Raw genomic sequence first — 115,343 nt, 5'->3', positions numbered from 1 at the left:
AATATGGAGCCATTCCAATGTTAAATAAAGACATGGCAAGTTTCATTGATAAATTGCAGCAAGAGGAATAGATTATGGAAAGAAATATAGGTATAAGCGATAGAAAAGAAGATAACAGAGAAGTAAAAGTTGAGATAAAGCGTGCCACTAATTTCGATCTTTCAGCAATAATTAATCATTTTGATTTGAATGCAAAAAACGTAAGATCTCTTTCAAATTCTATTGAAGATGAAAATAGCGAGGACGCTAAGATTATTTATCGCTCTCAAATTGTCTTTTTTGGTAGTTTGTTGGATTTTTATATGCATGAGATATACAAGTATTTATTTTATCAAAAACTAAGCGGAGAAATTCCTGATAAAGGAATTGATAAAATAAAAATATCTATGAAGTACGTCGTTGCTGCGATTAACTCTACAGAATATAAGAATGTGTTATTGACTGGTTTTACTGAGGAAATATATCGGGATACCTATATGTCGCAACCGGCAATAAAAGAAATAATTACTTTTGGCGGACTGAGTTACAACAGCGTTACGGAGACTGCATTTAAAGATATAAAAAATTCGTCCGGAAGAACAGAGGTAATAAAAGCGTTATACAAACGAAGGAATAAAATTGCCCACCAGTTTGATCGTAGTCACTTTGACGCACAACAAATGGATATTACAAGAGGGGACGCAGAAGAATACATAGAGCGAGTGACAAGTCTAGTCTATGCAATTCAGGACGGCTTAAGAGAATTACAGGGCAACTAATCTTGAAAATCAATAAAGAGCGTAAAATGGCATTTTTAATATTGCCCTTTGCACTCTTTTTATGTACAACTTTTTAAAGTCCGCCCCACCCAACTGTGAAATGATAACCCTCGCTAGCGCAGGATTAGGGTTGCTTATCTTTACAGGATATTGCAGTTTTTTCTCATATTGCCACATCAGTCAGCGCTCCTTTCCCAGGGAAACGGCGCTTTTACCCATTCCCACTTCTTGTCTGAACTGTTCTGATCTATGGTTATCGGGCCGTATTTTTCAGCGTATTCTGCCAGCAAACGTTCCTTTTCAGCTTTGTGCTCAGCGAAATATCTCAGACCGTCACGGCAGGTCGGGTGGCTGTCAAGGTAAAGATTTGCTTCAACAACTGCAAAGCTGCACGCCTGTATACGGCGCATAAGCTTCTCACGCTCACTTAGTATCGGCATTTTTTACAGCCTCCTCTCCAATAAATGGTTTGTCAAGAGACGGGAACACAGTGCCCCTCGCAAGCCCAACGCTCACTTCGTATGGCTTTTCCCAGCTTTGATAGGGAATGTATGCCATTGCTATCGGCGTGTCCTCGGGAAACCGTCCCACGGGAAGATGACAGCGCTCTGTGCTGTCGTTCTCGTCAGCGGAAAGTATCTTTCCAAGGCTTATATTTCCTAACATATCCAAATAAGTTCACTCCTCATTGATCTGTCTTATTTTCAAAAGCCGCCTGTTTGCGGCTCATAAACAGTATATGAAAAGTGAGTGGTTATTGCTACTGTACGATTTGTTGGACTGTAAAATTGTGCTGTTACATAGGTAATAATGATAGATATTATCCTATATGTAGTTGACAAATTTACGGAAAGTGGTATAATATGAGCAATATAGTTTATTTGAGGTGGTAAATTTCGCGTCGACCACACGCCGCTGGTACTGACAAAGGAAAACCTTGAGAGATGCAGGAGGATGGCCCGCCTGCCAAATAACTGATGCTTTGAGAGCCGTCTTGAGAGATCAAGGCGGCTTTCTTCTATCTTATAAAATAAACACCGCCGCAGAGACCCTCTCCACGGCGGTAAAATCATCAATTATATAGTCCCAAATGCCAATTACGCAAGCTTGTCAGCAATAACTCTTGCAACATACACACCCGAAGCCGAAGCCTGTGAAAGTGAGTGCGTAACGCCCGAGCCGTCGCCGAGAACGTAAAGTCCCTTTACGCAGGTCTCAAGATGTTCGTCAACGTCAACTCTTGAGTTGTAGAACTTGACCTCAACGCCGTAAAGCAGCGTGTCGTCGTTGGCCATACCCGGGGCGATCTTGTCAAGTGCGTAGATCATTTCAATGATGTCGTCAAGCTGTCTCTTTGGTATTACAAGGCTCAGATCGCCTGGGGTAGCCTTGAGGGTCGGCGTAAGGAACGTCTGACCGAAACGGTGCTCGTTAGTTCTTCTGCCTGCAACAAGGTCGCCGAAACGCTGAACAAGTACGCCGCCGCCAAGCATATTTGACAGCCTTGCGATAGACTCGCCATATGCGTTGGAGTCCTTGAACGGCTCTGAGAATGTGTTGGATACCAGCAGAGCAAAGTTCGTGTTCTCTGTTCTGAGGGCTGGGTCAGCATAGCTGTGGCCGTTTACTGTAATAATGCCGTTGGTGTTTTCCGTTACGACTTCGCCGTATGGGTTCATACAGAATGTTCTTACAAGATCGCCGTATTTCTTTGTGCGGTAAACGATCTTGCTTTCGTATACCTTGCTTGTGATGTGCTCGAATACAGCAGCAGGTATCTCAACACGCACGCCGATGTCAACTCTGTTTGAACGTCTCTTTATGCCGAAATTGTCGCATATGCCCGATATCCACTTTGAACCGCTTCGGCCTGCCGCAACAACGGCGCTTGTGCAATGATATTCGTCCTTGTTGGTCACAACTGTGAAATCATTGTCGCTGCCTGTGATAGTTTCAACGCTTTCGTGGAACTTGATGTCGATCTTGTCCTTGACGAAATCGTAAATGTTTTGAAGTATCTGCATATTTCTGTCTGTGCCAAGATGTCTTACCTGTGCGTCTAGAAGGTGCAGATCGTACTTGAGAGCTTCCGCCTTGATGTCAGATGAAGCGGTGGAGTAAAGCTTTGCGTCCTGTCCGCCCATTTCAAGGTTGATCTTGTCAACATACTGCATAAGCTCGATAGCCTTTTCTCTGCCTGTGAAGGTGTAAAGGTCGCCGCCGAAATTGTTTGTGATATTATACTTGCCGTCGGACATTCCGCCTGCACCGCCGAAACCGTGCATAATTGAGCAGGTCTTGCAATGTACGCAGGATTTGATCTTAACGCTGTCGATAGGACACTTTCTTTCGCTTACAGGGCCGCCTTGGTCGATAACGCAGACCTTTATATCCTTGTCAAGTTTAACAAATTCGTAAGCCATAAATACGCCGGCAGCACCTGCGCCGACAACAACAATGTCATAATTCTGAGCCATATTTGATTTTCCTTTCATCTTTGATTTAATTAAAGCAGTTGTATCATAATGTATATGTTTCCATAAAAACAGGCGACTTTTATGAGAAACAGCAAACGCTGAAAACCAATCAAGCCGCCACAATGTCTTTCTTGTTTATATGTCAAAAACAATTGTTGCAAGGGTAAAGAATATTAATGTTGAGCAAGTGTCAACGATAGTTGTGATAAGCGGAGCCGCCATAATCGCAGGGTCAAGGTGCAGCTTCTTTGCCGCCATAGGCAGCATACAGGCGATGAGCTTTGAAAGCACAACTGTCGCCATAATCGCACCGCTGACTGTAAATGCAAGCTTGTAGCAGTCAACAGACGGGTCGCCGTGATAAACAAGAATGATTCGCAGGGCATTGACTATCGCAAGGATGATGCTGCACAACAGCGCAACACGAAATTCTTTCCACATAACCTTGAAAAAGTCCTTCATTCTTATCTCGCCCAGTGCCATACCTCTGATAACAAGGGTGGAGGTCTGCGAGCCGCAGTTTCCGCCAGTACCGCTGAGCATTGAAAGAAATGACACCAGCACAGGCACGGCAGCGAACGCCGCTTGATATTTGTTTACGATAGCGCCCGTAAGCGTCGCCGAAAGCATAAGGATCAGCAGCCAAGCAATTCTGTTCTTTGCGTGGGTGTATACCGACGTCTTGAAATAAGAATCGTCACTCGGCGCAACGGCAGCCATTTTCGAGAAGTCCTCCGTGGTCTCCTCTTCGATAACGTCCATAGCGTCGTCGAATGTTACGATACCAACCATTCTGTTCTCTTTATCCACAACAGGCAGAGAAAGAAAGTCATATTTCGAGAACATCGAAGCCACATACTCTTTATCCTCAAGGGTATCAACGGCGATAACATTATCCTCCATTATATCCTCGATCTTGTCGTCATCGTCCGCTGTAACTATATCCAGCAGGGAAAGCACGCCCACCAGCTTTCGGCTTTCGGTAACGTAAAGAGTATTAACAGTTTCCTTGACCATTCCGACGTGTCTTATCCATTCAAGAGCTTCCTTTGCGGTATAGCTCCTGTGGAGATAAACATACTCGGTGGTCATAATCGAGCCTGCGCTGTCCTTTGGATATTTCAGAATTTGATTGATCTGCTTTCTCGTCTCCGTGTCGGCAGATTTAATTATCCTCGCAACAACATTTGCAGGCATTTCCTCGATGATATCAACAGTATCATCAATATAAAGGTCATCGACAACTTCTTGAAGCTCTTTATCCGTAAAGGCGTTTATGAGCATCATCTGCATATCGCTGTCCATATAGGCAAAAACGTCCGCCGCCACGTCCTTGTTCAGCAATCTGAACAGCAGCGGAAGTTCGTATTTTTCGATCTCGTGATCGTCATAAAACTGCTGCAAGAGCGCTGCCACGTCGGCCTCGTTCATATCCATAAATATTTCACGGATAGCCTTGTAGTTCTTGTGCTCCAACAGCTCCAATACTGTGTTAAACATAAATATTTCCCCCTAACAGCAGCGGTAAAAAGCATAGCAGTACAAATAATCGTACTTTTACTTATATCCACTCTGTACAAATATAAGGATAAACTCTACCAAAACACAGATCGTCCTGATTTTTATTAATGGCTGCCGCAAACGGGCGAGCCGCTCTGCAATCGAGGGGCGATCGTATTCTGACTGGCGTCGTCCATTTGTACACACTCCTTAAAAATCATAATTTATGCACGTTTTTACTATTCGCACACACATTATAATTATACGCTTTGTTATGTTTTTTGTCAAGCAAGGCGCTTGGAGCATACAAAGCCGCAGGATAAATTTTTTATGAACTGGCTGTAAATTTGATAGGGTGAACAATTTAAGCGCCGTCCGTGTCAAAAAAAGCTTGACAAGGGGAGATTTATACTATATAATTATCTTATATGCAAAATGCTGTGACGGGATTATCCGTTTTGTTCGTCGGCAAAGAGAAAAGGCGGTTGGTGCGAGCCTTGCGGTGTGAACGGTGGCTACCTTGAGCGGCGCTGAAAACAGCGACGTAATCCCTGCGTTAAAGGGCTTCGAGTGGTCGGGCGATATCAGTAGTATGCTCGGCAATTTGGGTGGTAACACGGAACTGTCGGTTTCGTCCCATATGTGAGGGACGAGCCGTTTTTTATTTTGCGACAAATTATTATCTGGAAGGATCTGAAATTATGGAATGGACAGGACTTAACGAACTTCGTGAATCTTATCTGAAATTTTTTGAGGGAAAGGGCTGCCTTAGACACAAGAGCTACCCGCTGGTTCCTCAAAACGACAACAGCCTGCTGCTCATCGTTGCAGGTATGGCTCCGCTGAAGCCTTATTTTACAGGACAGGAGACCCCTCCGAGAACAAGAATGACCACCTGTCAGAAGTGTATCAGAACAGGCGATATCGAGAACGTTGGTAAGACCGCAAGACACGGCACATATTTTGAAATGCTTGGTAACTTCTCATTCGGCGATTACTTTAAAAAGGAAGCTATCGCTTGGGCTTGGGAATATGTTACACAGGTGCTCAAGCTGCCAAAGGACAGACTTTATATCTCAGTTTATGAGGACGACGACGAGGCTGAAAAGATCTGGCACGAGGACGCCGGCGTTCCAATGGATCATATCGTAAGAATGGGCAAGGAAGATAATTTCTGGGAGGCCGGAACTGACGGCCCTTGCGGCCCTTGCTCTGAGATCTATTTCGACAGAGGCGAAAAGTACGGATGCGGCAAGCCTGATTGCAAGGTCGGCTGCGACTGCGACAGATATATGGAATTTTGGAACCTTGTGTTCACACAGTTTGAAAGACACGAGGACGGCACTTATACACCGCTCAAGCAGAAGAATATCGACACAGGTATGGGTCTTGAAAGACTTGCGTCCATTATGCAAGACGTTGATTCTATCTTCGACGTTGACACAGTAAAGGCTATCAGAGATCACGTCTGCAAGATCGCAGGCTGCGAGTATGGCAAGGAATACAAGAAGGACGTTTCTATCAGAGTTATCACAGACCATATCCGCTCGGTAACATTTATGGCTTCCGACGGAATTTTGCCGTCAAACGAGGGCAGAGGTTATGTTATGAGACGTCTGCTCAGAAGAGCCGTTCGTCACGGTAAGCTTCTCGGTATCAATGGACTTTTCCTCAAAGACCTTGTAAAGACTGTTGTTGACTGCAACAAGTGCGAGTACAATGAGCTTGAAGAAAAGTATGATTATATCGTAAAGGTGCTCACAACTGAGGAGCAGAACTTCAACGCAACTATCGACAGAGGTATGAAGATACTTGACGACCTTATCGCACAAATGCAGAAGGACGGCAAGACGGAACTTGACGGCGAAAGCTGCTTTAAGCTTTCCGATACCTATGGTTTCCCTATCGACCTTACAAGAGAGATACTTGAAGAGAAGGGTATGACCTGCGATGAAGAGGGCTACGCTGAGTGCTATGCTAAGCAGAGAGAAACAGCTAAGAACGCTCACTCTGCAACAAAGTATATGGGCGCTGACGAGACTGTTTTCCATAAGATAGACAAGAATTTCCACACAGAGTTCATCGGCTATGACAAGCTTGAGGGCGACAGCGAGATATCATTCATCACAACAGATGACGAGCTTATAAACAGCGCAAAGGCTGGCGACGAAGTTTATATCGTATCGGCTCAGACGCCGTTCTATGCAGAAAGCGGTGGACAGGTGGGCGATATCGGTACTATCGTTACAGAAAGCGGCAAGTGCAGAGTTGTTGACACACAGAAGGTAGTTGCTGGCAAGTTCGCACACAAGGTCGTGGTTGAAGAGGGCGAGATCGCAGTTGGTCAGAAGGCTCATTTCACAGTTGACAGAAAGACACGTTACGCCATTATGAGAAACCACAGCTGCGCACACCTGCTTCAGGCTGCGCTGAGAAAAGTTCTCGGCGAGCACGTTCATCAGGCTGGTCAGCTCGTTGACGCTCACAGACTGAGATTTGACTTCTCTCATTTCAACGCAATGACAGCTGAGGAAAAAATCAAGGTAGAGGCGCTTGTAAACAAGTATATCCTCGAGGCTCTCGATATCAAAATGGAAGAAATGCCCATTGTAGAGGCTCAGAAGCTTGGCGCAATGGCACTCTTCGGCGAGAAGTACGGCGAGACTGTACGAGTTGTAACAATGGGCGAGGGAGACGAGACAGCTTCTATCGAGTTCTGCGGCGGTACACATCTTGACAATACTTCAAGGATCGGTCTGTTCAAGATCATTTCCGAAAGCTCAGTTGCTTCAGGTGTAAGACGTATCGAGGCTGTGACAGGCAGAGGCGTTCTTGAACTTGTGGAGGAAAGAGCCGCAACTATCCAGCAGGCAGCTGAAAGCCTCAAGCTTGCTAATCCGCTGGATATCGTAAAGAGATGTCACACTATTATGCAGGAAGTCAAGGATCTTGAAAAGGAAAGAGACGCTTTGCAGGCTGAGATCACAAACCTCAAGACAAAGTCTCTCTTTGATGACCCATATGAAGTCAACGGCGTAAAGGTCGTTACAGCAATGCTCACAAACACAAGACCTGATATGCTCAGAAAAATGGGCGACGAGCTCAAGGCAAGAGAAGCTGACGCAGTCGCAGTCGTTGCAGGCGTTGACGGCGAAAAGGCAAACCTTGTTGTTGTCTGCGGCAAGAACGCAGTCGCAAAGGGCGCACACGCAGGCAAGATCGCAGGCAAGGTAGCGGCGCTTACAGGCGGCAAGGGCGGCGGACGTCCTGATTCCGCTATGGCTGGTATCGGCGACAGATTCAAGATCGATGAAGCTCTTGACAAGGTAAATGAGATCGTTGGCGAATTTGTAAAGTAATAAATTGTTTAGAGAGATTGTCAACGAAAGTAGCAGTCCAACAGGCGACCACAAATTGTTCTGAGCATTGTCGAATAACAATTTTCGCCTCGATATACGAATAACGTATTAGACACATTGTAGGGGACGGCGTCCTCGACGTCCCACTTGTGTCGGACTTTTTCTACGAGTTGAACAAATGAATGACTTTTAAATAGTTAAACATCAAATAACAGAAAGGTGGATCATAAATGGAAGATTGTCTTTTTTGTAAAATTATTTCCGGGGAAATACCCTCTAAAAAGATATATGAGGACGAGCTGACATACGTTTTTGAAGATATCGCTCCAACAGCTCCTATCCATTATCTTGTTATCCCAAAGCAGCATATTTCAAAGCTTGACGAGATAACACCAGAAAACAGCGCAGTTATCGCTCACATCTATGAAGTTATCGCAAAGCTTGCGAAAGACCTTGACCTCAAGGACGGCTTTAGAGTTGTTTCCAACTGCGGCGAGCAGGCAGGACAGAGCGTGTTCCACATTCATTTTCATCTTCTTGCAGGCAGACCATTTACCTGGCCGGCTGGCTAAATGAACACATCGGGCGGGTAATGAACTTATCCGCCTGTATTTTTAAGATCTGTTAGATAAAGCGTAACGCTGGGAAAGGCTTGTGAAAATTATGGTGCGAAAGTCATTTTATGTGGGCTTGTCATATTTTGCAGGGCTTTTCCTTTGTACCATTGGCTGGGGACGAAATAACGAAGTATTCGCTCTTGCGGCGCTTTGCATAGGGGCGGCAGGGCTAGCTTTTCTAAAAAATATGCGCAGATATATCCTCGCCTGTCTGTTGGCGTTTGAAGCGGCCATAGCGGTCAACACGGTCTATACCGCCTGCGTTTACGACAAGCTTGCAGACCTTGACGGCAAGACAGTTTCTGTCAGCGGGTATATCCTCGACCAAAGCTACATAGGCTCTGACACCTGCCTTGTGACTGTTAAAGGCGATATTAGTGGCAGGGGCGGACAGCTGACATTTTACACCGACAACGCCGACTTTGATTATTATGATGAAGTCACCGCAAGGGTCAAAGTCAGTCTTATCAAGGACAGCATTACGTTCCAATTGGAGAAATATCAGCGACCCAAAGGGGTCTATCTCAAAGGCTCAAATGCTGAAAATTTTGACCTCACGGGGTACAATGTCAACCCCATATTCCGTGAGATAAAGCATTACAGAGACCGCCTTTTTGACAAGATAACCACCATTATAGGCGGCGACGAGGGCGGTTTTGCGGCTGCGATGCTCTGCGGCGATAAGTCGGAAATGTCAGCGCAGACCAAGACCCTTATCTATCGCAGCGGCATAGGCCATATCTTTTCGGTATCGGGCACACACGTCATCATTATAAGCGAAATGCTTGGCTGGATAATTTCAAGACTTTGCCGCAGGAACAAGACAAAGTTCGCTTTGCAAATGCTGGTTGTATGGAGTTTTGCGGTGTTCGCAGGTTTTTCCGTGCCTGTTGTCAGAGCGGCGGCAATGCTCACAGTCGTGAAAGCTGCACCGCTTTTTTATCGCCGACCCGACCCAGGAAACACGTTGGGACTTTGTGCCATAGTAATGCTGACGGCCTCGCCATATGCGGCGGCGGACTGTTCATTCCTGCTGTCCTTCGGCGCAGCCTTTGCCATAGGCGTTATCTGTCCGAAATGCAAAGCCCTTGTGAAGCGCAGGGGCAGAGCAGGCACGCTTTTGCGTTCAGCGGTAGAAGCCGTTGCCATACTTCTTTGCACAATGCCCATTCAGCTAATGTTCTTTAATGAGATATCACTTGTTGCACCGATATCTAACATTCTCCTTGTGCCTGTATGCACATTCGCACTTGGTCTGACTGTGCTCACGGCCATTACAGGCGGCGTTGATATCATTGCCATACCCGTACTGACAGCGGTGAAATGGCTGCTGAAAGCGGTCATCGCCATTGCGGAGATTTTCGTGAAAGTACCATTTGCCTATCTGCCGAGGGGCGTGAAACCCTTGGGCGCAGTTATGCTCATAAGCTGTCTGCTGCCCGTAGTCATAGCTTTGCATAGAAAGTCCGTCAAGCTTGGCGGTATATGCACGGCGTCAATGCTTATCTTCTGGTGCGGCGTTTATGATATCACTATGGCGATCAGTCGTGACGATATCAAAGTGCTTATTTTGCCGAAGGGCAAGGCAATGCAGGCCGTTATCTATCAGCAGGATAGCGGAGCGGTTTTCGATATCGGCAGCAAGGGCAAGCTCAACAGCTCTATGGAGCGGTTTCTTGAATGTTATGGCATAAATGATCTAAAATGCGCCTTTATAAATAAGGAGCGTTATTATACTATCACAAAATACAAGTCGCAAATGACGACCTTGCCTAACTATTTTTACGTCAATGGCGAGGGCGAAAGCGATGATGAATACACATTCTGCAATGGCTCAAAGCTTGAATGGCAGGGAGCGGAGATAACCGCACTTGCTGACGGCTATGAGATCGACTTTGCGGACAAAAAGCTTATCCTGCGCTCAGACGGGATAGAGCTTGACGGCAGGGTGCTTGACACCTCAAAAGAAGAATACCCTATAATGATAGACCTTGAAAACTCAGAGATAAGGAGGACGACATATGGCTTTGCTTACGGCTTCGGCTCTTGGTAAAAAAATAGCTTCGGGCGATATCGAAAGCCTGTATTATTTTTACGGCCACGATACAGCCGCACTTGAAAGCTTCACAAAAAGACTTGTGAACAAGCTTTGCCCCGGCGACGCACAGATGATGAATTTCCACAAGCTGGACGGCAAGAACCTTGATTTTCCGCAGCTTTCTGACGCCTGTCAGGCTTTGCCTTTTATAGCGCAGCGTGTTGTGGTGACTATAAACGATCTTAATATGGATAACGTCAACAAGGACGACGGCGATGATCTTAAAAAGATACTCGGCGACCTTGGCGAGACCACCACGGTCATAATCTATGCCACAGGCGTTGATCTTTTCAAGAACAAGAAATACCTCACAGATAAGAACCGCCGCTTTGCGGATTTCTGCGAAAAGCACGGCTCGGTGTGCAATTTTGAGTATAAAAGAGCCTCTGATCTCGGCAAGTCTATCGCCTCATATCTATCAAAAAGCAACTGCACGATAACAAAAAGCAATGCGGAATATCTCGCCAATCTTTGTCTTTGCGATACCGCATTTATCCAGCAGGAGCTTGAAAAGCTTTCGGCGTATGCACAGGGCAGGGAAGTCACCAGAGAGGATATCGACCTGCTTTGCATAAGGCGTATCGAATCGGACGGCTATTCGCTGGCGATAAACATTCTTCGTGGCAACGCCGGAATGGTCTTTACACGATTGCAGGAGCTTGATATGCAAAACTATGAAGCCTTTGAGATACTTGGCATAATAGGTTTTTCACTTACTGATATTTACAGGGCGAAGCTTGCAAGATCGTCGGGGCTTAGCTATTCAGACGTGGCAAAGGATTTCAAATATCCGAAAAACAGAGAGTTCGCCGTGAAAAATGCCTATTCAGAGTGTGGAAATATCTCGGCTGAGCGCATAAGGCAGACCTTGGAGATATTATCGCAGACTGACCTGCGGCTAAAAACACATTCACAGGGCAAGGACGGCGATATGCTGACCTTGGAGCAGGGCTTGGCAAGATCAATGGCATTAAGGTGTTAAATAATGGAGAAAATAAAGATTTCCCGAGCGGTGGTCGTTGAGGGGAAGTATGATAAAATAAAGCTCTCGTCGCTTATCGACGGGGTGATAATCGTCACAAACGGCTTTCGTATCTATAAGGACGCCGATACAGTTGCACTTATAAGGCATTACGCCGAGACCAGCGGCCTTGCGATCTTGACCGATTCGGACACGGCAGGCTTCCGCATAAGGGGGCATATCAAGAGCATTGTGCCCAAAGGCGATATCGTAAATGTGTATGTTCCCGAGATATTCGGAAAGGAAAAGCGCAAAGCCGCACCGTCAAAAGAGGGTCTGCTGGGCGTTGAGGGAGTTCCTGCGGATATAATAAGGCAGGCGTTCGAGAGAGCAGGCATTGTGGGGGAAAATGTTCCAGACAGAGAAAAGATAACGAAAATGGACTTTTATGAGCTGGGCATAAGCGGCGGACAAGGTTCAAGCGAGCGCAGAAAGCTTATCTGCCAAAGGCTTGGTCTGCCCTTAAAACTCACCGCCAACGCCTTGCTTGAGATAGTCAACACGATGTTTGACAGACAGCAGTTCGCTGAATTTATGAAAACTATGTAGAACTTGATAAGGAGCAATAAAATTGGTTAGCATTGAGTTTTTATATTTCTTTATCCCCGTTTTTATGGGACTATATGCGGCGGCAGGGGTAAAGCGCAGACGTGCGGCTTTCCTACTTGGAACTGTGGCGTTGCTGCTTTGGATATCGCCGCTGGGGCTTATACCGCTGACATTGTGTACGCTGTTTTCATATATTTTCGGCAGGCTCATAGGCTCGGCGGAGAAGAGCGGCGCAAAGAAGCTTTGGCTTTTTCTTGCTGTACTTGTGAACGCAGCGGCATTCCTGCTGTTTTTCCGCTCCAATTACATAAACGCCGATATAACCTCAGTCGTAACAGGGGGCAAGGGCGTGATAAAGCTCTTTGCGGCATATGGCGCAGGGGTATTCACCCTCCACGGCATATCCTATTGCACAGACGTTTATCGTGGGGATATAAAGGCTGAGAAAAACTTCCTTCTGACGGCTCAGTATATAAGCTTTTTCCCCTCCCTCGCCTGCGGACCTTTGCTGCGCTTTTGCGATATGAGCGAACAGCTCCGCAAGCCTGTAATAACGTCCGACAAGCTTGCCGAGGGCATAAAGATTATGCTTATCGGCTTTGTTGAAAAGCTTCTGCTTTCAAATTCGATGTTTCAGGTGTGGCAGCATATCAGGGCGGTGAACGTTCAAAACCTTTCGGCGGTGTGCGGCTGGCTTGGTATGATCGCATTCTCGTTCAGCTTTTACTATGAGTTTCGTGCCTATTCCCATATCGCAAAGGGCCTCGGACTTATGACGGGCTTTGATATCCCAGATAACTTCGATCAGCCCTTTATGTCAGCAGGCCTTAACGAGTTCATCAAGCGTTTTTGTATGACCCTTTACCAATGGCTCAAAGACTACATTTACAGACCTCTTAGCCGCAGAAGCGATAAGCTTTCTCTCCCTGTGATGTTCGTTGCGGTGATGATCGGTTCGATGTGGTTCGGCTTTGGCAGAAGAACACTCATATGGGCGGCGTTTATCTGCCTTGTGCTGGGAATAGAGTATATCCTCAAAAAGGTGCTTATCGTTATCCCCGGTGCGGTAAGGTGTGCGGTTATGAATATCGTTTATCTTATCGGACTGCCGTTTTTAGCCTTTGAAAATATCTCCGACGCCTGCGGCTATATCATCGCAATGTTCGGCGGCGGAAGCTTCGCAGGGGACGTGCTGGCGCTTTACGTCGTCAAGACCAGCGCCGTGATGTTTATTATCTGCGCATTTTTCGAAACAGGTATCTGCAGATCTCTCAAAAAGCGTATCGACGCTATGAGCTCAAATATCACGGTAATAATCCAGCCGCTTATAACCATAGGTTTCCTTCTGCTTTGCACGGCGTTCCTTGTTGGCGGCGGCAGACAGCTTACTAATTTTCTTTTCTAGGGGGTGGGAAGTTTGAAAAAGATAGCTGACTATATCGCAGCTTCGGCGTTTTTTATCATCATCGTGATGTTTGCAGTCTATACCATTATAATGAGCGGCAAAGATGAAAAGACCACAGGCAGCGATGTCAAGAATATCTCAGAAAATTACGTTGACGCAAACTTTCCGCTGACGGCGAACTGGAGATCTCTGCGCACCACAATGCTCGTCGCCACAGGCCGAAAGGACTTTGAAGACACTTTTATAATGAAGAACCGCCTTGTTGAAGTTTCTGACAGCTATGACAAAGAGCAGGTGACGGACAGCATTGCGCAGATAAACACCTTTGCCGAGGAAAATTCGCCGCAGGTCTTTGCGATGATCGCACCGACGGCTTCGGGCATCTATTCCGCACAGCTTCCAATATATGCCCAGACTAACGATCAACGTGGAATGATCGACAGCATTTATTACGACCTTGACGAGAAGATCAAAACGATCGACACATTCTATCCGCTTTATTCCGCAAAGAACAATTATATCTATTACCGCACCGACAGAAAGTGGACGTCCTTCGGCGCATATTACGCCTATGCAGATGGCATAAAGCAAATGGGCTTTGAGCCTGTCGCCCTGTCAAATTACGATCAGGAATATGCTTCCGATTCCTATTACGGCGAGCTTTATTCAAGACTCTGCTACAACAGGATAACCGCCGACAGGGTGAATATATTCCGCTCGAAATATCAAAGCACGGTGAAGTCGGTGGAACTTTACAGCAAAGAACAGGTGCTGACCTCAAAATCGGTCTACTTCCGCTCAGCGCTGAAAACCGCCGATAAGACGGCGATATACCTACAAGGGGATAACTTCACAAAGGCGACCGTCAAGACCACCCTCGAGGACGGTCCGAAGCTTCTTATCATAAAGGGCAGTTTTGCAAACACTATCCTGCCGTTCTTTACCCCACATTACAGCGAGATAACCCTTGTCGACCCCGACAAGCTCGCTGAAGAGGACAAAGTGCTCTCCGATGTGGTGGATACCGATGATTTTGACCAAGTGCTTTTTATGTATGACTGCGATCAGTTCTGCAATGAAAAGAATTTTGACAGGCTGAAATAGCTTAAATAATATGGGCTATGTACTTGAAAAAAGCAGAAAAATGTGATATAATGATTGAAACAATATAGTGATCGTCAAAAATGCCGTACAGGATTGTGCGGCATAACATATGTCTGAATATGCTGAAAGGGTGTTTGATGATGAATGAACAGTCAAAAAAGTTAAATCTTATCGACCTTAATGATTACCCCGTTTCCTGGTGGCTGCAATTGTTGGAGCTGGGTCATAAGATAGTTCAGAGTCCTGCGGATTACAGCGAGGCGTGCAAGGGCAAGATAATGGGCACGCTGTTCTATGAGCCTTCCACAAGAACGCAGATGTCCTTTCAGACGGCTATGCTGAGACTTGGCGGAACGATAATAGGCTTTGACAACCCTGCAACTTCTTCTGTAGCAAAGGGCGAGAATATCAAGGACACGACTAAGATCGTTTCGGGCTATGCCGATATTATGGTAATGCGTCACCCAACAGCCGGCTCTGTTAAGGCTGCGGCGCTCACCGCTGACTGTCCTGTTATAAACGCAGGCGACGGCGGACACCTTCACCCGACCCAGACCCTCACCGATCTGCTCACCCTCAAGGAAGAGAAGGGCACTCTCGAGGGCTTGACTATCGGCTTCTGCGGCGATCTTAAAAACGGCAGAACAGTTCATTCACTCATCAAGGCAATGACTTGCTTCCCAAACAACAAGTTCGTGCTGGTTTCAACACCGGAGCTTGCGCTGCCAGCATACATAAAGGACGTCCTTGAAGCAGGCGGACACGAATACAAGGAAGTTTCCGACCTTGAAAAGGCAATTGGCGAGCTTGACGTGCTTTATATGACGAGGATTCAGAAAGAGCGTTTCGCTTCCGAGGAAGAGTATGAAGCTCAGAGCGGAAATTATATCCTCACGTCAAAGAAGCTTTCCTTTGCAAAGCCCGATCTTATCGTCCTTCACCCTCTGCCAAGAGTTGACGAGATAGCGATCGAAGTCGACGACGACGAGCGAGCAATGTATTTCAAGCAGGCAAAGTATGGAATGTATATCAGAATGGCGCTGATACTGACAGTTCTGAGAGGCGAGGGCACGCCGCAGCCCCTTATGCACGGCAAAGTACACCCGCATATCGAGTGCTCGAACCCGAACTGCATAACACACCACGAAAAATATCTGCCGCATTGGTTCAAGGGCAATGGAACGACCCTTATCTGCGAATACTGCGACGAGAGAACACTTGTGGAATAATATGGCGATAAATGCGTGGGCTGACATATCGGCGCACGCATTTTTTGTATAAATTTGTGTTGTGCACATTGAATGGTTTGGATAAACTAATTTAAACATAGCTGTTAAAAATGATGAAATTATATGTTAAGTTTGTGCGCCAGCCTTGAAAATGGGGGCGTATTGTGCTATAATTTATGTTGTATAAATATTTTTTACAGGAGCTTTGATCTAATGAATTTAATGTCAGACGAAGAGTTTGAACAGATATGCGGCCGCAAGCCCGTGAGACGGACTGTGAAAAAGAAAAAGATATACTGGAACAGGATAATCATTGCGCTGGTTATTCTTGCGGCAATAGTTTTCGGTATCGTTCAGCTTATAAGTTTTGTAGCTTCAAAGATCAAGGGAGACAACACTCAGAATACAAACACAACAGTAAACAGCAATGCTGCCGCAAAGGCTGATAAGGACAGCTCTTCCGAAGCTGAGCCAAAGCCTGCAAAGTATTCAAATATGGACTTTACAGTTTGTATCGACGCAGGCCACGGCGATTATGACGGCGGAACTGCCAATGCAGACGGCACACGATACGAAAAGGACGATAACCTAAAAATTGCCCTTGAGGTGCAGAAATATCTCCAGTCATACGGTGTGAACGTCGTTATGATAAGAGACGATGACTCTTTCCTTGAACTTGGCGAACGCTGCGATAAGGCGAACAACACAAAATCGGATATGTATGTTTCACTTCATAGAAACAGCTATGACGGTGATATCTCGGGTGTTGAGGTGTGGGTCAACAATTCTGAACCTGCCTATGATACCCAGCTTGCCCAGAATATCCTTGACGGACTTAAAGGCGTTGGTGTTTCTGAGGACAGAGGCGTTCAGTACGGCTATGTTGGAAATCAGAGCGTGAACTATTACATAAACGCCGATACGGTTATGCCGAGCTGCCTTGTTGAGCTTGGATTTATCACAGACGATGAGGACAACAAGCTTTTTGACGAGCATTTGACCGAATACGGCGAAGCTATCGCTGATGGGATCGTCAAGACGGCAATAGACGTTGGTCTTGTGGACAAGGACGGCAAGCGCCTTATGGAAGGTCAGCTCCTTTCACCCGAAAAACCTATCAACAAGACTGATTCTTCATCATCGTCCCTGTCAGAAAGTATGACAGAGCCGACCCAGACGGGCACAAGCGATGAAGTTTACAACACACAAGAGAACGAGTATTACTGATAAAAATTATAAAAATGACCCCGAAGCGTAAAGCCTTGGGGCCTTGATCTTTTAGAACGTGTTCAAATTTCAGACTGCCTAAAGAGTGCGGCGTATCTTTTGGAACTTTTCAAATTCGTCGGTGAGATGTGCGAGAATTCTTTCAAGCCCCTCGTCAGAATAAGCCTCGTGGAACTCAGCCACAAAGTCTGACATCTGATCGACGCTTTTGAGACCGTACCATACTCTTGCATAAAGCTCTTTCTCATCGCCGAGAACAGGGTCTATGCGGTAGTTGAATTTTTCATAAAGGCTGCCCGACCAGGTGTTTTTCTCCTCAAAATAATGGAAGGTCGGAACGTCAAAATATCCGTGAAGCATTTGCTTTGTTTCCTTTCTTGATTTACTTGTCTTGCTGATATTATAACATATCTGCGGCGTTTTTTCAATAGTGTTTACAAAAGGGCAATCTTATTAAGTAAAAACGCTGAAAAATCGTTTACAAATTTGTAAGGAATGTATATTGGAGATTTGCTTAAAATATGTTATAATTAAATATTATAGGCAGACAGCTTCATAACGCTGTCGCCTGTGGGTACTATTCAGCGGTGGATGTGATTCCGTACGCCGCAGGAAAGGATAAGAATATGAGTGTTACTATAAAGGACGTTGCAAAAGAAGCAGGCGTCTCTGTGGCGACTGTTTCGAGAGTTCTTAACGGAAGCTGCAATGTATCGGATGAATCAACAAAGAAAGTAAACGAAACTATCGAAAGACTGAATTATTCGCCGAACTTTCTCGGAAGAAATTTGAGAAAGTGCGAAACGAATGTCATACTTGTAATAATGCCGACATCTGAACATTCCCTCTATTCAAAGATCGTTATGGGTATGCAGGATTATGCCGGCAAGGTGGGCTATGATATCATCACCGCTGTTTCTTATTCCACATCGGCAACGGAAACACGCCAGATGAATATGCTCTTCAACCGTACTGTTGACGGCGTTGTGCTGCTGGGAACGCAGTTCGACGCTGGATCGCTCGATAAGCTTGCGGCCAATTATAATGTTGCGCTTTGCTGCGAGGGCGTTGAGGGTGCGAACGTGCTGACCGTTGCCGTTGACGACGAGCAGGCAGCTTATGACGCTGTTACTACCCTTATCAAAAAGGGTCACAGAAAGATCGGCTTTATCGGAACAAATTCCACTGCGGTATCTTCCACCGCAAGAGAGAACGGCTATCTGAGAGCGCTGAAAAATCACGGTATTGAGGTCAACGACAAGTACATATATAAGGAAACTTATGATTATGACTGTGGAATGAGAGCTTTTGAAAGCTTTTATTCTCTCGATGATAAGCCTACGGCTATATTTGCCGTTTCCGATCTGCTGGCTATTTCTGCTATCCACAAGGCAACGGATATGGGCGTAAAGGTGGGCAGCGAGATCGCTATTATGGGCTTTGACAACATTTCAATGTGCGAATGGATGTTGCCGACTGTTTCAACAGTTGAACAGCCCTGCGCAAAAATGGGCGAGCTTGTTATCGCAAAGCTTATCGAGAATATGAATAAGACCACAAAGGATAATCATTATTACACAGTTGACTACAAGATAATACTCCGTGGCTCAACAGGGGACTAAGCCTTGTGATCGAAGGACTAATAAAGTTAAAGGCAATGCCGTAGGGTCTTGCGGCTTGCCTTTTTATTGTTTTTAACAGAAAGGATCTTGTCATAGAATGGAGAAATTTACGAAAATACTTGAAACTATCGACGGATATGTGTGGGGAATACCGCTTATCGTGCTTATAATGGCGGTGGGACTTTTCCTTACTATTCGCTTGAAACTTTTGCAGGTGCTTCACCTTCCGAAAGCGCTGAGATTTATGTTCCAAAACGAGGGCAACGGCAAAGGCGAGATATCAAGCTTTGCAGCACTCTGTACTGCGCTTTCCGCAACTATCGGAACAGGTAATATCGTCGGCGTCGCAACAGCCGTTGGTATTCTTGCCGGCGGACCGGGTGCACTGCTTTGGATGTGGATAGCCGCACTTCTCGGAATGGCGACAAAGTATTCTGAGGGCTTCCTCGCTATCAAATACCGAAAAATGGACGCTGACGGACACGTCTGCGGAGGACCTTTCTATTACATAGAATATGGTATGGGCAAAAGGTGGAAGTGGCTCGCAAAGGTGTTCGCATTCTTCGGCACCTGCGTTGGTATTTTCGGTATCGGTACATTTTCGCAGATAAACGGTATCTCTTCCGCAGTTCAGAACTTCTTTGACCCTAACAGAGCGCACACAGTAACTATCTTCGGCGCAAAGTACACTTGGGCTGTTATCATTTCAGGTCTTATCGTGACCATTTTTGCAGCTCTCGTTATAATCGGCGGAATACAGAGGATTTCTGGCGTTTCGCAGATAATCGTGCCGTTTATGGCTGTTATCTATATCATCGCCTGCCTGTCTCTTATCATTTTCAATATCGGCAAGCTCCCACACGCAATCGCAACAATCTTTGAGCAGGCATTCAGCTTCAAGGCTATCGCAGGCGGTTCAACGCCGACTATCTTTATGGCGATACAAAAGGGCGTTGCAAGAGGTATCTTCTCCAATGAGGCAGGCCTCGGCTCTGCACCTATCGCAGCCGCAGCCGCTCAGACAAAAGAGCCTGTAAGACAGGGTCTCGTTTCAATGTGCGGTACATTTATCGACACCATCGTTGTCTGCACAATGACAGGTCTTTCCATCGTTATGATGGACAGCTATGAAGCTATCAACCCTGCAACAGGCAAGCCTTTCGAGGGCGTTGAAGTAACGACACACGCTTTCCAAAACGGCTTCTCATTCCTGCCCTCGCAGATATCTGCGTTTATTATTATGGTATGTTTGGTGTTCTTTGCTTTCACAACTATCCTCGGCTGGAACTATTACGGCGAAAGATGTATGGAATATCTTGTGAACGGCAGAATGAAGATCGTTATGGTTTATAGATATCTCTATATCCTTGCTGTTTTCATCGGCCCATATATGACAGTTTCCGCTGTATGGACTATCGCTGATATCTTCAACGGACTTATGGCTCTGCCGAACCTTGTTGCATTGCTTGCGCTAAGCGGAGTTATCTCAAAGGATACACGGCGATATGTAGCGAAATATTCTCGTGCAAAGCGTATCAATAAGCTTGCAAGGGCGTAAAATGGCGCTTAACTTAATATAAAAAGTTTCGGAGATCGTAAAAATGCGGTCTCCGATTTTTTTGCCTTTTGTGTTTATCACTAAATCACCACATTGAAATTTGTTAAAATCACCAAAAATGCTTTTTGTGGCTCGTGAGACTTGTTTAGTTTATTGACAACGATTACATTCGGTGCTATAATATACGTATAAGATTTAAAGTTATCGTTTTCATAGATTAAACGATAGTATTCACGGAGGTTATATAAAATGAAAAAATCCAAGCGTGTTATCGCAGGTGCGATGGCTCTCTTGTCGGCTGTCAGCGTAGCTTCCTGCGGAAGTTCTTCAGCTTCAAGCAGCTCCAGCAGCTATGTCGATAAGGTCAAGGTAGCAAGCACCGACGATATTGCTACTATCCCTGATGGTTCGGAAAAGGAGTTAGAGTGGCTTTCTTATTTTGACATAAACCCAACTAAGAAAGAGCCGGAAAAGAGAACCGACCTTACTCTTTTTGAGGAAAAGGGCGGTAAGATCAAGTATTCTCAGACATCATCAATGAACAAGTATGATAAGCTCGCAGCAAGACTTATGTCTAACAATCCACCGGATATGTTCTGGTATGAGCAGTCTATGACATTCCCTGCAAACTGTATCAAGGAAATGTTCCAGCCTGTTGATGATATCGTTGATTTCGATAGTGCTATGTGGAGCGATGTCAAGGACGTTGCAGAGCAGTTCACTCTCAACGGTAAACACTTTGTTGCACCTATCAACTTCCTGCCAGGTTCTGTTATCACATATGATAAGTCTATGATAGACGCTGCTGGTCTTGATGATCCATACGAGCTTTATCAGAACGGCGAGTGGGATTGGAACGCATGGTATGACATGATGTCAGAATATGTTGAGGGCGCTGCTGCTGACGAGGAGAGATACGGCATAAACGGTTGGTTTGCTCCATTTATCTTCCAGTCAACAGGCAAGACTCTTATCACATATGACGCTGATAAGGACGAGTATGTTTCAAATCTTAACGACGCTGACTTTGTAAGAGCATCTGATATGCTTTATGATATCGCAAAGAATGGTATGTACTATCCTGATTGGGTAGGACAGGCAGGCGACGCATTCAAGAAGAATATCCTCTTCTATGCAATGGGTCCATGGGCTTCTACCGGTACACATTCACCAAAGGACGGCGACAATTGGGGCGTAGTTCCAATGCCAAAGGATCCTAACTCTGATACGCTTTATACAACTATAGATATGAATGCGTATATGTGGGTAAAGGGTTCGACAAAGAATGACGCTATGAAGTGCTGGCTCGAGTGTGCAAAGATAGTTTATACTCAGGATACATATAAGGATATCGAGAAGGAGAAGTTCTTTGTAAACAATCCTAACTGGACAGAAGATATGTATAACGTAGCTTATGTTGACCTTGTAACAGACAAGTTCACTAAGATATTTGACCCGGGTTATGGTATTTCCACAACTCTGTCAGATAACGACGCCGCTACAAACGATACTAAGGAAGCTGTTATCCCTTATCTCTACACTTCAGTTATGAAGACAGATGAGAATGGCTCACAGTATACTTGGACACAGCTTAAGGAATCTTATAAGGGCACAGTTGATTCTGAGCTCAAGACCCTCAATGAGCAGTATCACGCATATCTCGAAAAGAATAAATAAACAACTAAATATTACCTTCTATTTTCAGAAACGGACGGATCGCAAAATTCGTCCGTTTTTGTTGTATTCGGGAGGAAAGTGTGTTATAATTAATAAGCCGAGTGCAGCCTTGATAGCTTAAGATTTAATTAAGAAATACATTCGGCTGTTTTTAAAGAATATGGATTATAATATTGACTGTAAAAAGAGAAGGGGTCGTGCAAAAATGGATATAAAAAATCCAACGATTTTGGTCGTGGACGATGATAAAGATATAGTCGGAGCAATTGCGAAGCTGCTTGAAATGGAGGGCTATAAGGTAATAAAAGCCTATGACGGTCTTGACGCTTTGGAAAAGCTCACCGAAAACAGCATCCAGCTTATCCTCATCGACGTGATGATGCCGAAGCTGGACGGACTTTCCACGATGATGAAAATTAGAGCGACGGAGAATATCCCGATACTCGTGCTTTCTGCAAAATCTGAGGACACCGATAAGGTGCTGGGGCTTTCAATGGGTGCGGACGATTACATAACAAAGCCTTACAATCCAATGGAGCTGGTTGCGAGAGTTAGAAGCAATTTGAGAAGATATATGCAGCTTGGCGCTATCGACACGGCAAACAAAACGGATATAATAGAGATCGGCGGACTGGAGCTTGACACGCAGGCAAAAAGCCTAAAGGTTGACGGAGAACCTGTCAAGCTCACCGCCACAGAGCTCAAGATACTTGAGCTTCTTATGAAAAACGCCGGCAGGATATTTTCTGCCGAGGAAATTTATTCTAAAGTGTGGAATGAGGACGCCTATGCCGTTGAAAACACGGTAATGGTGCATATTCGTCACATCAGAGAGAAAATAGAGATAAATCCCAGAGAGCCGAAATACTTGAAGGTGGTGTGGGGAATTGGCTACAAAATCGAAAAAATTTGAGCAGACGAACTGGTTCAAGGTTTTTTCCTCAAAAAAGACAAGGACCATCGCCTTTGTGCTTGCCTGCCTTGTGGCAGGCGGCTGCTGCCTTTCGCTGGTGCTTTTTTCAAACAACAATGTTGACAGCAGCAGTAAGTCTTATCTGAAATCGGAAAGCTATAAGCTCGCTTCAAACGAAATGTATGAAGAACTGTGCGTGACAGCTTCGGCGTATCTTCGATATGTTGACGATAACTGGAATTACAAAGAATCAAAGCACCTGTTCAACGATTATCTAAACTATCTTGATTACAACAGATACAAATATAAAAAGACAGAAAATGGCATACAGCTTGTTAACAGCCAGTTCAATTATTACGTCGGCATAACGATAAACGGCAAGACAAGATTTCTCACAAACATAAAGAACGAGAAGAATTACAGCAATGAAGCGGATAAAATAAGGGAATATAAAGACACACATAAAAACTATATCCTTCGCCGCAATAACGAGGTTATGAGTGACAAGACCTCTTCGGGTCAGATAGTTGACTATTATTACAACACGGCTGATTATCTCGACAATTACACCGAAGAATTTTACGCCGATAACCTTATGCCTGTGGGCGGAAGTTATTACGATAATTTCGGAAGATATTTTTACAATTACGGCAATTATGATCCAATAGCTTTTTATAATGTTGACTCATCATACAATGCAAGAAAAGGTCTTGACCTTAGAAATGGTTTGAAATATTCAGAAAGACTGCAAGATGACGAAACAGACGGGAATTATTACAGCAGCGACGGTATTTACTATTATGATGAAGATTATGACTATGGCTTTTATGAGGACGATTACGGAAACGCATGGGCAAAATGTGAAAATCTTTACGACCTGTCTGACTATAAGGCAACAGATAATGACGACTCTGGCATAACCGTGTTCTTTGCGCCAAAGACTGAAAAGCTTACGGCGTTGGAACAGCATTATGCAAAAGCGCTGAGCAATATGAAGCTGGCAAGGCTTTTTGTCATAGGCTTTGGTGCGGCAGAACTGCTGCTGTCCTGCTATCTGCTCATCATCTGCGCATATAATACAAATGATGAAAGCGAAGAGCGCTGGCTGCAAAAGGGAATTTTGAAAAAGACCCCTATTGAAGTCTATGCGGTATTGTGGGCTGTTAGTTGTTTGTTCATTGTTCTTATGCTTGATTGCTGGAGATATATAACAAGTATCTTTTCACAGCTTTTTGATACAACATTTACTGCGCATATGTGGCGTAATATAGTTTGCACAGCTCTGTTTGCACTGCTATATTTTATCAGTCTTGGCTCGCTTATGCAGCTTGTGGGCAAGATAAAAACAAGGTGTTTCTTCAAAGAAAGCCTTATTTGCAGATTTTGCAAATTCATATGGCGCAAGTACAAAGAAACTTCCCTGTATCACTATTTCCACGGACTGACCCTTGGCACAAAGCTGACTGTAAGAACAGTTTTGATCGGCATTATACTGTTCCTTGAATACGATTATTATGCCGACGCAGAATTTGAGTTATTCTTGCTTTTTGTGGCATTCGTACTGATAATATTGGATATCCGTGACTTCTCACAGCTTTCAAAGCTTAGCAAACAGATAGACAGCCTTGGCGAAGAAAAGCCTTATGAGGGCAAGATAAAGAAGCGCTCCTGCGTTTATGCAGAGTCGCAAAAGCTCAATTCTATCCAAGACAAGGTAAGAGAGTCTGTTGAGCAGCAGATACAGTCAGAGCGCTTGAAGGTGGAGCTTGTTACGAACGTTTCCCACGATCTGAAAACGCCGCTGACCTCTATCATCAGCTATATCGACTTGCTCAAGAAAATGGAACTTGACGAAGAGGCTTCAAGCTATGTGCAGATATTGGATAAGAAAGCGCAGAAGCTCAAGGTCATTGTATATGACGTTTTCAGTATCGCAAAAGCCACCAGCGGCGTTGAAGTCAACCTTGCAAAGCTTGACTTTGTAATGCTTCTAAATCAATGTATCGCCGACGCTGAGGACAAGATAGCAAACAGCGGCAAGACCGTCAAGGTCAATATCAATGCCGACAGCGCAATGGTTATGGGCGATGGCGACAAGCTTTACAGAGTGTTCCAAAATATCGTTGACAATGCGCTGAATTATTCAATGGACGGCACAAGGATATTCCTTGATGTGTACAAAAAAGCGGACAGCATAATCTTCTCTGCAAAGAACGTTTCGGCAACGCCAATAAACTTTACAGAGGACGAGATAATAGAGCGTTTCGTCCGTGGCGATAAATCGAGAACTGACGGCGGCAGCGGACTTGGACTGTCGATAGCAAAGAGCTTCACAGAAGCTTGCGGCGGCATTTTCAGGGTAGAGCTTGACGGCGATATGTTCAAAGCGATCGTTGAAATGCCAACACTCACCGACGATAATAACAGCGGCGAGACAAATTAAACAGCAGCAAAAGAAAGATAAAAAATATAAGCAACAAAAAAAGCAGGTGCGGATAAATTCCCGTACCTGCTTTTGCGTTATGCCGATATTATTTTATGCCCTTTACCTTGTAGCCTGCGTCAGTAACAGCCTTTGAGAGCACATCGTCTGCAACGTCCTTGTCAAGTGTGATATAAGCGCACTTATCCTCGAGAGATACCTCAGCGGACACGCCGTCGATAGCGTTGAGCACCTTTGTAACTGTTCCTGTGCAATGTGAGCACATCATTCCGTCGATCTTCATTACCTTTTTCATTTTTCCGTCCTCCGTTAAATTTGTATTGGTAGTTTTATCGTTTACAGAATTTCTGTTTCTGCCGTCCTTGAAAAGATTAAGTCTCAGCGCATTTGTTACAACGCATACAGAGCTGAGGCTCATTGCCGCCGCACCGAACATCGGGTTGAGCTTCCAGCCAAGCAGACCATAGAACACGCCTGCCGCAAGAGGGATACCCAATGAGTTGTAAATAAGCGCCCAGAAGAGATTTTCCTTGATGTTTTTCATAACGCTCCTGCTGAGCTTAACAGCCGTGACAGCGTCGCCGAGATCGCTCTTCATAAGCACGATGTCAGCGGATTCGATAGCGATATCCTGTCCTGCACCGATAGCTATACCAACGTCTGCCGTGGTGAGGGCAGGGGCGTCGTTGATACCGTCGCCGATCATTGCCACCTTTTTGCCCTGCGACTGGAATTCCTTGATGATCTTCGCCTTGTCCTCAGGCATAAGCTGCGCCCTTACCTGTGAAATGCCAAGCTTCTGCTGGATAGCCTTTGCGGTCTTTACATTGTCGCCCGTGAGCATAACAGTCTCAATGCCCAGCTTCTTGAAGCCGCTGATAGCTTCTGCGCTGGTCTCCTTGATCTTGTCCGCAATGAAGAGTATTCCTGCAAGCTTGCCGTCAACAGCGGCGTAAAGTGGTATCTCGCCCTGCTCAGCGCCCTTGTGGGCAAGCTCTTCACCATTTGAGATGTCAACACCGCTCATATCCATAAGCCGCTTGTTGCCGATGAGAACTTTTCTGCCCGATACCTCAGCGGAAATTCCTCCGCCTGCCGTTTCTGTGTAGCTGTCAGTTGCCGCAAGCTCAATTCCATTCGCCTTGCAATGCTCAGTAACAGCCTTTGCAAGAGGGTGAGAAGAACCGCTTTCCGCCGAGCCGCAAAGTCTGAGAAGCTCATCGCTGTCAAAGCCGTTCATAGGCTGGGCTGTGATAAGCTGCGGCTTGCCCTCTGTGCAAGTGCCTGTCTTGTCAAGCACCACCGTGTCAATGCTGTGAGCAGTTTCAAGGCTCTCCGCCGATTTGATAAGGATACCGAACTGCGCAGCCTTGCCTGTGCCGACCATTATTGCCGTAGGCGTTGCAAGACCCAGCGAGCAAGGGCAGGATATAACAAGCACGGATATGGCCATATTAAGTGCGAATGCAAAGCTGTATCCAAGCAGCAGCCATACCACAAGGGATATGACGGCAATAGTTATAACAACAGGCACGAAAACTGCGCTTATCTTGTCCGCAAGTCTTGCCACAGGGGCTTTTGAAGCGGAAGCGTCCTCAACAAGTGCGATTATCTGCGAAAGAGTTGAATCCTTTGCTTGCTTTTCACATCTTACCTTTGCAAAGCCACCGGCCGATACGCTGGCGCTCATAACTCTGTCGCCGATAGCCTTGTCAACAGGTATGCTTTCACCTGTCAGCGCCGACTGATCCACCGTGCAGTTGCCTTCGATGATAACGCCGTCGCAAGGCACAGACCAGCCAGCCTTCAGCAGGAACACATCGCCAACAGCAACGCTTTCCGCCGGTATCTCCTCTTCCTTACCGTCACGAATGACCACCGCAGTTTTCGGCGCAAGGCTCACAAGCTTGTTCACAGCGTCAGCAGTCTTGCCCTTTGAACGTGCTTCAAGATACTTGCCCACAGTAATAAGCGTGAGTATCATTCCGCAGGATTCATAATAAAGGTTCATCATATATTCGTGAGCCGAGCTAAGATCGCCCCTGCCCATAAAATACGCCATTCTGTATGTTCCGTAAACGCTGTAAATAAAGGAAGCCACCGCACCGAGAGCGATAAGGCTGTCCATATTAGGGGAGCGGCGCACAAGATTCTTGAAGCCGTTTGAGAAGTAATGGAAATTTATTGCGATGATAGGCACAGTCAGCAACAGCTGGGTCAGCGCATATATCATCATATTGTGGTGGCCTGTGAATATAGGGGGGATAGGTATATTCGCCATATGTCCCATACAGATATAGAACAGCGGCACCAAAAATCCCACCGACCACCAAAGGCGCTTTTTCATTTTCTTGCTTTCGTCCTGCGCCGCCGCAACAGGTGAGCTGCCTTTGTCAGCCTCGTCCCCCACCTCGCTTGCGCCGTATCCTGCGTCCTGAACAGTCTTGATTATTGCCACAACGTCCGTGACATTCTCGTCAAATTCAGTCGTCATCTTGTTGGCGAGCAGATTGACATTAACGCTCTTTACGCCATCCGCTTTTGACACCGCCTTTTCGATACGGGCTTGGCAGGCCGCACAGCTCATTCCCGTTATATTGAATTTTGCATTTTTCATTTTCCCGACCATTCTTTCTATTGTGAGTTTTTGCCGTTATTTAAGCTTTTTCACAAGCTCCACCGCTTCATCTATCACGGCGGTATTGCCGTTTTTTATCTCTTCCGCCATACAGGTCTGCATATGCTCCTGCAAAATCAGATATCCAAAGCTCTGCATAGCACTTTCCACCGCCGCCACCTGTATCAAAATATCGCCGCAGTAGCGGTTGTCGTCAAGCATTTTCATTATGCCGTTTATCTGTCCCGAAACTCTGCTGAGCCTGTTTTTAAGCTGTTTTATCTCCTTTTCGTCACGGGGAGTGTGCTTGTGTCTGCAAGTATCGCAGCAGCCGCAGGATTTTTCATTAACGTTGCCGTCGCCCATTGTTTTTACCTCCTGTCTATGTTAAATACCCTCAAGGGGTATCTTTGTTGTGATTACATTATATACCCCTCGAGGGTATTTGTCAAGGCTTTTTCAAAAATATTTTTTCTCACAAGGCAAAAAAATGTCCGCCCCAAAAACTTCGGAAGCGGATAGATGATATTCTGTTTGTCAGTAGCCGTAATTATAATTATAATTGTAATTGTTATTGTAGTCGTAATTATAATTGTTGTTATAGTTCGTATCATACGCCGTGGCGTTTTCTTTTTGATACTCGGCGATAGCCTCGTCAACGTTCTTGCAGCTGCCGTAAACAATAGACTGGATGAACGCTGAGTTCGCCGTGAAGTCTGGATTGAGCACGTCCATACCGTAAATGACTTCATTTGTGAAATATCCGTCAGCAGGTATTCTAAGCTGCTGGATATCATAATCCATATAGTCGAAAGCGTTGAGCAGGAGATTTGCGATCTCGCCGTCTGTCAAGTCTGTGTTGACCTCGGGGAGCACTGTGCTGAGGAGCTTGTCAAGCTGAACAAGATTGAGCTTTTTTGCCTCTGTTATGATCTCTGAGATAACACGTCTCTGACGTTCAGTACGCTCATAGTCTGAGTTGCCGACATATCTAAGTCTTGCAAAAGCAAGTGCCTGATTGCCGTTAAGGTGAAGCTTGACCTTGTCAGTATCGCTCTTGCCCTTAAAGTTATCCATATCAATGTAGTCAGTACCCTTCTTGTTTTTAAGGTACTTGTTCTGCTCTCCCATAGGCGCCTTCATCCCCTCGGCTTCTTCCTTAGATACTTCCATATCTATTCCGCCGACTGTTTCAACTATATCTATAAAGGAGTAGAAATTAACTCTTGCGTATCTGTCGATCTCGATACCGAAATAATCCTCGATACATTGCTCGAGATATTCGCAGCCGCCGTGCCAGTAAGCGCTGTTAAGTCTGTTGCCCTCGTCAAACTGCGCCATATAAATGTACATATCACGCATAAGGGAGGTCATAGTCACCGTCTTGTTTTTGGTGTTGATAGAAATTATCATCATAACGTCGGTGTTGCCACGGCTTTCTTCCTCGGTGTCACGGATATCCTCGCCGATAAGCAGGATATTTGTAACGTCCTCGCTGGATATCTTTGAGGACTGCTTGTTGAGCTGAGCTCTCAGCTCTTCCTCTTTTTTCTTTGCGTCAAAAGTATCTGAATCGTCTGTGAGCTCACTGGAATTTACAGGGGCTTTGCCGTAATTGAGCTTGTTATCCTTGTTTCGGTCAAGCATTCCAGTATAGTGGAAGAATATTCCGACTATAAGTGCAATGAGAAGAACGAAAACGATGAATACGATACCAAGGGCAACGCCTGTTTTCTTTTTCTTGCTCCAGCTGTTTTTCTTTTTTGGTTTGTCGCTCTTGTCGCTGTCGGACTTTTTGTCAGAATTCTGCGGCTTTGTCGGGATAGGTATGTTAGCCGTCCTGCCGGGTGAATTTGACTCATCAAGTATTTTTTTATTCTCTATTGCATTTGAAATAAGCGATTTAAGATCGCTGTCACACTCGTTGTTATTAACGGGAGTCTTATTGTCATTATCCATTATAAAACCTCGTTTCCGAAGAATATGTGTACGGGCACATAGCCCGTGTAGGCAAATATATTATTATTATATACTACTTATCGATAAATTACAACATATATTTCATACGAAATTGACATTAAATTTACCTCAAAATTTATGTAATCGAATAATTGCGTAAAAATCATTATAATTTGAGCGGATAAAATCGCCCCTTTGCCGTACAATTTATAAAAAATTTATAGAAAACACGAAAAAACACTTGCGTTTTGGAGAAAAATTTGCTATTATATTATTAAGGCAACACCGCACAACTACCGTCTAGCGGCTTTGTGCACGTCTTGCTTGCATATTGTTCCGTCATATCGCACCAAAACTCCTAGGAAAGCGCCAGCTTGCCGTTGTCGTTTTGATACGATCTGACGAAAAATCTGACTGTGCAATACGCACACAATAGTTGTGCGGTGTTGCCTTAAAGAGCGAAATGAGGAGAATTATGTCCGAATGATTTCTCCTTAATTTTTTTGTGTTTAGATATTTTTATATATGGAGGAAAAAGATATGCCAACTAAATATGTCTTTGTCACAGGCGGTGTTGTTTCAGGTCTCGGCAAGGGTATTACTGCGGCTTCTCTGGGCAGACTGCTTAAAGCGAGAGGTTACAGCGTAACGATCCAGAAGTTTGACCCTTATATAAACGTTGACCCGGGCACGATGTCACCTTATCAGCACGGCGAGGTATTCGTTACCGACGACGGTGCGGAGACTGACCTTGACCTCGGTCACTATGAAAGATTCATTGATGAGAACCTTTCTATCAATTCAAATGTAACAACAGGAAAGATATACTGGACTGTTCTTAATAAGGAAAGAAGAGGCGACTATCTCGGCGGTACTGTACAGGTAGTTCCTCATATCACGAATGAGATAAAGGATCGTCTTTACAGAGTGGGCAAGGACTCAAATACAGATATCGTCATCACAGAGATCGGCGGTACTGTGGGCGATATCGAGTCAACTCCGTTCCTTGAAGCTATCAGACAGGCGTCTATCGAGCTTGGCAAGGAAAATTCCGTGTTTATCCACGTTACTCTCCTGCCGTATATCTCCGGCTCTAAGGAGCTTAAATCTAAGCCTACACAGCATTCCGTTAAGGAATTGCTTTCTATCGGTATCCAGCCTGATATCCTCGTTCTCCGTTCTGAAATGGAAGTACCAGAGGATATGAAGCAGAAGATCGGCCTTTTCTGCAACGTAAGAGGCGAGGACGTTATTCAAAACCTTACAGCACCTTCGCTTTATGAAGTTCCGATCTGGCTTGAAAAGGAAGGTCTTGCAGATGTTGTTTGCCATCACCTTAAGCTTGAGTGCAAGCAGCCTGACCTTAAAGACTGGGAAGAGATGATAAACAGAGTTCACGGCTGCACAAAGAAGGTAACTATCGGCCTTGTTGGTAAGTATGTTGAACTTGAGGACGCTTATCTTTCAGTAGCCGAAGCTCTCCGTCACGGCGGATTTGAGAACAGCGCAGAGGTAGATATCAAGTGGATACAGTCTGAGAACATCGACAGTGAAACAGTCGCTGAAATGCTCCACGGCTGCGACGGTATTATCGTTCCCGGCGGCTTTGGCGACAGAGGTATCGAGGGTATGATCGAGGCTATCAGATACGCAAGAGAGAACAAGATCCCAATGTTCGGTATCTGCCTTGGTATGCAGATGTCAGTTGTTGAGTTTGCAAGAAACGTTGCAGGTCTTGAGGGCGCAAATTCATCAGAGTTCGGCGACACCCCATATCCTGTTATCGACATTATGGATTCTCAGAAGGATATCACAGAAAAGGGCGGCACAATGCGTCTCGGTCTTTATCCTTGTAAGCTGACAGAGGGCTCGAGATGTAAGGATATCTACAATGCAGACCTTATTTATGAGCGTCACCGTCACCGTTGGGAATTCAATAACGCATACAGAAAGGAACTCACAGACAAGGGTCTTATCCTTGCAGGTCTTTCACCTGATGAAAAGCTGGTGGAGATCGTCGAGCTTCCTAAGAGCGTTCACCCTTGGTTCGTTGGCGTACAGTTCCACCCAGAGTTCAAGTCAAGACCAAACAGAGCTCAGCTCCTTTTCAAAGACTTTATCAGAGCCGCTGTTGAGTATTCCGAATTCGGCGACAAGAAGTAAAAAATTTGATAGTTCAGTAATTTCACAGGACGAGCGTAAAAAGCGTTTGTCCTGTTTTTTTGTCATTTGTTTGTTGATATTTACAAAAATACGGTTGACATTTGATTGTAATATGGTATAATATATATAAATGTATCGGACTTGATCGCATATAAAGATCAATATAAGTCGAAAAGGAGTAGATAAAAATGGCAGATCTGAAAGGTACAAAAACAGAAGCCAATCTTATGGCGGCATTTGCCGGCGAATCACAGGCAAGAAATAAGTATACATATTATGCCAGCAAAGCAAAGAAGGACGGCTATGTTCAGATAGCGAACATTTTCGAGGAAACAGCCGCAAATGAAAAGGAGCACGCAAAGATATGGTTCAAGCTGCTTCACGGCGGTATCCCTTCAACTATCGAGAACCTTAAGGACGCCGCAGCAGGCGAGAACTATGAGTGGACTGATATGTATGCAGGCTTTGCAAAGGACGCTCGTGAGGAAGGCTTTGAAGATATCGCTATCCTCTTTGAAAAGGTGGGCGAGATCGAGAAGGAGCACGAAGAAAGATATAAGAAGCTCCTCGCAAATATCGAGGGCGACCTTGTGTTCTCAAAGGACGGCGAGTGCGTATGGCAATGTATCAACTGCGGCCATATCGTTATCGGCAAGAAAGCGCCTGACGTATGTCCTGTTTGTGCACACCCACAGTCATATTTCCAGGTCAAGGCTGAAAACTATTGATAAGATATGTTCAAAGGCAGACTTTATCGGGTCTGCCTTTTGTGTTTTCTCTTGCAATAAAGAGGAAAATGTGTTATTATTAAACTATTAAAGGCCTGAACGAAAGGGGGCGGAAGCTTGATAAAAGAGCTTGAAAACTCAGTCGAATATCTCAAAGGCGTCGGCCCGAAAAGAGCAGAGTGCTATGAAAAGATGGGCGTGAAAACGGTCTATGACCTGCTGAACCATTTTCCGAAAAGCTATATAGACTATACCTCCCCCGTACCTATCGGCGAAGCACCCACGGACGAACCCTGCATAGTAAAGGGCAGGGTAGTAAAAAAGCTCCCCGAAGCGAGGATAAGAAAAGGCCTGTCCGTCTATAAAGTCATCTTCACCGACGATGTCACCGACCTTGTTATCGTTATTTACAACAGCGTATTTCTATATCGCCAGCTGGAGCTTGATAAAGAGTATTACCTCTGCGGCAGGATAACAGGAAATCTAGTCCGCAAAGAGATAAATTCGCCCATAATTTTGCCTGCCGATACCAACGAGAAAATTCAGCCCGTCTATGGCCTCACCGAAGGCATAAGTCAGTCAATGCTGCGGCAGACAATGCGCCTTGCGCTGAACGTGTTCAACCGCAATATCTATGAACCGTTGCCAAAGCCACTTATGCAGAAATACCAGCTTTGCTCTTTGGGCTATGCAATGGAGAATATCCACTTCCCAAAGGATATGCACACCTGCGAACTTGCCAAAAACAGGCTGGTCTTTGACGAGCTTCTTGTGCTCCAGCTCGGTATGCTTATGATGAAGAGCCGAAGCCGTGAAAAAAGCGGCTGTGTAATGAAAAACGCCGATATAAGCGATTTTTACGAAGCTCTGCCATTCACGCTGACCGACGGGCAGACCGCCGCTATTGATGACTGCATTAAGGATATGCAGAAAGACAGCCCGATGAATAGGCTCGTGCAGGGCGATGTTGGTTCGGGTAAAACCGCCGTTGCGGCTGGTGCGGCATATTTCGTCTATAAAAACGGCTGTCAGACCGCATTAATGGCGCCAACAGAAATTCTTGCCGACCAGCATTATGAAACGCTGAAAGCCTTTCTCGAACCCCTCGGCGTGAAAGTCGCTCTGCTGACGGGTTCAATGACCGCAAAGCAGAAAAAGCTTGTGAAAGCAGGCCTTGAAAGCGGCGAATATGCCGTCGCCGTGGGCACTCACGCACTTGTCCAGCAGACAACAAAGTTCAAGGACTTAGCACTTGTTATCACGGACGAACAGCACCGTTTCGGCGTTGAACAGCGTGCAGCCCTTGCATCTAAGGGCGCAAACCCACATAAGCTTGTAATGTCAGCCACGCCGATACCGAGAACTCTTGCGCTGATGATATACGGCGACCTTGATATCTCGGTGCTAAAAGAGCTTCCCAAAGGCAGACAGCCCGTTGAGACTTATGCGGTCACAGGAAAGCTCCGCCAGCGTGCTTTCGGCTATGTAAAAAAATACCTTGATGAGGGCAGACAGGGCTACATAGTCTGTCCGATGATAGAGGAAAGCGATATGGAGCTTCAGGACGTAAAGTCCTATGCGAAAAAGCTTTCTGAGGGCGCTTTCAAGGACTACAACGTGGGACTTCTCCACGGAAAAATGAGCGGCGCACAGAAAGAGCAGATTATGGCGGACTTCAAAGATCATAAAATAGACCTGCTTGTGTCGACCACAGTCGTTGAAGTGGGCGTCGATGTGCCCAACGCCGCAGTTATGGTCATAGAAAACGCCGATAGGTTCGGACTTTCACAGCTCCACCAGCTCCGTGGCCGTGTGGGAAGAGGGAAGTTCCAGTCAAGCTGTATCCTTATAACAGATAATGTCAATGAGGGCAGCGTAAAACGTCTGAAAATTCTCTCAAGCACCAATGACGGCTTCAAGATATCGGAAGAGGACTTGAAGCTGAGAGGCCCAGGCGACTTCTTTGGCAGCCGACAGCACGGACTGCCTGCGCTGAAAATTGCGGATATGTCACAAGATATGGATGTTCTCCGCAAAGCACAGAACGCCGCAAGGGATATCCTGTTGACCGATCCGCTTCTTGAACATACAGACAACGCTTATCTGCGTGAATTGGTAAATAAATTGTTCGACAAAACTATGTCAGATAACTGATTTTGTGACAAGCTAAAATGCTTGTCGACATGAAATAAGCGTAAAGTAAAACAACTTAACATAACAAAGAAAAAGGAGACTTTTATGAGTGCATCAAAATTTATTGGCTATATCGCATCAAGAATAGGCATAATGCTGGCTCTGACCATATTCGGAGCATTCGCAGGAATGATACTTTTCCCTGCCATCGTCACATTTTTTCCTTCGTCAATGAGCGGCTTCAAGACATTTATGATAAACACAACCACAGATTCCGTGATAGCCTTCATCATAATGCTGGCGTTCTTTTTGAGGGTATTCTATGACGACGGCAAGCGCCACGCCGCATATGAAAGCTGGAGCAGCGTGAACATCACTATCGTTTATCTTCTTATGCTTATGGTGTATTTTATCCCTGCCATTTTCCGTGAATCTTTCAGCGCCGAGGGCAAGGGCGACGTGTTCTATAAGGTGTTTTATTACCCCTGCCAATGGCTCATCAGCGGGTTTGGTATGGATTATATGGTAGGCGTGCTGGTGGGTATCGGCCTGCTGCTAGTGGCTTCATTTGCGATCTATCTGACAGCCTATAAGATTTATATACACAAGCACCCGGTTATCCTCAAAGCGCCAAAGCGTTTTGAAGAGCAGGAGCAGCAGTAAAGATTCTGTTGTGAATTTCAACATATTTTGCCTATTATAACGTGTGAGATATGTGTGAAACTATGTAAAAATATTAAGAAATATGAAAATTGTTAGTTCAATTATTCTATTTGTACAAAATTGATAAAAATAAAGTGATTATTTTGTGAATAAAATTCTTAACAAAAGTGACTCAATCTCTTGCTAAAAGATGAAAATAATGTTATAATTATAAAAATGCGTTTTGTAGGTCTATCGGATTTGTGCAGTTTTGTAGAAAACACCGAAGAAAAGCAAAATGTATAAAAAAGTGGAGGTGTATCTACATATTATGAAGAAGTTTTCCTATGTTGCTAAGGATACCTCGGGCAAGACCATAAAGGGTATCTATGAAGCTGAGGATGCACAGGAAGTTCTGGATAAGATCCACGAACAAGGGCTGTTCTGTATCAGTTACAGCGAAGCGCTGGGAAGTGCGGGAAAGCAGTCCGCTCACAAGTTCAATACTAAAGAGCTTGCATTCTGCTGCCGTCAGCTTGCGGCAATGATGTCGTCCGGACTTACTATCGTAAAGGCTCTCGATATCCTTTATAAAGAGGAAGAGAACAAGCAGGCGAAAGAAGTTTGGAGAAGCGTTTACGACGACGTTCAAAAAGGTCAGAGCTTTACTGAGGCCCTCGATACAAGAAGAGGTTGTTTTCCTGACTTCCTTATCTCAATGGTCGATGCCGGTGAGACTTCCGGTACGCTGGATGTAACGATGCAGCGACTGAGCGATTACTACGCTAACTCAAACAAGTTGAACAACAAGGTAAAGAGTGCGATGACATATCCTATTATCCTTGGCGTTCTCTGCGTTGTAATGGTAATCGGTATGTTCACGTTCATTATGCCTATCTTTAAGAACCTTATGACTGAGGATCAGATGCCTGCACTTTCAAAGGCGCTGTTCTCATTTAGTGACTTCCTTAAAGCTAAGTGGTATATCCTGCTTATTGTTTTGGCAGCTTTGATATTCGGTTGGATCTACGCTTTGAAAGTTCCTTCCGTAAGACTGAAATTTGACTATTTCAAGATCAAAATGCCGGCAGCAGGTAAGCTTATCGTAAAGATCTACGAAGGCCGTTTCGCAAGAACTCTTTCGTCTCTTTATTCCAGCGGTATCCCAATGGTAGAATGTCTCGAGCGTTCATCAAGGATCCTCGGCAACGCTTATGTTGATAAGATGTTCATTCAGGTAGTCGATGAAGTAAAGCAGGGCGCTCCGCTTTCAGTTTCTCTTGCAAAGACGGAGATATTCGAGGGAATGTTCACCTCGATCATCTACGTCGGCGAAGAGTCTGGCGCACTTGACGAGATCCTTGAAAAGACTGCTGACTACTATGAGGAAGAGGCAGACGCAGCCGTAACAAGACTGGTAGGACTTATGGAACCATTGCTCATCATCTTTATGGGTGTTGCTATCGGTCTCTGTCTTGCAGGTATCTACCCGATGCTTTACAGCTCGCTGTCAGGTCTGGAAGAATAATATACATTTATTATTTGGTTCGGAAATTTTTGTTATCCTCCCTCTCCGAGCAATATCGGAGAGAGCGGATATCAGTTTGAAAAATATATTAAGAGGTGAAGGATTAAATGCTATCATTTGATATTTCTGATAGACAAATCAACATTGTTAAAGGCGATAACTCCTCTAACAAGATCAGAATCGAAAGATCGTTGCAGGTAGACGTTCCTGAGGATATGATCCTTAATGGTGAGGTCATCAACTTGTCAGGTCTTGCAGATCTGCTTATGACTCAGATCAAGGCTGAAGATATGCTCGATAAGGACGCTATCGTAACGTTCTCTTCAAGCAACATCGTTTTCAAGGAGCTTGTTGTTCCAAAGGCAAAGGGTAATGAATTCCTCCTTATGGTACAGAACCATATGAGTCAGGAAATGGGTATTACAGATGAGTACTCAATTTCATATACTGTTGTAGGAGAGGCCGGAGAGGACAATCCTGGAGCAGTTAAGGTGCTCGCAACTGCCTGCCCAAGCTCAATAGTTGAGAGTTACAGAAAGCTCTTCAACATTATGAGTATGAACCTGAGATCAGTTAACATCGGCTGTAACTCAATCGCAAGAATCGTTCTTGCTGATAAGTCCAATATGGAAAAAATGCCGCTTCTGGTTTGCCAGATCGACAAGAACTTCCTCGGTCTTACACTTTTCGAGAACGGTCAGATGGCATTCGCTAGATACGTTCCGATCTCTGAGGAAGATTACGATTCAGACGATTATATCACAGAGGCTCTCAACGAGAACATCTTTAGAATGGAGCAGTTCAACAAGGCAAGAGGCGGCTCGGGTCTTGAGAACGTTATCCTCTATGGCTTTATCGAGGACTACATCAAGCTCGTTGACGCACTTGACGGACTTGACATCAAGGCTTCCGTTCTCGGCGTACCTGCTCAAATCACAGGTTTTGAGAACTTCGAATTCACAGTATTCGCAAACGCTATCGGTGCTCTTTATAAGAGAAACAAGGCAACAGAGAAGATCAACCTCCTCGAAGTTGACCAGTCAACAGGTAAGGGCAGCGGAAGCGGAATGGGTTCGCTCCTTATCACAGGCGGTGTGTTCGTAGCAGCGGCAGCTGTTATCATCGCAGGTGCAACACTTATCATCAATATCAGAAAGAATTCTATTCAGGACGATATCGACAAGACAAATCAAGAGATCGCGGTCTGCAACGAGAAGATCGCTCAGAACCAAGTTCTCCACAACAAGAAGCAGATTATGCAGGAGTATTCCGATTATGTAAACGCAGCGAATGCTTCACTCGAGACACTTCCTGTTGTGTCAAGTTCTTTGCTTGACACTATTGAAGAAGCACTTGGAAGCTTTGAATACAAGGGCTTTGCATTCGACCTTGACGCAGGAACGGTTACACTTTCACAGGTTACTCTCAACGAGCAGTCAGATGTAACCAAGGCTATCGAATCACTTGTAAATACTGGTCTGTTCCAGCCGGAAGTTGGCTACACAGGCTATTCTATCAACACAGAGGGCGGTTCTTCCGTCGTATTGGATTCTTTGGTACTTTATCTGAAAGATGTGGGTGAATAATTATGAAGTTGAATTATCGTGATAAAATAATTTTGATTGTAGTATTCGTGATACTTGTGCTGGTTGCAGGCTTTATGCTTTTCGTTAAACCTGCCATCGACGATTGCAGCGCAGCAAGCGACGAGCTGGAATCCGCTAAGGTAACGCTCAGCGACCTCCAAGATCAGATCGACAAGGATAAGAACTTGGCAGCAGAGATACAGACGCTTTACACAAGCACATCACAGGTCGCAGCTAACTTCTATGATTATCAGACAAGTTACAGAGCTACTGATAAGCTCCGTGAACTGTTCGATACAAAGAACGTTAATATCACAAACACAAGTATGAGCATTTCAGCATATTCAAGCACAGTTCTCCAGCCTTATACATATGCTTCTACTATTACATATACTGAATTTGACCAAAAGGTAGATCAGTATAACGGTGCTGATTCAAGCGCTGATTCTGCTGCTGACGCAAATGCTGCCGCAGCTTCAACAGACGCAAACGCTGTAACAGCAAGCGCACAGACGATCGGTTGCTACACACTTGACGTTTCGTTCAACAGCTCACTTGACGGTTTCAAGAACTTTGCAGATAACCTCTCAACAAACACAGAGAAGAGTATGGTCATCAAGACTATCTCTATCGACGATGTTAACGAGAGCGAGATCTCCGGTTCGATGACTCTTCAGATGATGGTAATGAAGAAGCTCTCAGATCCGTCTGCCAGCTAGTTGACAACTATTTGGTAGGAAATGGGTATATCCCTTTCCTGCCAATTAGTGCTATATATAATTAAAAATTTTATATAAGTAAACATTTAATAACGAGGAGGAAAGGTGGTAAATATGAAAAAGAATAGCAAAAAGAACCAAAAAGGTTCAGTTCTTTTTACTGTTATTTGCTTTGCGACGGTTCTCTTGATGTTATCAACAACGGCACTTTCATTAGCTAGCTATTCTGCTAAAGTGTCAAATACAAATGTAAGGGAGAGCCAGGCTGCTGTTCTTGCGGAAGATTATCTTGATGAGTACCTCAGAACCTTTGGTACAAATTATAAGGACCTGAAGGACATGGTCGGTAGTGCTACCGAGGCTGCCCCTGTAAAGTTTACAGTTTCCCTTAAAGACAGTTCAAATAATGATGTAAAGGTTCTGCCAAGCTCATCTGATACTGCTGTAATTTACGCATATAAGAGTGGTACAAGTATTATTGTTAAGTCAGAAGTTACTTACGCTGGCGAAACTGAATCCTGTAAAGCTGTATTTAACTCAACATCAGTTTCTCAGTATAAGTCAGTTGCCGCTCTCGAAACAACCGATGAATACGATATCGGTGAACTTAACACGCCGATCAGCGGTGATATGATAATTGAATCATACGATCCTGCAAGTGTTGTAAAATTCCACAATGGTAATTATAATTCGCCTTTTAAATCGAATATCTTTGCTCAATGTAATCTTATGATCGGCTCAGGTTCAACACCTGAGAATTTTGAAGATACCACTACTGGTTATGCACCGACTATCTCTGCTTTAGGTAATATAGGTTGGGTAAATGGCAAAATGAAAACTCAGGTGGGTAAAAATGATATAACTGGTAAAGATTCTAAAGACTACGGATATGACACATCTAACCTTGATAACAAAAATGGCTATATCAACACAGATAAGAAATTTATAGTTCTTACAAGTGCAGCTGCTCCAAATATTGGTGAAGCTAGTAAGCCTATCGACATTTATTGCAAAGGTTTTATAGCTGGTGAGTTGCCGAGTAGTTTGAACAACGAAGATGTAGCAAGTGGTAAAGTCGATATGTCAGCAAGCAAGACTGATATAGAGAATACTTTCGGCAGCACAGGTGGTAATAAGTCTATTACTACTACTGGTAATATTTATTGCTATAAGGGTACTTCACAGGATGGTAAGTCACAGGATGGTACATTCGTATTAAATATTGATCAGACATACACCATAAATGGTGACTTGGTGGTTGACGGTGATATTTACCTTGTTGGTATTTCAAAGATCAAGGCAAATAATATTTACTGTACAGGTAATATTTATGATGCTAGTGGTAATTCTTATTGGAAAAATGGAACAACTAATGCTGCTTATAGTTCCAACAATAGTATAGAAGTAGCGACTAGTGGCGTGATAGCACGTGGTTCTGCACCTGCTTCAAATCGTGCAACTGCGCCTACTATGGATTATGCTCCTGGTTTGTATGACAAGAATAACCCAACAGCTGATTGCAAGTTGGTTCTGCCTTCTAAGTCTATAAAGATCGCTACAACAAACAATATGTTTGTTGATGGTTTGAGCACAGCAAGTGATAAAGATAAGGCTGAAAAAGCTAAATTTATTCAGGATAAGTATAATGAGGCTTTAAAGCATCTTATTACAGATGAGTATGATGTTACAAATATGACGACCAAAACAAAGGCTGGCCCAGTTGCATACTTTGCAGATAAGCCAACAACACAGGTCAAATTTGATGACGGAAAGACTGATCTGACAAGTGATCAGCGTAAAAAGGGTATCATTATCCAGAGAAGTTGTAGATTGACAGAAGATGAGGTTGGTGACTATACTGACGGCAGCAGCATTAAGATCACAGTAGATCTCGACAAGGCTGAAAGTGATGTTGTTTTGCTGTTACCATTAGTAGAAAAAAGAAATGAAGAATGGTGGCCAGATCATAAGGTCTACTATACTCTCGGTTGTACATTTAACGGACAAATCAGGGTAAGTCGTTCAGATAATTGCAAGTATTTTTGTTATATAATGTTCTATGATCCATCTGATCTTGATAATAACTTCTATAATAAAGCTACAAGTGATCCTGACTATGCAACGCTTTTAGCAAGCAATCAGAATATAACAATTAATTTCTCTCAGAGAGATAGTCATATTCCTTTGTGTGATACTAATTTCGCAAGTATGGATGCTACAAAAATAAATACAAGTTTTGATCCTAATAGTACCAATGTGAACAATATGATACTTCTTCCTGACGGTGCAAAGTTAGAAACTGGTGATGGCGGTACAACTCTTGAAACAGTCATTTATGGCCCTGTTTCTAATATAAAAATGTTGGGCAATAACAACAAATTCTATGGTCAGGTAAAGGTAAAGTCGTTTACCAAGGCTAGCAATGGTGATTACTATAATATTGTTAGAACATTGCCGGATGATGAATCTGTACTTGATTATATCAATTCTGCATTGCCATCAAATGGCGAGACTAAACTTGCATATTACACTAACTAGCAAGAGGTGATACTATGAAATCAAATAAGCATAATAAACGTGGTATGACCCTTGTTGAGGTTATTATTGCTATGTCAATTTTTGCTATTGTTGCAGGCTGCGTGCTCACCGCTATTGCGGGGGCAATGCAGCAGACGACAAAGAACCGCAAGCGTGATATAGAATTGGGTGCACAGATGAATGCCGTTGGTAAATTTGATACAGCCAAGGGTAGCACAAATGGTGGTTATACTGTCAGCTTTAAGAGCGAAACTGTCGGTGTGTCTGACCGTAATCAGGATAGTGTGTCTTTGTATGTAGCAAATCAGGATGAATGGGGCAGCGATTTTGGTTTTACACTCAAGGGCGTAAACGGCGGTGCTACCTTTAATAACGTAACGATTGACCCTGACACGAGTAAACCTGAGTCCAAAGGTCAATACAAATTTGTTGTAGAGGCTGATCCTACATTAAATCTTGATGTTAAGGTCGTTGCAGAGTTGAACAACACATCTACAAGTATTGGCTATATTTATGAGGGTTCGACAACTACTGGTTATACGCATTCCTCTCACACATATACAAGGCTTATGCCAAGTTCGGGTAACATTCAGTTTGGTTACTTTAACGAAAGTCCTGAAAGTGATAGCATTCATATGAGAGTATACATTAATGGTAATGTAAAATATGACAAGAATGTTACATTGAAAAATCCAAATGATTTAACTCGAATTGCAACTTTTACGTGTTCAGAGACAGGCGTTAGTGAACCAGTATGGAGTTGATAAGGGGATTATATGATGAAAAAGAAAAATCAAAATGGTTTTACCCTTGTTGAGCTTGTGATCGTTGTTTGCCTTATGGGAATAATAATGGCAGCTGTAATGGGTCTTTTATCGCCTACCACCCGTTTTTACAACAAGGTTCAGAACACAAAAGATCAGGAAGCTGTGGCGATTTCGGTGGGAAAAGCCGTAGCAAATGAAATTCAGTATGCTAAGGCTGTTAAGATAGTTTCCAGCGATAGCGCAACTATCCCAAGCGTTGATAGCACTTATACCAAGTGCGTCATACTTGCAAACGCTGAAACAAAGCCAAAGAAAAATGCACCTGGAATTGTGTATAAGTGTGACGCTAACGGCTCAAATAAAAAAGCAGTAATGGGTGCTGATCTTTATGAAGGCGATTATTATAACGTTACTATTGGCGAAAATAGCGTAGGCTCTAATGATCCCAATAACAAGGATAACAATTCAAATTATCTTATGTTGAACTTTGAATGTTCTCCAATGAAGTATGAAAGTGGATCGTATGTTCAGAATAAGGACGTTGTTTATAACTACAAACAGTCTATAATGTTCAAAAATCTGAACATTTTGGATACGTCAAAATCAATAGATATGACTGGTTATAACGCTTCCAAGACTGATTACATCTACATCTTCTATCAGCCCGTTTCATAACGGCTCCGAGGGCTGCGAAAGCAGCCCTGCTGAAAAAATCCCCTTAACAGAAAAACTTCTATTAAGAGGATTTTTTGAGCAAAAAAATACCGCAGCCCCAAAGCTGCGATATCTCTCAATTAAAACCTTATGACCATCAGCGCTTCCTCAGCGATTTCGTTAAGACCCGTAAGGTTCATATACCATTCGCCGATGTTGTGTGCGTATAACGCCGATAGCGCTATTCCTATGGATAAGTACGGACCAAATGCAAATACCGAATCGCCGCTGGCTCTCTTCTGAATGAGCCCTCCGATCGAACCGGTTATAAGCCCGATCATAAGCGCCACAAGCGCTCCCTGCATTCCAAGGAACAGCCCGGCAGCAGCCATAAGATAAACGTCTCCCATTCCCATTGCTTTTTCGTGGCTGGCGAGACAAATTATCAGAAGCGGTACGCTCACAATGAAAAATCCAATGATGTGTGACTTCAACGTCAATCCTGTGTAATCCTTGCAGAATATGTATTCCGGTATCGCAAGCAGTCCTATGAATATCACCACATATGTGTTGATGAGCTGCGTGTCCCAGTCCATAAAGAATACTACCACAAGGGCTGAAAACAGCAGACAGACAAGTATCGCCTGGAGCGGTCTCATTATTCCGTCAAAATGGTGGAATACCCATAGATAAAGCAGAGCATTCAAAAGCTCGACTACCGTGTATCTCGGCGATATCTTCGCACCGCAGCTTCGGCACTTGCCCCTGAGCAGGCACCAGCTTATTATCGGTATAAGATCACGCCGCTTGATCGGTTCACCACAGGTCATACAATGCGAATTTCGCTTGATTAGACTTTCATTGTTCGGCAAACGATATATGCAAACGTTGAGAAAACTGCCTATGCACGCACCGAACAGGAACACAAATACATAAATGATTATGTATGATAATGTTAGCTGACTCAAGATTGATCCTCCTTTGGATAGCCAGAACCCTTTATAATAAGGTATGCCTGACTTCACTTTTGTTAATACTTTAATTTTATCATACTTTTCACAAGATTACAATAGCTAAAAACACTAATTTCAATTTTTTCTGTCCTGTCGGCTCTTTTGACAGTGCAGACTTCATTGACGGTTCCGCACGTCAGCAAACCCAGAATTTATGCGGAGGATTGGAGTAATATATATGAGAAACGGCCCTATCGGACAATATCTTGTACAAAAGGGACTCATCAACGAGGAGCAGCTTCAGCAGGTCCTCGCAAAGCAGAAAGAGCAGAAAGGTAAACTTTTCGGCGACGTTATCATTGATATGAAACTCGTTACCGACGTCCAGTTCTGTCAGGTTCTCGCCGAACGTCTTAACGTTCCTTACCTCGATCTGGATAATACAGAGCTTATCCCAGATATCGTCAAGAGGATACCAGAAGCAACTGCAAGAAAGTATAACGTAATCGCAGTAAGCAAGATCGGCAAGCGAATGACCGTCGCAACTAACGACCCGATCAACTTCTACATATTTGAAGACCTGAGAGTTATCACGGGCTGCAGCATAACCCCTGTCCTGTCAACCAAGGCGTCTATCAACCGTGCGATCGGTAAAATGTATTCCGAAGGACAGGTTAGCTCCGTTGTTGACGAAGCTACCAAGCAGAAGGAAGAGGAGCTCAACCTCGAAGAACTCAAGGATATCTCCGAGGAAAGAATCGAAAATGCGCCTATCGTTAAGCTTGCAACGGCTATCGTCGAGAACGCTCAGCGACAGGACGCAACGGATATCCATATTGAGCCGTTCAAGGACAAGACCGTCGTCCGTATCCGTGTAAACGGCGACCTTATCGAGCTTATGACCCTGTCCGCTGCGCTCCATACCTCACTTGTGACCCGTTTCAAAATTTTGAGCGGTATGAATATCGCCGAGAAGAGAGTACCGCAGGACGGCCGTATGTCACAGGTAGTTGACGGCACGACCCTTGACCTCCGTGTATCTAACCTGCCAATGGTCTACGGCGAAAAGGTCGTACTCCGTATCCTCGCAACGGGCGATATGTCCCTTAGAAAGATCACAGACCTCGGTATGACCGAGTATAACTATAAGAGATTTGAAGCCTGCCTTAAAGTGCCGCAGGGCGTTGTGCTGGTAACAGGCCCTACCGGTTCCGGTAAGTCTACAACTCTTTATGCCGCTTTGGGCGAGATCTCAAAGCCAAACAATAACGTTATCACAGTCGAAGACCCAGTCGAGAAGAAGATCGACGGCGTAAACCAATGCCAGATCAACGAAAAGGCCGGTATGACATTCGGCGCCGCCCTCCGTTCTATCCTCCGTCAGGACCCGGATATCATAATGGTCGGAGAAATGCGTGATACCGAAACAGCCGAGATCGCAATCCGTGCCGCTATCACAGGACACCTTGTGCTTTCGACACTTCATACGAACGACGCCGCTTCAACAGTAACAAGACTTGTGGATATGGGCGTTGAGGCCTACATGGTCGCAACATCGCTTATCGGTATCGTTGCGCAGAGACTTACAAAGGTGCTCTGCAATGAATGTAAAAAGCCTAGAATGTCAACTGAGGAAGAGAACGAGCTTATGGGTCTCGATCATTCCGTACAGGTCTATGACCCTTGCGGCTGTCCGAAGTGCAATGGCACAGGTTATAGGGGAAGAACAGCTATCCACGAAATTCTTCTTGCAACTCCTGCAATGCAGGCGCTTATCACAAGAGGCGCTAAAGCCGACGAGATACAGGAACTCGCCAAGAAGGAAGGCTGCCAGCTGCTTAGAGATAACGTTTCTCAGCTGGTCCAGCAGGGCAAAACGTCTATGGACGAACTTATCCGTGTAACATACGCTGTATAATAGATATAGAAATATTTGGAGGTAAATTGATATGGCAATCGACATTAACAAAATCCTTGACGAAGCTAGAGCCCTTGGCTGCTCCGACTTGCATTTCACAGTAGGTATCCCGCCTATCGTAAGGCAGGGTGGTAACTTGAGAAAGCTTTCATCATATCCTGATATGACTGAGATCGAAATACTCAAGATATGCGAAGATATGTGTACCGATAAGCAGCGTCAGTCTATCAAGGATCACATTGATACAGACTTTACTTACGTTTCTTCCAGAGGCTTCCGTCACCGTGTAAACGTGTATCGTCAGAGAGGCAATACAGCTATCGCCCTCCGTCTTTTGAGAAACGATATCCCAACGCTGACAGACCTCGATCTTCCGCCTATCCTTGCTGAATTTGCAATGAGACCTCGTGGACTTGTGCTTGTAACAGGCCCTACCGGTTCCGGTAAGTCAACAACTCTTGCCGCTATGATCGACCACGTCAATATACATAAATCAGCGCATATAATCACTATCGAAGACCCTATCGAGTATATGCACGCACATAAGAGATGTATGGTCAACCAAAGAGAGATCGGCCCGGACGTTCCGAGCTTCTCACTTGCCCTCCGTGCAGCTCTCCGTGAGGACCCGGACATTATCCTCGTAGGAGAAATGCGTGACTTCGAGACTATCGAAGCCGCCGTAACCGCCGCAGAAACAGGACACCTTGTTATGAGTACACTTCATACCACATCCGCTCCTTCAACTATCGACCGTATCATCGACGTATTCCCAGCTCACCAGCAGCACCAGATCAGAACTCAGCTTGCCTCAGTTCTCGTTGGTATCTGTACGCAGACACTTTGCCGTACATTCGACGGTACAAGCCGTGTTGCTTGCTGCGAGATACTCAATGCCACAGACTCTATCAAGGCAATGGTTCGTGACGACAAGGTACACCTTATCGGTTCAGCTATGCAGACAGGTAAGGCAGTCGGAATGCAGACAATGGATCAGGAGCTTGCTAAGCTCGTTCGTTCAAGAACTATCTCAATGGATGTTGCCCTTGAAAAGTGCGTAAATCCACAGGATCTCAAGAGATTTATCGCAGGCGGCAACTAATAAGCAACAGAATTTTATGCAATATAAAAGAGCACTTTTACATTTTCGTAAAAGCGCTCTTTTTTGTTATGTTTTAATTTTCATTCCATCAGCTTTGTGCTTCATCTTTGTGCCAAACGTTGTTATAAAGGAATACCAGCACAGCCATTGCGATGATGATGAAGTATCCAAGGAAACTCCAGCCGTCGGGCACGTCGCCGAAGAAGAAATAGCCAAGTATCGTCGTGAAAATAAGCTGGGAATAATCGTAGACCGATATCTCCCTCGCAGGTGAGTGGGTGTATGCCGCCGTGATAGCGAACTGTCCGCCAGCCGCACCGGCTCCAGCACCAAGAAGGCAAAGTATCTGCCCGATAGTCATAGGGTGGAAGTCGAAGATGAGAAATGGCAGCGTGAACAGGCAGGAAAAGCCCGAGAAATACGCCACGATAACAGCTCCGTTGACCCCGTGCTGACCCAAATACCGCACGCAGGTGTATGCAAGTCCTGCGCCCATTCCCCCAAGAAATCCCACAAGGGCAGGGAAGAAGTCAACATTTTCAAAGCTCGGCTTGATTATGAAAAGGCTTCCGATAAAAGCGAAAAGCACCGTCAAGCCTTGGAATATCGTCAGCCGCTCCTTTAGGAAAATAAAGGAGAAAATGATAACAAAAAACGGCGACATCTTGTTGAGCATTGAAGCGTCCGACAGCACAAGGTGGTCGATAGCGTAAAAGTTGCCGATCATTCCGATCGTGCCAGCAAAGGCTCTGATGAAAATGACAGCGTTGTTCTTTTTGCCCTCAATATGAAAGCGAACGTGGTTCTTTTTCAGCACGCCGATAGCGAAAAACAGCGCAACGAAGTTTCTGAAAAAGGTCTTTTGAATGGTCGGCAGATCGCCCGAAAGCCGCACAAATGCGAACATAAACGCAAATGAAAACGCCGACAGGATAATGTAGATTATTGCCTTGTATTTACTTTTCATCACCATCGCCCCCGTTCATATGCTGGTGCTCACGCCGCAGCTCTTTAACAAGCTCCGCCGCCGTCCAGCTCTGATTGAGCGCCGTCACAATGGCTTTAAGGTCGATCGACCCGACCTTTGCACGCAGCTTTTTGAGGATAGGGTCAAGGCTCCTGCCGTCAATGCCCGAAAATATCAAACACTCTTCCTCAATAGCTTCGCCCTCTTTGTCGGACTGCTCAAAGCCCTTGAAGCCGCAAAGCCAGCCAACTTGCTGGGCAGATACCTTGCCGCCAAAGAACACCGCCTCAGCGTTTTCGCTCTTTGCCACGTCCTCTATGATCTGCCTCTTGTCCTCAGATATATTTATCCCCACGATCTTTTTGGGGATAACGCTTCTAATTCTTGATCTCATATAAATTGCTCCTTAATCATTATAATTATATTATACCTTAATAATAGACATTCTTCAAGGGCAAATATACAGAATTTTTACACGTTTTTGCGAAATTTTTTTAGCATAAAAAATCGCCCCGATCTCTCGGAGCGACCTTTTATATGTGGGTGATGATTTTAAATTAAAGTTCGATGATGACCTTGCCGCCGAAGTTCGGAGTGATCTCAACAGACTTGTCTGTGTTTGCAACAGCGATCTTGAAGCTTGCCTTTGTGTCGCTGTATTCGCACTCGATCTTGTTGCCGTGTCTTGTAGCAGTCAGCTCGAATACCTTGTTTGCTTCTGTGTCGTAGATCGGGCAAACAGCGCTCTTGCCGTCCTCAAGCTCATAGATCGTGAATGTTGTGCCCTCGAGGTAATCATACTCGATCTGTCTCTCAAAGTTGCCGTATGCGATAATGCTGTTTGGCTTTGCGAGAGCTGGTATCTCAAAGTATGAGCACTTGTGCTTGTACCACTTGCCGCCCTCGAGAACCTTGCCTGTGATGATGTCAGTCCACTTGCCGGCAGGAACATAATATTCAGCGATACCCTCGTCGTTAAGGATAGGTGCAACAAGAATGTTGTCGCCGAACATATACTGTCTGTCAAGTGTAAGGCAGGTCGGGTCGTCAGCATAGTCGATTACCATTGCTCTCATAACAGGCACGCCGACTTCGTGTGTCTTGATAGCCTGTGCCCAAAGATAAGGCATAAGCTTGCCCTTGAGCTTTGTGAAGAAGCGGAGCACGTCGCAGGACTCTTCGTCAAAGAGCCAAGGCACTCTGTAAGACTGGTTGCCGTGGAGTCTTGAATGTGAAGAGAACATACCGAATGCAGCCCATCTCTTGTAGATGTCAGGAGTTGCAGTTGCCTCAAAGCCAGCCATATCGTGTGAAGTATAGCCGAAGCCTGAGATACAAAGTGACAGACAGCCTCTAACAACTTCAGCCATTGAGTTGTAGTTGCCCGAGCAGTCGCCGCCCCAATGAACAGGGAACTTCTGTCCGCCGGCCGTTGCAGAACGTGCAAACAGGCAAGCCTTGTTCTCGCCGTAATATTCCTTCAGCACGTTGAATACACACTCATTGTAAAGATATGTATAATAGTTGTGCATCTTGATCGGGTCAGAACCGTCAAAGTAAACAACGTCTCTTGTTGGTATTCTCTCACCGAAGTCAGTCTTGAATGTGTCAACGCCCATTTCGCAAAGCTTTCTGAGGTATCCAGCATACCACTTGCAAGCCTCAGGATTTGTGAAGTCAACGATAGCCATACCGGGCTGCCACTCGTCGCATTGGAATACAGAGCCGTCAGTTTTCTTGATGAAATAACCGTTTGCCATACCCTCGTCAAAGAGTTTTGAACGCTGTCCAACATATGGGTTTATCCAAACGCAGGTCTTGAGGCCCTTGTTCTCGTGAAGTCTCTTGAGCATTGCAGGTGGGTCAGGGAACTGTGACTTGTCCCACTCAAAGTTACACCACTCAAAGCCCTTCATCCAGAAGCAGTCAAAGTGGAATACCTGAAGCGGAATGTCTCTCTCAGCCATACCGTCGATAAATGAAGTGATAGTCTCTTCATCATAAGTTGTAGTAAATGAAGTTGTGAGCCAAAGACCGAATGAGAATGCAGGCGGCAATGAAGGCTTGCCTGTAAGATCAGTATAGCCCTTGAGCACGTCAGTAAGATTAGCTCCGCCGAATACGAAATACTCCATATTCTCGCCCGGAACAGTCATAGATACCTTAGAAACTGTGTCGGAGCAAACTTCATATGATACCTTGTCAGAGCTGTTTACGAATACGCCGTAGCCCTTTGAAGAAAGATAGAACGGGATAGACTTGTAAGACTGATCTGAGCAAGTGCCGCCGTCAGCGTTCCAGATCTCAACGTTCTGACCATTCTTTGTGAATGTTGTGAATTTCTCACCAAAGCCGTAGAAATATTCGCCGACAGATGTGTCAAACTGCTCTCTGATGTAAGTTTTGTGTGGGTCAGCAGGATAGCTCCAGAACGTGTCGTCAAGCTGTGTCTGAAGCTTAGCCTGATGCTTGTAAGCGCTCTCGAAAATAACGCCTGTTGATCTCCATCCGCCGCTTGTGAGCTTCTTGTCCTTATAATAATATGTAAAGCTCCAGTTCTCCTTAGAAACAACGAGCTTTGTGTCGCCTGTAACAAGAACAGCTTCCTTGTCTGTAACAGTTACCTGCGGCTTGTAGCCCTTGTCCTCAAGAACGAAATGCGGACCATTGTCAACATAGCCCTTGTGATGAGTGATGTTTACTCTCACGCAGTTCTCCTGAGTTGATGTGTAAGCGATCTCAAGGTTCGCACTTCCAAGCATCATCGCTCTGTTGTATACAACGAAAGGTGTTGCCACAACGAGGAAGCCGTTTTCGATCTCCTTGATCTCGAATGCCTGACTTGCATAGTTTACTTCGTAGCCTCTCTGGTTGAGCCAGAAACCGTCAGCAAATTTCATAAGTTTACCTCCTGTTTGAAAAAATAAAATATTCTCTTAGATTTAAAATATAAAAAAATGAAATTCTTTATCGGGAAATCTTTTTTCCCCTATATGTATATTTTATAGCATATTTGCCTAAATTGCAATAGTAAAAAAATAATCTTTGCAAGTATTTTAATGGATTGAGCACATTTTAATGTAAATATTTTTTGAATTGATATTATCATTATATAAGTTTATTAAGATATATGTAATCCTTTACATTATAACGCAAAAAAGCGGACGGCTTGATTTTCCGTCCGCAGAAATATTTGAATGATATTGATATTATCAATGCGCACCGCTATGATTATTCAATGCTCAAAAACTCGTTCGGCACATAAGATAAACATTCCTCAACGCTTTCACGGGTGAAGCCCTCGATAAAATTCTTTGCGAAAAGCTCGTCCGTGTATTCGGCATAAGGATATACCGTGCAGTTGAACCAGTCGCCGTCATATGAATAGGCCTCAAAGTGGGAAATGATCGGGATAGCCTTGACGTTTTCGAAAGAGATCTCACCGCTGGCAGGGTCTTTCACAACATTCAGTTTGCCGATAAGCCCTACAGGTGATTTGATATCGTACATCGTTGAGATAAAATTGCCCAGTCCGTAATAAACGAAGGCTTTGCCGCCGTCGGGCTTGTCAAGATATTCGCAAGTGCTTATCGTGTGCGCCTGCGTGCCGATAATAAGATCAGCGCCCCATTCCACCAGCTTGGGCGTTATCTCCTGCTGCTGTGCATTTAGCTCATTGCTGATCTCCGTGCCGTAATGGCAGGAAACGACCACCACGTCAGCCATCTTGTCCGCCTCTTCGATCTGCGCCTTGATCTTGTCCTCTTCGTCGAGGTATATGACCTGCGCACCCTCGCCGCTGAGATAATAGCCGTTTGTGTGCTCCATATATCCAAGAAAAGCAAACTTGATCCCGTTGACCTCCAGCGTCTTGATATCATCAGCGTCCTCCTGCGAACGATAAGCGCCGTAATGCACAACGTCTTTTGTGTCCCAGTAATCGAGTGAGCTTATAAGCCCCTCCTCACCCTGATCAAGAACGTGATTATTTGACATCGAGACCACATTGAACCCCATATCAACGACCTTGTCGCCCACAGCCGTTGGTGATGCAAAGTTTGGATAGCTGTGTGGCTCAACGCTGTCCGTCACAAGCGTCTCTTGATTGATTATAGCAACGTCCGTGCCCTCGATGTACTTTGTGACGTGCTCATAAGCCTGCGTAAAATCGTACTTTTCGCCGCCGCCAAGCTGGAGCGCCTCATTATAAATGTTGTCGTGAATAAGATTATCGCCAACGCACACCAGCGAACAAGTATAACTCGGCTGCTCCTCTTCTTTTTCCTCGGGAGCGGAGCTCTCCGCCTTGCTTTCATCAGTTATCTTGGTCTCAGCTTTCTGCGCCGTTGTTGTGGTGGTAGTCACTATCCCATTGTCAAGCGTCTGAGTATCCAATTTTCCGCAGCCGCTTGCTCCCAGCGCCATAACCGCCGTCAAAGCCAGCGCTGCCGCTTTTTTATAAAAAATGCTCTTCATATTTGTCCTTTCGTTATCTATGATCTAATACAAATTTACTTATAGTTCAATTTTACCACACTTTTAGCCGTTAGGCAAGAGAAAATTGAAATTTGTCGGCGGGAAAAGTATCGGCAGTATAAAGTTTTATAGTATTAAAAAAGAACGACAATGTTATTGTCAATTTGCCTAAATTCCCCCACCCCAATTTGTACAAACAACTGAAAAATAATTTAATTTGATAACATTTGAGCAATAGTTGCATTTTTAATGCAACAAAACGCCCCTTTTTCGGGATAAGTAGAAGGACATTTGTAGAGTGGCAAGGGAAACTTGTTGGACTGAGGTCTTAGGAAACCCGAAGGGAGGTTTTGTCCGGCGCATCTAAGGACTTGCACCCAAATGTTGAGACGAAACCGCAAACTTGCGTGTGCGCATAATTTATAAGCGTAGCTTTGCGACGTAGCCTCCGCACAGTACCTTGACAATTGAATATTTATACGGATAGCAGAAACTATACTTCCACACATACTGCTAAACCTAAAAGTTATAGCCGCTTTTGTTGACATTACCCACATAAAATGGTATACTTAATATAAAATTTATACATAATGAAAAGAGAATTATAATGAGTAAACATATCACAGTAAATAGATCAACAGGGGATAAGCATTGCGGCTGCTTTAAAAGGTGCGGCGGCTGCCAGCTGGATAAACCTTATGCCGAGCAGATCGAGTGGAAGCAGGCAAAAGCCGAAAGAATGTTAAGCCGATTTGCACACGTCCAGCCGATCATCGAAATGGACGAACCATATAATTACCGCAATAAAGTGCAGACCGTCTATCGTGTCAATGGCTCAAAGCGTATCGTCTCGGGCGTGTTCCAGTCGTCAACTCAGGGCATAACCCAAACAGACGATTGCTTCCTCGAGGATATCAGAGCGCAGAACGTCGTCGATACCCTCAAAGAGCTTATGACAGACTTCAAGATACTGCCATATAACCCCGAAAGCGGACAGGGCATTTTAAAGCATACCCTCATCAGAACAGCCTACGGCACAGGCGAGTTTATGCTCGTCCTCGTTACAACAACGCCGATCTTTCCTGCAAAGAAAAATTTCGTCCGTGCAATTACCGAAAAGCACCCGTATATCACAACGATCGTTCAGAATATCAATAAGGGAAGCGTTCCGCTGACTTTGGGCGATAGGGATATCGTGATGTACGGAAACGGCTATATAACCGACGAGCTTTGCGGCTGTAAATTCCGTGTGTCCCCCCACTCTTTTTATCAGGTCAACCCCATTCAAACGGAAAAGCTCTACTCAAAAGCTGTCGAGTTCGCTGATCTGAAAAAGGGCGATAAAGTCATCGACGCATATTGCGGCACGGGAACAATCGGTCTTATCGCTGCCAAAAGCGGCGCAGACGTCGCAGGCGTCGAGGTCAATTCCGCCGCCGTCAAGGACGCAGTCTCAAATGCAAAACTCAACGATATCAAAAATATCACATTTTATAATGAGGACGCAGGGGACTTTATGGTCAAGCTTGCACAAGCAGGCGAAAGCTGCGATGTGGTCTTTCTCGACCCGCCAAGAGCAGGCACAACGGAAGAGTTCGTGAACTCCCTCGATAAGCTGAAACCAAAGAAAATAGTCTACGTCTCCTGCAAGATAGAAACTCTCGAAAGAGATCTGAAGCTTCTTGCGAAGATCGGCTATAAAGCAAAGTCTATCCAGCCCGTGGATATGTTCCCACATACAACGGGCATTGAAAATGTGGTGCTCCTTGAGCAAAAGCCTGTCGATAAACCAAAGGCTATAAAGCCATTGCAGCCAAGAGCAAAAGGCGGCAAAAAATATAGCAAAAATAAAACCAGCGAAAGCTTCGTCAGACAAAATAATAAGCCGAACAGAAATTATAAGAATTCCAAGAATTATAAAAATTTTGAGGGGGACAAAAAATGAACGAAAAAGTAAAGCTCCTTGTGGATAATATCGAGAAAGTCATCGTCGGCAAAACAGACTCAGTTGTGAAAATAATCACAGCAATGCTTTGCGGCGGTCACGTCCTTATCGAGGACGTTCCGGGCGTCGGCAAGACCCAGCTTGTGTCTGCGCTGGCAAAATCGGTGGACGGAAAGTATAATCGTATCCAGCTCACCCCCGATATTATGCCGTCAGATATCGTGGGCTTTTCGATGATAAATCAAGATACCCACGAGCTTGAGTATAAAGAGGGCGCAGCAATGTGCAACTTCCTGCTGGCGGACGAGATAAACAGAGCTTCGCCGAAATCACAGTCCAGCCTTCTCGAGGTTATGGAAGAGCACCAAATTTCCATCGACGGAAATACCCACACCCTGCCAACGCCTTTTATGGTGCTGGCAACGCAGAATCCTGTGGAAACTTATGGCACTTATCATCTTCCCGAAGCGCAGATGGACAGATTTATTATGAAGATTTCAATGGGCTATCCTTCCTATGAGGACGAGCTTGATATTATGTCAAGGGCGGAAAAAACAAGCTTTGCAAAGAATATCAAACCCGTTATGACTCTCGAGGACGTCCGTGAGCTTATGGGCTATGTTGAAAACGTCACCGCTGAGCTTTCCGTGAGAAAGTATATCCTCAGCCTTGTTACAGCAACGAGAAATTCCGAATTTGTAAAGCTTGGTGTATCGCCGAGAGGAAGTATCGCCCTGCTCAAAGCCGCAAAGGCTTACGCTTTCGTTATGGGCAGGGGCTATGTTACTCCCGACGACGTGAAAACAGTTATGACAGACGTGCTTTCACATAGGCTTATGCTTTCGCCAAAGGGCAAATCTGCTTTTGCAAACGAAAGGGAAGTCCTCGAGAAAATTTCCCTCAGCGTTAAATCGCCCGATAAGATAGAGAGAGGTTAAGCGGCGGATAATGAAAAATCTTTTAGGATATCTGACCTGCGTCCTTATCTCGATACTGCTGACGGCGTATATAAACGGCAGCGGCGGACTTCTTGTGCTCTGCCTGCTGTTACTCGCCTTTCTGTTTTCGATGATATCCCTGCTTGTGACGAAAAACAAGCTTGAGGCGGCAATAAAGCTTTCAACTGATATCAGCGCAAAGGGCGAGGAGCTTGACGCCGAGATAATGCTTCTAAACGCCCTGCCACTTATGCCTTCCTGCATAATCGAGGTCACGGCGGAATGTTCAAAAAATATCGTGGGAAAGGACGCAATGTTTTTCAAAACTGTTGTCATCGGCGGCAGGCAGGAAAACGTAAAGCTCAGCCTTGAAACACGTTTCGCAGGAATGGGCCGGGTGAAAATAAAGTCAATAATGCTCCACGATTATCTCGGTATCGTAACGCTGAGGGTGGACGATGAAAAGTTCAGTTCGGCGATAAAGACCGTGAAGATTATGCCGAACATTCCAGATACAGGCACTCAAAGCGAAGTGCTCAGAGCCACTTCCGAAAACTCAGCCTTCGATGATAACGAAAGCGAATCGGACGAAAATGCGCTGGGTCTCACAGGAGTTCCGGGTTACGATCACCGACCTTATGAGATCGGCGATCCGCTGAAAAGAATAAACTGGAAGCTTTCTTCCAAAAAGGAAGAGCTTATGGTGCGCCTTGATGAAAAGGTAACGGCTTCCAGTCAGTCATTTTTCCTCGATATACCCGAGTGCAAAAATAACAACGCAATGTATGCGATGAATGTTGACAACATAATGGAAGCGAGCCTTGCAATGCTTTCAATACTAATTATGCAGGGCTTTGAGAGCGAATATAATTACTATCTCGGCGGCTGGAAGTCGATGAAGATCCGTTCGGCGGCGGATATCGCAGAGCTTCAAAACGAGCTTGCGGCGGTGTCCCCTTATCCGCAGGACAAGCGCCTTGAATTCTCAAAAGAGATCGGCAAGACTGCGCCTATCTGCTTTACTTCCTGCCTATCGTCAATGGCTGGGGACTTCGCCGTGCTGCTGGAAGAGTTTGGCGGCTCATTCGTTGTGACAAGGCTCAGCGGCATTGAAAAGCAGACCGAGAATATGTGGACAGTTGACGAAAACTTTGTGTTTCGCAAAATGACATAAGGGGGCGTGTTCAATGCAAAAAACTTTTGACTTAAAACAGCCCCTTGTGAAGATCCTTTCAAGATATGCGCTGCCACTTTTGCTTGCCGCAGTCGTGATGAACATTATTTTCAAGACCTATATGGGCGATGATGTTCGCATTTACAACTTAGGCTTCGGGGTTTATGAGTGCCTGCTGTTTGCGCTTTTTGAATGGCTAAAGCCGAAAAAAGTCATTCGTGGGCTTGTTTATACGGCGCTGACGGTGTGCATATTGTTTTTCAGTATGAACCTTTTGCGGTCTGGCTTTGCAAGTTCGGGCAAGACCTTTATCGACTGGTTTTATCTTAACAGCCAAGAAGTTGGCAGGATATATGATTACTTTTATTTCCTGTTTATAGGCCTTGGCTTTTTCATTGCTTCGGTGCTTTATTATTTCACGATAGTTCGGTACAGAAGCTTCGGCACGATGCTTGTGCTGCTTTTTCCATTTTTCATTTACGGAAAAAGGGCTGACAGTATGGCGACATTTGATATCACCCTTATGCTGACAGTTTTCCTTGCACTTATGGTGCATAGCAGGCTGGTTTCAGACGATAGCAATTCACGGCTTATCATCAATAAGTCCTATGCTGCGGCTGCGGCGATATTTGTCACTATTGTTGGAGCGATCGCAATGTTCGTGCCCCTGCCGAGCCACACATCTTATCTTGAAAACAACAAGAATTTCTTTGATCTGCAAATACAGACCCGTTCGGACTATGCCGATCTAAGCGAGCAATCCTCGCCGAGATTTGGAGCAGACACCACGGGTGAGATACTTTTCAACTTCACAACCACATCTGACGAGCAGGTCATTTATCTGCGCAGACAGAGCTTTGATAATTTCGTCGGCGAACGCTGGGTGACCGATTATAATTACTATGACAGCAGCTTTGATTTTGACAAGACCGTTCATCTTTATGGCGATAACGAGGTCAATTCCACAAGCTACACCTACGATATAATGAAAAAGCTGGCAGCCAGCGGTCAGTATGAATATTTCGGGTTTATGGGAAATGAATTCCCCGATGATCTTTTCTCGCAAAAGGCGGTTATGAACCAGTACAGCGACAGCTTTACGCCAAGCTATATCCCTGCGCCGCTGCTTATCACACCGGGGGAGAGCACGGTTTATTTCAAGACAGTTCACGGCGAGGTATACAGGCCTTATGACGCAGGCAACACAAGGCTTGGAATAAGCTTTGAATATTATCCCGAGACGGAAAAAGAGCGTGAATTTGCGAAAAATCTTAAAAACGTGTATGCACAGAGTTTTGAGGCGCTGATTAATGACGCAAAGACCAACGGCAGCGACGCCATTACGGATAAGCAGATCGACAACCTGCAAAAGCTTTACGAGCTTTACACGGACGTTTCGGATTATGACGACACGGACAGAAGAATGGCGCAGCTTGCGGAGGACATAACAAAGGACTGCAAGAACGATTACGAAACGGCTGAGGCGCTTGTGAATTATTTCGAGCAAAACGGCTATGTTTACGATAACGAATACGAGCCATCTGACGAATCTATCGCATATTTTCTTTTCACAAGCAAGCGTGGCAACTGCACAAGCTATGCCACCAGTATGACCCTTATGGCGAGAATGCTGGGCCTGCCTGCGAGATATGTTGAGGGCTTTGCGGCTTATGAGAAAAATGAGAACGGCGAGTTCGTTGTGAGAGACAGCCACGCCCACGCCTTTGTTGAGGTGTTTGTGGCAGGCGTTGGCTGGATGACCTTTGACCCCACCGTTGCAGGGTATCAGCAGGATCTCAGCGGACAGGGTGGCGGCTTTGATGTTTCCACATTTGTCAGCTGGTTCAGCAGGATAGCGCTTGTTATCGCCGTCATATTCGTGCTGATATTCTTTGTAATGCTTGACCGAATTATGGAGCTGTTTTTCAGGATATCGCTGAAATTCAGCAGCAATGTGAACAGGGTGCTGCGGCTTTACAGGCGTGTCATAAGGCTTCTTGAGATATCATCTCGTGACAGTCTTTCGGGTTACACCCCCGAAATGATCGGCGGATATGTTTCGCAGCGTGGTGGAGATATCGGCAGGCTGATAGAGCTTTTCCAGCGTGTATGCTTCGGCGGATATGAGCCGACGGCAGAGGACTGGGCGGCGGTTTACAGTCAGTACAAGTCACAATGGAAAGTCCTTGCGAAAAAGCAGAAGATGAAAATGGTAATTGACGAGGACAGATAAAAGAGCATAATAAAACAGGGCTATCGCAAAAGCGGTAGTCCTGTTTTTTGTACAGTTAGATATTAAAGTGAAGCGAGAAGATCGCTCATCGCATAAAGTCCTGCCGGCTTGCCGCAGAGGAAAATTCCTGCGTTTACTGCGCCAACAGCGAACACCTGCTTTGAATGAGCTTCGTGCTTGAGGGAGATAACTTCGTCTCTTCCTGCGAAAATTATCTCGTGCTCGCCAACGATAGTGCCGCCACGGATAGAGTGCATACCGATCTCGGTCTTTTCTCTCTTTGCTCTTACGGAATGGCGGTCGTAAACATAGTGGTACTTATTGTCAAGCTCTTCGTTGATAGCGTCGGCAAGCATAATGGCTGTGCCAGACGGAGCGTCGATCTTCTGATTATGGTGCTTTTCGATGATCTCGATATCATACTGTCCGCCGAGAACTTTCGCAGCGGTCTTTGCAAGGTTAGCAAGCAGATTGATACCCAAAGTCATATTGAATGTGAAGAAGATAGGTATCTGCTGGGCAGCCTTGTGTATCTTTGCTGTGTCCTCTTCGGTATAGCCTGTTGTTGCAATAACAAGAGCTGTGCCGTTTGCGAGGCAGTAATTGAGGAGATCGTCAAGGGCTGATGGGTGGGAAAAGTCGATGATAACGTCGGGCTTTTCCGGCAGGTCGGCAACTTCCTTTACAACAGGGAAGTCAGCATAAGCTTCGCCGAACTTGTCGATACCGGCGCTTACTTGGCAATCGTCTCTTTCAGAGATAACGTCGTTTATGAACCTGCCCATTTTGCCGCAGGCTCCGCATATTGCGATCTTTGTCATTTATATCATTCCTTTGCTTTTTAATAATACATAATACGCCTGTGTACAGGTCGGCAAACGGACAGCGTTCGGGCTGTCGGGGACGCCAGCCCCTACACTGGTATTTTTACACAACGATAAACATAAAGGGCGAATCGCTCCGCCCTTTAGATATTACTTTATTACTTGATAAGTCCAAGGCTTGTCATTGTTGCCTTGAGCTTTTCGATCTTGTCGTCGCTCATTCTTACGAGAGGCAGACGGCACTCGCCTGTTTCAAAGCCCATAAGGTTGAGGGCTTCCTTGACAGGGATAGGGTTGACGTCGCTGAAAAGTGCCTTTGTGAAATCAAGTACTTTGAATGCCTTTTCTCTTGCTTCCTCATACTTGCCGTCAAGACAGAGCTGAGTGATCTCGTGAGTTTCAAATGGCATACAGTTGGAAAGAACTGAGATAACGCCCTTTCCGCCGAGAGCCATAATAGGCACGATCTGATCGTCATTGCCCGAATAGATATCGAGGTTATTGCCGCAGAGGGCAGCCACCTGTGTGATCTGGCTGATATTGCCGCTTGCTTCCTTGACAGCGACGATATTGTCGATCTTGGAAAGCTCGAGACAAGTTTCAGGGAGAATGTTCACGCCTGTTCTTGACGGAACATTGTAAAGGATAATCGGCAGGGTGACAGCTTCGGCGATAGCCTTGAAGTGTGCGATAAGTCCTGCCTGTGAGGTCTTATTGTAATAAGGCGTTACGCAGAGAAGGGCGTCAGCGCCAAGCTCTTCGGCCTTCTTTGAAAGGTTCACGGCATACTCGGTATGGTTTGAACCTGTGCCTGCGATAACAGGAATCCTGTGGTTTGTTTTTTCAACGGCATAGCGAATGCACTCGATATGCTCCTCATCGGTCATAGTTGCACTTTCGCCTGTTGTTCCGCAGATTATGATAGCGTCTGTGCCGTTGTCAATGTTGAAGTCAATAAGCTCTCCCAGCTTGTCAAAGTTGATAGAGCCGTCGGCGTTCATTGGTGTTACGATAGCAACGCCTGCGCCTGTAAAGATCGTCTTTTTCATAAACAGCACTCCTTTCGTGCATTTATATATGTTTGATTAGTCAAAATAGCCCTTTGCTGCAAGAAGTTCTGCCAACAGAACAGCGCCGCCTGCTGCACCTCTGAGAGTATTGTGTGAGAGGCAAACGAACTTATAGTCATACTGAGAATCTTCTCTAAGTCTGCCGATAGAAACGGCCATACCGCCCTCGAGGTTTCTGTCCAGCTTAGCCTGTGGACGATCATCCTCTGTGAAGTAGTTGAGGAACTGCTTTGGAGCGCTTGGAAGCTGGAGCTCCTGCGGAACGCCGCTGAAATCTTTCCAAGCCTTAAGGATATCTTCCTTAGAAGGCTTATTCTCGAATGAAACGAAAACTGCTGCTGTATGTCCGTCAGAAACAGGAACTCTGAGGCACTGTGTTGTGATAGCAGGAGCAGTTGCGTCTACGATAACTTCGCCCTCGATATGACCCCAAATTTTGAGAGGTTCTTTCTCAGACTTCTCTTCCTCGCCGCCGATATAAGGGATAACGTTGTCGAGAATTTCAGGGAAGCTTTCAAATGTCTTGCCTGCGCCTGAGATCGCCTGATATGTGCAGGCGAGAGCCTTTGTTACCTTATACTTATCCATAAGAGGAGCAAGAGCAGGTACATAAGACTGGAGGGAGCAGTTAGACTTAACTGCGATGAAGCCTCTCTTAGTGCCGAGTCTCTTTCTCTGTGAAGCGATGATCTCGATATGCTCAGGGTTTACCTCCGGGATCACCATTGGAACGTCAGGAGTATGTCTGTGAGCGGAGTTGTTTGAAACTACTGGGCATTCAGCCTTTGCATACTTTTCCTCGAGCGCTCTGATCTCGTCCTTCTTCATATCAACAGCGCAGAACACGAAATCTACCATTGAAGCGATCTTCTCAACGTCTTCCTCGGCGTTCAGAACTGTGAGTTCGCCGATAGCTTCCGGCAGAGGCTCAGAAAGCTTCCACTTGCCCGCAACTGCGTCCTTGAGCTTTTTGCCAGCGGAACGTGGGGAAGCGGCAACGCAAACAACGTTGAACCAAGGGTGTTTGTCGAGGAGGAGAGAAAATCTCTGTCCTACCATTCCTGTTGCGCCGATTATACCGACATTGTACTTTTTCATATAAAAACTCCTTTTCCCGTGCAATTGCAATAAATTTCTTTGGCATAATAAACTAAAATACGCAGCGGCAGAAATATTATTTTGCACAAAACATAAAAAATAAACAAATAATAAAAAAACTGGTTGAAAACCAGTTCATCATACAATATAATAAGAATGTTGACATAAACAAATTTATGCCGATAGCACTCCATCACCTGTAATGATGACAACTGATAGTCTATTAAACTAACAGTCAGCAGGGGCGTTCCCAATGCTCCGCTTCGGCAGTCTTACCTTTCACGCTTTTTATAGGCTTTGGGAAGCTGCCGTCAGGGTGTCAATTCACGCTGACGAAAAAGCGATACTCATTTCGACTGCACCTCTATCTGTTCTGTTTAATGATAACAAATATTTTGCCGTCTGTCAATACATATAGACGAAATTCTATTAATTTTTTGTAAATTAATAAGTTTAGTTTGAATTAAATTGGCTGGCAGGGCGGATATTCGGGATTGCGAGTGCGATCAATGTATGACAAAACATTATTTATATAAATAGGAGATATTGAAAATGCTTGATATCAGCAATATGAAAAAATCGGATTTTTATTATGATCTGCCGCAGGAGCTTATTGCGCAGACCCCTGTTGAGCCGAGAAACTCATCTCGAATGATGAGGGTCGACCGCAAGACGGGAGAGGTGGTTCACGACCATTTCTATAATCTATGCAACTACCTTAAAAAAGGTGATCTGCTTGTGCTCAATGATTCAAAGGTTTTGCCTGCGAGAATTTACGGCGAGCGTGAGGACACGGGTTCTCTCATTGAATTTTTGCTTGTGGAGCAGAAAGAGAATATGGTATGGGAGATTCTTTGCAGGCCAGGCAAGAAGGCGAAGATCGGAACGAGGTTCGTGTTTGGCGGCGGAAAGCTCAAGGCGGAGATAACGGACGTACTTGAGGACGGAAACCGCATTGCGAGATTTGAGTGCGAGGAGAATTTCTTTGCGACACTTGATGAGATCGGACAGATGCCATTGCCGCCATACATTACGGAAAAGCTCAAGGACAAGGACAGGTATCAGACGGTTTATGCACACGAGCTGGGTTCATCTGCTGCGCCGACGGCTGGTTTGCATTTTACTGAGCAGCAGCTTGAGGACTTGAAGGCGATGGGTGTGAACATTGCGTATGTAACTTTGCACGTTGGTCTTGGAACGTTCAGGCCAGTTAAAGAGGACAAGGTGCTGGATCACAAAATGCACAGGGAGCATTACGAGCTTGGTGCAGAGACGGCTAAGATGATAAACGAGACAAAGGCCAACGGCGGACGTGTTATCGCAGTCGGAACGACTTCTTGCAGGACGCTGGAGAGCGTTGCGGCGTTCAATGGGGGAAAGATCGTGCCTTGCGACGGATACACGGAGATATTCATTTACCCCGGTTTTGAGTTCAAGGTACTTGACGGATTGGTGACGAATTTTCACCTGCCCGAGAGCACGCTCATTATGCTTGTATCGGCGTTTATGGGATACGAGAACACTATGAATGCTTACAAGATCGCTGTGGAGGAGAAGTACAGGTTCTTTAGTTTTGGTGACTGTATGCTCATTTTGTAGTGAGGAATGAAGAGTGAGGAATGAGGAATTAAGGTATCGCCTGCGGCGGTGTTATTTTGGTTGCGAACTTCGTTCGCTTGATTCTGCTTGCTCTTCTTGCTTTTTTTGGAGGTTAATATTTTTATGGTTGACAGGACGTCTGGGGAGAGGTCAAGGCTATATTTATATGATAATTTAAAGTTTCTGCTTATTTTTCTTGTGGTGCTGGGGCATTTTACTGACGGCTGTACAATTGATCTTTTCGGTACGGGGGCAAGTGATCCACAGCTTCCGCAGACGATGTATTTAAACAAGATATTCATTTTCATATATGGCTTTCATATGCCTTTGTTTATGTTTATCTCGGGGTTGTTTCATCGGCGGAGGAAGGACGAGAAGTTCAATGGGCAAAAGGTACTCGTTTTCTTTGTGCTGGGGCTTACGCTGAAATTTCTGCTATATGCTTCGAGGGTCATTTTTCAGACAAAGATCGACAGGGAAGAGGTTGGAGACCTTTTCTTCAACTTCTCGGGCGGAGACGGAACGTTTTGGTATTTATTTGCGCTGGCGGCTTACATTGCCATATGCTATGTTTGCAGAAATTCAAAGCCTTGGTTCGTTTTAGCATTCAGCATTGTGCTGGCGCTTTTTGTGGGATATGACAATGCTATCGGTGATGATTACTCGTTATCGAGGATAATCGTATTTTTCCCGTTTTATTACGGCGGCTATCTTATCGACCCGAAGAAGCTTATGGAGCTTGTGAACAGGTGGTATATAAGGCTAGTTTCGCTGGCTACCGTGGCTATATGGGCGTATTTTTCATTTGCAAAGACGGAGCTTGTTTATCCGCTGAGAATGCTATTCACGGGAAAGAACTCTTATCTTGATGTGGAGACTGTTACGCTTATGGACTGCACATTTTGGCACAGGCTGCTGGCTATGGCAATATCGGCGGTGCTTTGTTTTGCCTTTATCGGCATAAGCGTTAATGTGCGGATACCTTTTATAAGCACGGGGGGAACGAGGACTTTGCAGATATATTTCTGGCACAGGACTGTTATTTATGCGCTGACGTATTACGGCTTTCAGCAGGCTTTGGCGCAGATGTTCCCCAACAACTGGTGGATATATTATTCGCTGACGGCGCTTGTTGTCACGGCGGTGCTCAGTTTGAAGATATTCGGAAAGCCGCTTGACGGCATAATGAACTGCGTCAAGGGCGTTGACAGGAAAATCATAAAGGAGAAAGACAATGGAAAATAACTTTTTCAAGAGCGTTATCGACGCTGACGAGGCGGCTGTTGTTATATGCGATCTTGAGCACACGATCGTTTATATGAACCCTGCGGCGGTGAAGAGATACGAAAAGCGTGGGGGTGCGGCGCTGGTCGGCAGGTCCATAAAGGGCTGTCACAACGGGGATTCTAATGACAAGATAGAGCAGGTCATTGCATGGTTCAAAAAGGATAAGGGCAACAACAAGGTGTATACTTTCCGCAACGAAAAGGAAAATAAGGACGTTTACATGATAGCTCTCAGAAATGATGAGGGAGAGCTTATTGGGTATTATGAGAAGCACGAGTACAGAACAAGAGAAAGTATGGCTATGTACGATATTGAAAATGGGGAGAAATAATGGACAAGATCATTGAGCTTTCGCTGCCCGAAAAATGCAGGATACTTGCTGTCAGCGATATCCATACCCATTGGCAGCTTTTTGACAGACTGCTGAAAAGGGCAAAATATGATCCTCGAAATGACTATCTTGTGATCGTTGGCGACATACTTGAACACGGCAGCGACAATATAAAAACTCTTGAATATGTTAAGGCTCTTTGTGATAAAAGCGACAAGGCGATATTGTTAATGGGCAACAACGATATAATGTGTTCAAGAATGGCTTATCACTATGAGTTCAAGCGGTTTCAGCAGCAGTTTTACCGCAATGAGCATAACACGTTCAGGCAAATGGCTAATACGCTGGGATATGTTGACTGCTGGGAGGGCAACTGGCTTGAGATAAGAGAAAAAGTTGTAGAGAAGTATGGTGAGCTGTTATCTTTTATCAGAGAGCTTCCAACGTGCCTTGAAACAGATGAATATGTTTTTGTTCACGCAGGACTTGAAGATCGTCCCGACTGGAGAAATACAGATGATATTTATGCTATAACTGTTCCGTGGTTTTTGCGGAAAGAAAATCCAACAGGAAAGCAGCTTGTATTCGGGCATTATCCCACATACAATTACAGACGTTCAAATGTGACTAATCTTCCTATAATCGACAGCAAAAAGAAAATGATATGTATTGACGGCGGAATGACTATCAAGAAGGCTTGTCAGATGAATTTGCTTATCATTGATAAGTGCGGTGAGGATTATTCTCATAAAATAATGTGGGATACAGACGCACTTAAAAAAACTGTCATAAAAGATCATTCAAGTGATCTGAAGCCTGTATATATTGATTTTGATTGGGAAAGGCAGGATATCACGATAGTCGAGAAAAATGGATATCTGACAAAGGTCAGAGATGAATATTCAGGGGGCGAGGGATATATACCTGACCGTGAGATATTCTATTTTGATGAAACGCCTCACGTTTATCAATGTCTGTCATCTTTCCCTACTGTTAAAAAAGGCGAGAAGGTATCGGTCTTTGACGAAGATGAAACAATGTCTTTTGTAATTACGGAAAATGCAACAGTCGGCTGGCTGCCGTCTGATATAATAGAATGATAAAGGAGAATTTATGTTTACATTACTTAAACAAGAGGGTGCTGCACGAAGGGGGCAGTTTGAGACTGTTCACGGCACGATACAGACCCCTGTATTTATGAACGTGGGTACGTCGGCGGCGATAAAGGGCGGCGTTTCGTCCCTTGATCTGAAAAATGAGCTCAAGACCCAGGTGGAGCTTTGCAACACTTATCATCTGCACGTCAGACCGGGTGATGACGTTATTTACAAAATGGGCGGACTTCACAAGTTTATGAACTGGGACAAGCCTATTCTTACAGACAGCGGCGGATTTCAGGTATTTTCTCTTGCAAAGCTGCGTAGGATAAAAGAAGAGGGCGTGTACTTCAATTCTCACGTTGACGGACGCAAGATATTTATGGGTCCTGAGGAGAGTATGCAGATACAGTCCCACCTTGCTTCTACTATTGCAATGGCTTTTGACGAGTGCGTTGAGAACCCTGCGGAGCACAGCTATTCAAAGGCAAGCTGTGAGAGAACGGCTAGGTGGCTGGAGAGATGTATCGTTGAGCAGAAGAGGCTCAACGGGCTTGAGAGCACAATAAACAGGCACCAGATGCTTTTCGGTATCAATCAGGGCTGCACATATGCCGATCTGCGTATCGAGCATATGAAGCGCATAAGAGAAATGGAATACTGCTCGGGCTTTGCTATCGGCGGACTTGCTGTGGGCGAGCCTACTGAAGTTATGTATGATATCATCGAGAAGGTCGAGCCTTTTATGCCGAAGGATAAGCCGAGGTATCTTATGGGCGTTGGCACGCCTTCAAACATTATCGAGGCGGTATATAGAGGCGTGGACTTCTTTGACTGCGTAATGCCGAGCCGAAACGCAAGACACGGCACGCTTTTCACTTGGAACGGTATCTTGCACATAACAAACAAGAGATACGAGACTGACCCGAGACCTATCGACGAGCATTGCGATTGTCCTGCGTGCAGAAATCATAGCAGGGCGTATGTGCGCCACCTGTTCAAGTCTGAGGAGCAGCTTGGCGGCAGGCTTGCGGTTATGCACAATCTGTATTTCTACAACACTCTTACGGAGAAGATAAGGGAAGCACTTGACGAGGGAAGATACGAGCAGTTCAGAAACCAATACAGCTCATTGCTTGCTTCAAAGTGCGAGGACTGATAAGAAAGCGGAATTTAAGGCAGCACCGCACAAGGCACGCCTAGCGGCTTTGCACGCAATCTGCTTGCAGATTTTCCGCCATATTGCACAGAAATTTCTTGACATACGACAGTATGCCTGCAAAATTTCTATACAATCTGACGAAAAATCTGACTGCGCATCTTACGCACAATCCTTGTGCGGTGCTGCCTTAAAAATATAACGGCGGACGCTGTTTTCGGAAAATGCAAAGATATATTTATCATTTTTGTGTTTTTCGGAGACGGCGTTTTTTTGTTGGCGTTTGGACGTGGGCGGTATTAGGACGAAAATAGACTATCGAAAAAGGTGGCAAACCAGCGGGCGACCGCAGGTCGCCCTTACAAGTTACGGGGGGATATTATGAGTATTTTTGAGCTTTTATTGACGGCGTGCGCTTTGGCTGCGGACGCTTTTGCGGTGGCAATGACGAACGGGTTATGCGTTAAGCACAAGAGGTTGAGGGCGACTGTTATGGGCGCTGTTATTTTTGGGCTGTTTCAAGGGCTAATGCCTACTATCGGCTATGGGCTGGGAATGAATTTTGCGAGGTATATCGAGCGGTACGATCATTGGGTGGCGCTTATTTTGCTGGGGTTTATCGGGTTGAATATGATATGCGGTGCCGGCAAGGGCGATGGTGTGGCGGATATCCAAGTGCTGACTTTCGGGGCTGTGCTGGTGCAGGGCTTTGCAACCTCTGTGGACGCTTTGGCGGTGGGGGTGAGCTTTGCGGCGCTTGATGTGAACATTGTTTATGCGGCGGCGTTTATCTGCGCTGTTACGGCGTTGATAGCTTTTGGCGGCTTTGTTATCGGGCACAAATTCAGCGGCAGGCTCGGAAGCAAGGCGCAGATCGTGGGCGGTGTGGCGCTTATTATGATCGGTTTCAAGATATTTGCGCAGCACGTTTTTTGATGATTATTTATGCAAAGGCGACCGTTTTGCTAGGGAATTGTGCGGTATGTATAAATGAAAACAGGGTGATTTGTGCAATATTTGTTTAAATGATTTGTTTGATTAATATAAATGTGTATGGTATCTGCGATTTTATGAACTTTAAATTAACAAATAGCGGTTATAATGTTCATAAACAAGCCATAAAATAAGTGTATAATAAATCACGTGAATTTTTAGACAGGTGTATAAAATCACGATTAATGTATAAACTTGCGATAAGTGTAAAAACTTATGATAGGTGTAAAAAGCAGGTGGTAAAATGAAAAAGCTTTATATTTTTGACCTTGACGGAACTCTTGTGAACTCTATCTTCGACCTTGGGGACGCTATGAACGCTGTACTTGAAAAGTACGGTTATCCAACGTTCGGGTATGACAGCTACAAGCATTTTGTGGGCAACGGCACGCTGAAGCTTGTTGAAAGGGCTTTGCCTGAGGACAAGAGGACGGAGGAGAACATCAAGGCGTATCACGCTGAGTTTTCTGAGGAATACAACAAGCGCTGCGTCAGCCGCACGAGGCCTTACGAGGGCATTGGGGAAGTTATCGAGGCGCTGAGGGCAGAGGGAAAGCTCACGGCGGTGGCTTCTAACAAGCCCGACAAGTTCGTCAAGTACATCGTTGGGGAGATATTCAAAAACGGTGAGTTCGATATGGTGGCAGGAAAGAAGGACGGCGTTCCGACAAAGCCTGCGCCGGACATAATCTATAATATTCTGGAGACGCTGGGCGTTAAGGCGCAGGAGGCTGTTATCATCGGCGATTCGGACGTTGACGTTATGACGGCGAAAAATTCGGGGCTTCAATGTATCGGCTGCCAATGGGGATTCAGAGGCCGTGAGGAGCTTGAAAGAGCTGGGGCTGACTTTATTGCGGCAAAGCCTGCGGACATTTTGAAAGCGAATATTTGATAGGAAATACCTTATATAACATAAGGCAACACCGCACAAGGCACGCCTAGCGGCTTTGCACGCAATCTGCTTGCAGATTTTCCGCCATATTGCACAGAAATTTCTTGACATACGACAGTATGCCTGCAAAATTTCTATACAATCTGACGAAAAATCTGACTGCGCATCTTACGCACAATCCTTGTGCGGTGTTGCCTTAAATGAATAATAAAAACGGAGGAACATCAATGAGTTTTGTAATGAATGATTTTTACAAGAGATTTGTAGACGAAGAGCTTGACAGCGAAGGCGGACTCAAGAGCTTTAAGCTCAAGCTGGCTGACAATTTCAACTTTTCTTATGACGTTATAGACGAGCTTGCAAAGAACGTGCCTGACAAGGTGGCAATGCAATGGGTCAACGAAGAGGGCGAGGAGCACCTTTTCACTTACAAGGATCTTTCTGAGAAGAGCAGTCAGGTGGCTAATATGATGCTGGCGCACGGCGTAAAGAAAGGCGACTTCGTTATGGCTGTCCTCAAGCGTCATTATGAGTTCTGGTTCTTGGCTTACGGTCTTATGAAGATCGGCGCTATTCTTGTGCCTGCTACTTGCCAGCTCAAGAAGAAGGACTATGTTTACCGCTTTGACGCAGCTTCTATCTCTTACATCGTTGCAACGGCTGAGGACGATGTTCCGAATCAGGTGGACGGCGCTCTTGAGCAGTATGACGGTATGAAGCAGAAGTTCATCACACACGGCGCAAAGGAAGGCTGGATAGACTTCCTCAGCGAGATGGACAAGTTTCCTAAGACTTTCGACAGGATAGAGACACACGTTACAGAATCAATGCTGATGTATTTCAGCTCGGGCACGACAGGTTATCCTAAGATGGTGCTTCACAAGTATTCACTTGCTGCGGCTCATATCATCACGGCTAAGCATTGGCACCACCTTGACGAGAATTCTCTGCACCTTACTGTTTCTGAGACAGGTTGGGCAAAGTGCGCTTGGGGCAAGATGTACGGACAGTTTATCTGCGGTGCGACAACTTTTGTTTATGACTTTGACAGATTTATCCCTGCAAACGTGCTGAAGATCATTCAGGATTACAAGCTCACATCATTCTGCGCACCTCCGACAATGTACAGATTCTTCATCAAGGAAGGTATCGAGAATTACGATCTTTCTTCACTCAAGTACAGCTGTATCGCAGGCGAGGCGCTTAACCCTGAGGTATTCAACAGATGGTATGAATATACAGGTCTCAAGCTTATGGAAGGCTTCGGACAGACTGAGGGCGCTGTGCTCATCGGCAACCTTTACGGAATGGAGCCAAAGCCGGGTTCAATGGGCAAGCCAACACCGCTTTACAACATCGGTATAGTTGACAGCGAGGGCAAGCCTGTTAAGGTCGGCGAGACAGGTGAGATCGTTGTTTACGCTGAGAGAGGCGAGAACCCAGCGCTCTTCAAGGAATATTACAGAAACCCTGAGGCAACGGACAACGCTTGGAGATTTGGTATGTATCACACAGGCGATACTGCATATATGGACGAGGACGGTTATTACTGGTACGTCGGCAGAACGGACGACCTTATCAAGGCTTCGGGCTATCGTATCGGACCTTTCGAGATCGAGAGCATCCTTATGGAGCACCCTTCTGTACTCGAGTGCGCTGTTACTGCCGCTGACGACGCTATCAGAGGCAAGGTAGTAAAGGCGACGATCGTTCTTGCAAAGGGCTACACAGGCACACCAGAGCTTGCAAAGGAGCTTCAGAACTACGTTAAGCAGTCTACTGCTCCTTACAAGTATCCAAGAATAGTTGAGTTCGTTGACGAGCTGCCTAAGACTATCAGCGGCAAGATACGCCGTGTTGAGATCAGAGAAAATGACAGCAAGAAGAACGGATAAGATCTGAATATCAATGCGCAATGCCTTGGGTGTTGCGCATTTTTTGTTTGGTATAATAATTTGTGGAATATGGCATATGGTTTGTTGCTTCGACGGGCGAACGATGTTCGCCCCTACTGGTAGGCAGGGTGAAAAAACTTAGGCATGTAAAAAAATGGGCTGTCGGGGACGCCAGCCCCTACATTTTATTGACTTGATGGCTTAAATTGTGGTATAATAGCATTGTATTTTATCAAAGTTGTTGTATAAGACTTTATGCGCACTCTGTACGGTTTAATGCTATGTATGGTTTAAAGTCTGTCTGCTCTTCGGGCTACTATGAGGGTCGCCCGAAGTACAGCGTATGCGAATTAAAAAAGGAGAGTTTAATACAATGCAGGCTGTTTATGAGTATCCGCCGAAGTTGTCCAGGTCGGAGAGAATGGTCAAGGCGGCGCACGATCTTGAGGAACATAAGAAAATGCAGCGGAATATGTACAAGAACCTTGCGCTGGGGGCGGTGATAATCGCTATCGGCATTGTGTTCGTTAAGGTCACGGCGGTGAAGATACTGCTTGTGTTGCTGGGGCTTTGCAACTGTTCTGTGGGGGGGCTTATGTACTGGTATTATGCGCTTTCACGGGACGCTGAGGTGTACACTCGCATTTATGACGATCACATCGAACATTCTCAGCGGCAGGGGCTTTCTAAAAGCTATCTGCATATCTGCCTTTATTATGACGAGGTGGAGCGGTCTTATCAGACCAACAAGGGCAGGCTTGTTTGCGTGCTTAAAAGTGTTGAGCGGTCGAGCTTCAAGCTTATGGACAAGGCAGGCGTTGAGAAGGTTTTTGTGCCCAAGGAGGGAAGCATTGCGCTGAGCTTTCAGGACACAAAGGGCAAGCTTGTGCTTATAAATGATTTTTACGAGCAGATAGGCTATCCCCACAAGGAATATAACAAGATCGAAGATGACGACGATTATTATTCTGAGGAGGATATGAAGTGGGATAAGCTTCATAAACACGGATTGTAAGGCGGATATTACACATTTTGGTCGTGCGGTCGATAGTCAAAATAGATGTTGAATAACGGGCGACCACAGGTCGCCCCTACATTTATGACACGCAATCTGCAAATAAGATATTTATGCAGATATGTTTAATTGTAAAATTTTTATTAAACCGCTTGAAATTACGGCGGTGATATGATATCATCATACTATATACTATAAGTAAACACTATGACCGAGAGAGTAGTTTTGCTATGGGGTCTTCAGAGAGAAACGGCGGCGCTTGGGCGTTTCCTGAAAGCTGTTTTATATCCCTGCAAGGTGAAGTTCACTTGCGAGTGGTTGTGCCGAATGAAATTTTTCTAGTAAGCGCAAACGCAGCGTCTGCGTTAAAGACGGGGGAGTGTTGGCTCTTTTAACTAATAGGTGGTTCAAACAAGCTTTTTATGTCTTGTCCTGTTTAGTCGGGGCAGGGCTTATTTTTTTACAGGAGGAAAAGCAATGAAGGAACAGTTGAAAAGCATTGACGAACGTGCAAAAGAAGAACTTTCGCATATTGACGACGCCAAGCTGCTGGAGGATTTCAGAGTAAGATTTCTCGGCAAAAAGGGCGAGATCACGGCTATTTTGAAGCAGATGGGCAAGCTTTCCGCAGAGGAGAGACCTGTTATCGGTCAGCTTGCTAATAAGGTAAGGGCTGATATCGAGACGGCGCTCACAAAGCGTAAGGAAGAGCTCAAGACCAAGATGGAGCAGGTAAGGCTCACAGAGGAAGCTATCGACGTTACTCTGCCGGGCAAGAAGGCCAAGATCGGCAGACCGCATCCGCTGAACGCTACTCTTGAAGAGGTCGAGGAAGTGTTCCTCGGAATGGGATTTGATATCGTTGACGGTCCTGAGGTAGAGACAGATCATTACTGTTTTGAGGCGCTCAATATGCCAAAGTCTCACCCTGCAAGAGATACACAGGATACATTCTATATAAACGAAAATGTGGTTTTGAGAACGCAGACTTCTTCCGTTCAGATAAGAACGATGGAGAAGAGAAAGCCGCCGATCAGGATCATCTCTCCTGGAAGAGTTTACCGTTCTGACACAGTGGACGCTACACATTCACCGCTGTTCCACCAGATAGAGGGTCTTGTTGTTGACAAGGGCATCACTATGGCTGACCTTAAGGGTACGCTGGAGCTTCTTATGAAGCGTCTTTACAGCGAGGATACTCAGATAAGACTTCGTCCGCACCATTTCCCATACACAGAGCCTTCTGCTGAGGTCGATCTTATGTGCTTCAACTGTCACGGCGAGGGCTGTTCAATGTGCAAGCAGGATGGCTGGGTAGAGCTTCTCGGCGCAGGTATGATACACCCTAAGGTGCTTGAGGGCTGCGGAATTGACCCTGAGGTTTACAGCGGTTTTGCATTCGGTATCGGTCTTGAAAGAATTACTATGGGCAGATACAACATCAATGATATGAGACTTCTCTATGAGAATGATATGAGATTCTTAGAGCAGTTCTGATGAATGAAGATTTAAAGAGCAGCTTGCTTTATAAAAAGCTACTGCCGTCGAAATTCGGTTTTGCTTCAACGGGTATGTGGATAGTTTTTCTTATACTTATGGGGCTTTTGATAGGCTTTTGCGGAGGTTCTGCCTGCGTGGGAGCTTATGAGGACGAGGGCGAGACTTCGGCGCTGCTGCTGGGCGTGATATTTGCGGTGCTGTACGGCGCAATGGTGGCTGTCGGTATCAGAAGCATTAAAAAGCGCAAGGAACGTGACTATGGCAACGCAAGGCGTTTGGAGCAGTTTGACCGTGTGATCCTTGACAGGCTCGAGGGTCAGATAAGTGTTGCACCGATGAGGTACAAGACGCTGTATCTGCTGGACGGATATATGTATGTGCCAAAGGCTAAGCTTCTTATAAGATACTGCGATATCAGAGAGCTTAAAACTGTTTTGCACAGCACCAACGGCACTAACGACGGTATGAGGTTCGAACTTGTGGATAATTACGGCTGCAAGTATTACATAAGAATAAAGCAATGGAAGCAGTTCTACCTTGAGCGGCCGATGTTTTTGGCGGAGCTTGAGGAGAGGACTAAGGCTGCTTATCAGATATGAATAAGATTGATACGGAGGAATATATAAATGGATCTTTCAATGAAATGGCTGGCAGACTATGTTGACTGCGATATGCCGATCAAGGATTTTGTTTCCGCTCTGACACTTTCCGGCTCTAAGGTAGAGTGCTATGAGCAGGAGGGCGAAGCTATATCCAACGTTGTTGTGGGCAAGGTGGTATCTATCGAGCGTCACCCTGACTCTGACCATATGTTTATCACAATGGTTGACGTTGGGGAGGAAGAGCCTGTTCAGATCGTTACAGGCGCACAGAACGTTCACGAGGGCGATTATGTGCCTGTTGCAAAGCACAAGTCGTCTGTTCTTCACGACGGCAAGCAGGTCAAGATCACAAAGGGCAAGCTTAGAGGCGTGGCTTCAAACGGTATGCTCTGTTCACTTGGTGAGCTGGGACTTTCTGTTCACGATTTCCCATATGCTACCGAGGACGGCATTTTTATCCTTGGGGACGACTGCGACAAGACTGTCGGCAAGGATATCCACGAGGCTATCGGATATAACGACACGACAGTTGAATTTGAGATAACATCAAACAGACCTGACTGCCTTTCTGTTATCGGTCTCGCAAGAGAGACCGCCGCTACATTCGGCACAGAGCTCAAGGTAAAGAAGCCTGAGTTCAAGGGCATTGACGGCGATATCAACGATATGCTCAAGGTAAAGATACACAATACTGATCTTTGCAAGAGATATATGGCAGGTATCGTTAAGAACGTTAAGATCGGTCCTTCGCCACGCTGGATGAGAGAGAGACTTAGAGGCTGCGGCGTTAGACCTATCAACAACTTTGTCGATATCACAAACTATGTTATGCTTGAATATGGCAGACCAATGCACGCATTTGATCTGAGATATGTCAAGGACGCATCAATAAACATCAGAAACGCAAAGGCTGGGGAGACTATCACCACCCTTGACGGCGAGGTAAGAGACCTTTCTGAAGAAATGCTCGTTATCGCTGACGCTGAGAAGCCTGTTGCAGTTGCAGGCGTTATGGGCGGCGAATACAGCGGAATTATGGACGACACAACTACTGTTGTATTTGAGTCGGCTTGCTTTGACGGTGCAAGCGTTAGAACCACGGCTAAGAAGCTTGGTATGAGAACAGACGCTTCCGCAAGATATGAAAAGGGTCTTGACCCACACGAGTGCTATGAGGCTCTTATGAGAGCGTTCCAGCTTGTTGAAGAGCTTGGCGCAGGCGAGGTCGTTAAGACTTATATTGATGAAAATTACGAGGACGAGACGCCAAAGACTGTTGACTTTGACCCAGCTTGGATAAACAGATTCCTCGGTACTGAGATACCTGAGAGCGAAATGGTGGAATATCTCACAAGACTTGGTTTTGAGATCAAGGACGGCAAGGTAGTTTCACCTTGGTACAGAGTTGACATTGCCTGCAAGGCTGACGTTGCAGAGGAAGTTGCAAGACTTTACGGCTACAACAAGATACCGAACACTATCGTTAGAGGCGTTGCGCAGGCTCAGCTTACAGCAGCGCAGAAGTTCGACAGACAGCTTCAGAGATCAATGCTTGCAATGGGTCTTAACGAGATATCAACATTCTCATTCATTTCGCCAAAGTATTTTGACAAGATAAATCTTCCTGCTGATTCTGACCTCAGAAAGACAGTTGTTATCACGAACCCACTTGGCGAGGACACAAGCGTTATGAGAACGACTATTATCCCGTCAGTCTGCGAAGTGCTTGCAAGAAATTACAGCTATCGTAATCCTGAGTGCTATATTTTCGAGAGAGGCAACGAGTATATCCCTGTTGAGGGCGAGGTGCTTCCTAACGAGCCTGAGAGACTTGGCTTTGGCTTCTATGATACTGAGACAAAGGCTGATTTCTATGATATGAAGGGCGTTGTCGAGGGTCTGCTTTCAAAGGTCGGCGCTCAGAAGGTAGAGTTCGAGAAGGCAACAAAGGACTGCAAGTTCGACGAGTTCTATGCTTTCCACCCAGGCAGAGTTGCAGTTGTTAAGGTAAACGGCGAAGAGGTCGGCATTTTCGGCGAGCTTCACCCGAGAGTTCTTGAGAACTATGACATCGACGTGAGAGCATATACAGGAAAGATCAATGTTCCTGAGCTTATGGCAAGCTGCGTTGCACAGAAAACTTATAAGCCGCTGCCTAAGTATCCGGCAACAACGAGAGACCTTTCTATCGTTTGCGACGACAGTATCCCTGCTGCACAGCTTGAAAAGGCTATAAGCAAGGCTGTTGGTTCGATACTTGAGAAGATCACGCTCTTTGACGTTTACAAGGGCGAGCAGATCGAAAAGGGCAAGAAGTCTGTTTCATATTCTATCTCAATGCGTTCACACGACGGCACGCTCACGGACGAGCAGGCTGACAAGGCTATGAAGAAAGTTCTTGAAGCACTCAAGGAAATGGGCGCAGAGCTTAGAATGTAAAATTATTATCAACAACTTTGTACAATGTGCATAAATTTTTAGTTAGCACTTGTTATTTGAGTACAAATGGAGTATAATAATAACAGGCGATCGCCAAAGATACATTAGCAAAGGGGCTGAGCAGAATGCTTGAACATACGATGGAATTCTCAGTACAGCACGACAAGGAAGCTGAACTGAAAAAGACGCTTACAATAATCTATGACGCTCTGAAGGAGAAGGGCTATAATCCTATCAATCAGATAGTTGGTTATATTCTTTCCGAAGACCCGACATACATAACCACATACAACAATGCAAGAAGCCTTATCCGTCATATCGACAGGGATGAGCTGCTTCAGGCTTTGGTGAAGTCTTATCTTGAGTCATAAATTGTGGAATTGTTAAGTTGATATATTTGAAAGGCGGTAGATATTACCGCCTTTTTTATTTTGTAACCCTCATTTTTCTGAACATACTATTAGCAGAAAAGGAGGTACGGACATATGAAGCTTAAAACTATCGGGGCGCTTGCCCTTAGCGTGGCAATGCTCAGCGCTTGCGGTCGGACTGTTATCGTCAAGGATGGAGGCTCTTCTGAGGGCAGCTCGGCTATTGTGGAGCCTGTTATCGTTGGCAAAAAGGACGTTAAAAAGCTCGATCTTTCGGGGCTTTCTCACGATAAGGTGGGCTACGGACAGGGCGTTCAGGTGGACGATCAGAACAGGACGACTGGAGCCCTTGATTTCAATGCAAAGTACGGAGAACTAAACGCAAAAGCTATCAATGAGGACGGAAAGATATATCTCACATTCGATCAGGGGTATGAGAACGGGTATACTGAAAAGATACTTGACGTACTGAAAGAGAAGGACGTCAAGGCAACGTTCTTTCTTTTGCAGGATTATGCAGAGAAAAATCCCGAACTTGTTCAGCGAATGATCGACGAGGGGCATATTGTGGGCAACCATTCTGTACACCATTATTCTATGCCCACACTTGGGCAGGCGGAATGTGAAAGTGAGATAATGGACTTTCACAGGTATATGAAGGAAAATTACGATTACAATATGACGGTGTTCCGTCCGCCGATGGGTGAGTTCTCGGAATTTTCGCTGGGCGTGACAGCGAACTGCGGTTATGAGACGGAGCTTTGGAGCTTTGCTTATGCTGACTGGGACGTTAATAATCAGCCCGACGAAGGGGAAGCGCTTCAAAAGCTTGTTAAGGCGGCGCACCCGGGGGCGATCTATCTTTTGCACTCGGTATCTAAGACAAACACCGATATTCTTGCGGACTTTATTGACGGCGTGAGGAAACAGGGCTTTGAGTTCGGTTAAGGTGTTGTTAACAGAATTTGTATTTATTCTGGGCGGTTTGATATCGCCCATACATATTTTTGCAGATATTGCCTAAAAGGCGGGTATATTGTAGCTGATTTGTAATAGGTTTTTGTATTGACTTTTTGTTAAAAGTGTGTTATATTTTAAATACAGATAAGATTTATTGGGGGTAGTGTACCCATAGAGACAAAAGTTTATGCTTTTGGTTATTTCTAAGGAGGAAATGAAATGGTAAAAAATAAAGTGCTCACACCTGTGCTTGCAGGCGTTCTTGGACTTAGCATCGTAGGTTCGGGCGTTGGCTATTATTTCGTAAACAAAAACAGCGATAATGGCAATACTGAGGGCGGCAAGGCAAAGCTCACGCAGGTGGCTGACAATATAAACAACACTCTTGACAAGGCTGAAAAAGCTGTCAAGGGCAAGCTCGATTTTGCTTACAACGCAAACGCTACTATCTCTTTCGGCGAGGGCTTCACTAAGGCGGCAGGTCTTGAGGTAGCGCCTATTTCCGTTACAACTGTAACAAAGCAGAAGGGCAACAACACGGGCGTTGATCTCGCAGTTTCATATAACAGCAAGAACCTTGTTTCGGCTAACGCTGTTTATGGCAGAGACGATAACAAGGCTTATGTTCAGGTGCCTGAGCTTTCTGACGGCTATCTTATGCTGGACGTTTCAAAGGTAGAGGACGAGCTGAAGTCTCAGCTTGCTGGACAGGGCATTGATCTTGACAGCCTGCTCAAGGACAACGGTTCTGACGACACGGCTGTTGATTTTGATACAGACGCATTTGAGAAAGACCTTGACGAGTATGAGAAGCTTATAAAGGACACGCTTCCGCAGCCAACAGAGGGCGACAAGCTTGAGGGCGATATTGACGGAAACAAATACAGCTACACAACAAAGGAATATGAGATCAGCGGACAGGACGCTCTCAACGTGATAAACGCAGTTCTTGACAAGGCTAAGACTGACGAGAACATCAAGAAGCTTTTTGATCAGTCGGGCATTGGCGACGCTGCAAGCACTACATATGAGGAGATCATTGAAGAAATGAGATCATCTATGGATTTTTCTGACGATGACCTCAAGGAGACTGTAAAGGTCGATGTTTACTACAACGGCGAGGATTTCGCAGGCTTTGCTGTTGATCAGGACGATGCAAGTGTTCATCTTTACACTATTTCTACTGACGATGTTCTGGCAGTAGATCTGGTTTATGACCTTGGTTCTGACGGCAAGATGTCAGTAAACGGTGCTCTCAAGACTGACGGCGACACGACCAACGGTAAGTTCACTGTCAACACAAGCGGCGCTGTTGCTTCGCCTATCGACATTGAAGAAAGCGGCTACATTGAGCCAACGATGGTGACAGGCGGACTTTCAGCTTCAAATGTTGAGGCTGAGATCACATTCAAGGATATCAAGACTGTTGAGGATACATTCACAGGCGTTATCAGAACTGACGTAAATGTTACAGACGACGGCGAAGCACAGTCGGGCTGGCTGGAGATCGCTTCCGCTTCGACTGCTGATAAGCTCGATCTTTCATTTGAGCTTGGCGTAAACGGTGAAAAGATGATGAACATTTCCGTTACAGGCAACGAGACAGAGGCTTCTGACGTTACTATGCCGACCAGCGACAAGATCTATGACGTTATGGACGACACACAGATGGACAATTATCTTTCAAGCTGCGACACAGACAAGTTCACAGCAAACTTAAAGGCTGCTCTTGGCGATGAGCTTTACAATTTGCTGACAGGCGCTGAGACTGACGCTTCATCGCTTATCGGCGGTGATTATGATTACGATGATGATTATGATTATGACGACAGCGATTTCAGCTATTTCGATGAGGACTATGATCTGAGCGACCTTGATCTCAAGACTGAGGATAACGCTTAAAACTATTAAGGCAAAAATATAAGAGAGACTGCAAATAATGCGGTCTCTCTTTTTTGTTGATTATTCAACTACACGGTAATTTTCAGCGGCTTCTTCTTTCTTGACATACTCGGTGACGTTGAGGACTTCAACCTTGACAGGCTTCTGTCCCATATTTATGGTGATAATGTCGCCGACCTTTACGTCATATGAAGCTCTTGCAATCTTGTCGTTCACAAGCACCTTGCCGGCGTCGCAGGCTTCGTTTGCAACTGTGCGGCGCTTGATAAGGCGTGTGACCTTTAAATATTTATCAAGTCTCATTTTATTCTCCTTCTAAATTTGTAATGTTTAATAAAAAAGACCTAACCGAAAAGGCTAGGTCTGAGCTGTGCTCTATGATTACTTGTTAACAGCGTCCTTAAGAGCCTTGCCTGCCTTGAATGCAGGGACCTTCTTAGCTGGAACCTTGATCTGCTCCTTTGTACGAGGATTGATAGCTGTCTTTTCAGCTCTCTCTCTAACCTCGAATGTACCGAAACCTACGAGGGAGATCTTATCGCCCTTTGCAAGTGTATCAGATACAGCGTCAATAACTGCTGCAAGTGCCTTTTCTGCGTCCTTCTTAGAATATTCGCCCTTTTCTGCGATCAAATTGATAAGTTCTGCTTTTGTCATTGTTTAATACCTCCAAATTATTTTTAACGAACAAAAAATTATTCATTGTTTTTAGCCTTCTGCCAATAAGCTTCAAGCTCATCTATGCTCAGAGCCGTCATATCAGACTCTTTTTGCCTTGCCATTTGCTCAGTTCTCTCAAAACGCTCAATAAAACGCTCGTTGACGTCCGTCAGCACTTCTTCTGCGTCAAGACCCATTTTTCTTGCGATATTCACGCAGGAGAACATTATCTCGCCAAGCTGTCTTGCGGCCTGGGTCTTATTATTCTCAAGGAGAGCCACCTCAAGCTGAGAGACTTCGCTTTCCATTGCGCCGTAAGCGTCCTTAGCGTCCTCATAATCGAGACCCGCTCTTGAAGCCCTTTTGCCGAGCTTCTGCGCTCTCATCAGAGCAGGGAAGTTCTTTGGCACGCTTTTAAGGGTATCGGTATAAGTTTCCTGTCCCTTGGTCTCTTTCTTGATATTATCCCAATTTTTCAGGACAGTATCCACATTATCGGCATTAACATCGCCAAAAACGTGAGGATGTCTGATGATAAGCTTCTGACAGATATCTGTGATAACTTCGTCAAGACCGAAATGGTTCTCCTCCGTTTCCAAAACAGTATGGAAAACCACCTGAAGCAGAACATCGCCCAGCTCTTCCCTCATCATTTCGGGAGAGTCGCAGTCGATAGCTTCCATAACTTCGTAGACTTCCTCAAGAAAGTCTTTTTTGATAGTTTTATGGGTCTGCACCTTATCCCAAGGGCAGCCGTTTTCGCTTCTCAGAATGACCACGATATCCACAAGATCGTTGATATCAAAGGCCGTTTTACCAAGCAATTCCTTAATTTTATCTTCCAAAAAACCAAGACCTTTCTAAAAGGGTGCTTATTAATAATAACCCATTTCGCTGAAAATTTCAAGGGTTTTACTGAATTTTTTTTGAAAATACTGATTTTACTATATTTTTCGGCGTTTCGCACAATAAATACAAACAAAAAGCGTACATTATGCTACCAAATAATATGCAAAAAAGGGTGGATAACCTTTGGTATTGCTGAAAAAACGGGGCTTTGGACATAACATCATATGAAAGCAGAGCTGTGACGGCGCACATTACGGCGGCGTAGAATGGTTTGAGGTAGAGCTCCGTCCAGCGGCACTTTGCGCTTGCAAGGGAATAAATGGTTTTGACTGAGCATATGCAGATAAAAATATTTGAAACTAAAGTTGACAATGCGGCACCGCTGATATTCACCATTGGCAGGGGGATAAGGACGATGTTCAGCGCAAGCTTTATTATGCCGCCGAAGAGCATTATGAGCACGGCGGTCTTTGGTCTGCCGAGGGTCTGCAATATTGCGAAGCAGGGGGTTGAAATGCCGAGGAAGATAACTGCTATGCCCAGTATCGCCATTGGCTGGGCGCAGACTGATATCTCCGTGGGGCGGCTGCCGAAAAGAAAGCAGAGAATGGGCTTTGCCAGCACAGCGATACCGAGGCCTGCGGGTATCGCGATGACGCTTGTTATCATCATCATTTTGTTGAGGTTCTCCTGCATTTGGGCTTTGTTGCATTTGGTGTAACATTCAGTCAGGGAGGGGAGAATGCTTTTGCCGAACATTGCGGTGAGCGTTGGCACAAGTCCGAAAACTGTTATGGCAAGTCCTGTATATGAGCCGTAAATAAAGTTCGGGAGCATTGAAAGGTCGAGACTTTGAGAAGTGAAGCGTGAAAAGCTTTCGGGGCTTTGGGCGATGGCTTTTGAAATGCAGGGATTTATGGTGAGCATATCTATCATATTTGCGAAGGTCGTGATAACGGAGATTAAGGCAATAGGTGCGCAGAATTTGCACAAGCGCTTTGCGGTATGGCTCAGAGGGTCGGTGAGTTTGTCGGCGGCGAGCATTTGCTTTGTTACGCCGTCGCCGTGGACACGGGCGCTTATGAAGATATAAAGGCAGGCAATGCCCGAGGCAAGGGACGAGCCTAAGATCGCTGCGGCAGAGATATAAGGCAGGGCGGCGGAAGCGGCTTGTTCGGCGGTGGGGTATGCTTTGCCGAAAAGCTCTCCCGTGCGCTCAAAATCGTCGGATATTTTATAGGTCAGGCCATAGGAAAAGCCGAGGCCTAAGAGCAGCTTGAAAAGGGTCTCGATTATCTCCGAGACGGCTGTGGGGGTCATATTCTGCAAGCCCTCGAAATAGCCACGCTCGACTGACATAAGGGTGCAGAATATCATCGAGGGGGCGACGCTTATTAGGGCGTACTTTGTGCTGGGCTCGCCGATGACTTTATCGGAGAGAAAGCCTGCGGAGAGTATCATAAGCAGGGCGGCGATAGTGCTTATGACGCCGAAAACAAGATATGCCGCACGTCTTGTTTTGCGCAGGTTTGAAAAGCGTTCGAGGGCGTAATTTTCGGCGGTGAGCCTTGCCATTGTTGATGGTATGCCCGAGACCACCACGGCGAATATTGGCGTAAAAACTGAAAACGCCGCCGAGAAATAGCCCATTCCTGTGCCGCCTAATAGATTTGTCAGCGGAATCTTATACATAAGCCCGAGGATCTTCGTTATGAGCACCATTGAAAGAAGTATGGCAGAGCCTTTTAAAAAGCTTTGTTTTTTCATTTTTAGTCTCGCTTTCTGTGTATTTTTCAATAGATTTTATGCGATGTTGGGGGCTTATAGTACAAGTCTTGGCGGCAGGCGGACAGGATAATGCACATATTTTGAAAAAAGTTTGCCAAAGCCCTTTATTTTTTGCGGCGGATATGTTATAATTGTCTATGTATCTATTATAGAAATTATAGAAAGAAAAAGAGGTAAAAAACTATGACTTATAATTTTTCAGAAAAGGTCTCACATTTGCAGGCTTCTGCTATCAGAGAGATACTCAAATTCACTTCTGATCCTGAGGTTATCTCATTCGCAGCAGGCAATCCATCTCCAGAGGCTTTCCCTGTGGCTGAGCTCAACAGGATATCGGAAGATATATTTAAGGAAAATCCTATCGGTGCGCTCCAGTACAGCCTTACAGAGGGTTACACTCCGCTGAGAGACCTTCTTAAAAAGGAACTTGAGAAAAAGGGCGAGTTCGACCCTGAGAGAGACGATCTTATCATCACAAGCGGCGCTCAGCAGGCAAACGAGCTTGCTTGTAAGGTTCTTTGCGATCCATGCGATATTCTTTGCTGTGAAGCGCCAAGCTTTATCGGTTCGCTGAACGCATTCAAGTCTTACAACGTTGAGCTGAGAGGTATCACACTTGAGGACGACGGCGTTAATATCGAAGAGCTTGAGGCGGCTTTCGCAACAGGCAAGGTAAAGGTATTCTACATCATCGCAAACTTCCAGAACCCGACTGGTCTTACAACTTCTCTTGAGAAGAGAAAGGCTATCTATGAGCTGGCTAAGAAATACAGCGTTATGATACTTGAGGACAACCCATACGGCGATCTGAGAATAAAGGGCGAGGCTATCCCTTCTATCAAGAGTATGGACAAGGACGGACTTGTTATGTATTCAAGAACGTTCTCAAAGATACTTGCACCGGGTCTCAGAGTTGGCTATATCGCAGCGCCAAAGGAGATCATCAGCAAGATCGTTGTCTGCAAGCAGGTTTCGGACGTTCACACAAATATTTGGGCGCAGATGCTGGCTTACAACTTTATGAAGGACAATGACATCAACGAGCACCTTGCAAAGCTCAGAGTTATTTACAAGCACAAGATCGAACTTATGGAAAGCGAGATCGAAAAGAACTTCTCATCAAAGATCACATTCACAAGACCTGAGGGCGGACTGTTCATTTGGTGCACACTTCCTGCCGGCAGCGATATGACGAGCTTCTGCAAGAGAGCTGTTGCTGAATACAAGGTAGCTGTCGTTCCGGGCAACGCATTTATGATAAGCGAATCTGACGAGACAACGTCATTCAGAATGAACTTCTCGACGCCTTCCGACGAGCAGATCGTTGCAGGCTGTGAGAAGCTTGGAAAGCTTTCAAAGGAAATGTTTGGTGATTAATAAATGAAAGCGCCTTTTACGCCCTTTCAGCTTGTAATGACGGTGGTCGATACGGCGGCGTTCATATTCTGTATGGGCTGTGACGGTTTTATGCTCATGGTCGGTGCAGAGGGGGCAGGCAAGCCTTTTGTGGTGAATATGATATTCTGCGGACTGTCGGCGGTGCTGTTTCTTGTGCTGGCGATGAACACGGGAATGGTCAATGTTTTCGGCGACAAGTTTGACGCTTCCGCCGACCCTGCGCCTGCGCTTTCTGCGGCGAGGACTTATTTCTGCCTGCTGTTTTTCGACCTTGCAGGAGTGCTTGCACTTATGCTGGCAGGTGCTCTTGGAGCGAGCTGGGCAAAAGCGGCGATACTTATTTTCGCACCTGTGGTATTTATCATTTCGGCGATAGTCTATTTCGTGCTTTCGGGCAGGATAGGGCTTGACGATTTTGCGGACGATGATACCGATGAACAGGACGGAGATACGCAATAACAATAAAAAGATAACTTATCGAAGGGAGGTCTGCTATGAAAAATGCTTTAAAAAAGGATACTTTGCGTGAGATAAAACATTCCTTTGGCAGATTTCTCTCGATATTTCTCATCGTAATGCTGGGCTGTGGATTTTTCGCAGGAATAAAGGCGACAATGCCCGATATGGTGGACACCGCCGGGGAATATTTCATCAACAACAGGCTTATGGATATGAAGCTTATGTCCTCTATCGGCGTGAAGTCGGAGGACGTTGAGGCGGTCAAGGCGGCAGACAACGTCAAGGGCGCAATGGCAGGCTATTCAAAGGACGTGTTCTATTATCACGATAATCAGAACCTTGTGCTCAAGTTTATGTCCTTTAACGATATCATTGACGACGACAGCGATAACAGGCTCAACACGCCTGTGCTTTTGGAGGGCAGACTTCCGAAAGAAAAGGGCGAATGTGCTGTTGAAGTTAAAATGAGCTCTCCCGATACTTTCAAGGTGGGCGGAGAGATAAAGATAAGCGAGCCCGATTCTTCAAAGGCCATAACTGACACCCTTGCCTGCGATACTTATAAGATAGTGGGCATTGTGGCTTCACCGCTGTATATAGGTTATGAGCGTGACGCAACGACTGTTGGCAACGGAACTGTTGTCAGCAATGTTTTCGTGACGGAGCGTGAATTTGTCTGCGATTATTATACTGAGCTTTATGTGAAGTTTGATGGCACGGAGGGGCTTGACCCATTTTCTGACGAATATAAGAATGCAGTTGAGGACAAGAGCAAGTCTGCCCAGCAGGCTTTTAAGGACAGCGTGAATGCACGGTTTGACAAGCTTTCCGCTGACGCTCAGGACGAGATAACCTCGGCGGAGGAAAAGGCGCAGCTTCTTGAGCAGGCTTTGGCTTGCGATGACAAACAGCTTGCAGGGCTGAAAGAGCAGACCCAGCAGAGCATTGAAGAAGCGCAGGCGGCTTACGACAAGGCTGAGGCTGACGGCTCGAGTTCAAAGTATCTTGCACGTTCACAGCTTTTGAAAGCGCAGCAGCTTATGGAGATAATCAACGGGCTGCTTGCGGACAAGACGGGCGGAACGACTGCGGCTTATGACGAATATTCTGCACAGCTTGAGGCGGCAAAGACTGAGATAGCAAGCGCAAAGGCGCAGCTTGAGGACACGAAAGATCCTGCTTTTTATCATTATGACAGGTTTGAAGCAAGCTCTGATTACAGTTCCTTTTATGGGGACGCACAGAAAGTTGATTCTATCGCAAAGGTGTTCCCTGTATTCTTTATACTTGTGGCGGCGCTCGTGTGCCTTACCACTATGACACGAATGGTTGAAGAGCAAAGGACGCAGATAGGCACTTACAAGGCACTTGGTTACAGCGCCGGAAAGATAGCAGGAAAGTATCTTTTCTATGCGGCGGTGGCTGCGGCGGCAGGAAGCTGTCTTGGCGTTGCGGTGGGATTGCAGCTTTTCCCGAAGATAATTTACAGCTGCTACAACATACTTTACAATATCCCGAATATCGACACGCCATTCAAGCCGATGTATATGCTGCTTTGTCTGTTGGTGTCGGTGATATGCACCTGCTCGGCGGTGCTTTATGCTTGCGTGAAAGAGCTGAGATCACAGCCTTCACAGCTTATGAGGCCAAAGCCACCACAGAGCGGCAGGCGTGTGCTTCTTGAGCGGATAGGCTTTATATGGAACAGAATGGATTTTCTTGCAAAGGTAACTGTAAGAAATCTGCTGAGATACAAAAAGCGTTTCTTTATGACGATCGTCGGCGTGGCAGGCTGCACGGCGCTTATCGTGACGGGTTTTGGACTGAAATATTCTATCAAGACCATTGCGGAAAAGCAGTTCAACGATGTGCTGCTTTATGACGGCGTTGTGGTGCTCAACACAACGGACTTTGACGAGGAACAGCTTGAAGATAAGATATCGGAAATAAGCGAGATAGACAAGTCGATGCTGGTGCAGTCAACAGAGGGCGTTGCGGAAAAAGGCAGTCAGTCCCAGACTGTTTCGATGATCGTGCCGCAGAGGGCTGAGGATATCGGCGATTACGTTGCTTTGCGTGATTCTGACAGCGGTGAGCTTCAGGACATAAAGGACGGCGAGGTCGTTATAACGCAAAAGCTTGCGACCCTTCTTGACCTTAAAGCAGGGGACGAGATAAACGTAAAGCTCAGCGGTCACGAGGACAAGAGTTTTAAGATAAGCGCAGTTATGAAAAACTATGCGCTGCATTATATTTACATCTCGCCAAAGACTTATGAAGATGTTTACGGCGAAAAGCCTGTTTACAACCTTTCTTTCGTTGATCTGAAAAAGGGCATTGACGAGAGCAATTTCAAGGAACAGCTTATCGCCAATGATGAGTTTTACGGAATGTCGTACAAGTCTGATTCGAGCAGGGGCTTTTTGAACTCTGTTGACAGCCTTGACGCTATCGTGGTGCTGCTTATCGTCTGCGCAGGCGGACTGGCATTCGTTGTGCTTTATAACCTTGCCAACATAAACATCACCGAGCGTGTTCGTGAGATAGCGACCATCAAGGTGCTGGGCTTCTATGACAACGAGACTTCGGCTTACATCTACCGTGAGAACATTATTTCAACGCTGCTTGGAATACTTGTGGGGCTTGTTGCAGGAAAGGTACTTCACCATTTTGTGGTGATAACCGCCGAGGTGGATATAGTGCTCTTTAACAGAGAGCTTGTGTGGTGGGCGTATGCGCTGGGTGCGTTGCTCACGATGGCGTTTGCTTTTATTGTAAATTTGGTTCTGCATTTCAAACTTAAAAAGATAGATATGGTAGAATCTTTAAAATCAGTTGAATAGACGGAGGTATTTGTAATGGATATTTTTGAGGAAACAAGCGGTACTGAGAATGTATGCACCGTAAGTTATTTTTGGAAAGGTCTTGCGCTTTTTCTGCTTGGCGTGATAATCGGTTTGTTTGTTTCGCCTATCAAGAATGGCGTCACTATTGGCAGCAACAATAATATCCGCAAGGGTGGCTGCGACGATCATTTTGACCCTGACGATTATGATGATTTTGATTATGATGACGATGATGACGGCTATGAAGATGAAGGCGTAAAATTTTAACGAAAGGCGAAAATTGATATGAAACTTGGTATGGTAGGACTTCCTAACGTAGGAAAATCAACACTTTTTAATGCGCTTACAAATGCAGGCGCTGAATCGGCAAACTATCCTTTCTGCACTATCGAGCCGAATGTGGGAATTGTTTCTGTTCCCGATGAGAGGCTTGACAAGCTTGCAGAAATGTATCACCCTGTAAAGTTTACCCCTGCGACCCTTGAATTTGTGGATATCGCCGGACTTGTAAAGGGCGCTTCAAAGGGCGAAGGACTTGGCAACAAGTTCCTTTCAAACATCAGAGAGGTGGACGCTATCGTTCACGTTGTAAGATGTTTTGACGACCCTAACATCATTCACGTTGACGGTTCGATCAATCCACGCAGAGATATCGAAACTATCGACCTTGAGCTTATCTTCTCTGACGTTGAGCTTATCGAGAGAAAGCTTGACAGGACAAAGAAGGCGATGAAGGGCGACAAGTCGCTGGCTGCGGCTGTTGAATTTCTCGAGAAGCTGAAAGAGCACCTCGAGAGCGGCAAGCCTGCACGTTCATTCGATATGACAGAGGACGAGCTCGAGATACTCAAGGAAACTCCGCTGCTTTCATTGAAGCCTGTTATCTATGCGGCAAACCTTTGCGAGGAAGATTTCAGAAACAACATCGACAGCAACGAGCATTACAAGACAGTTTGCGAGATCGCAAAGAACGAGGGTTCGGCTGTGTTCCCTATCTGTGCGCAGATCGAGGCTGAGATATCTGATATGGACGACGAGGACAAGGAAATGTTCCTTGCCGATCTTGGACTTGAAACATCGGGTCTTAACAGAATAATCAAGGAAGGCTATTCGCTGCTTGGTCTTATCTCATATCTGACGGCAGGCGAGCCGGAAGTCAGAGCTTGGACGATCACAAAGGGCACGAAAGCTCCGCAGGCGGCAGGCAAGATACACACCGACTTTGAGAAGGGCTTTATCAGAGCCGAGGTCGTTTCATTCGACGATCTTATGAGCTGCGGTTCAATGGCTGCGGCAAAGGAAAAGGGTCTTGTTCGTCTCGAGGGCAAGGACTATGTTATGCAGGACGGCGATATCGTGCTGTTTAGATTCAACGTTTAATTTTTGCGATAAAAGGGCGGTAATTACCGCTCTTTTTTTGTGCCTTTTGTATGTGCAGAGTGCAATAAAATGGTGCGGTGGATTTGTGCAACTTTGCTTAATAAAATTCAATTTCTGTTGTAGAATAGTTCACATATTGATGTTATACTAATCTTCGGTCAAAAATAAGACACTTGGTTTTTACTGCGTTTTTACGCATTTTACGCAATTTGTGACAGGGAGGAAGTTTATGACAAAGAGTATGACGCAAGGCAATCCGCTGAAGCTTATTCTCAGCTTTGCGCTGCCGCTGCTTATCGGAAATCTTTTGCAGCAGACTTATAATATAATCGACGCCGCTATTGTCGGACGTTTTCTCGGTTCGGACGCTCTTGCGGCGGTGGGCGCTTCAAGCAGCGTGCAGTTTCTTGTGCTGGGATTTTGTATCGGCACGACGCTGGGCTTTGGCGTGCCTATCGCAAGGCATTTCGGTGCGGGAGACTTAAAAAAGCTAAAGGAATGTTTTTACAATTCTATCCTTCTGACGGCAGCATTTGCGGCGCTTTTGACAACAGTTTGCGCATTGCTTTGCAACGTGATACTTAAAGCACTTTCAACGCCTGCAAATATCCACGCCGACGCTTATAAATATCTGCTGGTGATATTCCTTGGGATACCTTTCACTCTGCTTTATAATTTGCTTTCGAGCGTGCTGAGATCGGTGGGGGACAGCAAAACGCCCTTTGTTTTTCTTGCCATATCCACGGTGCTGAACATCGGGCTTGACCTGCTTTTCGTTGTGGCGTTCAGATGGGGCTGTTCGGGTGCGGCTATCGCAACGGTGCTTGCGCAGGCAATCAGCGGAATACTCTGCGCAATTTTCATCACACGGAAAGTCAAAGTTCTCCAGCTCAGCAGAGAGGACAGGAACATTCACGGCAACACGATGCTCAATCTTATCATAATGGGCGTGCCGATGGGTCTGCAATATTCTATCACGGCTATCGGCTCGATGGTAATGCAGTCGGCAAACAACAAGCTTGGCAGCATTTACGTTTCGGGCTTCACGGCGGCTTCGAGGATAAAGCAGTTTACGATGTGCCCATATGACGCATTCGCAACGGGCGCTTCGGTATTCGCAAGCCAGAACCTTGGCGCAGGCAATCTCGACAGGATAAAGAAGGGCATACGCATTGGCGTTGCTGTCGGCGTGCTTTACGGACTGTTTGCAGGACTTGTGCTCATATTCTTCGGCAGAGAGCTTTCGATGATCTTTGTCAGCAAGGCGGACGTTGCGGTGCTGGACGCTTCGGCAAAATTCCTTTTCTGCGCAGGCTTTTTCTACTGGACGCTGGGAATACTCAACACTTGCAGAATGTGTACGCAGGGTCTTGGCTATTCGGGACTTGCGGTGTTCTCGGGCGTGACGGAAATGATCGCACGAATTGCCGTAAGTATGACGTTTGTAGGCAAATTCGGCTTTACGGCTATCTGCTTCACCGATCAGGCGGCTTGGGTATCGGCTTGTATCTACATAGTGCCGATATGTATTTCCTGCGTGAACAAGGCAGGACGTTCCATTAAAGGCGATCACGGTCAGCCTAAGCTTATTGAAAAATAGATTTGTGAAAGAGGCGGGGAACTGCCTCTTTTTTTGTGTGGAAATGAGCGTACACGGCTTGATTATTTTGCTGAAATATTATATAATGGTATAAGTATCACCAACGATCGGAGGATAAAATGGATATAAATATAAATGAGGGCGTGCAGGTCAGTTCAAATTCTGCTAAGGCGCAGAAGCTCAACAACGGGCTTATTTGGTTCATCTGCTTTTTGCCCCTTATAGGGCTTTTCTTTGAAAATTATGCCGACTCAAAGACCGCAGGCATTGTGCTTTGGGTGCTTGTGCCGCTGATGATGATCGGCTCTTCGCTGGCGGATATTGGGCAGCTTAGACGGCAGGGCATTGAGACGGACAGGCTCATCAAGTGGGTGTGGCTCACGCCGGTGTATGTTTATAAACGTGAGAAGCTTTGCGGAAGAGAGCTTTACAAGGCCATAATTTGCGGTTTTTTCGTGATAGCGGCGCTTTTTATGAACAGCTTCACGCAGAGCATAAAGATCGACACAGATTATATGACAATCTCGGCGCAGAACAGCTATGTGCAGAGCCTTGACAACTTTTCGGGCAGCTCTGCAAAGGTAATAGGCGACTGCATTACGGCTTATCTCGGCGAGGACGCTGAGTGGGGCTGCACAAAGGACGGGGATAATTACACCGTCACCGCTGAGGGCAGCCACGGCTCGGACAGCTACAAGATCACATTCGTGATAGTCTACGACGGCTTCACATATCGCAGCTTCAAGATATCGGACGTTGTGAAAAACGGCGTATCTCTCAGAGACGATGATTTCAGCGCCGCTTGCAAGGCGATATTCATTGACGGCGATGAAAGCTCAGAAAGCGATAGTAATGACAGCGATACTACGGATTCAAGTTCTGAGGCTTAATAACAAAAGGGCGGCTTGACCGCTCTTTTTTGTGCCTTAGTGATGATTTTCGCCATTGTGCCTTATATGTACAGGATAGGGAGGGCTTATTTGTGCATTGTACCAAAAGTGATAAATTTGTCACTTTATCTATTGACTTTGCAGGATAAAAGTGATATTATTGTCACACAAGGTGATAAATAAGTCACTTTAGATATACAGCTGTGTAAATCACAAATGAAAGAAGATGTAAAAATGAACGACAAAACGGAGACAAAGACAGACAAGATTTCATATAAAAAATATTACAGACAAATGGGTATTTTGGGCACGCTTGGCGGAGCGATGTGGATATTCTATTGGGTTATGGAAAAGGTGCTGCCGGCAATAAAGAAAGGGCACACACTTACCAATGTGATAAATCTGATAGTGTCGCTGGGAACGCTTGCGCTTATCGCTGTGTGCATAACTAAGATAATATCCACGGTCGGCAAAAGAGATACGGACGATGAGCTTGCTCAGCAGACGACGGCGAAGATCAATCAAACTTTTATAACGTTCCTGTTCACGATCGCCTGCCTGTTTATTTCGGTTATGACTTTGTTTTCCGATATTTTAGGAAGATTTAAGGTCACACTAAACGAATATGTTATAACGGGCTTGATATGGTTCTGCTATGCGGTGTACAATTTTATAGGACTGTATTTTGAAAGCAAGTTCGATGATGTAGACAATGACGAGGAATAGGACGAGAAGGGATAAAAATGAAATTGAGAAAAAAGAAAAATATCACCCTGAGAGAATATCACAAAAAGCGTATGTTTACTGGTATCGGAATACTTGTTACAGAGATATTTGAAAACACGGTAGAGCATTATGGGCTTGACGATACGGCTTGGGCGACGGCGATATTCGTTGTGCTGACAGCGTTTACAGTTATATTTGCGGCAATATGGCTGTATGCAAGCTTCCAAAATGTTGACAAAGAGGACGAAATGGCAAAAGAAAATATGCTCAAAGCGCATCAAAGCATCACAAACGTGTTTTTGATAATATTAGCAGTAGCGATCTTTATATCAATATTCTGGAACGGAAGCATAACCATTAAGATAAACAGCGACAGATTGTACCAAGTGTGGATGATATTCTGGTTCAGCTATATGACTCTTGAAAGCGGATTTTTCCTTCGTCAAGAGGGCAAGCTCAGCACCGATGAGGAGGACGAGTAATGCCGGAGCTTAAAACGAAACTCAAAGAATACCGTGCAAAGCTTGATATGAAGCAGGGCGATCTTGCGGAGCAAGTCGGCGTGCGGCGTGAGACTATCATACGTCTTGAAAAGGGGCAGTATAACCCTTCTTTGAAGCTTGCAATGGATATCGCAAAGGTTTTTGGCGTATCTGTGGAGGATATTTTCTCGTTTGAAGATGAGTAAATTCGGGCGTTTCGGTTTATATTTGATGATAGAGAGATAAATATTGAATATAAGTTGCAAATGCTTTTAATAGCTTTGGATATCGTCGAAATGCTATGTGTATTGATGCAAAGAACAAAAGTGAAATGAATTAAGAGAAATCGAGAGAAACGGAGTAAAACGGAGAGAATTAAAGAGAATAGGGGATATAAATTAAAAATTTGGCGTTTTGGCTATTGACAAGTCGGGAATGATGTTGTATAATAGACAACGTTGTGAGTTCACAGGACTGCTATGCGGCTGTGAACAGACTTTTTAAATTCTGAATGGAGGAAATAATATGTCAACTTATATGCCAAAAGCAGGCGACATTTCTCGCACGTGGTATATTCTCGACGCTGAAGGTCAGTCACTCGGTAGAGTTGCTGCAAAGGCTGCTCACATTCTTCGTGGCAAGCACAAGCCAACTTATGCACCTCACGCTGACTGCGGCGACCACGTAATCATCATCAACACAGATAAGGCTGTTCTTACAGGCAAGAAGCTTGATCAGAAGTCTTACAAGTGGCACACAGGCTGGATCGGCGGTCTCAAGGAGATCAAGTATTCAGATATGATGGCTAACCAGTCAGACAGAGCTATGACAATTGCTGTTGAGGGTATGCTCCCTAACAACACACTTGGCAGAGCTGCTGCAAAGAGACTCAGAGTATACAAGGGCGCAGAGCACAACAACGCTGCTCAGAAGCCTGTTAAATACGAACTGTAAGGAAGGAGCAATTTAGATGTACGAATCAAAGCAGCCATATTTCTATGGCACAGGTAGAAGAAAACATTCTGTTGCCCGTGTTCGTGTTTACGAGGGTACAGGTAAGATAACAATCAACGGCAGAGACATTGACGATTACTTTGGTCTTGAGACACTCAAGCTCATCGTTCGTCAGCCATTTGCTGTAACAGATACAATGGACAAGTACGACATCGTTTGCACAGTTGCAGGCGGCGGCGTTACAGGTCAGGCTGGTGCAATCAGACACGGTCTTTCAAGAGCTCTTCTTCAGGCTAGCGATGAGTTCAGACCTCTCCTCAAGAAGGAAGGCTTCCTCACTCGTGACCCAAGAATGAAGGAAAGAAAGAAGTACGGTCTCAAAGCCGCAAGACGTGCTCCACAGTTCTCAAAGAGATAATCGTACGCTTCATACAAAATCACAGGTACGCTCGTTTCGGGCGTGCCTTTTTTGTTGCCTTAAAATCTTTGGTTAAAAAATATTGAAATTTGCCCTTTACAAATTGAGATCGCTTGTGTTATAATAATATTTGTATGCAAAATTTTTTTACTATGATAGAGAATTTTTTCCTAATATAAAGAAAGGAAATGAGAAATGGCAAATAAAAAGGAATATACAAATGAAGATATAGTATCCCTTAAAGGCGAGGACAGGGTCAGAAAGCGCCCTGCGGTAATTTTCGGCTCGGACGGCCTTGAGGGCTGCAAACATTCGGTTTTCGAGATACTTTCAAACTCTATCGACGAAGCCCGTGACGGCCACGGAAACAAGATAATCGTCACGAAATATAACGACGATTCGATCGAGGTGGAGGACTTCGGACGTGGCTGTCCTGTTGACTACAACCAGCGTGAGAAAAAATACAATTGGGAGCTTGTTTACTGCGAGCTTTACGCAGGCGGTAAATATAACAACAACGGCGGCGATAACTACGAGTATTCGCTGGGTCTGAACGGACTGGGCGCTTGCGCTACTCAGTATTCGTCGGAGTTTATGGACGTTGAGGTTTTCCGTGACGGCTATAAATACGATCTGCACTTTGAAAAAGGCCGCAATGTCGGCGGACTGAAAAAAGAAGAGACCAAGCAGAAAAAGACCGGCACAAAGACCCATTGGCGCCCCGACCTTGAAGTCTTTACCGATATCAAGATCGAGAACGAGTATTTTGAGGACGTGCTTAAAAAGCAGGCTGTTGTGAACCCGAACATTACGTTTATTCTCCGTATCCAGCGTGAAAATAACTCTTTTGAAGAGAAAACTTTCTACTATGAAAACGGCATTGCCGATTATGTTGCCGAGATAGCAGGGGAGAAGCCGCTGACTTCGGTGCAGTATTTTACAGGCGATCGCAAGGGTCGTGACCGTGAGGACAAGGACGATTACAAGGTAAAGCTTTCGGTGGCTTTCACTTTCTCAAATCAGATAAAGTGTCTTGAATATTACCACAATTCAAGCTTTCTTGAGCACGGCGGCTCGCCGGAGGACGCTGTAAAAAGCGCTTTCACTTCGCAGATAAACGCCTACCTCAAGAGCAACAACAAGTATCTGAAAAACGAAAAGCCTATCACATTCCAAGATATCGAGGACTGCCTTGTGCTTGTTTCAAGCTCATTCTCGACCCAGACCTCTTATGCAAACCAGACCAAAAAGGCAATCACAAACAAGTTTATCAAGGAGTGTATGACTGAATTTTTGAAGCACAATCTTGAGATATATTTCATCGAGAACCCCGACGAGGCTGTAAAGATAGCCGAGCAGGTGCTTGTCAACAAGAGAAGCCGTGAGAAGGCAGAGAAGTCGAGGATCGACCTCAAGAAAAAGCTTGCTGGCTCTATCGACCTTTCAAATCAGGTGCAGAAATTCGTTGACTGCCGTTCAAAAGACCTTTCTCAGCGTGAGCTTTACATCGTGGAGGGTGACTCGGCGCTTGGTTCTGTTAAAATGGCAAGAAATGCCGAATTCCAGGCTGTTATCCCTGTAAGAGGTAAAATTCTCAACTGCTTAAAGGCCGATTATGACAAGATATTCAAGAACGAGATCATTACAGACCTTATCAAGGTCATCGGCTGCGGCGTTGAGGTCAAGACAGGCAAGAACAAGGAAATTTCTATGTTCAATCTCGATAATCTCCGCTGGAACAAAATAGTTATCTGTACCGATGCGGACGTGGACGGCTTCCACATCAGAACCCTTATCCTCACAATGCTTTACAGGCTTGTTCCTACTCTTATTGAAAAAGGATATGTTTATATTGCGGAATCACCGCTCTTTGAGATAACGACTTCCGACAAGACTTATTTTGCGTATGACGAAAATGAAAAAACAAAGATACTCAAAATGATAGGCGACAAGAAATTCGATATCCAGCGTTCAAAAGGTCTTGGCGAGAACGAGGCGGAGATGATGAGCCTTACAACAATGGACCCTGCCACAAGACGTCTTATAAAGATAGAGCCTGACGATATCGAGCAGACACAATGGATGTTTGATATGCTCTTGGGTGACGACTTGCAGGGCAGAAAAGATTTCATCACCAATAATGGTGTTGATTATCTGGATATGGCAGATATTTCATAAGCTGTTTGAGGGGAGAGCATTATGGACGCAATTTTTATATGGTCGTCTGCGCTTGTGATATGTGTTGGACTTCCATTGTTTTTCACAGTAATAAATGTTATAAGGCTTTTTGAGAATGCACCTAAAGAATTGGACAGACCGCTGTTTGATGTGCTGACGGTGGTAATCGGTTCGCTGCTGTCTGTTTTTGACCTTGACGGGTTAGGTCTTGGCGTTGAATATGATGTTCCTCTAACTGTTCATAGGGAATTTCATACACCCATAGCAGGGGAGTATAGGTTTAGTTTTTTCTTCCTGTTTTTTATAGCTATGGTGTGCATTGTACTGTTGAGTGTTATAACAAAGAGAAAACCGCCGTTGTTTGCGGCTATGCTCATTGCAGGGGTGTATATGGGCAATGTGCTTGATATACTGCTGGTGATACAGCTTTTGAAGAATATGGATAACTTTTTCACGGTGATGATGTTGGTTTTTCCAATGAATTATATGCTTATGTCCGTAAGGCTCATTCGCCGTGAAATAAAGGCGCAGACGGGATATCTCAGCAATTCGGCGGAGAAAAGCGGCTTTATGGGCTGGCTTAATAAGCTTCTCACAAAAAGCCTTGGTTGGTATCTTATCAGCTTTGTGGCAATGATACCGCTCCTTGCGGTGATGCTTTTGATACTTGTTTTATTTGGACAGCGCCCTGACAGCATAGTAAAGGTTTTCACGGAAACAGCCGATTGGACGTTTTCTCAGCAGATACCTCCGCCGCCTGATTACTCACAAGGGCATTATCTTTGCACAGTTGCGGCAGGGGGTCACGCTAAGCTCGTCAAACCTCAGCGAATGGGTCTGCGGCGTGGGGATAAGATAGTTGTGAACAGACAGCTTTGTGTTGCAAACGCATTTGAAGAGCTTATACAGGATAAGCTTCCACGTTTTCACAAATGTGTGAGAAGCTTTTACGATAAACACGGATATCCCATTTCACAGCATATATCGACGAAATTGCGTGCTGATGTGGTCTATATCCTTATGAAACCACTTGAATTTATTTTTATTGCGGTGCTGTATATGTTTGACGCCGATCCCGAAAGCAGGATCGCTATGCAGTATACAGGCAAAAAGTGCACCGACCTTACGAACTTTATGAAAGGATAGATTTTATGGCAAGAAAAAAGGCAGAGCCTAAAAAGACTGCTAAACCAAATAACAACGCATATATCGAGGGTGCAGGACTTGTTGCAGATGAAAAGATAACAATGTCTCTTGAAAAGAACTATATGCCATATGCCATGAGCGTTTTGGTATCAAGAGCGTTCCCTGAGATAGACGGCTTTAAGCCCTCACACAGAAAACTGCTTTATACCATGTATAAAATGGGACTTTTGAACGGCAAGCTTACAAAGTCTGCAAATATTGTTGGTTCGACGATGAGGCTCAACCCTCACGGCGACAGCGCAATTTATGAAACTATGGTGCGACTTTCACAGGGCAATGAAGCCCTTTTGCATCCATATGTAATGAGCAAGGGAAACTTTGGTAAAGCCTATTCGAGAGATATGGCATACGCCGCTTCACGATACACCGAAGCAAAGCTTATGCCTATCTGTCAAGAGCTTTTCGGCGATATCGACAAGGACACAGTTGACTTTGTGCCAAACTATGATAACACCACGAAAGAGCCGACCCTGCTGCCTGCGACTTTTCCGTCAATACTTGTAAACGCAAATGTCGGTATCGGCGTATCAATGGCTTCATCGGTTTGCCCGTTCAATCTCACGGAAGTCTGCGAGACCACTATCGGGCTTATGAAAGACCCCGACTTCAACGTGCTGGAGACCCTTAAAGGTCCAGACTTCCCGGGCGGAGCTTCTTTGCTTTACGACGAAGAGGAGCTTGACCGCATTTACCGCACGGGCAAAGGCTCAGTCAAGCTGAGGGCGAAGTATCAGTACGACAAGGATTCGAGATGTCTTGAGATCGTTGAGATACCGGCGACCACAACAGTTGAAGCAATAATCGAGAAGATAATCGCACTTGTGAAGGCTGGCAAGATAAGGGAGATATCATATATCCGTGACGAGACCGACATCAACGGCTTGAAGATCGGTATCGACATCAAAAAGGGCGTTGACCCCGACAAGCTTATGCAGAAGCTTTATAAGCTCACGCCGCTGCAAGATTCTTATTCCTGCAATTTCCATATACTTGTACACGGCTATCCGAAGATAATGGGCGTTTACGATATCCTCAAAGAGTGGGTAGCGTTCAGAATGGAATGTGTTCGCCGCAGGACGAGTTTTGATCTGCAAAAGAAAAAGGAAAAGCTGCACCTGCTGAAAGGTCTCGGAAAGATACTCCTAGACATCGACAAGGCGATAAAGATAATCAGAGAGACAGACGAAGAGACGGAAGTTGTGCCGAACCTTATGCTTGGCTTTGGCATTGACGAGGTGCAGGCGGAATATGTAGCAGAGATCAAGCTGAGACATCTCAACCGTGAGTACATCCTCAAAAAGACCGCCGAGACCTCAGACCTTGAAAAGGCTATCGCAGAGCTGGAAGACATTCTTGGCAGCGACAGGAAGATCAAGGCGATAATCACATCGGAGCTTAAGGACGTTGTGAAGAAATACGGTCAGCCGAGGAGGACGCAGTTCTATTATAAGACTGACATTGAGGAGATCGACGAAGAGGACGACATCCCTGACTATTCCTGCAAGCTGTTCTTGTCCCAGAGCGGCTATTTCAAGAAGTGCACGCCGCAGTCATTGAGAATGGCAAGCGAGCAGAAATACAAAGAGGGCGACGGCCCATTGCAGGAGATCGAGACAACCAACAAGTCAGAGCTTCTGTTCTTCTCGGACAAGTCCTCGGTCTACAAGACGAAGGTATCGCAATTTGGCGACACAAAGGCCAGCGCTTTGGGCGATTACATTCCTGCGAAGCTTGGATTTGACGAGGGCGAGGGTGTGACGTCGATGGTGAACACGGCTGATTACTCGGGCTATATGATCTTCTGTTTTGAAAACGGCAAGGTAGCGAAAGTGCCTTTGAACGCATACGAGACAAGGACCAACCGAAAGAAGCTTGCCAACGCATACTCTTCAAAGGCGAAGCTGATAGCGATGTTCTTTGTACAGGACAACGCAGAGATAATGCTGCGGACGACCAACGGCAGGGCGATGATATTTGACACGGCTTTGCTTATGCCGAAGTCCACGAGAGACACCATAGGCGTACAGGTTATGACCCTGAAGGCGAAGAATGCACTTGTAGAAAAGGCGTTCATAGTTGATGAGGATACGGCTGCTGATCTATCCAAATACCGCAGCAAGACCATTCCTGTGGCTGGTTGTTTTGCAAAGGACATTGAAGATCCGGATCAGATGCACTTATGATTTTGTTTTTTTATTTTAGGGAGAGACCTCTTTGTGGGGTCTCTTTTTGCGGTTAGATGCAAGTACAAACGTTCTATGTGGAACATTTAGGTATGTTGAAAAACAGCAAGTCAGCGGACGACCAAAGGTCGCCCCTACAAAAATACATCGCCGCTAGGCGATACCTTCATTCCTCATTCCTCACTCCTCGCTAAATTTGACACACTTCGGCATTTATGCTATAATTACAGTATATAGCTTTCAGGGGAGTGCTGATCTATGGATTGTCCAAAATGTAGAAAACCTATTGACGAAAATGACGTTGTTTGCCCTAACTGCGGCACTCAGCTCAGACCCGATAAGGATACTTCTATTATCAAAAAGTTTCGCAAAAATGATGATAAATACTCGAAAAAACACCAAAATACAGGCCTCGGCAAGCTTGCTGAACAAAAACGCAAGCTCTCAGGCGGCAATCTCAAAATCGTGCTTTTTGCTATCGCCCTCATCCTGCTGGTCGTCCTCGTGGTGCTTATAGTCGTCAATGTCGTCAAGTCCAAAGGCGAAAGCACAGCTGAGAAGATCTCTCAGTACATCGGTGCGGACGTCGGTAAGGCGCAGAAGTCTCTCGATATGCACTTCAAGGACGAGTCGGTCTATCAAGGCGTTAACAATGCGCTGAATTTCGATTACATCGTCGAGGCTGATGACAGCATTAAGGTGGACGGCATTTCCTACCCCGAGTGGGCGGCTCTTGTGACTGTTGACGATAAGGAGCGCATTGAAAGTGTCAAGTATGCCGATTTCAGCACGCTGAAAAAGGATTCAGACGGCGAAGGAAAGAACAAGGCCATAAATCTTGACAAGTTTGAAAAGGGCGCAAAGTGGAGCGATCTTTCTAGTGCGGTCGATCTTGATTATTATAGCATTATATGGAACAAAGATACAAAAACATACGTTTATCGCTATTGGTATGAGAACGATGCAGGGGACAGACAGCCTGTCGTGCTCAATGCCGTGTTCGATACTGACAATAAGTACCTTTATTATACATCGACCCCTGTCTATCCGCAGAATTTGTGATGATCGCAGGCTTTTAGGGCTGTCGGCGATAAACCCTTGACTGTTATCAGATGTTACAGAATAAATACAAATTATTGCGCAAAGTCTACAATTCGGCAATTTTCCTTGACTTTGTAATAGGTCATAATGTATAATCTATAATTGGTGGTTAATATCGGATAGCCACCTAAAACTAAAAGGAGGTGTCATAGGTATGGAGGATCTTAGCAGAAAATTGTGTATGGGCTGTATGAATGAGCTCGACGCAGACGGACGCTGTCATCATTGCAGCTATACCGACGATATCCCACATCTTCAGTCATATCTTGCACCAAGAACGGTGCTCGACAATAGATATATAATCGGCAAAATGCTTTCTTATAACGGCGAGGGTGCTTCCTATATCTGTTATGATATGGTAGGAAAGTGCAAGTGCGTTGCAAGAGAGTATATGCCCGATACACTTTGCGAACGTGACCGTGACAGCCAGTCGTTGGTTGTCAACCCCGATTGCCTTGCAAAGTATAAGACCTTTATGTCCGAGTTTGCGGATATGAATAAGGTGCTTTCACGAATGAGAAATCTCCAGCATATCGCCACCGCAAAGGATATGTTCTGTGAGAATAATACGACTTATGTTATCCTCGAGTACGTCGAGGGCGTTTCGCTCAAAAAGTTTTTGCAGTCGAACACGGGCTTCCTTACTTGGGAGCAGGTCAAAAAGCTGTTCGTGCCGCTGTTCACAACGCTGAGTATCGTCCACAATGCGGGCATTATCCATAGGGGTATCTCACCAGAGAATATCATCGTTACAACTGATTGCGAGCTAAAGCTCACGGGCTTTTCTATAAGCTCTATCAGAACTTCAAATACAGGGCTTTCGCCTGAATTCTATTCGGGCTATACCGCACCTGAGCAGTATTCATCGCTTGAGTGGCAGGGCACTTGGACGGACGTTTATGCCGTTGCCGCCGTGCTTTATAGGATACTCACGGGCTGTATGCCGCTTGACGCTTATACTCGAACACGCAATGACACAATGGTCGAGGCCTGCCGTGTCAACCCGAGGATTCCTCAGCATATCTCACGAGTGCTCGCCAGAGCGATGAGAGTGCGTGGCGAGGAGAGGATACAGACTATCACAGAGCTGGTGGCTGCGCTTTTTGAACAGCATACTACTCATATGGAGCACCCGAAGGGCTCAACGCAGACCATTCCTATCCAGCACGTCCCGAAAAAGAGACCTGTTCAGCAGCCTGCTGAGGAGGAGAAGAAAAAGAACAAGACCGCCGTTATTATCGGCTGGGTGGTGCTTGTTATCGTGCTGATGTTGTCGGTGTTCCTGCTTTATGAGCTGTTTTCGGGACCGTCAGAGTATGACGACGCTTCATCGGTGAACAAGGTCGTGTCCGAGGATGATTATGAACAGCCCGACAGCGAGGTATATGTTTACAGCACGACTGTTGCGACACCTGCGACCACCGCCGCTGAAAGCCAGTCTGAATACGGCTATGGCTCGATTATGCCGAACGTTGTGGGACTTGAATATAATACGGTAGTTAAACAGCTTGGCGAGGATTTCACTATCAAGACGGATTATTTCTATTCGGATATAGATGATAAGGGCGTGGTCTATGAGCAGAGTATCCCTGAGGGTACTGACTTTGACCCGAACCTTAAAAACGAGCTGACCCTTAAAGTTTGCGCAGGCCCCGAGAACGTGCCTGTTCCTGACTATTCGGGTCTCAGCAAGAAGTCTTATCTCGAGCTGCTTGACAGTTTTAACATCAAGTATAAGATCATTACAGACTTCTCAAGCTCTGTTTCCGCAGGATATGTTATGGGCACAAGCGTGGCTGTGGGCAATACTGTCAATGTTAAAAATGGCGATGTTCTTACTGTCACAGTATCCGCCGGCATCGTTACGACCACCACAACAACTGCCGCTTCTACGACGGAAAATAAGACCACGACGACCACTCAGAGCTCCGCTGAACCGGCTGTCACCGAAGCTCCGCAAGAGTAGCGAAAACGTTTTATAATGTGTTTAATAAAATGTTAAAAAATAAACAAAGCCCTTGACAATTCAGGGGCTTTGTGTTATGCTTGATAAGGATAATTAGGAAAGTAACAAGAATTTGTTTCTTGATTTGGAGGTATTTTAAATGGCTAAGAAAATCGGCGTATTGACCAGCGGAGGAGACGCTCCGGGAATGAACGCTGCTGTAAGAGCAGTTTGCAGAGCAGCACTTCAGAAGGGTATGGAGGTCGTTGGTATCCAGAGAGGATATAACGGTCTGCTTAACGGCGAAGTTATTGAAATGAATGCAAGATCAGTTTCGGGCATTATCCAGAGAGGCGGTACTTGTCTTTATACTGCAAGATGTCCTGAATTCAGAGATATCGAAGGCGTTAAGAAGGGCAGAGACAAGTGTCTCGAAATGGGTCTCGATGGTATCGTTGTCATCGGCGGCGACGGCTCGTTCAGAGGTGCGGCTGACCTTTCAGCACAGGGTATACCTTGTATCGGCCTCCCAGGCACTATTGATAATGATATCGCTTGCACAGAGTATACGATCGGTTACGATACAGCTATGAATACAGCTATGGAAATGATCGACAAGATCAGAGACACAGCACAGTCACACGACAGATGTTCTGTTGTTGAGGTAATGGGCAGAAACGCAGGCTACATCGCTATCAACGTTGGCGTTGCAGTTGGCGCTGAGGCAGTTATCACTCCTGAAAAGCCTTTCGATCTTAATCAGATCGCTAAGAATATGGAGCAGACTAAGAAGTCTGGCAAGACACACTTCATCATCGTTGTTGCTGAGGGTGTCGGCAAGACTGAATACATCACAAGAACACTTCAGGATCTTACAGGCATCGAGTCAAGAGCAACAGTTCTCGGCCACGTTCAGAGAGGCGGCTCTCCAACAGTAAGAGACAGAGTCGTTGCAACACAGATGGGTTACCACGCTGTTGAGCTGCTCGAGCAGGGCATCGGCAATAGAGTTGTTGGTATGAAGGATAACAAGATCTATGATGTTGATATCCAGGAAGCTCTTTCTATGAAGAAGCCTTTCGAGGACGAGCTTTACGATATTCTTAATAAGACAGCATTCTAATTCACTTTTTAGTGATGTTTTGTCCCATTGTGGACTTGACATATTACAGAGTAGAAAACTGAGCGTTAAGTGTCCGTCGGACGGGGAGTTGCCGTCGGAACGAAAAAGGCAGAACCTTTGCGGTTCGGTTTTCGCATCCCGCTGAATGTGTAATTGAAGCTTTTCTATGGCAGCTTCTGCACATACCATACGGGTATAGTGCAGGGCTGCTTTTTTGCTCCCGTTATGCACAAGGCGATAAGCTCGCATTGAATAAAAGGAGGTAAAATTATGAAGAGCTTTGGAAAAATGTTCTATGATTCTTTCAAATCGCTGAAAGACCTTAGAACTCTCACAACAACAGGAATACTGATCGCTCTGGCATTTGCGATCAGGTCGTTCTCGATCGAGGTAACGCCCGATCTGAGGATAGGCTTAACGTTCCTTGCAACTTGCACTATCGGTATGCTTTACGGCCCCGTGGTATGCGGTGCGTCAACGTTTTTGCTTGACTTTATCGGCTATATCGTGCAGAACAAGTCGCCGAGAGCTTACAGCCCGCAGCTTGCGCTGGTGGTAATAATTTCGGGTATAATTTACGGCTGCCTGCTCTATAAGTGCGATTTTAACAACAAAAAGGTGCAGAGCTTTGTAAGAATAGCCATTGCAAGAACGGCTGTTATACTGTTTTGCAATATCGGCCTTAATTCCTATTTCCTGTACACACTTTATGTGAACAAAACTTTCGGTATCACCAATTTCACCCGTGAAGGTCTCAGCGGTTTCCTTACATACTGCACGCCAAGAGTTATCAAGAACCTCGTTCAGCTCCCTGTCGATCTTGTGCTGCTTATGGTGTTCCTGCCTGCGGTGAAGTTTGCCTATGAAAAGGTTAGAAATCAGTTCGGACATAGTGTTAAAACTTCTGTTTGATTAAATTTGATATTGATGATTGCGGCGGTCTGAAAGGGTCGCCGCTTATTTGTGCGATTTTGTATGAAAAGTGAATTTGCACAATGGGTCGGGGGAAAGCTTTGTGAAATTTAGGTGAAACACTTGAAATCAAGGGCAAAATAGTGTATAATTAAAATTAAGTTATTTTTAAGGCAAAATGCTATTGAAAGGTCTTGTTTTATATGATAAATGTTGGTTTTATAGGCGCAGGCAATATGGGCTACGCCATTATGAAGGGCATTGCAGGAAGCGAAATGGGCAAGGATATCCAGCTTCACGCTTTCGACAAATATGCACCCATACTTGAAAGGCTCGACGAGCTTGGAACGATCAAGTGCGGAAATTGCGCTGAGGTCGTTGAAAAGTGTCAGTACGTTTTTCTCGCTATCAAGCCCCAGCAGCTTGACGAGGTGCTTGACGAGATAGCAAATGCTGTCACGAAAGATACAGTTATCGTGTCGATCTGCGCTGGTATAACGGACGATTACATCGCTTCAAAGACTGTCGCTGGCGCAAAAGTCGTGCTGGTTATGCCGAATACTCCGCTGCTTCTCGGCGAGGGCGCAACGGCGCTTTCACGTTCTGACAGCGTTTCAGATGACGAGTTCGCACTTGTGTGCAAGATTTTCGGAAGCTGCGGAATGTACGCTGTTATCTCAAAGGACAAGATGAAGGAGATAATCGCAATAAACGGCTCTTCACCTGCGTTTATCTATCTTTATGCGCAGGCTTTCGTTGAGTACGCAAAGAGCGTTGACATTGACGAGACCGTTGCGAGAGACCTCTTTGCAAAATCGCTTATCGGCTCGGCAAAGATGATAACAGACAGCGGAAAGAGCCTTGACGAGCTTATCGAAATGGTATCCTCAAAGGGCGGCACAACTATCGCAGGACTTGAAAAGCTCCGTGAGGGCGGTCTTGCAAAGGCTGTTGAGGAGTGCTGCAAGGCCTGCACAAAGCGTGCTTACGAGCTTTCAAAGTAATTAAAAATACAGCGGGCGCATATACATTACTCAAAGGAGTGATGTATAATGGTCGGACGGACAAATGCCGTGACGTATAAGCCCGGATTTTTCGCATTTCTTATGGGTGCGGTGCTGCTTGGTGCGCTTATGGGCACGCTGACGTTCTGCTTTATGGACGGAGCGGTGCTTTCAAGGCTGGCTGTGTTTCAGAGCGGATTTTTAAGCCTGCGGCAGTCGGGGGAGCTTGGCAGCATTATGGTGAAAGCTTTTGCCGGCTCAACTGTGTATATGCTGGCGGTGTTCCTGCTGGGCTTTTCGGCGGTGGGACAGCCTTTCGCCGTGGGCGTGCTCGTTTTAAAGGGAATGGGCTGCGGCGTGGCGATGTGTCAGCTTTATGCGGATATGGGCAGGCAGGGGATAGCTTACTCGGCGGCGCTTATTCTTCCGTCGGCGGTGATAACTTCGGCGGCGCTGGCTTTCGGGGCAAGAGAAGCTGTGGTTATGTCTGATATGCTGCTTCGGGTCACTCTTTCTGACAGGCAGGAAAGCGGTCTGCGTGAAGCCCTGCGGCTTTATCTTGCGAAATTTCTCACGCTTGAAGCTGTGTTAGCTGTGGCGGCGGCTGTGGAATGTCTCAGCACGCTGCTTGTATCGGAATTTTTCTAAAAAATATTAGGGTAGCCGAAAGGCATTTCTTGGGGATAATAAAGACTGGCTTGGTCTTAAAATTAAGGAGCATTATAATGGCGTTATTTGGAAACTATAATACACCCGGCAGGGGCGTACTTAAAGCCCCCCAGGAGAAAAAGGGCATTTTCAAGTTCTTTGAGATATACGGCAGGCATATGTGGAAGCTTATGGAACTCAACCTGCTTTATGTGGTCTTTTGTATCCCTGTGATAACATTCGGACCTGCAACGGCGGCGATGACAAAGGTCTGCCGCAATTATTCTCAAGAGCGAAATGCTTTTCTGCTGCACGATTTCTTGGATTCATTCAAGAAAAATTTCAAGCAGGGCCTCGGAATGGGCATTGTGGATATTATTTTCGCCGCAGGATTTATCGTGGGCATACCGATGTACAAATACTGGGCTGAACAGAATTCGATGATCTACATTCCCTTCGTGCTGTGCATAAGCTGTCTTATCGTGTTCTTTATGATGCATTTTTACATCTACATTATGATAAGCTCCACCAATCTGAAAATGAAGCAGATCATCAAGAACTCGTTTTATCTTGTGAGCCTTGGGCTTAAACAGTCATTGTGGACGCTGCTGGTGTCCCTTATCGTGCTGGTGCTGGTATATCTGTTCCTACCTTATTCGCTGTTTATCCTGCCGATCTGGCCGCTTTCCTTCATCTGTTTCGTGACCTGCTTTAACTGCTATCCTGTTATCAGAAAGCACGTTATCCAGCCATACTACGATCAGAGGGGCGAGGAGAACCCTGAGTTCGCATACAAGAACGCCGACCCTGACGAGCAGCTTTTCGAGGACAAGGCTGCCGAGGAGACCCCTGTTCAGAACAAGCAGAGCAGGAAAAAGGGCAAGACTATATCGTGATGCAACGTCGCTGCGGCATAATGCTGCGGCGGCTTTTTTGTATTTGCAGACGTGCAAATTGTACGATTTTTTCAGCAGTCTGTCATAAAACTGTCACATAGGTCGGGTAATATATAATCAAAGGTAAGGGAACAAAAAGAGTTTCCGAGAATGAATACTACATATACTTTTTTCTCCATATATACTTCATATACTTCTGAGGAACGCAGGCTTTCGGGTCTGCGTTCTTTTTTGGCTGATTATTTGTATAGTTGGACAAGAAATACTAGGTTTTGCGGCAGTTTGTTAATTAGCTGTCCCTTTTTTGGTATTATTAATACAAGTTTTAATAAATTTGTTCAAAGTGCAAAGAAATCGCCGCCATTTTTGTGGATACTGCAATCAAAATGTACAGGTGATGTAACCTAGTGTTCATAAACAGTACACAAACGGCAACGAAAACGTGTTCAAAATTACAATTTGATTACACGCAGCCTTGACATTTGTAATAGAATTGTTTATAATGTTAGATAGTTTATTATGAATAAATGTAACTTTAGGAATATACGAAATACACGAAAGGAGCGTTTTGAAATTGGGTTATCTTAGATCTGGGATCTCACGATCGATGGCTGTGCTTTCTGCCTGCGGCGTTATCGCTGTGTCGGCTGTGAGCTTTGCGGCTATCGACAAGACCGTTATTAAGCCCTGCGACGTGCTTCCGCCCGACAATGCGAAAGTTGTAACAGAGGATAATGTTGTTACTGCCGCTGTTATGGGCGATGTGACTTCTGCTGAGATCACGGCGACGGAGACATCTAAAGATTCAAAAACTGAGGCGGCAAAGGCTGTTAAGACTGAGACCGCCACAAAGAAGTCAAAAACTGAGGCGACAACTTCGACGGCTGCCGAGGCCGTTCCTGCGGTGACGACAACTATACCTGTTTCAGAGCTTCCTGCTTCTGTGACAGCTTCTCAGAGCGCTTCCGAGATCGTGACGACTGCTCCTGCTGTGCTGACTGGAACAAAAATGTCTGTCAGCAACATAAACAAGGCAAACGTTGGCGAGACAAAGCGTACAAGCCTTACGACTTCCGCCGAGACGACCCCTTCGGAGACTGAGCCGGAGACAACTACGACTTCTGCTCCTGCAACAAGCGAGACTGCTGCGGAGACGACCTCGCAGACTGTTTCAACATCTGCTGAGACCACCACAACTACTAAGACGACCACCACAACAAAGGCTTCGGCTTCGGAGACGACTTCTGCCACAACTACAACAGTCAAGACTTCTGTGACCACAACTACAACGCCAAAGCAGACAACGACTTCTGCTCCAACAACTACCACAAAGAAGCCGACAACTACGACTGTTAAGCCTGTTGACAATGGCAAGACCCCTGAGTCAAGACTTAATTCAGCGGCGCTTGTCCCAAATGCCACACTCAATGGCAATGAGGACAAGATCTTGAGAAAGTACCTTGCAAAGATCGTCACGGACGATATGACGGGCTATCAGAAGGCGCTGGCTTGCTATGATTATCTTATAAAGAACACTTATTATGCTTACGGCGGCTGGTCAAAGCCTGTTCAAGCTGTCCTTGAAGAGGGCTACGGCACTTGCACGGAGTATTCTTACGTTTATGCCGCAATGCTCAATTACATCGGTTACAGCGCAAAGACTGTTGACGGTATGACCGCAATGGCTGCCGGTGGATACGGTTATCATATGTGGGTGGAAGTAACGATAAACGGACAGGTCTATGTTATGGATCCACAGGTCGATGACAATATGAGCTGGGGCGGAAACATTTCTCACGACCGCTTCTGTAAGACTTATGATGAGGTAAAGGGCAAGTACATTAAGGGTGTATAAGCTCTGCATTTGACCTCACTACAATACTGATTTATGAAGATCGCTTCGGCGGTCTTCTTTTTTTGTCTATTTACATATATTATGCACGCAAATTTGTTCGATTTTCCTGTTGACAGAACGCTTGTTTTGTGATACAATTGTTCCATAAGATGCAAAACAGATGTTCGGAGGGATAAAAATGGACAGGAGCGTGCTTCACGTTGACATAAACAATTGTTATGCGTCTATCGAGTGTCGGATAAACCCTGCGCTAAAGGGCAAGTGCGTTGCGGTGACGGGAAATGAGGAAGAGCGCCACGGCATAATCCTTGCGAAAAATGAGGCTGCAAAGGCTATGGGCGTCAAGACGGGAGAAACCATTTGGCAGGCAAAGCTGAAATGTCCCGAGCTTGTGACAGTTCCGCCACATTATGACATTTACTTGCAGTATTCAAAGGCGGCGCACGATATCTATGACAGATACACCGACCGCATTGAGCCTTTTGGCATTGACGAATGTTGGCTTGACGTGACTTGCACTCGCCGTGATATCAAGGAAGTCGCCGACGAGATAAGGGAGACGGTGAAAAAAGAGCTGGGCATAACTGTGTCCGTTGGGGCAAGCTTCAACAAGATTTTCGCAAAGCTGGGTTCGGATATGAAAAAGCCCGACGGCACGACTGTTATTTTGCGTGAGGACTTTCGTGAGAAGATATGGGGGCTGCCTGCCGCCGACCTGCTTTATGTTGGGCAGGCGACGGCGAAAAAGCTTGCTTCAAAGGGCGTAAAGACTATCGGGCAGCTGGCGCAAACTCCGCCGCAGTATCTCGAGACTTGGCTTGGCAAATGGGGCGTGTATCTTTATCGCTATGCAAACGGTCTTGACGAGACACCAGTGCAGTATCAGAATGAGGAGCGTGCGATAAAGTCAATATCCAACGGAACCACATCTTATCGTGACCTTATGAATGACGGCGACGTGAAGATACTCACCTTTGCGCTGGCGGAAAGCGTGGCTTCACGGCTGAGAAAGCACGGCTTCAAGGCAATGGGGGTATCGGTGGGCATAAGAGACAGCAAGCTCAGGCGATTTACACGGCAATGCAAACTTTCATCGCCCACAAGCGACGGCGTAAAGATCGCACAAACGGCTTTCAAGCTTTACAAAGAGTCTTACGACTGGTCGCAGGATATACCTATCCGCTCAATAACTATCGGCACTTACGAGCTTTGCGACGCTGACACCGCCTGTCAGCTTGATCTTTTCACCTCGCCGAAAAAGCTTGAAAAGCGTGAGCGCATTGACAAGGCTGTTGACAGGATAAGGGAGCGTTACGGCTATAACGCCATAAATCGTGCGGTGGTGGCGACGGATAAGGAATTTTTCCGCTTTGACGCACGTCTGCAAAACGAGATACACCCTGTTGGCTTTACGGGATAACTTGGCGATTTTGGGCGACTTGGGTACAAAAAAAGCGCAATAAGCCGATAAACGACTTAAAGCGCCTTTGCTTTTTTGAAATGACCGATTTTCATACTCTCAGTATAAAGCATTCGGGAGCGTTTGTCAATAGGCAAATTGTGAAAAGTATGTTATATTGCACAAAAGATCCGTCCGAAACAGGCACTATTAATAAATATATATAAGCTGGGGGAGGGTGACGAAATTTTTGAGACGTGGCGAAATTTTTGTTGACATTTTCGGAAAGTGCGTGATATAATTTTGGCGTAATAATGCGTTTATGTGGGGATTTATCCACAAATGCGGAAAGGCGGACAAAATTATGGACTATCTATCTAAAAATATCTCGATCAATCTCAAAAAGCTCCGTCTGGGAAAGAAAATGTCGCTTGACGATGTGGCGGAACAGACAGGCGTCAGCAAATCAATGCTGGGGCAGATCGAAAGGGGCGATTCAAACCCCACTATCAGCACTATCGGCAAGATCGTCAGCGGACTGCGTGTTACTGTGGACGATCTTATCGCTTCGCCCTCTCACGAAACCTATCTTGTGAGAAAGGAAAAGCTCACCCCTGCAAAGGAGATCACGGGGCAGTATACAATATACAACTATTTTCCATTTGACAAGAACAGGGAGTTTGAGATATACAACATCACCATCGAGCCCGACGGCATTTATCAGAGCGGCTCTCACGGGGAGCGGACTATGGAATATCTCATTGTGACAAAGGGTGTTCTGACCCTCAAAGTCGGCGACGATTTTTACGAGGTCTGCCAAGGGGATGCGATCCGCTTTGAGTCGGACAAGGAACACAGCTATATGAACAACGGCAAGGAGCAGCTTTGCTTTGAATGTTATTTTGTATTCAAGCAGAAGTTTTAAGCCGTTGTGTACAATATCGTGCGGTATATCGGACAATAGGACAGCAGAGTTTGTATAGTTTGCTCAAAATGCAGGGCGGATTATGCCTTTGCAGCGGTAAAGTATACAAATCTCGGCAAAAGTGCTTGACAATATAGCGCACAAGGAGTATACTTAAATACAGATAAAAGCATATTAGAAACAAGGTCGTTTCATTGATAGTTCACACTATCAGTGGCGGCTTTTTGCTTTTTTATTGACTTTTGTCAAAGCTGTACGGATATTTGTACATTTAAGTGCGCAAAGGGGCTTGCTTTTTGTGACATATTTTTCTCCTGTTGGACTAGACAAACGGCTTCAATCGTGTTATAATTATTTGTATATCGAATGATTTTTATGAGAGAAGTTAAGGCAAATCGCCGGTGTCATTATAAACAGGAGGACTATTAATGGCGGTCAAAACCACGGGTACAAGTACACGTACGAAAACAGGAAATACAGCAAGAAAAAGCACAAGCTCAAAAGGCTCGGCTTCTTCAAAGAAGAGAAAAAAGAAAAAGCGCAATAATGTGGGTATTATCTGCGGCTCGGTGGCGGCGGCAATGGTGCTGGTCATCGGCGGCGGTTATTTTGCAGGACGTGCCTATTATAACGGCAAGTTTCTGAACAACACCTTCATCAACGGCGTTGACGTCAGCGGAAAGACCTTTGAACAGGCCTGCGATCTGCTGGGGGCTGGGGATAATCCTTATCAGCTTACGGTCAAGACTATCGACGGAACTGACGTTGTTTTTCAGACTTCCGACTTTGATTATAAGCTCAGCGGCAAGGACGAGGTGCAGAAGCTTTTTGAAAGCGTTGACCGTGGAAGCTGGTTTATGTCGCTGGCTCATCAGACCAATTACAGCTATGACGAGGGCATAAGCTTTGACTCAAAGAAGCTTAACAAGCTCATCGAAAAGACTGGCTGGGGCGATGTTGAAACGACTGACGCTAAGCTTGGTCTCAACGAGGACAAGACCGCTTATGTGATAACCAAGGAAGTCCAGGGCAATAAGATCACGGATATGAAAAAGCTGGAGAGTTTTATTACCGACGGACTTGCGCAGGGCAAGTTAAGTCTTGAGCTGGATGCCGATACAGGTTGCTACACGCTGCCGGAGGTAAAGTCTGCCGACCTTGAGGACGAATGTGAAAAGCGCAACAAGGTCTTTCAGATGTCGATAACTTACGATTTTGACTACACCACCGAGACGCTTACAGGCGAAGAGCTTATGAAGATCATCAACTTGAAGGACGATGGCAGCTATACTGTTGACGCCGACAAGGCGATGAAGTATGTTGAAAAGCTTGCTAAAAAGTACGATACATACAACACAAAGAGAAAGTTCCACGCAACTTTGCAGGGCGATATAGTCGTTCCGACGAGCGATGACGCAAAGTACGGCTGGTGGATAGATCAGCAGCTTACTTGCGATGCTCTTGTGGAAATGCTGGAGGAAGGTTCCAGCGTTTCAAAGGTCGATCCGATATACGTCAGCACAGGTTATTACGACTTCACAGGCGTTGAATCGGCGAGAACAAAGGACGACGATATCGGCGATACTTATATTGAGATAGACCTTACAGATCAGCACCTTTGGTATTACGAGAAGGGCAAGAAAAAGCTTGACACTTACATCGTTTCGGGTCAGACCACATCACTTGCGAGGACAACTTTGCCGGGCGTTTACAAGCTTTGGTCGAAGGAGACTAACAAGCGTATGAAGGATACAAACGCTGACGGCGATGAGTGGGATACAAAGTGCAACTTCTGGAACAACGTTTCACTCTGCGGTATCGGACTTCACGATTCAACTTGGAGAAACGGCTATTTCGGCGGAGAGATATACAAGTACAACGGCTCTCACGGCTGCATAAATATGTCTTATGATGACGCTAAATATGTTTACGACAATGTTCCTTACGGCACACCTGTTGTTATGTATTACCAGTCTGCGGAATAAGGGACTGTTAAGACAATCAAATAAATGATGATCAAGGACGATCAAGGCTGTATATTATGAAAATGTATACGGTCTTTTCGTCCTTTATTTTTTTATAATATATAATTTATAATTTTGAAAGTGGGAATTTAGCACAAAGGGGGATTTTGTTTGGAGAAAATTCTTTACAGAGACGGCTTCACCGCCGAGGATATCCCCGATAACATCGTTAAGATAATTTCGGGGGCGTCTTACAAGGAAAACAACAAGGTGAAGCTCAGCGACCTTGCTTATTTGCAGGTGAGGTATTACGACTTTGAGCACAAAGTTCAAAACGGCGAGCTTATCGTGGCGAGGAAGCTTGCGGAGGAAGTGCTTGATATCTTCTATGAGCTTTTTGAGGCGGAATATGAGATTGAAAAGATTCGTCTTGTGGACTATTATGACGCCGATGATGAACGCTCGATGACGGATAACAACTCCTCAGCCTTCAATTTCAGAGTTGTGGCGGATACAAATACGCTGTCGGCACACAGCTTCGGAAGGGCTATCGACATCAATCCGCTCATCAATCCTTACATCGTCGGCGACAAGGTAATGCCTGCAAAGGGTGTGCAATATGCTGACCGTGATAAGGACTTTGACCACAAAATTGACAGAACAGACCTTTGTTATTGCATTTTCAAACGGCACGGCTGGAAATGGGGCGGCGAATGGCAAAATTCAAAGGACTATCAGCACTTTTACAAGGAGCGAAAAACGCCTTTGAAAACGGCGGTCAAACGGCTTAAAAAGGCGCTTGACGGCTGAGTATGTCAGAGAACTAAGTGCAGTATAACGCACAAGTTGATATAAAAATGTTAGCAGAATTAATAAAAAGTTAATAATTAATTTATGCAGGATTTAATAAACCATCTTGCATTTCAATTTAATGTATGTTATAATTATAAAGCTGTCGGAATAGTAGGATATTTCGTGAAGCGAACAAGGTTTGCGAAATGCTGTGACGGATAGCAGAAAAGTATGAAAAATGCAGGATTGGAAAACAAAACTTGCTTTTTGACGCAGACTTAAAAGCTGCGTTGATTCATAAAATAAAACGATTTGCCGAGCGTGATACCGCTTTGGCAGGAAAGGGTGATAATTAATGGAACGCACGGAGAATATGACAAATGTTAAGAGCCTGTATTCCCCTAAGTTTGAGCACGATAACTGCGGTA

96 protein-coding genes, 1 pseudogene and 2 riboswitches (2 of these 99 cut by a window edge) are annotated in these 115,343 nt (G+C 45.4%); of the genes and pseudogenes, 76 read left to right on the top strand and 21 right to left on the bottom strand.

Annotated elements, in window-relative coordinates; translation table 11 throughout:
* Together QZ371_RS06835 and QZ371_RS06830 are read left to right on the top strand one after the other, a co-directional pair.
* Nucleotides 1-71 carry the 3' end of an ATP/GTP-binding protein gene (locus tag QZ371_RS06835; protein WP_295210976.1) on the top strand. 1,186 nt of this gene lie to the left of the window's left edge, so 71 of the gene's 1,257 nt are visible here — the last part of the coding sequence; its start codon lies beyond the left edge, outside the window; it ends in the stop codon at nucleotides 69-71.
* A gap of 3 nt (nucleotides 72-74) precedes the next feature.
* A complete protein-coding gene (locus tag QZ371_RS06830; RefSeq protein ID WP_295210974.1) occupies nucleotides 75-758 on the top strand; it encodes a HEPN domain-containing protein in 684 nt (227 codons plus the stop codon).
* 78 nt (nucleotides 759-836) lie between these two features.
* On the opposite strand, the pseudogene QZ371_RS06825 reads toward QZ371_RS06830, so the two are convergent.
* The 5 genes and pseudogenes from QZ371_RS06825 to mgtE all read right to left on the bottom strand — a co-directional run.
* A pseudogene (locus QZ371_RS06825) lies at nucleotides 837-935 on the bottom strand (manganese catalase family protein); the annotation flags it as partial.
* Nucleotides 935-1,198 (bottom strand): spore coat protein CotJB, encoded by a 264-nt coding sequence (locus QZ371_RS06820; RefSeq protein ID WP_295210972.1) that lies wholly within the window; start codon nucleotides 1,196-1,198, stop codon nucleotides 935-937. The pseudogene QZ371_RS06825 and the gene QZ371_RS06820, both read right to left, overlap by 1 nt.
* Complete coding sequence (locus tag QZ371_RS06815; RefSeq protein ID WP_366558713.1) at nucleotides 1,182-1,430, bottom strand: spore coat associated protein CotJA; 249 nt, start codon at nucleotides 1,428-1,430, stop codon at nucleotides 1,182-1,184. The genes QZ371_RS06820 and QZ371_RS06815 overlap by 17 nt, the downstream gene beginning before the upstream one ends.
* 425 nt (nucleotides 1,431-1,855) lie before the next feature.
* The gene (locus tag QZ371_RS06810) at nucleotides 1,856-3,235 is read right to left on the bottom strand and encodes an NAD(P)/FAD-dependent oxidoreductase (RefSeq protein WP_295210971.1); all 1,380 of its coding nucleotides are present in this window, start codon (nucleotides 3,233-3,235) and stop codon (nucleotides 1,856-1,858) included.
* Nucleotides 3,236-3,370: 135 nt separating this feature from the next.
* Nucleotides 3,371-4,735 (bottom strand): magnesium transporter, encoded by a 1,365-nt coding sequence (gene mgtE / locus QZ371_RS06805; protein WP_295210969.1) that lies wholly within the window; start codon nucleotides 4,733-4,735, stop codon nucleotides 3,371-3,373.
* A 511-nt stretch (nucleotides 4,736-5,246) separates the two neighbouring features.
* On the opposite strand from mgtE, the gene QZ371_RS06800 reads away from it, so the two are divergent.
* The 10 genes from QZ371_RS06800 to QZ371_RS06755 all read left to right on the top strand — a co-directional run bounded on the left by QZ371_RS06800 (nucleotide 5,247) and on the right by QZ371_RS06755 (nucleotide 17,344).
* Nucleotides 5,247-5,381 carry a hypothetical protein gene (locus QZ371_RS06800; RefSeq protein WP_295210967.1) on the top strand — a complete coding sequence of 45 codons (135 nt, stop codon included), beginning with the start codon at nucleotides 5,247-5,249 and terminating at the stop codon, nucleotides 5,379-5,381.
* Nucleotides 5,382-5,436: 55 nt separating this feature from the next.
* Nucleotides 5,437-8,094: an alanine--tRNA ligase gene (alaS, locus tag QZ371_RS06795; protein ID WP_295210965.1), complete on the top strand. Its 2,658-nt coding sequence runs from the start codon at nucleotides 5,437-5,439 to the stop codon at nucleotides 8,092-8,094.
* 230 nt (nucleotides 8,095-8,324) lie between these two features.
* Complete coding sequence (locus QZ371_RS06790; RefSeq protein ID WP_295210963.1) at nucleotides 8,325-8,666, top strand: histidine triad nucleotide-binding protein; 342 nt, start codon at nucleotides 8,325-8,327, stop codon at nucleotides 8,664-8,666.
* Between the two features lie 91 nt (nucleotides 8,667-8,757).
* Complete coding sequence (locus QZ371_RS06785) at nucleotides 8,758-10,764, top strand: ComEC/Rec2 family competence protein (protein WP_295210962.1); 2,007 nt, start codon at nucleotides 8,758-8,760, stop codon at nucleotides 10,762-10,764.
* Nucleotides 10,733-11,791: a DNA polymerase III subunit delta gene (holA, locus tag QZ371_RS06780; protein ID WP_295210959.1), complete on the top strand. Its 1,059-nt coding sequence runs from the start codon at nucleotides 10,733-10,735 to the stop codon at nucleotides 11,789-11,791. The genes QZ371_RS06785 and holA overlap by 32 nt, the downstream gene beginning before the upstream one ends.
* 3 nt (nucleotides 11,792-11,794) lie before the next feature.
* Nucleotides 11,795-12,379, top strand: a complete 585-nt coding sequence (locus QZ371_RS06775; protein ID WP_295210957.1) for a DUF4093 domain-containing protein — start codon at nucleotides 11,795-11,797, stop codon at nucleotides 12,377-12,379.
* Nucleotides 12,380-12,401: 22 nt separating this feature from the next.
* Nucleotides 12,402-13,784 carry an MBOAT family O-acyltransferase gene (locus QZ371_RS06770; protein ID WP_295210954.1) on the top strand — a complete coding sequence of 461 codons (1,383 nt, stop codon included), beginning with the start codon at nucleotides 12,402-12,404 and terminating at the stop codon, nucleotides 13,782-13,784.
* A gap of 12 nt (nucleotides 13,785-13,796) precedes the next feature.
* Nucleotides 13,797-14,888, top strand: a complete 1,092-nt coding sequence (locus QZ371_RS06765) for a DHHW family protein (RefSeq protein ID WP_295210952.1) — start codon at nucleotides 13,797-13,799, stop codon at nucleotides 14,886-14,888.
* A 140-nt stretch (nucleotides 14,889-15,028) separates the two neighbouring features.
* Nucleotides 15,029-16,117: an aspartate carbamoyltransferase gene (gene pyrB / locus QZ371_RS06760; protein ID WP_295210998.1), complete on the top strand. Its 1,089-nt coding sequence runs from the start codon at nucleotides 15,029-15,031 to the stop codon at nucleotides 16,115-16,117.
* A gap of 213 nt (nucleotides 16,118-16,330) precedes the next feature.
* On the top strand, nucleotides 16,331-17,344 hold the full coding sequence (locus QZ371_RS06755; protein WP_295210949.1) for an N-acetylmuramoyl-L-alanine amidase: 1,014 nt from the start codon (nucleotides 16,331-16,333) through the stop codon (nucleotides 17,342-17,344).
* 78 nt (nucleotides 17,345-17,422) lie between these two features.
* Here the strand turns inward: QZ371_RS06755 and QZ371_RS06750 are convergent, their stop codons facing one another.
* Nucleotides 17,423-17,704 carry a hypothetical protein gene (locus QZ371_RS06750; protein WP_295210946.1) on the bottom strand — a complete coding sequence of 94 codons (282 nt, stop codon included), beginning with the start codon at nucleotides 17,702-17,704 and terminating at the stop codon, nucleotides 17,423-17,425.
* Nucleotides 17,705-17,970: 266 nt separating this feature from the next.
* Here QZ371_RS06750 and QZ371_RS06745 point away from each other — a divergent pair, with 266 nt between their 5' ends.
* From QZ371_RS06745 to QZ371_RS06725, 5 genes are all read left to right on the top strand, one after another.
* Complete coding sequence (locus QZ371_RS06745; protein ID WP_295210944.1) at nucleotides 17,971-18,966, top strand: LacI family DNA-binding transcriptional regulator; 996 nt, start codon at nucleotides 17,971-17,973, stop codon at nucleotides 18,964-18,966.
* A gap of 97 nt (nucleotides 18,967-19,063) precedes the next feature.
* Complete coding sequence (locus tag QZ371_RS06740; protein ID WP_295210943.1) at nucleotides 19,064-20,524, top strand: sodium:alanine symporter family protein; 1,461 nt, start codon at nucleotides 19,064-19,066, stop codon at nucleotides 20,522-20,524.
* 249 nt (nucleotides 20,525-20,773) lie between these two features.
* The gene (locus tag QZ371_RS06735; protein WP_295210941.1) at nucleotides 20,774-22,201 is read left to right on the top strand and encodes an ABC transporter substrate-binding protein; all 1,428 of its coding nucleotides are present in this window, start codon (nucleotides 20,774-20,776) and stop codon (nucleotides 22,199-22,201) included.
* A gap of 205 nt (nucleotides 22,202-22,406) precedes the next feature.
* Nucleotides 22,407-23,114 (top strand): response regulator transcription factor, encoded by a 708-nt coding sequence (locus QZ371_RS06730; protein WP_295210939.1) that lies wholly within the window; start codon nucleotides 22,407-22,409, stop codon nucleotides 23,112-23,114.
* Nucleotides 23,089-25,557, top strand: a complete 2,469-nt coding sequence (locus tag QZ371_RS06725) for a HAMP domain-containing sensor histidine kinase (RefSeq protein ID WP_295210936.1) — start codon at nucleotides 23,089-23,091, stop codon at nucleotides 25,555-25,557. Before QZ371_RS06730 ends, QZ371_RS06725 begins: the two co-directional genes overlap by 26 nt.
* An 88-nt stretch (nucleotides 25,558-25,645) precedes the next feature.
* On the opposite strand, the gene QZ371_RS06720 is transcribed toward QZ371_RS06725, so the two are convergent.
* From QZ371_RS06720 to QZ371_RS06710, 3 genes are all read right to left on the bottom strand, one after another.
* Nucleotides 25,646-28,174 carry a heavy metal translocating P-type ATPase gene (locus tag QZ371_RS06720; RefSeq protein ID WP_295210934.1) on the bottom strand — a complete coding sequence of 843 codons (2,529 nt, stop codon included), beginning with the start codon at nucleotides 28,172-28,174 and terminating at the stop codon, nucleotides 25,646-25,648.
* Between the two features lie 36 nt (nucleotides 28,175-28,210).
* Nucleotides 28,211-28,540, bottom strand: a complete 330-nt coding sequence (locus QZ371_RS06715) for a metal-sensing transcriptional repressor (RefSeq protein WP_295210931.1) — start codon at nucleotides 28,538-28,540, stop codon at nucleotides 28,211-28,213.
* A gap of 171 nt (nucleotides 28,541-28,711) precedes the next feature.
* The gene (locus QZ371_RS06710; protein WP_295210915.1) at nucleotides 28,712-30,133 is read right to left on the bottom strand and encodes an LCP family protein; all 1,422 of its coding nucleotides are present in this window, start codon (nucleotides 30,131-30,133) and stop codon (nucleotides 28,712-28,714) included.
* Nucleotides 30,134-30,673: 540 nt separating this feature from the next.
* Here QZ371_RS06710 and QZ371_RS06705 point away from each other — a divergent pair.
* The 10 genes from QZ371_RS06705 to QZ371_RS06660 all read left to right on the top strand — a co-directional run bounded on the left by QZ371_RS06705 (nucleotide 30,674) and on the right by QZ371_RS06660 (nucleotide 43,612).
* The gene (locus tag QZ371_RS06705) at nucleotides 30,674-32,296 is read left to right on the top strand and encodes a CTP synthase (protein ID WP_295210912.1); all 1,623 of its coding nucleotides are present in this window, start codon (nucleotides 30,674-30,676) and stop codon (nucleotides 32,294-32,296) included.
* A 188-nt stretch (nucleotides 32,297-32,484) separates the two neighbouring features.
* The gene (gene rbr / locus QZ371_RS06700) at nucleotides 32,485-33,024 is read left to right on the top strand and encodes a rubrerythrin (RefSeq protein WP_295210909.1); all 540 of its coding nucleotides are present in this window, start codon (nucleotides 32,485-32,487) and stop codon (nucleotides 33,022-33,024) included.
* Between the two features lie 117 nt (nucleotides 33,025-33,141).
* Entirely contained in the window at nucleotides 33,142-35,178 is a 2,037-nt protein-coding gene (gene recG, locus QZ371_RS06695) for an ATP-dependent DNA helicase RecG (protein ID WP_295210907.1), read from the top strand.
* 84 nt (nucleotides 35,179-35,262) lie between these two features.
* Nucleotides 35,263-35,820, top strand: a complete 558-nt coding sequence (locus tag QZ371_RS06690; RefSeq protein WP_295210905.1) for a hypothetical protein — start codon at nucleotides 35,263-35,265, stop codon at nucleotides 35,818-35,820.
* A 277-nt stretch (nucleotides 35,821-36,097) separates the two neighbouring features.
* Nucleotides 36,098-37,327 (top strand): type II secretion system F family protein, encoded by a 1,230-nt coding sequence (locus QZ371_RS06685; protein WP_295210903.1) that lies wholly within the window; start codon nucleotides 36,098-36,100, stop codon nucleotides 37,325-37,327.
* Nucleotides 37,328-37,434: 107 nt separating this feature from the next.
* A complete protein-coding gene (pilM, locus tag QZ371_RS06680; protein ID WP_295210901.1) occupies nucleotides 37,435-38,913 on the top strand; it encodes a pilus assembly protein PilM in 1,479 nt (492 codons plus the stop codon).
* Between the two features lie 2 nt (nucleotides 38,914-38,915).
* Nucleotides 38,916-39,632 (top strand): hypothetical protein, encoded by a 717-nt coding sequence (locus QZ371_RS06675; protein ID WP_295210898.1) that lies wholly within the window; start codon nucleotides 38,916-38,918, stop codon nucleotides 39,630-39,632.
* Between the two features lie 114 nt (nucleotides 39,633-39,746).
* Complete coding sequence (locus QZ371_RS06670) at nucleotides 39,747-42,170, top strand: hypothetical protein (RefSeq protein WP_295210896.1); 2,424 nt, start codon at nucleotides 39,747-39,749, stop codon at nucleotides 42,168-42,170.
* A 14-nt stretch (nucleotides 42,171-42,184) separates the two neighbouring features.
* The gene (locus QZ371_RS06665) at nucleotides 42,185-42,934 is read left to right on the top strand and encodes a type II secretion system protein (RefSeq protein ID WP_295210895.1); all 750 of its coding nucleotides are present in this window, start codon (nucleotides 42,185-42,187) and stop codon (nucleotides 42,932-42,934) included.
* A gap of 15 nt (nucleotides 42,935-42,949) precedes the next feature.
* Nucleotides 42,950-43,612: a type II secretion system protein gene (locus tag QZ371_RS06660; protein WP_295210894.1), complete on the top strand. Its 663-nt coding sequence runs from the start codon at nucleotides 42,950-42,952 to the stop codon at nucleotides 43,610-43,612.
* A 119-nt stretch (nucleotides 43,613-43,731) separates the two neighbouring features.
* On the opposite strand, the gene QZ371_RS06655 is transcribed toward QZ371_RS06660, so the two are convergent.
* Nucleotides 43,732-44,559: an A24 family peptidase gene (locus QZ371_RS06655; RefSeq protein ID WP_295210892.1), complete on the bottom strand. Its 828-nt coding sequence runs from the start codon at nucleotides 44,557-44,559 to the stop codon at nucleotides 43,732-43,734.
* 223 nt (nucleotides 44,560-44,782) lie between these two features.
* On the opposite strand from QZ371_RS06655, the gene QZ371_RS06650 reads away from it, so the two are divergent.
* Both QZ371_RS06650 and QZ371_RS06645 read left to right on the top strand, forming a co-directional pair.
* Nucleotides 44,783-46,462 carry a GspE/PulE family protein gene (locus QZ371_RS06650; RefSeq protein ID WP_295210891.1) on the top strand — a complete coding sequence of 560 codons (1,680 nt, stop codon included), beginning with the start codon at nucleotides 44,783-44,785 and terminating at the stop codon, nucleotides 46,460-46,462.
* Nucleotides 46,463-46,493: 31 nt separating this feature from the next.
* Nucleotides 46,494-47,564, top strand: a complete 1,071-nt coding sequence (locus tag QZ371_RS06645) for a type IV pilus twitching motility protein PilT (RefSeq protein ID WP_295210889.1) — start codon at nucleotides 46,494-46,496, stop codon at nucleotides 47,562-47,564.
* A gap of 88 nt (nucleotides 47,565-47,652) precedes the next feature.
* On the opposite strand, the gene QZ371_RS06640 is transcribed toward QZ371_RS06645, so the two are convergent.
* From QZ371_RS06640 to QZ371_RS06625, 4 genes are all read right to left on the bottom strand, one after another.
* The gene (locus QZ371_RS06640; protein WP_295210886.1) at nucleotides 47,653-48,531 is read right to left on the bottom strand and encodes a DMT family transporter; all 879 of its coding nucleotides are present in this window, start codon (nucleotides 48,529-48,531) and stop codon (nucleotides 47,653-47,655) included.
* The gene (locus QZ371_RS06635; RefSeq protein WP_295210884.1) at nucleotides 48,521-48,925 is read right to left on the bottom strand and encodes a DUF3783 domain-containing protein; all 405 of its coding nucleotides are present in this window, start codon (nucleotides 48,923-48,925) and stop codon (nucleotides 48,521-48,523) included. The genes QZ371_RS06640 and QZ371_RS06635 overlap by 11 nt, the downstream gene beginning before the upstream one ends.
* 163 nt (nucleotides 48,926-49,088) lie before the next feature.
* On the bottom strand, nucleotides 49,089-51,431 hold the full coding sequence (gene yicI, locus QZ371_RS06630; RefSeq protein ID WP_295210881.1) for an alpha-xylosidase: 2,343 nt from the start codon (nucleotides 51,429-51,431) through the stop codon (nucleotides 49,089-49,091).
* A gap of 331 nt (nucleotides 51,432-51,762) precedes the next feature.
* A complete protein-coding gene (locus tag QZ371_RS06625) occupies nucleotides 51,763-53,007 on the bottom strand; it encodes a CapA family protein (protein WP_295210879.1) in 1,245 nt (414 codons plus the stop codon).
* Nucleotides 53,008-53,614: 607 nt separating this feature from the next.
* On the opposite strand from QZ371_RS06625, the gene rlmD reads away from it, so the two are divergent.
* The 4 genes from rlmD to QZ371_RS06605 are packed head-to-tail and all read left to right on the top strand — an operon-like array spanning nucleotide 53,615 to nucleotide 59,297.
* Entirely contained in the window at nucleotides 53,615-54,952 is a 1,338-nt protein-coding gene (gene rlmD, locus QZ371_RS06620; RefSeq protein ID WP_295210878.1) for a 23S rRNA (uracil(1939)-C(5))-methyltransferase RlmD, read from the top strand.
* Nucleotides 54,949-55,890, top strand: a complete 942-nt coding sequence (locus tag QZ371_RS06615; protein WP_295210875.1) for a MoxR family ATPase — start codon at nucleotides 54,949-54,951, stop codon at nucleotides 55,888-55,890. Before rlmD ends, QZ371_RS06615 begins: the two co-directional genes overlap by 4 nt.
* A 10-nt stretch (nucleotides 55,891-55,900) precedes the next feature.
* Nucleotides 55,901-57,064, top strand: coding sequence for a DUF58 domain-containing protein (locus QZ371_RS06610; protein WP_295210874.1), 1,164 nt, complete (start codon nucleotides 55,901-55,903; stop codon nucleotides 57,062-57,064).
* Between the two features lie 13 nt (nucleotides 57,065-57,077).
* Nucleotides 57,078-59,297, top strand: a complete 2,220-nt coding sequence (locus QZ371_RS06605) for a transglutaminaseTgpA domain-containing protein (RefSeq protein WP_295210871.1) — start codon at nucleotides 57,078-57,080, stop codon at nucleotides 59,295-59,297.
* Nucleotides 59,298-59,359: 62 nt separating this feature from the next.
* On the opposite strand, the gene dapB is transcribed toward QZ371_RS06605, so the two are convergent.
* The 3 genes from dapB to asd form a co-directional block, all read right to left on the bottom strand.
* Nucleotides 59,360-60,118, bottom strand: coding sequence for a 4-hydroxy-tetrahydrodipicolinate reductase (gene dapB, locus QZ371_RS06600; protein ID WP_295210868.1), 759 nt, complete (start codon nucleotides 60,116-60,118; stop codon nucleotides 59,360-59,362).
* Nucleotides 60,119-60,279: 161 nt separating this feature from the next.
* Nucleotides 60,280-61,170, bottom strand: a complete 891-nt coding sequence (dapA, locus tag QZ371_RS06595) for a 4-hydroxy-tetrahydrodipicolinate synthase (protein WP_295210866.1) — start codon at nucleotides 61,168-61,170, stop codon at nucleotides 60,280-60,282.
* A gap of 36 nt (nucleotides 61,171-61,206) precedes the next feature.
* On the bottom strand, nucleotides 61,207-62,289 hold the full coding sequence (gene asd / locus QZ371_RS06590) for an aspartate-semialdehyde dehydrogenase (RefSeq protein ID WP_295210864.1): 1,083 nt from the start codon (nucleotides 62,287-62,289) through the stop codon (nucleotides 61,207-61,209).
* Nucleotides 62,290-62,464: 175 nt separating this feature from the next.
* Nucleotides 62,465-62,664, bottom strand: a riboswitch (Lysine riboswitch).
* A gap of 177 nt (nucleotides 62,665-62,841) precedes the next feature.
* Here asd and queA point away from each other — a divergent pair.
* The 15 genes from queA (at nucleotide 62,842) to QZ371_RS06515 (ending at nucleotide 80,334) form a co-directional block, all read left to right on the top strand.
* Nucleotides 62,842-63,888 (top strand): tRNA preQ1(34) S-adenosylmethionine ribosyltransferase-isomerase QueA, encoded by a 1,047-nt coding sequence (gene queA / locus QZ371_RS06585; RefSeq protein WP_295210861.1) that lies wholly within the window; start codon nucleotides 62,842-62,844, stop codon nucleotides 63,886-63,888.
* Between the two features lie 123 nt (nucleotides 63,889-64,011).
* Nucleotides 64,012-65,133: an acyltransferase family protein gene (locus tag QZ371_RS06580; protein ID WP_295210860.1), complete on the top strand. Its 1,122-nt coding sequence runs from the start codon at nucleotides 64,012-64,014 to the stop codon at nucleotides 65,131-65,133.
* On the top strand, nucleotides 65,123-65,506 hold the full coding sequence (locus QZ371_RS06575; RefSeq protein WP_295210858.1) for a PAS domain-containing protein: 384 nt from the start codon (nucleotides 65,123-65,125) through the stop codon (nucleotides 65,504-65,506). Before QZ371_RS06580 ends, QZ371_RS06575 begins: the two co-directional genes overlap by 11 nt.
* Nucleotides 65,506-66,606, top strand: coding sequence for a metallophosphoesterase (locus tag QZ371_RS06570; protein ID WP_295210855.1), 1,101 nt, complete (start codon nucleotides 65,506-65,508; stop codon nucleotides 66,604-66,606). Before QZ371_RS06575 ends, QZ371_RS06570 begins: the two co-directional genes overlap by 1 nt.
* 13 nt (nucleotides 66,607-66,619) lie before the next feature.
* Nucleotides 66,620-67,762 carry a tRNA guanosine(34) transglycosylase Tgt gene (gene tgt / locus QZ371_RS06565; RefSeq protein WP_295210853.1) on the top strand — a complete coding sequence of 381 codons (1,143 nt, stop codon included), beginning with the start codon at nucleotides 66,620-66,622 and terminating at the stop codon, nucleotides 67,760-67,762.
* Between the two features lie 381 nt (nucleotides 67,763-68,143).
* The gene (locus QZ371_RS06560) at nucleotides 68,144-68,698 is read left to right on the top strand and encodes a manganese efflux pump MntP family protein (RefSeq protein WP_295210852.1); all 555 of its coding nucleotides are present in this window, start codon (nucleotides 68,144-68,146) and stop codon (nucleotides 68,696-68,698) included.
* A gap of 301 nt (nucleotides 68,699-68,999) precedes the next feature.
* On the top strand, nucleotides 69,000-69,650 hold the full coding sequence (locus tag QZ371_RS06555) for an HAD family hydrolase (RefSeq protein ID WP_295210851.1): 651 nt from the start codon (nucleotides 69,000-69,002) through the stop codon (nucleotides 69,648-69,650).
* 227 nt (nucleotides 69,651-69,877) lie between these two features.
* A complete protein-coding gene (locus QZ371_RS06550; RefSeq protein WP_295210850.1) occupies nucleotides 69,878-71,545 on the top strand; it encodes an AMP-binding protein in 1,668 nt (555 codons plus the stop codon).
* A gap of 343 nt (nucleotides 71,546-71,888) precedes the next feature.
* Nucleotides 71,889-72,560 carry a hypothetical protein gene (locus QZ371_RS06545; protein WP_295210848.1) on the top strand — a complete coding sequence of 224 codons (672 nt, stop codon included), beginning with the start codon at nucleotides 71,889-71,891 and terminating at the stop codon, nucleotides 72,558-72,560.
* A gap of 477 nt (nucleotides 72,561-73,037) precedes the next feature.
* Nucleotides 73,038-74,057: a phenylalanine--tRNA ligase subunit alpha gene (gene pheS, locus QZ371_RS06540; RefSeq protein ID WP_295210847.1), complete on the top strand. Its 1,020-nt coding sequence runs from the start codon at nucleotides 73,038-73,040 to the stop codon at nucleotides 74,055-74,057.
* On the top strand, nucleotides 74,057-74,659 hold the full coding sequence (locus QZ371_RS06535) for a hypothetical protein (protein ID WP_295210846.1): 603 nt from the start codon (nucleotides 74,057-74,059) through the stop codon (nucleotides 74,657-74,659). Before pheS ends, QZ371_RS06535 begins: the two co-directional genes overlap by 1 nt.
* A 27-nt stretch (nucleotides 74,660-74,686) precedes the next feature.
* Nucleotides 74,687-77,101, top strand: a complete 2,415-nt coding sequence (gene pheT, locus QZ371_RS06530; protein ID WP_295210844.1) for a phenylalanine--tRNA ligase subunit beta — start codon at nucleotides 74,687-74,689, stop codon at nucleotides 77,099-77,101.
* A gap of 125 nt (nucleotides 77,102-77,226) precedes the next feature.
* Entirely contained in the window at nucleotides 77,227-77,472 is a 246-nt protein-coding gene (locus QZ371_RS06525) for an IreB family regulatory phosphoprotein (protein WP_295210842.1), read from the top strand.
* 114 nt (nucleotides 77,473-77,586) lie between these two features.
* The gene (locus QZ371_RS06520; protein ID WP_295210839.1) at nucleotides 77,587-78,420 is read left to right on the top strand and encodes a polysaccharide deacetylase family protein; all 834 of its coding nucleotides are present in this window, start codon (nucleotides 77,587-77,589) and stop codon (nucleotides 78,418-78,420) included.
* 231 nt (nucleotides 78,421-78,651) lie between these two features.
* Nucleotides 78,652-80,334, top strand: a complete 1,683-nt coding sequence (locus QZ371_RS06515; RefSeq protein ID WP_295210836.1) for a DUF6583 family protein — start codon at nucleotides 78,652-78,654, stop codon at nucleotides 80,332-80,334.
* A gap of 60 nt (nucleotides 80,335-80,394) precedes the next feature.
* Here QZ371_RS06515 and QZ371_RS06510 read toward each other — a convergent pair whose 3' ends face one another.
* The 4 genes from QZ371_RS06510 to QZ371_RS06495 all read right to left on the bottom strand — a co-directional run bounded on the left by QZ371_RS06510 (nucleotide 80,395) and on the right by QZ371_RS06495 (nucleotide 83,610).
* The gene (locus QZ371_RS06510; RefSeq protein ID WP_295210835.1) at nucleotides 80,395-80,637 is read right to left on the bottom strand and encodes an RNA-binding S4 domain-containing protein; all 243 of its coding nucleotides are present in this window, start codon (nucleotides 80,635-80,637) and stop codon (nucleotides 80,395-80,397) included.
* A 78-nt stretch (nucleotides 80,638-80,715) separates the two neighbouring features.
* Nucleotides 80,716-80,991, bottom strand: a complete 276-nt coding sequence (locus QZ371_RS06505) for an HU family DNA-binding protein (RefSeq protein ID WP_295210833.1) — start codon at nucleotides 80,989-80,991, stop codon at nucleotides 80,716-80,718.
* A 38-nt stretch (nucleotides 80,992-81,029) separates the two neighbouring features.
* The gene (mazG, locus tag QZ371_RS06500; RefSeq protein ID WP_295210831.1) at nucleotides 81,030-81,839 is read right to left on the bottom strand and encodes a nucleoside triphosphate pyrophosphohydrolase; all 810 of its coding nucleotides are present in this window, start codon (nucleotides 81,837-81,839) and stop codon (nucleotides 81,030-81,032) included.
* 67 nt (nucleotides 81,840-81,906) lie between these two features.
* Nucleotides 81,907-83,610, bottom strand: coding sequence for a polysaccharide biosynthesis C-terminal domain-containing protein (locus tag QZ371_RS06495; protein WP_295210828.1), 1,704 nt, complete (start codon nucleotides 83,608-83,610; stop codon nucleotides 81,907-81,909).
* A gap of 204 nt (nucleotides 83,611-83,814) precedes the next feature.
* Between QZ371_RS06495 and QZ371_RS06490 the strand changes: the two genes are divergently transcribed.
* From QZ371_RS06490 to gltB, 28 genes are all read left to right on the top strand, one after another.
* Entirely contained in the window at nucleotides 83,815-85,008 is a 1,194-nt protein-coding gene (locus tag QZ371_RS06490) for a PLP-dependent aminotransferase family protein (RefSeq protein ID WP_295210826.1), read from the top strand.
* A gap of 3 nt (nucleotides 85,009-85,011) precedes the next feature.
* Nucleotides 85,012-85,488, top strand: a complete 477-nt coding sequence (locus QZ371_RS06485; protein WP_295210823.1) for a hypothetical protein — start codon at nucleotides 85,012-85,014, stop codon at nucleotides 85,486-85,488.
* A gap of 35 nt (nucleotides 85,489-85,523) precedes the next feature.
* Nucleotides 85,524-88,331 (top strand): FtsX-like permease family protein, encoded by a 2,808-nt coding sequence (locus QZ371_RS06480; protein WP_295210821.1) that lies wholly within the window; start codon nucleotides 85,524-85,526, stop codon nucleotides 88,329-88,331.
* A 15-nt stretch (nucleotides 88,332-88,346) separates the two neighbouring features.
* Nucleotides 88,347-88,601, top strand: a complete 255-nt coding sequence (locus QZ371_RS06475; protein WP_295210819.1) for a hypothetical protein — start codon at nucleotides 88,347-88,349, stop codon at nucleotides 88,599-88,601.
* An 18-nt stretch (nucleotides 88,602-88,619) separates the two neighbouring features.
* Nucleotides 88,620-89,714: a redox-regulated ATPase YchF gene (ychF, locus tag QZ371_RS06470; protein ID WP_295210817.1), complete on the top strand. Its 1,095-nt coding sequence runs from the start codon at nucleotides 88,620-88,622 to the stop codon at nucleotides 89,712-89,714.
* A gap of 229 nt (nucleotides 89,715-89,943) precedes the next feature.
* Nucleotides 89,944-91,314 carry an MATE family efflux transporter gene (locus QZ371_RS06465; RefSeq protein WP_295210807.1) on the top strand — a complete coding sequence of 457 codons (1,371 nt, stop codon included), beginning with the start codon at nucleotides 89,944-89,946 and terminating at the stop codon, nucleotides 91,312-91,314.
* 119 nt (nucleotides 91,315-91,433) lie between these two features.
* Entirely contained in the window at nucleotides 91,434-92,204 is a 771-nt protein-coding gene (locus QZ371_RS06460) for a hypothetical protein (protein WP_295210805.1), read from the top strand.
* Between the two features lie 234 nt (nucleotides 92,205-92,438).
* A complete protein-coding gene (locus QZ371_RS06455; protein WP_295210803.1) occupies nucleotides 92,439-92,930 on the top strand; it encodes a hypothetical protein in 492 nt (163 codons plus the stop codon).
* 17 nt (nucleotides 92,931-92,947) lie between these two features.
* On the top strand, nucleotides 92,948-93,412 hold the full coding sequence (locus QZ371_RS06450; RefSeq protein WP_295210801.1) for a hypothetical protein: 465 nt from the start codon (nucleotides 92,948-92,950) through the stop codon (nucleotides 93,410-93,412).
* The gene (locus QZ371_RS06445) at nucleotides 93,412-93,618 is read left to right on the top strand and encodes a helix-turn-helix transcriptional regulator (RefSeq protein ID WP_295210799.1); all 207 of its coding nucleotides are present in this window, start codon (nucleotides 93,412-93,414) and stop codon (nucleotides 93,616-93,618) included. Before QZ371_RS06450 ends, QZ371_RS06445 begins: the two co-directional genes overlap by 1 nt.
* Before the next feature lie 319 nt (nucleotides 93,619-93,937).
* Complete coding sequence (gene rplM, locus QZ371_RS06440) at nucleotides 93,938-94,366, top strand: 50S ribosomal protein L13 (RefSeq protein ID WP_295210797.1); 429 nt, start codon at nucleotides 93,938-93,940, stop codon at nucleotides 94,364-94,366.
* 16 nt (nucleotides 94,367-94,382) lie between these two features.
* Complete coding sequence (rpsI, locus tag QZ371_RS06435) at nucleotides 94,383-94,784, top strand: 30S ribosomal protein S9 (protein WP_295210795.1); 402 nt, start codon at nucleotides 94,383-94,385, stop codon at nucleotides 94,782-94,784.
* A gap of 195 nt (nucleotides 94,785-94,979) precedes the next feature.
* Nucleotides 94,980-96,962 carry a toprim domain-containing protein gene (locus QZ371_RS06430; protein ID WP_295210794.1) on the top strand — a complete coding sequence of 661 codons (1,983 nt, stop codon included), beginning with the start codon at nucleotides 94,980-94,982 and terminating at the stop codon, nucleotides 96,960-96,962.
* 21 nt (nucleotides 96,963-96,983) lie between these two features.
* On the top strand, nucleotides 96,984-98,108 hold the full coding sequence (locus tag QZ371_RS06425) for a DUF6688 family protein (RefSeq protein WP_295210792.1): 1,125 nt from the start codon (nucleotides 96,984-96,986) through the stop codon (nucleotides 98,106-98,108).
* Between the two features lie 5 nt (nucleotides 98,109-98,113).
* Nucleotides 98,114-100,351, top strand: a complete 2,238-nt coding sequence (locus QZ371_RS06420) for a DNA topoisomerase (ATP-hydrolyzing) subunit A (protein WP_295210790.1) — start codon at nucleotides 98,114-98,116, stop codon at nucleotides 100,349-100,351.
* Between the two features lie 258 nt (nucleotides 100,352-100,609).
* Nucleotides 100,610-101,413 carry a zinc ribbon domain-containing protein gene (locus QZ371_RS06415; protein ID WP_295210788.1) on the top strand — a complete coding sequence of 268 codons (804 nt, stop codon included), beginning with the start codon at nucleotides 100,610-100,612 and terminating at the stop codon, nucleotides 101,411-101,413.
* Between the two features lie 193 nt (nucleotides 101,414-101,606).
* A complete protein-coding gene (locus QZ371_RS06410; RefSeq protein ID WP_295210786.1) occupies nucleotides 101,607-103,418 on the top strand; it encodes a PASTA domain-containing protein in 1,812 nt (603 codons plus the stop codon).
* 139 nt (nucleotides 103,419-103,557) lie between these two features.
* Nucleotides 103,558-104,520 carry a 6-phosphofructokinase gene (gene pfkA, locus QZ371_RS06405; protein ID WP_295210784.1) on the top strand — a complete coding sequence of 321 codons (963 nt, stop codon included), beginning with the start codon at nucleotides 103,558-103,560 and terminating at the stop codon, nucleotides 104,518-104,520.
* A 44-nt stretch (nucleotides 104,521-104,564) separates the two neighbouring features.
* Nucleotides 104,565-104,666, top strand: a riboswitch (THF riboswitch).
* Nucleotides 104,667-104,790: 124 nt separating this feature from the next.
* The gene (locus QZ371_RS06400; protein WP_295210782.1) at nucleotides 104,791-105,432 is read left to right on the top strand and encodes a folate family ECF transporter S component; all 642 of its coding nucleotides are present in this window, start codon (nucleotides 104,791-104,793) and stop codon (nucleotides 105,430-105,432) included.
* A 203-nt stretch (nucleotides 105,433-105,635) separates the two neighbouring features.
* Entirely contained in the window at nucleotides 105,636-106,436 is an 801-nt protein-coding gene (gene proC, locus QZ371_RS06395; protein ID WP_295210780.1) for a pyrroline-5-carboxylate reductase, read from the top strand.
* 48 nt (nucleotides 106,437-106,484) lie between these two features.
* Nucleotides 106,485-107,084 (top strand): hypothetical protein, encoded by a 600-nt coding sequence (locus QZ371_RS06390; protein ID WP_295210779.1) that lies wholly within the window; start codon nucleotides 106,485-106,487, stop codon nucleotides 107,082-107,084.
* 77 nt (nucleotides 107,085-107,161) lie between these two features.
* Nucleotides 107,162-107,980, top strand: coding sequence for a YesL family protein (locus QZ371_RS06385; protein WP_295210777.1), 819 nt, complete (start codon nucleotides 107,162-107,164; stop codon nucleotides 107,978-107,980).
* Nucleotides 107,981-108,554: 574 nt separating this feature from the next.
* Nucleotides 108,555-109,835: a transglutaminase domain-containing protein gene (locus tag QZ371_RS06380; protein WP_295210776.1), complete on the top strand. Its 1,281-nt coding sequence runs from the start codon at nucleotides 108,555-108,557 to the stop codon at nucleotides 109,833-109,835.
* Nucleotides 109,836-110,013: 178 nt separating this feature from the next.
* Nucleotides 110,014-111,255: a DNA polymerase IV gene (locus QZ371_RS06375; RefSeq protein WP_295210773.1), complete on the top strand. Its 1,242-nt coding sequence runs from the start codon at nucleotides 110,014-110,016 to the stop codon at nucleotides 111,253-111,255.
* 343 nt (nucleotides 111,256-111,598) lie between these two features.
* Nucleotides 111,599-112,159, top strand: a complete 561-nt coding sequence (locus QZ371_RS06370) for an XRE family transcriptional regulator (RefSeq protein WP_295210771.1) — start codon at nucleotides 111,599-111,601, stop codon at nucleotides 112,157-112,159.
* Nucleotides 112,160-112,587: 428 nt separating this feature from the next.
* Nucleotides 112,588-114,144, top strand: coding sequence for a L,D-transpeptidase (locus QZ371_RS06365; RefSeq protein ID WP_295210770.1), 1,557 nt, complete (start codon nucleotides 112,588-112,590; stop codon nucleotides 114,142-114,144).
* 150 nt (nucleotides 114,145-114,294) lie between these two features.
* Nucleotides 114,295-114,933: a M15 family metallopeptidase gene (locus QZ371_RS06360; RefSeq protein WP_295210769.1), complete on the top strand. Its 639-nt coding sequence runs from the start codon at nucleotides 114,295-114,297 to the stop codon at nucleotides 114,931-114,933.
* Nucleotides 114,934-115,270: 337 nt separating this feature from the next.
* Nucleotides 115,271-115,343 carry the 5' end (the start) of a glutamate synthase large subunit gene (gltB, locus tag QZ371_RS06355; RefSeq protein ID WP_295210768.1) on the top strand. Its footprint extends 4,478 nt past the window's final position, so only the first 73 of its 4,551 coding nucleotides appear in the window; its start codon is at nucleotides 115,271-115,273; its stop codon lies beyond the right edge, outside the window.

Source organism: Ruminococcus sp., assembly GCF_019423705.1.
GTDB lineage: Bacteria > Bacillota > Clostridia > Oscillospirales > Ruminococcaceae > Hominimerdicola.
Note: the sequence above shows the minus strand (reverse complement) of the source record. Positions and strands in the feature narration are given on the sequence as shown.

Excerpts from the sequence above, each read along its gene's own strand:
- QZ371_RS06830 (WP_295210974.1), top strand. The coding sequence starts at position 75 with ATGGAAAGAAATATAGGTATAAGCGATAGAAAAGAAGATAACAGAGAA.
- QZ371_RS06820 (WP_295210972.1), bottom strand. The coding sequence starts at position 1,198 with ATGCCGATACTAAGTGAGCGTGAGAAGCTTATGCGCCGTATACAGGCG.
- QZ371_RS06810 (WP_295210971.1), bottom strand. The coding sequence starts at position 3,235 with ATGGCTCAGAATTATGACATTGTTGTTGTCGGCGCAGGTGCTGCCGGC.
- mgtE (WP_295210969.1), bottom strand. The coding sequence starts at position 4,735 with ATGTTTAACACAGTATTGGAGCTGTTGGAGCACAAGAACTACAAGGCT.
- alaS (WP_295210965.1), top strand. The coding sequence starts at position 5,437 with ATGGAATGGACAGGACTTAACGAACTTCGTGAATCTTATCTGAAATTT.
- QZ371_RS06790 (WP_295210963.1), top strand. The coding sequence starts at position 8,325 with ATGGAAGATTGTCTTTTTTGTAAAATTATTTCCGGGGAAATACCCTCT.
- QZ371_RS06785 (WP_295210962.1), top strand. The coding sequence starts at position 8,758 with ATGGTGCGAAAGTCATTTTATGTGGGCTTGTCATATTTTGCAGGGCTT.
- holA (WP_295210959.1), top strand. The coding sequence starts at position 10,733 with ATGGCTTTGCTTACGGCTTCGGCTCTTGGTAAAAAAATAGCTTCGGGC.
- QZ371_RS06775 (WP_295210957.1), top strand. The coding sequence starts at position 11,795 with ATGGAGAAAATAAAGATTTCCCGAGCGGTGGTCGTTGAGGGGAAGTAT.
- pyrB (WP_295210998.1), top strand. The coding sequence starts at position 15,029 with ATGAATGAACAGTCAAAAAAGTTAAATCTTATCGACCTTAATGATTAC.
- QZ371_RS06755 (WP_295210949.1), top strand. The coding sequence starts at position 16,331 with ATGAATTTAATGTCAGACGAAGAGTTTGAACAGATATGCGGCCGCAAG.
- QZ371_RS06750 (WP_295210946.1), bottom strand. The coding sequence starts at position 17,704 with ATGCTTCACGGATATTTTGACGTTCCGACCTTCCATTATTTTGAGGAG.
- QZ371_RS06745 (WP_295210944.1), top strand. The coding sequence starts at position 17,971 with ATGAGTGTTACTATAAAGGACGTTGCAAAAGAAGCAGGCGTCTCTGTG.
- QZ371_RS06740 (WP_295210943.1), top strand. The coding sequence starts at position 19,064 with ATGGAGAAATTTACGAAAATACTTGAAACTATCGACGGATATGTGTGG.
- QZ371_RS06735 (WP_295210941.1), top strand. The coding sequence starts at position 20,774 with ATGAAAAAATCCAAGCGTGTTATCGCAGGTGCGATGGCTCTCTTGTCG.
- QZ371_RS06730 (WP_295210939.1), top strand. The coding sequence starts at position 22,407 with ATGGATATAAAAAATCCAACGATTTTGGTCGTGGACGATGATAAAGAT.
- QZ371_RS06720 (WP_295210934.1), bottom strand. The coding sequence starts at position 28,174 with ATGAAAAATGCAAAATTCAATATAACGGGAATGAGCTGTGCGGCCTGC.
- QZ371_RS06715 (WP_295210931.1), bottom strand. The coding sequence starts at position 28,540 with ATGGGCGACGGCAACGTTAATGAAAAATCCTGCGGCTGCTGCGATACT.
- QZ371_RS06710 (WP_295210915.1), bottom strand. The coding sequence starts at position 30,133 with ATGGATAATGACAATAAGACTCCCGTTAATAACAACGAGTGTGACAGC.
- QZ371_RS06705 (WP_295210912.1), top strand. The coding sequence starts at position 30,674 with ATGCCAACTAAATATGTCTTTGTCACAGGCGGTGTTGTTTCAGGTCTC.
- rbr (WP_295210909.1), top strand. The coding sequence starts at position 32,485 with ATGGCAGATCTGAAAGGTACAAAAACAGAAGCCAATCTTATGGCGGCA.
- QZ371_RS06690 (WP_295210905.1), top strand. The coding sequence starts at position 35,263 with ATGAGTGCATCAAAATTTATTGGCTATATCGCATCAAGAATAGGCATA.
- QZ371_RS06685 (WP_295210903.1), top strand. The coding sequence starts at position 36,098 with ATGTATAAAAAAGTGGAGGTGTATCTACATATTATGAAGAAGTTTTCC.
- pilM (WP_295210901.1), top strand. The coding sequence starts at position 37,435 with ATGCTATCATTTGATATTTCTGATAGACAAATCAACATTGTTAAAGGC.
- QZ371_RS06675 (WP_295210898.1), top strand. The coding sequence starts at position 38,916 with ATGAAGTTGAATTATCGTGATAAAATAATTTTGATTGTAGTATTCGTG.
- QZ371_RS06670 (WP_295210896.1), top strand. The coding sequence starts at position 39,747 with ATGAAAAAGAATAGCAAAAAGAACCAAAAAGGTTCAGTTCTTTTTACT.
- QZ371_RS06665 (WP_295210895.1), top strand. The coding sequence starts at position 42,185 with ATGAAATCAAATAAGCATAATAAACGTGGTATGACCCTTGTTGAGGTT.
- QZ371_RS06660 (WP_295210894.1), top strand. The coding sequence starts at position 42,950 with ATGAAAAAGAAAAATCAAAATGGTTTTACCCTTGTTGAGCTTGTGATC.
- QZ371_RS06650 (WP_295210891.1), top strand. The coding sequence starts at position 44,783 with ATGAGAAACGGCCCTATCGGACAATATCTTGTACAAAAGGGACTCATC.
- QZ371_RS06645 (WP_295210889.1), top strand. The coding sequence starts at position 46,494 with ATGGCAATCGACATTAACAAAATCCTTGACGAAGCTAGAGCCCTTGGC.
- QZ371_RS06640 (WP_295210886.1), bottom strand. The coding sequence starts at position 48,531 with ATGAAAAGTAAATACAAGGCAATAATCTACATTATCCTGTCGGCGTTT.
- QZ371_RS06635 (WP_295210884.1), bottom strand. The coding sequence starts at position 48,925 with ATGAGATCAAGAATTAGAAGCGTTATCCCCAAAAAGATCGTGGGGATA.
- yicI (WP_295210881.1), bottom strand. The coding sequence starts at position 51,431 with ATGAAATTTGCTGACGGTTTCTGGCTCAACCAGAGAGGCTACGAAGTA.
- QZ371_RS06625 (WP_295210879.1), bottom strand. The coding sequence starts at position 53,007 with ATGAAGAGCATTTTTTATAAAAAAGCGGCAGCGCTGGCTTTGACGGCG.
- rlmD (WP_295210878.1), top strand. The coding sequence starts at position 53,615 with ATGAGTAAACATATCACAGTAAATAGATCAACAGGGGATAAGCATTGC.
- QZ371_RS06615 (WP_295210875.1), top strand. The coding sequence starts at position 54,949 with ATGAACGAAAAAGTAAAGCTCCTTGTGGATAATATCGAGAAAGTCATC.
- QZ371_RS06610 (WP_295210874.1), top strand. The coding sequence starts at position 55,901 with ATGAAAAATCTTTTAGGATATCTGACCTGCGTCCTTATCTCGATACTG.
- QZ371_RS06605 (WP_295210871.1), top strand. The coding sequence starts at position 57,078 with ATGCAAAAAACTTTTGACTTAAAACAGCCCCTTGTGAAGATCCTTTCA.
- dapB (WP_295210868.1), bottom strand. The coding sequence starts at position 60,118 with ATGACAAAGATCGCAATATGCGGAGCCTGCGGCAAAATGGGCAGGTTC.
- dapA (WP_295210866.1), bottom strand. The coding sequence starts at position 61,170 with ATGAAAAAGACGATCTTTACAGGCGCAGGCGTTGCTATCGTAACACCA.
- asd (WP_295210864.1), bottom strand. The coding sequence starts at position 62,289 with ATGAAAAAGTACAATGTCGGTATAATCGGCGCAACAGGAATGGTAGGA.
- queA (WP_295210861.1), top strand. The coding sequence starts at position 62,842 with ATGCTTGATATCAGCAATATGAAAAAATCGGATTTTTATTATGATCTG.
- QZ371_RS06580 (WP_295210860.1), top strand. The coding sequence starts at position 64,012 with ATGGTTGACAGGACGTCTGGGGAGAGGTCAAGGCTATATTTATATGAT.
- QZ371_RS06575 (WP_295210858.1), top strand. The coding sequence starts at position 65,123 with ATGGAAAATAACTTTTTCAAGAGCGTTATCGACGCTGACGAGGCGGCT.
- QZ371_RS06570 (WP_295210855.1), top strand. The coding sequence starts at position 65,506 with ATGGACAAGATCATTGAGCTTTCGCTGCCCGAAAAATGCAGGATACTT.
- tgt (WP_295210853.1), top strand. The coding sequence starts at position 66,620 with ATGTTTACATTACTTAAACAAGAGGGTGCTGCACGAAGGGGGCAGTTT.
- QZ371_RS06560 (WP_295210852.1), top strand. The coding sequence starts at position 68,144 with ATGAGTATTTTTGAGCTTTTATTGACGGCGTGCGCTTTGGCTGCGGAC.
- QZ371_RS06555 (WP_295210851.1), top strand. The coding sequence starts at position 69,000 with ATGAAAAAGCTTTATATTTTTGACCTTGACGGAACTCTTGTGAACTCT.
- QZ371_RS06550 (WP_295210850.1), top strand. The coding sequence starts at position 69,878 with ATGAGTTTTGTAATGAATGATTTTTACAAGAGATTTGTAGACGAAGAG.
- QZ371_RS06545 (WP_295210848.1), top strand. The coding sequence starts at position 71,889 with ATGCGAATTAAAAAAGGAGAGTTTAATACAATGCAGGCTGTTTATGAG.
- pheS (WP_295210847.1), top strand. The coding sequence starts at position 73,038 with ATGAAGGAACAGTTGAAAAGCATTGACGAACGTGCAAAAGAAGAACTT.
- QZ371_RS06535 (WP_295210846.1), top strand. The coding sequence starts at position 74,057 with ATGAATGAAGATTTAAAGAGCAGCTTGCTTTATAAAAAGCTACTGCCG.
- pheT (WP_295210844.1), top strand. The coding sequence starts at position 74,687 with ATGGATCTTTCAATGAAATGGCTGGCAGACTATGTTGACTGCGATATG.
- QZ371_RS06525 (WP_295210842.1), top strand. The coding sequence starts at position 77,227 with ATGCTTGAACATACGATGGAATTCTCAGTACAGCACGACAAGGAAGCT.
- QZ371_RS06520 (WP_295210839.1), top strand. The coding sequence starts at position 77,587 with ATGAAGCTTAAAACTATCGGGGCGCTTGCCCTTAGCGTGGCAATGCTC.
- QZ371_RS06515 (WP_295210836.1), top strand. The coding sequence starts at position 78,652 with ATGGTAAAAAATAAAGTGCTCACACCTGTGCTTGCAGGCGTTCTTGGA.
- QZ371_RS06510 (WP_295210835.1), bottom strand. The coding sequence starts at position 80,637 with ATGAGACTTGATAAATATTTAAAGGTCACACGCCTTATCAAGCGCCGC.
- QZ371_RS06505 (WP_295210833.1), bottom strand. The coding sequence starts at position 80,991 with ATGACAAAAGCAGAACTTATCAATTTGATCGCAGAAAAGGGCGAATAT.
- QZ371_RS06495 (WP_295210828.1), bottom strand. The coding sequence starts at position 83,610 with ATGAAAAAACAAAGCTTTTTAAAAGGCTCTGCCATACTTCTTTCAATG.
- QZ371_RS06490 (WP_295210826.1), top strand. The coding sequence starts at position 83,815 with ATGACTTATAATTTTTCAGAAAAGGTCTCACATTTGCAGGCTTCTGCT.
- QZ371_RS06485 (WP_295210823.1), top strand. The coding sequence starts at position 85,012 with ATGAAAGCGCCTTTTACGCCCTTTCAGCTTGTAATGACGGTGGTCGAT.
- QZ371_RS06480 (WP_295210821.1), top strand. The coding sequence starts at position 85,524 with ATGAAAAATGCTTTAAAAAAGGATACTTTGCGTGAGATAAAACATTCC.
- QZ371_RS06475 (WP_295210819.1), top strand. The coding sequence starts at position 88,347 with ATGGATATTTTTGAGGAAACAAGCGGTACTGAGAATGTATGCACCGTA.
- ychF (WP_295210817.1), top strand. The coding sequence starts at position 88,620 with ATGAAACTTGGTATGGTAGGACTTCCTAACGTAGGAAAATCAACACTT.
- QZ371_RS06465 (WP_295210807.1), top strand. The coding sequence starts at position 89,944 with ATGACAAAGAGTATGACGCAAGGCAATCCGCTGAAGCTTATTCTCAGC.
- QZ371_RS06460 (WP_295210805.1), top strand. The coding sequence starts at position 91,434 with ATGGATATAAATATAAATGAGGGCGTGCAGGTCAGTTCAAATTCTGCT.
- QZ371_RS06455 (WP_295210803.1), top strand. The coding sequence starts at position 92,439 with ATGAACGACAAAACGGAGACAAAGACAGACAAGATTTCATATAAAAAA.
- QZ371_RS06450 (WP_295210801.1), top strand. The coding sequence starts at position 92,948 with ATGAAATTGAGAAAAAAGAAAAATATCACCCTGAGAGAATATCACAAA.
- QZ371_RS06445 (WP_295210799.1), top strand. The coding sequence starts at position 93,412 with ATGCCGGAGCTTAAAACGAAACTCAAAGAATACCGTGCAAAGCTTGAT.
- rplM (WP_295210797.1), top strand. The coding sequence starts at position 93,938 with ATGTCAACTTATATGCCAAAAGCAGGCGACATTTCTCGCACGTGGTAT.
- rpsI (WP_295210795.1), top strand. The coding sequence starts at position 94,383 with ATGTACGAATCAAAGCAGCCATATTTCTATGGCACAGGTAGAAGAAAA.
- QZ371_RS06430 (WP_295210794.1), top strand. The coding sequence starts at position 94,980 with ATGGCAAATAAAAAGGAATATACAAATGAAGATATAGTATCCCTTAAA.
- QZ371_RS06425 (WP_295210792.1), top strand. The coding sequence starts at position 96,984 with ATGGACGCAATTTTTATATGGTCGTCTGCGCTTGTGATATGTGTTGGA.
- QZ371_RS06420 (WP_295210790.1), top strand. The coding sequence starts at position 98,114 with ATGGCAAGAAAAAAGGCAGAGCCTAAAAAGACTGCTAAACCAAATAAC.
- QZ371_RS06415 (WP_295210788.1), top strand. The coding sequence starts at position 100,610 with ATGGATTGTCCAAAATGTAGAAAACCTATTGACGAAAATGACGTTGTT.
- QZ371_RS06410 (WP_295210786.1), top strand. The coding sequence starts at position 101,607 with ATGGAGGATCTTAGCAGAAAATTGTGTATGGGCTGTATGAATGAGCTC.
- pfkA (WP_295210784.1), top strand. The coding sequence starts at position 103,558 with ATGGCTAAGAAAATCGGCGTATTGACCAGCGGAGGAGACGCTCCGGGA.
- QZ371_RS06400 (WP_295210782.1), top strand. The coding sequence starts at position 104,791 with ATGAAGAGCTTTGGAAAAATGTTCTATGATTCTTTCAAATCGCTGAAA.
- proC (WP_295210780.1), top strand. The coding sequence starts at position 105,636 with ATGATAAATGTTGGTTTTATAGGCGCAGGCAATATGGGCTACGCCATT.
- QZ371_RS06390 (WP_295210779.1), top strand. The coding sequence starts at position 106,485 with ATGGTCGGACGGACAAATGCCGTGACGTATAAGCCCGGATTTTTCGCA.
- QZ371_RS06385 (WP_295210777.1), top strand. The coding sequence starts at position 107,162 with ATGGCGTTATTTGGAAACTATAATACACCCGGCAGGGGCGTACTTAAA.
- QZ371_RS06375 (WP_295210773.1), top strand. The coding sequence starts at position 110,014 with ATGGACAGGAGCGTGCTTCACGTTGACATAAACAATTGTTATGCGTCT.
- QZ371_RS06370 (WP_295210771.1), top strand. The coding sequence starts at position 111,599 with ATGGACTATCTATCTAAAAATATCTCGATCAATCTCAAAAAGCTCCGT.
- QZ371_RS06365 (WP_295210770.1), top strand. The coding sequence starts at position 112,588 with ATGGCGGTCAAAACCACGGGTACAAGTACACGTACGAAAACAGGAAAT.